Annotated in this window: 101 protein-coding genes and 4 tRNA genes (2 of these 105 cut by a window edge); 73 read left to right on the forward strand and 32 right to left on the reverse strand. The window is 52.2% G+C overall.

The window, feature by feature from the left end; translation table 11 throughout:
* Positions 1-2,728, forward strand: partial view of a fibrobacter succinogenes major paralogous domain-containing protein gene (locus BUA93_RS10320; RefSeq protein ID WP_139257984.1) — the 3' portion only. The gene continues 269 nt to the left of window position 1, outside the view; 2,728 of the gene's 2,997 nt are visible here — the last part of the coding sequence; its start codon lies beyond the left edge, outside the window; its stop codon occupies positions 2,726-2,728.
* Positions 2,729-2,782: 54 nt separating this feature from the next.
* On the opposite strand, the gene BUA93_RS10325 is transcribed toward BUA93_RS10320, so the two are convergent.
* Positions 2,783-2,856, reverse strand: a tRNA-His gene (locus BUA93_RS10325).
* Between the two features lie 80 nt (positions 2,857-2,936).
* On the reverse strand, positions 2,937-3,302 hold the full coding sequence (locus tag BUA93_RS10330) for a hypothetical protein (protein ID WP_072979109.1): 366 nt from the start codon (positions 3,300-3,302) through the stop codon (positions 2,937-2,939).
* Positions 3,303-3,464: 162 nt separating this feature from the next.
* Between BUA93_RS10330 and BUA93_RS10335 the strand changes: the two genes are divergently transcribed.
* On the forward strand, positions 3,465-4,385 hold the full coding sequence (locus tag BUA93_RS10335; protein WP_083597343.1) for a ComEC/Rec2 family competence protein: 921 nt from the start codon (positions 3,465-3,467) through the stop codon (positions 4,383-4,385).
* A gap of 3 nt (positions 4,386-4,388) precedes the next feature.
* Here the strand turns inward: BUA93_RS10335 and BUA93_RS10340 are convergent, their stop codons facing one another.
* Entirely contained in the window at positions 4,389-5,147 is a 759-nt protein-coding gene (locus BUA93_RS10340; protein ID WP_072979111.1) for an acyl-[acyl-carrier-protein] thioesterase, read from the reverse strand.
* A 52-nt stretch (positions 5,148-5,199) separates the two neighbouring features.
* Between BUA93_RS10340 and aroA the strand changes: the two genes are divergently transcribed.
* Genes aroA through dacB form a run of 3 tightly spaced genes read left to right on the forward strand, consistent with a single transcriptional unit; the run spans position 5,200 to position 10,267 of the window.
* A complete protein-coding gene (aroA, locus tag BUA93_RS10345) occupies positions 5,200-6,531 on the forward strand; it encodes a 3-phosphoshikimate 1-carboxyvinyltransferase (RefSeq protein ID WP_072979113.1) in 1,332 nt (443 codons plus the stop codon).
* 27 nt (positions 6,532-6,558) lie between these two features.
* Positions 6,559-8,130, forward strand: a complete 1,572-nt coding sequence (locus BUA93_RS10350) for an extracellular solute-binding protein (protein ID WP_072979115.1) — start codon at positions 6,559-6,561, stop codon at positions 8,128-8,130.
* Between the two features lies 1 nt (position 8,131).
* Positions 8,132-10,267: a D-alanyl-D-alanine carboxypeptidase/D-alanyl-D-alanine endopeptidase gene (gene dacB, locus BUA93_RS10355; RefSeq protein ID WP_072979117.1), complete on the forward strand. Its 2,136-nt coding sequence runs from the start codon at positions 8,132-8,134 to the stop codon at positions 10,265-10,267.
* A 55-nt stretch (positions 10,268-10,322) separates the two neighbouring features.
* Here dacB and BUA93_RS10360 read toward each other — a convergent pair whose 3' ends face one another.
* The 4 genes from BUA93_RS10360 to BUA93_RS16310 all read right to left on the reverse strand — a co-directional run bounded on the left by BUA93_RS10360 (position 10,323) and on the right by BUA93_RS16310 (position 12,315).
* Positions 10,323-10,775, reverse strand: coding sequence for a hypothetical protein (locus tag BUA93_RS10360; protein ID WP_072979119.1), 453 nt, complete (start codon positions 10,773-10,775; stop codon positions 10,323-10,325).
* Positions 10,776-10,822: 47 nt separating this feature from the next.
* Entirely contained in the window at positions 10,823-10,945 is a 123-nt protein-coding gene (locus BUA93_RS16675; protein ID WP_256374678.1) for a hypothetical protein, read from the reverse strand.
* Positions 10,946-11,046: 101 nt separating this feature from the next.
* On the reverse strand, positions 11,047-12,162 hold the full coding sequence (gene dnaN, locus BUA93_RS10365; protein WP_072979121.1) for a DNA polymerase III subunit beta: 1,116 nt from the start codon (positions 12,160-12,162) through the stop codon (positions 11,047-11,049).
* Complete coding sequence (locus BUA93_RS16310) at positions 12,163-12,315, reverse strand: hypothetical protein (RefSeq protein WP_175547423.1); 153 nt, start codon at positions 12,313-12,315, stop codon at positions 12,163-12,165.
* A gap of 63 nt (positions 12,316-12,378) precedes the next feature.
* On the opposite strand from BUA93_RS16310, the gene BUA93_RS10370 reads away from it, so the two are divergent.
* Positions 12,379-12,660 carry a hypothetical protein gene (locus BUA93_RS10370; RefSeq protein WP_072979123.1) on the forward strand — a complete coding sequence of 94 codons (282 nt, stop codon included), beginning with the start codon at positions 12,379-12,381 and terminating at the stop codon, positions 12,658-12,660.
* On the forward strand, positions 12,647-13,474 hold the full coding sequence (locus BUA93_RS10375) for a M23 family metallopeptidase (protein ID WP_072979125.1): 828 nt from the start codon (positions 12,647-12,649) through the stop codon (positions 13,472-13,474). Before BUA93_RS10370 ends, BUA93_RS10375 begins: the two co-directional genes overlap by 14 nt.
* A 2-nt stretch (positions 13,475-13,476) precedes the next feature.
* On the opposite strand, the gene BUA93_RS10380 is transcribed toward BUA93_RS10375, so the two are convergent.
* From BUA93_RS10380 to BUA93_RS10395, 4 genes are all read right to left on the reverse strand, one after another.
* Complete coding sequence (locus tag BUA93_RS10380; RefSeq protein WP_072979127.1) at positions 13,477-13,773, reverse strand: STAS domain-containing protein; 297 nt, start codon at positions 13,771-13,773, stop codon at positions 13,477-13,479.
* Between the two features lie 29 nt (positions 13,774-13,802).
* Positions 13,803-16,256 carry a SpoIIE family protein phosphatase gene (locus BUA93_RS10385; RefSeq protein ID WP_083597345.1) on the reverse strand — a complete coding sequence of 818 codons (2,454 nt, stop codon included), beginning with the start codon at positions 16,254-16,256 and terminating at the stop codon, positions 13,803-13,805.
* A gap of 85 nt (positions 16,257-16,341) precedes the next feature.
* Entirely contained in the window at positions 16,342-17,013 is a 672-nt protein-coding gene (locus BUA93_RS10390; RefSeq protein WP_072979131.1) for a histidine phosphatase family protein, read from the reverse strand.
* A gap of 111 nt (positions 17,014-17,124) precedes the next feature.
* Positions 17,125-17,670, reverse strand: a complete 546-nt coding sequence (locus BUA93_RS10395) for a phosphatase PAP2 family protein (protein ID WP_072979133.1) — start codon at positions 17,668-17,670, stop codon at positions 17,125-17,127.
* 183 nt (positions 17,671-17,853) lie between these two features.
* Between BUA93_RS10395 and BUA93_RS10400 the strand changes: the two genes are divergently transcribed.
* Positions 17,854-19,026 carry an acetate/propionate family kinase gene (locus tag BUA93_RS10400; RefSeq protein WP_072979135.1) on the forward strand — a complete coding sequence of 391 codons (1,173 nt, stop codon included), beginning with the start codon at positions 17,854-17,856 and terminating at the stop codon, positions 19,024-19,026.
* Positions 19,027-19,200: 174 nt separating this feature from the next.
* On the opposite strand, the gene BUA93_RS10405 is transcribed toward BUA93_RS10400, so the two are convergent.
* Positions 19,201-21,882, reverse strand: coding sequence for an Ig-like domain-containing protein (locus BUA93_RS10405; RefSeq protein ID WP_083597347.1), 2,682 nt, complete (start codon positions 21,880-21,882; stop codon positions 19,201-19,203).
* A gap of 286 nt (positions 21,883-22,168) precedes the next feature.
* Positions 22,169-24,040: an ATP-binding cassette domain-containing protein gene (locus BUA93_RS10410; protein ID WP_072979139.1), complete on the reverse strand. Its 1,872-nt coding sequence runs from the start codon at positions 24,038-24,040 to the stop codon at positions 22,169-22,171.
* Between the two features lie 72 nt (positions 24,041-24,112).
* Between BUA93_RS10410 and BUA93_RS10415 the strand changes: the two genes are divergently transcribed.
* Positions 24,113-25,069 (forward strand): porin family protein, encoded by a 957-nt coding sequence (locus BUA93_RS10415; protein ID WP_072979141.1) that lies wholly within the window; start codon positions 24,113-24,115, stop codon positions 25,067-25,069.
* Between the two features lie 113 nt (positions 25,070-25,182).
* A complete protein-coding gene (locus tag BUA93_RS10420) occupies positions 25,183-26,013 on the forward strand; it encodes an outer membrane beta-barrel protein (protein WP_139257986.1) in 831 nt (276 codons plus the stop codon).
* 227 nt (positions 26,014-26,240) lie between these two features.
* Here BUA93_RS10420 and BUA93_RS10425 read toward each other — a convergent pair whose 3' ends face one another.
* Positions 26,241-29,321, reverse strand: a complete 3,081-nt coding sequence (locus tag BUA93_RS10425) for a spermine/spermidine synthase domain-containing protein (protein ID WP_072979145.1) — start codon at positions 29,319-29,321, stop codon at positions 26,241-26,243.
* A gap of 269 nt (positions 29,322-29,590) precedes the next feature.
* Between BUA93_RS10425 and tyrS the strand changes: the two genes are divergently transcribed.
* The 21 genes from tyrS (at position 29,591) to BUA93_RS10525 (ending at position 53,196) form a co-directional block, all read left to right on the forward strand.
* Positions 29,591-30,808, forward strand: coding sequence for a tyrosine--tRNA ligase (gene tyrS / locus BUA93_RS10430; RefSeq protein WP_072979147.1), 1,218 nt, complete (start codon positions 29,591-29,593; stop codon positions 30,806-30,808).
* Between the two features lie 7 nt (positions 30,809-30,815).
* The gene (locus tag BUA93_RS10435) at positions 30,816-31,772 is read left to right on the forward strand and encodes a 1-phosphofructokinase family hexose kinase (RefSeq protein WP_072979149.1); all 957 of its coding nucleotides are present in this window, start codon (positions 30,816-30,818) and stop codon (positions 31,770-31,772) included.
* A gap of 3 nt (positions 31,773-31,775) precedes the next feature.
* The gene (locus BUA93_RS10440; protein WP_072979151.1) at positions 31,776-32,444 is read left to right on the forward strand and encodes a phosphorylase family protein; all 669 of its coding nucleotides are present in this window, start codon (positions 31,776-31,778) and stop codon (positions 32,442-32,444) included.
* A 127-nt stretch (positions 32,445-32,571) separates the two neighbouring features.
* On the forward strand, positions 32,572-33,366 hold the full coding sequence (locus BUA93_RS10445; protein ID WP_072979153.1) for a 1,4-dihydroxy-6-naphthoate synthase: 795 nt from the start codon (positions 32,572-32,574) through the stop codon (positions 33,364-33,366).
* Positions 33,367-33,492: 126 nt separating this feature from the next.
* Positions 33,493-33,693 (forward strand): hypothetical protein, encoded by a 201-nt coding sequence (locus BUA93_RS10450; RefSeq protein WP_072979155.1) that lies wholly within the window; start codon positions 33,493-33,495, stop codon positions 33,691-33,693.
* A gap of 25 nt (positions 33,694-33,718) precedes the next feature.
* Positions 33,719-33,883, forward strand: a complete 165-nt coding sequence (locus BUA93_RS16315) for a hypothetical protein (protein ID WP_175547424.1) — start codon at positions 33,719-33,721, stop codon at positions 33,881-33,883.
* A 4-nt stretch (positions 33,884-33,887) separates the two neighbouring features.
* Entirely contained in the window at positions 33,888-35,405 is a 1,518-nt protein-coding gene (locus BUA93_RS10455) for an OmpA family protein (protein WP_254793938.1), read from the forward strand.
* A gap of 11 nt (positions 35,406-35,416) precedes the next feature.
* Positions 35,417-37,663: a tetratricopeptide repeat protein gene (locus BUA93_RS10460; RefSeq protein WP_254793939.1), complete on the forward strand. Its 2,247-nt coding sequence runs from the start codon at positions 35,417-35,419 to the stop codon at positions 37,661-37,663.
* 75 nt (positions 37,664-37,738) lie between these two features.
* A complete protein-coding gene (locus BUA93_RS10465; protein WP_072979161.1) occupies positions 37,739-41,632 on the forward strand; it encodes a tetratricopeptide repeat protein in 3,894 nt (1,297 codons plus the stop codon).
* 187 nt (positions 41,633-41,819) lie between these two features.
* Positions 41,820-42,440 carry a MotA/TolQ/ExbB proton channel family protein gene (locus tag BUA93_RS10470; protein WP_072979163.1) on the forward strand — a complete coding sequence of 207 codons (621 nt, stop codon included), beginning with the start codon at positions 41,820-41,822 and terminating at the stop codon, positions 42,438-42,440.
* Between the two features lie 39 nt (positions 42,441-42,479).
* Positions 42,480-43,367 (forward strand): ExbD/TolR family protein, encoded by an 888-nt coding sequence (locus tag BUA93_RS10475; RefSeq protein WP_072979165.1) that lies wholly within the window; start codon positions 42,480-42,482, stop codon positions 43,365-43,367.
* 2 nt (positions 43,368-43,369) lie between these two features.
* A complete protein-coding gene (locus BUA93_RS10480) occupies positions 43,370-43,864 on the forward strand; it encodes a biopolymer transporter ExbD (RefSeq protein WP_072979167.1) in 495 nt (164 codons plus the stop codon).
* Positions 43,865-43,866: 2 nt separating this feature from the next.
* The gene (locus BUA93_RS10485) at positions 43,867-44,805 is read left to right on the forward strand and encodes an AgmX/PglI C-terminal domain-containing protein (RefSeq protein ID WP_072979169.1); all 939 of its coding nucleotides are present in this window, start codon (positions 43,867-43,869) and stop codon (positions 44,803-44,805) included.
* Positions 44,806-44,991: 186 nt separating this feature from the next.
* Entirely contained in the window at positions 44,992-46,302 is a 1,311-nt protein-coding gene (locus tag BUA93_RS10490) for a hypothetical protein (RefSeq protein WP_072979171.1), read from the forward strand.
* A gap of 149 nt (positions 46,303-46,451) precedes the next feature.
* Positions 46,452-46,817 carry a hypothetical protein gene (locus BUA93_RS10495; RefSeq protein ID WP_072979173.1) on the forward strand — a complete coding sequence of 122 codons (366 nt, stop codon included), beginning with the start codon at positions 46,452-46,454 and terminating at the stop codon, positions 46,815-46,817.
* A gap of 132 nt (positions 46,818-46,949) precedes the next feature.
* A complete protein-coding gene (locus BUA93_RS10500; protein ID WP_072979175.1) occupies positions 46,950-47,972 on the forward strand; it encodes a rod shape-determining protein in 1,023 nt (340 codons plus the stop codon).
* 14 nt (positions 47,973-47,986) lie between these two features.
* Positions 47,987-48,814: a rod shape-determining protein MreC gene (gene mreC / locus BUA93_RS10505; protein WP_072979177.1), complete on the forward strand. Its 828-nt coding sequence runs from the start codon at positions 47,987-47,989 to the stop codon at positions 48,812-48,814.
* Complete coding sequence (gene mreD, locus BUA93_RS10510; RefSeq protein WP_072979179.1) at positions 48,807-49,298, forward strand: rod shape-determining protein MreD; 492 nt, start codon at positions 48,807-48,809, stop codon at positions 49,296-49,298. Before mreC ends, mreD begins: the two co-directional genes overlap by 8 nt.
* Positions 49,291-51,150: a penicillin-binding protein 2 gene (mrdA, locus tag BUA93_RS10515; RefSeq protein ID WP_072979181.1), complete on the forward strand. Its 1,860-nt coding sequence runs from the start codon at positions 49,291-49,293 to the stop codon at positions 51,148-51,150. Before mreD ends, mrdA begins: the two co-directional genes overlap by 8 nt.
* Positions 51,147-52,400 (forward strand): rod shape-determining protein RodA, encoded by a 1,254-nt coding sequence (gene rodA / locus BUA93_RS10520; protein ID WP_072979183.1) that lies wholly within the window; start codon positions 51,147-51,149, stop codon positions 52,398-52,400. Before mrdA ends, rodA begins: the two co-directional genes overlap by 4 nt.
* Positions 52,401-52,485: 85 nt before the next feature.
* Positions 52,486-53,196 carry a ComF family protein gene (locus BUA93_RS10525; RefSeq protein ID WP_072979185.1) on the forward strand — a complete coding sequence of 237 codons (711 nt, stop codon included), beginning with the start codon at positions 52,486-52,488 and terminating at the stop codon, positions 53,194-53,196.
* An 85-nt stretch (positions 53,197-53,281) separates the two neighbouring features.
* Here BUA93_RS10525 and BUA93_RS10530 read toward each other — a convergent pair.
* Positions 53,282-53,362 (reverse strand) — tRNA-Ser (locus tag BUA93_RS10530).
* 152 nt (positions 53,363-53,514) lie between these two features.
* Between BUA93_RS10530 and BUA93_RS10535 the strand changes: the two genes are divergently transcribed.
* Positions 53,515-54,561, forward strand: coding sequence for an HD domain-containing phosphohydrolase (locus BUA93_RS10535; protein WP_254793940.1), 1,047 nt, complete (start codon positions 53,515-53,517; stop codon positions 54,559-54,561).
* A 91-nt stretch (positions 54,562-54,652) separates the two neighbouring features.
* Here the strand turns inward: BUA93_RS10535 and BUA93_RS10540 are convergent.
* Positions 54,653-54,725 (reverse strand) — tRNA-Phe (locus tag BUA93_RS10540).
* A 169-nt stretch (positions 54,726-54,894) separates the two neighbouring features.
* Here BUA93_RS10540 and BUA93_RS10545 point away from each other — a divergent pair.
* The 5 genes from BUA93_RS10545 (at position 54,895) to BUA93_RS10565 (ending at position 59,980) form a co-directional block, all read left to right on the forward strand.
* Entirely contained in the window at positions 54,895-57,420 is a 2,526-nt protein-coding gene (locus BUA93_RS10545) for a CotH kinase family protein (RefSeq protein WP_072979533.1), read from the forward strand.
* 71 nt (positions 57,421-57,491) lie between these two features.
* On the forward strand, positions 57,492-58,172 hold the full coding sequence (locus BUA93_RS10550) for a ubiquinone/menaquinone biosynthesis methyltransferase (RefSeq protein WP_072979188.1): 681 nt from the start codon (positions 57,492-57,494) through the stop codon (positions 58,170-58,172).
* The gene (locus BUA93_RS10555) at positions 58,169-58,783 is read left to right on the forward strand and encodes a UbiX family flavin prenyltransferase (protein ID WP_072979190.1); all 615 of its coding nucleotides are present in this window, start codon (positions 58,169-58,171) and stop codon (positions 58,781-58,783) included. Before BUA93_RS10550 ends, BUA93_RS10555 begins: the two co-directional genes overlap by 4 nt.
* 65 nt (positions 58,784-58,848) lie before the next feature.
* Positions 58,849-59,760, forward strand: coding sequence for a UbiA-like polyprenyltransferase (locus BUA93_RS10560; RefSeq protein ID WP_254793941.1), 912 nt, complete (start codon positions 58,849-58,851; stop codon positions 59,758-59,760).
* Positions 59,747-59,980, forward strand: coding sequence for a hypothetical protein (locus BUA93_RS10565; protein ID WP_072979193.1), 234 nt, complete (start codon positions 59,747-59,749; stop codon positions 59,978-59,980). The genes BUA93_RS10560 and BUA93_RS10565 overlap by 14 nt, the downstream gene beginning before the upstream one ends.
* Positions 59,981-60,311: 331 nt before the next feature.
* On the opposite strand, the gene BUA93_RS10570 is transcribed toward BUA93_RS10565, so the two are convergent.
* The 4 genes from BUA93_RS10570 to mltG form a co-directional block, all read right to left on the reverse strand.
* Complete coding sequence (locus tag BUA93_RS10570) at positions 60,312-61,211, reverse strand: biotin--[acetyl-CoA-carboxylase] ligase (RefSeq protein WP_072979195.1); 900 nt, start codon at positions 61,209-61,211, stop codon at positions 60,312-60,314.
* Between the two features lie 2 nt (positions 61,212-61,213).
* Complete coding sequence (locus tag BUA93_RS10575; RefSeq protein ID WP_072979535.1) at positions 61,214-61,639, reverse strand: hypothetical protein; 426 nt, start codon at positions 61,637-61,639, stop codon at positions 61,214-61,216.
* Between the two features lie 95 nt (positions 61,640-61,734).
* Positions 61,735-63,066, reverse strand: coding sequence for an MATE family efflux transporter (locus BUA93_RS10580; protein ID WP_072979197.1), 1,332 nt, complete (start codon positions 63,064-63,066; stop codon positions 61,735-61,737).
* Positions 63,067-63,701: 635 nt separating this feature from the next.
* A complete protein-coding gene (gene mltG / locus BUA93_RS10585; protein WP_083597349.1) occupies positions 63,702-64,709 on the reverse strand; it encodes an endolytic transglycosylase MltG in 1,008 nt (335 codons plus the stop codon).
* A 98-nt stretch (positions 64,710-64,807) separates the two neighbouring features.
* Here mltG and BUA93_RS10590 point away from each other — a divergent pair, with 98 nt between their 5' ends.
* The 7 genes from BUA93_RS10590 (at position 64,808) to BUA93_RS10620 (ending at position 72,637) form a co-directional block, all read left to right on the forward strand.
* Positions 64,808-65,245 (forward strand): hypothetical protein, encoded by a 438-nt coding sequence (locus BUA93_RS10590; RefSeq protein ID WP_072979199.1) that lies wholly within the window; start codon positions 64,808-64,810, stop codon positions 65,243-65,245.
* A gap of 177 nt (positions 65,246-65,422) precedes the next feature.
* Positions 65,423-67,954: a cellulase family glycosylhydrolase gene (locus BUA93_RS10595; protein ID WP_072979200.1), complete on the forward strand. Its 2,532-nt coding sequence runs from the start codon at positions 65,423-65,425 to the stop codon at positions 67,952-67,954.
* Between the two features lie 151 nt (positions 67,955-68,105).
* A complete protein-coding gene (locus BUA93_RS10600; RefSeq protein WP_072979202.1) occupies positions 68,106-68,828 on the forward strand; it encodes an AzlC family ABC transporter permease in 723 nt (240 codons plus the stop codon).
* A complete protein-coding gene (locus BUA93_RS10605; protein WP_072979204.1) occupies positions 68,825-69,142 on the forward strand; it encodes an AzlD domain-containing protein in 318 nt (105 codons plus the stop codon). Before BUA93_RS10600 ends, BUA93_RS10605 begins: the two co-directional genes overlap by 4 nt.
* Before the next feature lie 26 nt (positions 69,143-69,168).
* The gene (locus tag BUA93_RS10610; protein ID WP_072979206.1) at positions 69,169-69,993 is read left to right on the forward strand and encodes a hypothetical protein; all 825 of its coding nucleotides are present in this window, start codon (positions 69,169-69,171) and stop codon (positions 69,991-69,993) included.
* Between the two features lie 32 nt (positions 69,994-70,025).
* Positions 70,026-70,511, forward strand: a complete 486-nt coding sequence (locus tag BUA93_RS10615; RefSeq protein ID WP_072979208.1) for a hypothetical protein — start codon at positions 70,026-70,028, stop codon at positions 70,509-70,511.
* 35 nt (positions 70,512-70,546) lie between these two features.
* A complete protein-coding gene (locus tag BUA93_RS10620; protein ID WP_083597350.1) occupies positions 70,547-72,637 on the forward strand; it encodes a fibro-slime domain-containing protein in 2,091 nt (696 codons plus the stop codon).
* 66 nt (positions 72,638-72,703) lie between these two features.
* On the opposite strand, the gene BUA93_RS10625 is transcribed toward BUA93_RS10620, so the two are convergent.
* Positions 72,704-74,089, reverse strand: a complete 1,386-nt coding sequence (locus tag BUA93_RS10625; protein ID WP_072979212.1) for an MATE family efflux transporter — start codon at positions 74,087-74,089, stop codon at positions 72,704-72,706.
* Between the two features lie 88 nt (positions 74,090-74,177).
* On the opposite strand from BUA93_RS10625, the gene BUA93_RS10630 reads away from it, so the two are divergent.
* The 5 genes from BUA93_RS10630 (at position 74,178) to fabZ (ending at position 79,399) form a co-directional block, all read left to right on the forward strand.
* A complete protein-coding gene (locus BUA93_RS10630) occupies positions 74,178-75,242 on the forward strand; it encodes a BamA/TamA family outer membrane protein (RefSeq protein ID WP_139257987.1) in 1,065 nt (354 codons plus the stop codon).
* Between the two features lie 111 nt (positions 75,243-75,353).
* Entirely contained in the window at positions 75,354-75,599 is a 246-nt protein-coding gene (locus BUA93_RS10635) for an acyl carrier protein (RefSeq protein ID WP_072979214.1), read from the forward strand.
* A 206-nt stretch (positions 75,600-75,805) separates the two neighbouring features.
* The gene (locus BUA93_RS10640) at positions 75,806-78,202 is read left to right on the forward strand and encodes a beta-ketoacyl-[acyl-carrier-protein] synthase family protein (protein ID WP_072979216.1); all 2,397 of its coding nucleotides are present in this window, start codon (positions 75,806-75,808) and stop codon (positions 78,200-78,202) included.
* Positions 78,203-78,224: 22 nt separating this feature from the next.
* Positions 78,225-78,956, forward strand: coding sequence for an SDR family NAD(P)-dependent oxidoreductase (locus tag BUA93_RS10645; RefSeq protein WP_072979539.1), 732 nt, complete (start codon positions 78,225-78,227; stop codon positions 78,954-78,956).
* A complete protein-coding gene (gene fabZ / locus BUA93_RS10650) occupies positions 78,953-79,399 on the forward strand; it encodes a 3-hydroxyacyl-ACP dehydratase FabZ (protein ID WP_072979218.1) in 447 nt (148 codons plus the stop codon). The genes BUA93_RS10645 and fabZ overlap by 4 nt, the downstream gene beginning before the upstream one ends.
* A gap of 21 nt (positions 79,400-79,420) precedes the next feature.
* Here fabZ and BUA93_RS10655 read toward each other — a convergent pair whose 3' ends face one another.
* A complete protein-coding gene (locus tag BUA93_RS10655) occupies positions 79,421-80,509 on the reverse strand; it encodes a GSCFA domain-containing protein (RefSeq protein WP_072979220.1) in 1,089 nt (362 codons plus the stop codon).
* A gap of 216 nt (positions 80,510-80,725) precedes the next feature.
* Between BUA93_RS10655 and BUA93_RS10660 the strand changes: the two genes are divergently transcribed.
* The 3 genes from BUA93_RS10660 (at position 80,726) to BUA93_RS10670 (ending at position 84,359) form a co-directional block, all read left to right on the forward strand.
* Positions 80,726-81,556, forward strand: coding sequence for a TIGR02147 family protein (locus BUA93_RS10660; RefSeq protein WP_072979222.1), 831 nt, complete (start codon positions 80,726-80,728; stop codon positions 81,554-81,556).
* 9 nt (positions 81,557-81,565) lie between these two features.
* Complete coding sequence (locus BUA93_RS10665; protein ID WP_072979224.1) at positions 81,566-83,425, forward strand: FISUMP domain-containing protein; 1,860 nt, start codon at positions 81,566-81,568, stop codon at positions 83,423-83,425.
* Between the two features lie 178 nt (positions 83,426-83,603).
* Positions 83,604-84,359 carry a phosphoglycerol geranylgeranyltransferase gene (locus BUA93_RS10670; RefSeq protein WP_072979226.1) on the forward strand — a complete coding sequence of 252 codons (756 nt, stop codon included), beginning with the start codon at positions 83,604-83,606 and terminating at the stop codon, positions 84,357-84,359.
* Between the two features lie 7 nt (positions 84,360-84,366).
* Here the strand turns inward: BUA93_RS10670 and BUA93_RS10675 are convergent, their stop codons facing one another.
* Together BUA93_RS10675 and BUA93_RS16780 are read right to left on the reverse strand one after the other, a co-directional pair.
* Positions 84,367-84,636, reverse strand: a complete 270-nt coding sequence (locus tag BUA93_RS10675) for a hypothetical protein (RefSeq protein ID WP_072979228.1) — start codon at positions 84,634-84,636, stop codon at positions 84,367-84,369.
* A 3-nt stretch (positions 84,637-84,639) separates the two neighbouring features.
* Positions 84,640-84,867 carry a DUF4258 domain-containing protein gene (locus tag BUA93_RS16780; protein WP_072979230.1) on the reverse strand — a complete coding sequence of 76 codons (228 nt, stop codon included), beginning with the start codon at positions 84,865-84,867 and terminating at the stop codon, positions 84,640-84,642.
* Between the two features lie 224 nt (positions 84,868-85,091).
* Between BUA93_RS16780 and BUA93_RS10685 the strand changes: the two genes are divergently transcribed.
* The 9 genes from BUA93_RS10685 (at position 85,092) to BUA93_RS10730 (ending at position 95,265) form a co-directional block, all read left to right on the forward strand.
* Positions 85,092-85,577, forward strand: coding sequence for a hypothetical protein (locus tag BUA93_RS10685; protein ID WP_072979232.1), 486 nt, complete (start codon positions 85,092-85,094; stop codon positions 85,575-85,577).
* Positions 85,578-85,701: 124 nt separating this feature from the next.
* Complete coding sequence (locus BUA93_RS10690) at positions 85,702-86,331, forward strand: FISUMP domain-containing protein (protein WP_072979244.1); 630 nt, start codon at positions 85,702-85,704, stop codon at positions 86,329-86,331.
* Between the two features lie 181 nt (positions 86,332-86,512).
* Positions 86,513-86,851, forward strand: coding sequence for a DUF1232 domain-containing protein (locus BUA93_RS10695; protein WP_072979245.1), 339 nt, complete (start codon positions 86,513-86,515; stop codon positions 86,849-86,851).
* A 15-nt stretch (positions 86,852-86,866) separates the two neighbouring features.
* The gene (locus BUA93_RS10700; RefSeq protein WP_072979246.1) at positions 86,867-88,444 is read left to right on the forward strand and encodes a hypothetical protein; all 1,578 of its coding nucleotides are present in this window, start codon (positions 86,867-86,869) and stop codon (positions 88,442-88,444) included.
* A 9-nt stretch (positions 88,445-88,453) separates the two neighbouring features.
* Positions 88,454-89,140: a hypothetical protein gene (locus tag BUA93_RS10705; protein ID WP_072979247.1), complete on the forward strand. Its 687-nt coding sequence runs from the start codon at positions 88,454-88,456 to the stop codon at positions 89,138-89,140.
* Between the two features lie 292 nt (positions 89,141-89,432).
* Positions 89,433-89,657: a hypothetical protein gene (locus BUA93_RS10710; RefSeq protein ID WP_072979248.1), complete on the forward strand. Its 225-nt coding sequence runs from the start codon at positions 89,433-89,435 to the stop codon at positions 89,655-89,657.
* A gap of 455 nt (positions 89,658-90,112) precedes the next feature.
* Complete coding sequence (locus tag BUA93_RS10720) at positions 90,113-92,317, forward strand: DUF262 domain-containing protein (protein ID WP_072979252.1); 2,205 nt, start codon at positions 90,113-90,115, stop codon at positions 92,315-92,317.
* A gap of 99 nt (positions 92,318-92,416) precedes the next feature.
* Positions 92,417-94,717 carry an AAA family ATPase gene (locus BUA93_RS10725; RefSeq protein ID WP_083597356.1) on the forward strand — a complete coding sequence of 767 codons (2,301 nt, stop codon included), beginning with the start codon at positions 92,417-92,419 and terminating at the stop codon, positions 94,715-94,717.
* 26 nt (positions 94,718-94,743) lie between these two features.
* On the forward strand, positions 94,744-95,265 hold the full coding sequence (locus tag BUA93_RS10730) for a phospholipase D-like domain-containing protein (RefSeq protein ID WP_072979254.1): 522 nt from the start codon (positions 94,744-94,746) through the stop codon (positions 95,263-95,265).
* Here BUA93_RS10730 and BUA93_RS10735 read toward each other — a convergent pair.
* Positions 95,258-96,283 (reverse strand): helix-turn-helix transcriptional regulator, encoded by a 1,026-nt coding sequence (locus BUA93_RS10735; protein WP_072979255.1) that lies wholly within the window; start codon positions 96,281-96,283, stop codon positions 95,258-95,260. The two genes, BUA93_RS10730 and BUA93_RS10735, sit on opposite strands and share 8 nt — an antisense overlap.
* A 266-nt stretch (positions 96,284-96,549) precedes the next feature.
* Between BUA93_RS10735 and BUA93_RS10740 the strand changes: the two genes are divergently transcribed.
* From BUA93_RS10740 to BUA93_RS10765, 6 genes are read left to right on the forward strand one after another with little or no spacing between them, the layout of a single operon-like run.
* Positions 96,550-96,828, forward strand: a complete 279-nt coding sequence (locus BUA93_RS10740) for a hypothetical protein (RefSeq protein WP_072979257.1) — start codon at positions 96,550-96,552, stop codon at positions 96,826-96,828.
* Between the two features lie 11 nt (positions 96,829-96,839).
* Positions 96,840-97,751 (forward strand): ABC transporter ATP-binding protein, encoded by a 912-nt coding sequence (locus tag BUA93_RS10745; protein ID WP_072979258.1) that lies wholly within the window; start codon positions 96,840-96,842, stop codon positions 97,749-97,751.
* Entirely contained in the window at positions 97,738-98,541 is an 804-nt protein-coding gene (locus BUA93_RS10750) for an ABC transporter permease (protein WP_072979541.1), read from the forward strand. Before BUA93_RS10745 ends, BUA93_RS10750 begins: the two co-directional genes overlap by 14 nt.
* The gene (locus BUA93_RS10755; RefSeq protein WP_072979259.1) at positions 98,538-100,181 is read left to right on the forward strand and encodes a type IV pilus twitching motility protein PilT; all 1,644 of its coding nucleotides are present in this window, start codon (positions 98,538-98,540) and stop codon (positions 100,179-100,181) included. The genes BUA93_RS10750 and BUA93_RS10755 overlap by 4 nt, the downstream gene beginning before the upstream one ends.
* 12 nt (positions 100,182-100,193) lie before the next feature.
* On the forward strand, positions 100,194-101,192 hold the full coding sequence (locus BUA93_RS10760; RefSeq protein ID WP_072979261.1) for an ATPase, T2SS/T4P/T4SS family: 999 nt from the start codon (positions 100,194-100,196) through the stop codon (positions 101,190-101,192).
* The gene (locus tag BUA93_RS10765) at positions 101,164-103,545 is read left to right on the forward strand and encodes a patatin-like phospholipase family protein (RefSeq protein WP_072979262.1); all 2,382 of its coding nucleotides are present in this window, start codon (positions 101,164-101,166) and stop codon (positions 103,543-103,545) included. Before BUA93_RS10760 ends, BUA93_RS10765 begins: the two co-directional genes overlap by 29 nt.
* On the opposite strand, the gene tsaD is transcribed toward BUA93_RS10765, so the two are convergent.
* Positions 103,542-104,549, reverse strand: a complete 1,008-nt coding sequence (gene tsaD / locus BUA93_RS10770) for a tRNA (adenosine(37)-N6)-threonylcarbamoyltransferase complex transferase subunit TsaD (protein ID WP_072979263.1) — start codon at positions 104,547-104,549, stop codon at positions 103,542-103,544. The two genes, BUA93_RS10765 and tsaD, sit on opposite strands and share 4 nt — an antisense overlap.
* On the reverse strand, positions 104,546-105,553 hold the full coding sequence (locus tag BUA93_RS10775; RefSeq protein WP_072979264.1) for a CdaR family protein: 1,008 nt from the start codon (positions 105,551-105,553) through the stop codon (positions 104,546-104,548). The genes tsaD and BUA93_RS10775 overlap by 4 nt, the downstream gene beginning before the upstream one ends.
* A 202-nt stretch (positions 105,554-105,755) precedes the next feature.
* On the opposite strand from BUA93_RS10775, the gene BUA93_RS10780 reads away from it, so the two are divergent.
* Genes BUA93_RS10780 through BUA93_RS10800 form a run of 5 tightly spaced genes read left to right on the forward strand, consistent with a single transcriptional unit; the run spans position 105,756 to position 111,295 of the window.
* Positions 105,756-106,487 (forward strand): cell division protein FtsX, encoded by a 732-nt coding sequence (locus tag BUA93_RS10780; protein ID WP_254793942.1) that lies wholly within the window; start codon positions 105,756-105,758, stop codon positions 106,485-106,487.
* A 31-nt stretch (positions 106,488-106,518) separates the two neighbouring features.
* Positions 106,519-107,862: a murein hydrolase activator EnvC family protein gene (locus BUA93_RS10785; protein ID WP_254793943.1), complete on the forward strand. Its 1,344-nt coding sequence runs from the start codon at positions 106,519-106,521 to the stop codon at positions 107,860-107,862.
* On the forward strand, positions 107,859-108,983 hold the full coding sequence (locus BUA93_RS10790; protein WP_072979274.1) for a DNA polymerase III subunit: 1,125 nt from the start codon (positions 107,859-107,861) through the stop codon (positions 108,981-108,983). Before BUA93_RS10785 ends, BUA93_RS10790 begins: the two co-directional genes overlap by 4 nt.
* Complete coding sequence (gene recJ / locus BUA93_RS10795) at positions 108,983-110,758, forward strand: single-stranded-DNA-specific exonuclease RecJ (protein WP_254793944.1); 1,776 nt, start codon at positions 108,983-108,985, stop codon at positions 110,756-110,758. Before BUA93_RS10790 ends, recJ begins: the two co-directional genes overlap by 1 nt.
* A 42-nt stretch (positions 110,759-110,800) precedes the next feature.
* Complete coding sequence (locus BUA93_RS10800) at positions 110,801-111,295, forward strand: hypothetical protein (protein ID WP_139257989.1); 495 nt, start codon at positions 110,801-110,803, stop codon at positions 111,293-111,295.
* Here BUA93_RS10800 and BUA93_RS10805 read toward each other — a convergent pair.
* Together BUA93_RS10805 and BUA93_RS10810 are read right to left on the reverse strand one after the other, a co-directional pair.
* The gene (locus BUA93_RS10805) at positions 111,292-111,720 is read right to left on the reverse strand and encodes a hypothetical protein (protein ID WP_072979278.1); all 429 of its coding nucleotides are present in this window, start codon (positions 111,718-111,720) and stop codon (positions 111,292-111,294) included. The two genes, BUA93_RS10800 and BUA93_RS10805, sit on opposite strands and share 4 nt — an antisense overlap.
* Positions 111,721-111,745: 25 nt before the next feature.
* A tRNA-Leu gene (locus BUA93_RS10810) sits at positions 111,746-111,828 on the reverse strand.
* 347 nt (positions 111,829-112,175) lie between these two features.
* Between BUA93_RS10810 and BUA93_RS10815 the strand changes: the two genes are divergently transcribed.
* Complete coding sequence (locus BUA93_RS10815) at positions 112,176-112,700, forward strand: hypothetical protein (protein WP_139257991.1); 525 nt, start codon at positions 112,176-112,178, stop codon at positions 112,698-112,700.
* 169 nt (positions 112,701-112,869) lie between these two features.
* On the opposite strand, the gene BUA93_RS10820 is transcribed toward BUA93_RS10815, so the two are convergent.
* The 3 genes from BUA93_RS10820 to gpmA all read right to left on the reverse strand — a co-directional run.
* A complete protein-coding gene (locus tag BUA93_RS10820; protein WP_139257993.1) occupies positions 112,870-113,235 on the reverse strand; it encodes a hypothetical protein in 366 nt (121 codons plus the stop codon).
* Positions 113,236-113,398: 163 nt separating this feature from the next.
* Positions 113,399-115,033, reverse strand: a complete 1,635-nt coding sequence (gene gpmI / locus BUA93_RS10825; RefSeq protein ID WP_072979281.1) for a 2,3-bisphosphoglycerate-independent phosphoglycerate mutase — start codon at positions 115,031-115,033, stop codon at positions 113,399-113,401.
* 119 nt (positions 115,034-115,152) lie between these two features.
* Positions 115,153-115,343, reverse strand: partial view of a 2,3-diphosphoglycerate-dependent phosphoglycerate mutase gene (gene gpmA / locus BUA93_RS10830; protein ID WP_072979545.1) — the end only. It continues 553 nt past the right edge of the window; only the last 191 of its 744 coding nucleotides appear in the window; its start codon lies off the right edge, out of view; the stop codon is at positions 115,153-115,155.

The raw sequence follows: 115,343 nt of genomic DNA on the forward strand, positions 1-115,343 counted from the left end.
TAAAGGTGAATTTGTTGTTGATAGTGTTACTTTGTCGTCTACATGTGCCGTGTTCGAAGTCTCGGGATATTATCTCAATGAACTTACCGGGAAAAAGTCCTCGGAAATGCTGACGCTCCATGCACTGACGAATCTCAAGGACCGCAAAAACGTGAACATCAATGTGCTCACGGAATTGGAATACGAGCGAGTCATGGGCTTAGTGACTGTCGAGAAGAATTCTTTTGCCGATGCTAAAAAGCAAGCTGAAAAAGAAGTTCTCGCTTCGTTTAACATCAAGGGCAATATTGCGAAATCCGAAGACTTGAATATTCTTGAAGCGGGTGATGGCAATGCCGCACTTTTGGCCGTGAGCGTCATGGTGCAGGCTAGTGCAAGTGAAGCAAAAATCGCGGAACGCTTGGATGAGTTTTCAGCCGCAATTTCGCAGAACGGATCGTTGGATAGCGATACTAAAAAAGAAATTGCAAAGTGGGCTACAGATGCTATGGCTAACGGCAAGCTTGATACAATCCGCAAGAATATCGAAAGCTGGAGCTATGCCGATTCTGTGCCTGCGTTTGAAACATACATAAAAGCCGTTGCTGATGGCGACAGCGTTACGTTGAGCAGCAGTTCGTCCGGCACTAAGGCTGGAATGACAAGTAGCAGTATGGATTCTATCGGCTCTTCGAGCCTCCAGAATGACAAATCGTCATCCTCGATTAAGAATCCAAGAACATCCTACTTGAATCCGAATATTAATTACGGCGAAATGACGGACCCGCGCGATGGCCAAGTTTACAAGACAGTAAAAATCGGCGACCAAATTTGGATGGCGCAAAACCTCAACTATGCGGATAGTGTCAAGATGCCGAGCCTGAAGGGAAAAAGCTGGTGCTATGGTAATGATCCTGAAAAATGTGCAATAGGCGGGCGTCTTTATACTTGGGCCGCTGCGATTGATTCTGTGAAACTTGCTACGGATAAGGACGATCCTGTAGATTGCGGTGATGGCAAGTTGTGTGGTCTTATTGGACCCTTGCAAGGTGTTTGCCCGGATGGATGGCTTCTCCCGTCGGAAAAAGAATGGTCCAAAATGAGGTCGGTCGTTGCGGAAGGAGTATCGCAAGAAAAATCAGGTGTTTTATTTAAGACGAAAACGGGCTGGTCAGGAAATGGTAATGGAACGGATGTTGCGGGTTTTTCTGCAATACCGGCAGGATATAGAAATGGATCTTTTGTTAGTTGGGGCTCGGTTGCGTATTTTTGGTCTTCTGCGGAAGATAATGGATATTTAGCTGATTGGGATTATAATCCTGCCATTGCTCACAATAGATCAGTAAATACCACGGATTATTGGAGTATGGGTGGCGTTCGTAAGTCTATGGGGCAATCGGTACGTTGTGTCAAGGGTGAGGTGACCCCGGTATTTTTAGAAAGGGAAGAATCTCCTAAGGATACCTACTTGAATCCCAAAATAAAATATGATTCGATTGTTGATCCTCGTGATGGAAAGGTTTACAAGACCGTGAAAATTGGCGACCATGTGTGGATGGCACAAAACCTGAGCTATAAAACGACAGGGCGTTATTGTTACAAGGATAGCGTAAAATATTGCAATATCTACGGAGGACTTTATACGTGGTCTGCGGCCGTAGGAAATTCCGAGAGTGAATGTAAATCCAAGGAGTCCTGTAAAATACAGGGAATTTGCCCGGATGGCTGGCACATGCCTGACACAACCGAATGGAATAAACTCTATTTATCAGAAGGTGATTCTGGATATGTCTTGCAGGCTAAGGGCTTTAAGAATTGGGCGTTTGCGACAGATGATTATGGATTTTCGGCGCTCCCGGCTGGAAACTGGTTTAATGACGGCTACTATAATTTCGGTTATACTGCTGATTTTTGGATGACAACTAGGAAAAATGGTGGAGAACCTTATTATTGGGATTTGGATTATGATGCTGAAAGAACTGGATTTAAAACGCTGATCAGTTCTCAAATGAGACTTTCTATCCGTTGCCTCAAGGACTATGATGCGGTTGCGCCTAGTTCCAGCAGTTCTGAGTCTTCTAGTTCAGTTGAGGTATTGCCGGCTTGCAAGACGGATGCCGAAGATAACTGCGAATACGGAACTTTAACGGACGCTCGCGACGGTCAGACGTACAAGACTGTGAAAATTGGCGAGCAGTGGTGGATGGCAGAAAATTTGAATTACAACTTTTCTGTGGATGGTTTAGACATACGTAGCTACTGTTACAATGATTCCGCAAAGTATTGCGAAAAGTATGGCGCCCTTTATACCTGGGCGGTGGCGATGGATAGTGCGGGCTTGTGGAGCGATGATGCTAAGGGTTGTGGCTATGAGGCGGAATGTTCTCCGAAACACCCGGTGCAGGGAATTTGCCCTGCCGGATGGCACATGCCCGATACGACGGATTGGGGTGTTTTGAGGGATATTCTTGGAGAAAACGCAGGTATTATGCTTAAATCGCAGACGGCTTGGTATGATGATCCTCAACCAGGAACCGATGCTGTGGGATTTACGGCATTGCCTGGAGGTTTGTGGTACGGTATTCTCTCTGAATATGAACATGAATCGGAGGCCGCCTACTTCTGGAGTACCTCTTCATACAAGAACATTGGTGTTTATTATAAGAGTGTGGGCATTGATTTGCACTATTTGAAGACAGGCCTCGATTATATGAACGGGAGATTGTCTGTCCGATGCCTTAAGAACTAGCTTTAAAAGTACTCCAATCAAAAAAAGACCCCGCTTTCGCGAGGTCTTTTTAAGGGTGGGTGACCGGACTCGAACCGACAACATCCAGAATCACAATCTGGGACTCTAACCAATTGAGCTACACCCACCATGATTGTGAGCCCAAATATAAAAAAGCCACCCCAAATTTCAAGGGTGGCATCCAAATTTTTACGAAAAAGTCGAAATTTTAGTCGTTTTTGAGCTTCGACATGATGCGCAGGAAGTTTGCGCGCTTGAAGTCGTTGCGGTGTTCGTCGCAGAAACGGGGGTAGATGTACTGTTTCGGGAACACGCGGATGGTGAACGTCTCGTTGCAGCCTTCGAGGCAGCACTTGAAGGTGAGGTCCATCGACTCGGTGTAGTTGTGGCGGAAGATGATGTTCTTGGACTCGATGTTGTCCACGTCCTTCTTCTGCTTCTGGCGCTGCTTGATGTCGCGGTGCAATTCGCAGTACTTGGCGATCGGGTGGCCCCAGAATTCGCGGCCGCAGCCGGGTTCCTGACAGACTTTCAGCTTGATACGCTTTTTCTTCTTGTACTTGGGTAATTGCATTGTAAACCTCGGGTTAAGCTAAAAGATAGTAAAAAATCCCCGTTTTGTTCGTACATGGCGCGTCGTAGCTTGCCATAAGTCCTGTCTGGAGCTTTTTTTCCCATTTTTCGCGGTTCGTGCGTGTATATAGGAGAGACTTTTGCAAAAATGGAGGTTTGTCTTATGGTGATACGCAAAAATACGAACTTGTGGATTCCAGTCTGGATTCTGCTGTGTTTCTTGCTGTGGGGCGGTGCCGCAGTGGTCGCGGGGGTTGTCCTGGGTGGCTGCGCCTACGGTTCCGGCGGCGAGGATGAGCCGGATCCTGTCCGTGTGTCGGTCCTCGATGTGGGGCAGGGGCTTGCCGTACTGCTAGAAAGGGAGGGCCGCCATGCGCTTTACGATTCGGGCCCCGATTCGGTGGGGGTGGTGGATTCGCTTTTGGCCCGTGGTGTCGATTCGCTTTCGTGGGTGCTCCTGAGTCATGGGCATCGCGACCATGTGGGCGGTTTTATGGAAATGGGGGAGGTGCTTTCGGCGGGGCGTCTGCATGTCGGGCGCTTGCTGGTGGGGCCGGATACGGCGTCGGGGCTTGTGCCCGACAGTGTCCTCCGTCTTGCCCGGCGGTTCGGGATACCGGTCGATACGCTTTTCCGAGGCGATACGGTGTGGCTTGCCGACGGCTTGAAACTGGATGTCCTGTGGCCTCCCGAATATGGGCGGTTCGGCGAAAACGGGGCGAGTGTCGTGATGAAGGTGGCTCTCGAAGACGACTCCGAAAAACCATCGCTGCTGTTGACGGGCGACCTGGATTCGGCGGGGGAGCGTCGACTTCTGGAGCTTTCGCCTAGCTTGTCTGCGGACTTGTTGCAGGTGCCGCACCATGGCTCGGCGGGAAGCAGCACGCTCAGGTTCCTTTCGCGGGTGTCGCCGCGGTATGCGGTGATCGGTGTCGGCCGGAATAACCGCTACGGTCACCCGACCGCAGAAGTCTTCCAGAAACTCCGCTATGTGACAGGGGATTCCGCTGCGGTTTTCCGCACGGACTTGCACGGGACTGTCTCTTTTGGAATGTGGCCCGGAATCGGGGTGGTGATGCCCTGAGTATTATTCCCTGAAGCCTACGCGGACCTGGAAATGGCAACGGTTTGTCGTCGGACTCTTTTCCATGTCGGCGTTCATTCCGAAGAATATGGCGTGGTGGTTTGTGTCCTTGAACCGGATGATGTTGATGTTGGCACCGAGCGGAACCTGCTGGACAAAATTCAGCTGGATGGAACGTATCCCGCGTTCTTTGAGTTCCTGTTTCGAAAGGCAGTCGATAATCCAGTCCACGTAGCGGCAATGGTTCACGTGGTGGTTGATGTCGAGGTCGCTGTTACGGGCTCTTTCAGTATAAACTAACTGTGGGTCTTCGCCCATGGGCAGCACTTGGAGCATTTCGGGTAGCGCGCTTTTTTCAAGCTGCACCGGGAAGGGGTAGGGACTTCTGGACGGGTTCTCGGCAAATCCCGTTTTCAGGTTCACCAGGATCCACGAAGAAGTCCCTTCGGCGAGGGCGCGGCCCTGGCTATCGACGACGGCATAGTCCTTGAGCACCACCTTGTCCTTGTAGATTTCCTTGATCCAGGTGGTAACCCCGAGCGTTTCCCCCATGAGCGGGGTATGGTCGATTCTCACCTTCATGCGCGTGATGGCGGAGGTGTAGCCGGCCTTGATCATTTTCCACAGCCCGAAACCGTTCGCTTCGGCGTCGGCGATGGCCGCCTCTTCCATGAACTGGAAAAGGCGTGAAAGCTTCAGTCTGCCGTGCTCGTCGCAATCCGAAAAACGGACCGTGAATTTGTGGTCTGTGATTTCGCTCATGTTTTAAACTCCGTGTAATCGTTTTACTTTTTTAATTTATAAATTTACGGACATGGATACACCTTTTTTTCGCCCCAGTAACATACAGATTCCCGCTTTGAAGTCTTATAACGGTGAACTTCGCGTTCCCGGATCGAAAAGTATCACGAACCGCGTGCTTTTGGTGTCGGCTCTTGCCGCTGGAATGACTCGCCTACATAACCTTTTGAAAAGCGACGATACCAGCTACATGGGCGAGGCCCTGAAATCGCTGGGCGTTCATGTGGAAATGTCCGAAGACTTTACCGAGGCCGTCATCGAAGGCAGCGGAGCTCCGATTGACGCCCCGACGGTTTTGCTGGAAGACGGCAAGAATTTCGCCGGCCTTTACCTGGGCAATGCGGGAACCGCGATGCGTTCCCTGTGTGCGGCTCTCGCGTTGGGGCGCGGCGTGTTCCACCTGAGCGGCGAAGAACGCATGAAGGAACGCCCGATTCGCGACTTGGTCGATGCGCTCCGTTCGCTTGGCGCCGATATCAGTTATCTGGAAACGGAAGGCTTTCCGCCGGTCTGCATCAATGCGCATGGCCTTAAGGGCGGCTCTGTTTCGGTGCGCGGCAATATCTCGAGCCAGTATCTCACGGCGCTTCTGATATGTGCCCCGTACGCGGAATCTCCGTTGCATATCCATGTCGAGGGCGAACTGATTTCCGCTCCGTATATTCTGCTCACGCTCGACGTGATGAAACATTTCGGCATCGAGGTGAAGCATGCCGACCTGATGGATTTCTATGTGCCCAAGGGCGTCTACAGGACTCCGGGCGACTATATGGTTGAAGGCGATGCAAGCTCCGCAAGTTATCCGCTTGCTGCCGCTGCCATTGCCGGTGGAAAGGTGCGCGTTTTGGGAGTCGGTACGGATTGCCGCCAGGGCGACATCGCCTTTGTCGATGTTCTTAAGAAAATGGGCGCCGCGGTGACCATGGGACCCGACTGGGTGGAATGTACGGGACCGCAGGGTAAGCTCAAGAGCCTCGGCGAGTTCAATGCCGTCGAAATCCCGGATGCGGCGATGACGGTTGCCGTACTCGCCTTGTTTGCCGATGCACCGATGACGATCAGAGGCATCGCCAGTTGGCGTGTCAAGGAAACCGACCGTATCGCGGCGATGGCTGCGGAACTCCGCAAGGTGGGTGCCGAGGTCCGCGAAACGACCGATTCCATTACGATTTTCCCGCCGGAAAATTTGCAGCCCGCGACAATCGAGACCTATAACGACCACCGTATGGCAATGTGCTTTAGCCTGGTCGCCTTGGGTGGAGTCCCTATCAAGATTATGGATCCTGCTTGCATCAACAAGACGTATCCGAAGTATTTCGACGATTTCCTGAGAATTGCAAAATAAATTTGTTTGTATATTAGGGAAAGATTCATGCTTGGACGGATATACGGCATTGCTTTGTTTGTGATAACCTTGGCCTTGGTCGGGGTTGTTCCTGCATTTGCTGTTCCGGAACTCCGTGCCGCGGCCCCTCCCCCGGATACTCTTGTTCTGTGGGTTATGGACCAGGATATCAATACAGGAACGGCGCTCCAGAAACTGATGCGGAAGTATACGCAACAGAGCGGCATTTCGGTCAAGATCCGTTTCCTGGACTGGGGTGCCGCTTTCGCCGAACTCAACAAGGTCCTTGCGACCGAGGCGGGATCGGGAACGGACTATCCCGACGTGTTACAGCTGGGGTCCACCTGGGTGCCGTATTTTGCCAAGGCGGGCTTGATTTCCCCGCTGACGGAAATGCTGGATGCTGTCGATACGAGCCGTTTCTACCCCGAAATGATGAAGGCTTCTCATATCGGTCGCGACACCGTTGTCTATTCGATTCCTTGGTTCCTGGATGTTCGCGGGTTCTTTGCCAATGAACGGATCTGGTTGGAACTCGGATTGCACGATAGCGAGATTGAAACTTATCCACAGTTCTTTGGCGTGCTGCGCGCCATTGCCGAAGCCAAGGTGCAGAATAGGGCCGGAGGCCTGGTGGTTCCTTTCGAGTTCGGAGTCAAGGACGACTGGACCGGTTACCAGCAGATGTCGCCGTTCCTGTGGAATTTTGGGGGAGACTTTGTCGCCGAAACCGAGAACGGTTACCGCAGCGCCCTGGCGGATTCTTCTACGCTTGTGGGACTTCGTGTTTATTTGAAACTGCTCCGTGATCAGGATGTTTCTCCCCATAACCTCCATGAAAATTCCAGTTCGGCGGCAGATCGCTTCGTGCGCTCCGAGCAGCTGCTGATTTTCGGTACCCCCGAACTGATTCGCAAGATTGAATTTGATAGCGACATTGGCGGGCTTAAGGAAAGCCCGATTGCCAAGGACGGCTTGATATCCGTTTCGGCGCCTGGGGGTCCTGTCGGAAATTTCACTTTTGTCGGTGGCTCCCATCTGGTCTTGCCCAAGAACGGGAATCTCTCGAAACGGAAAGAGGCGAACGACCTTTTCCTTTTCATGGTCCGCGCCGACAATATCGACTACTATTCCAGACAGAGCGGATTTATCCCGTCGGACGAAAGCCTGATTCGAATCTGGATGCAGGATTCCCGCTACAGTCACTTGGTGACGGGGTTGGAACATAATGGCCGTAGCTGCCAGAACATTCCCGAGTGGAGCGAAATCGAAATGTTGGTGAATGCGATGGTGAACTCGGTTGCAAGGAACATTGCGCAAGGGGATCCCGGAGTTGACGATGCAACGGCGCGGCTTGTCTTGGAAACGCATGAAAAAATCAACGGTCTCTTCGGATATAAGGATACGGACCGCGCCGCCGTTCGCAAACGGATCAGGGATGCGTTGATGCAACCGGTCGAGGAAAAGAAATACGACAAGGGCATAAGCTTTGTCGGAAATTCGTCCGGCTTCAGTCCGCGCCTGATCGTGGTGGTTTCGCTGGGTGCCGTTGCCGTTGTTTTGCTACTGATATTCATGATTCGTTTCCGCAAGCATTAGTATGCGAAAAGTTCTATTCTTTGTCTGTTTCCTTTCGGTTGTCGTTTTCGCGAATTTTAGGTTGGATTCTTTCCAGGTCTACGTGGATTCCATGGTACCGGGTTCCCGATACGGGCTTTCGATTCGTTCGGTAAAGTCCGGTGTTGAACTGGGGAATATCCGCGGTGCCGAGAAGTTCACTCCGGCAAGTACGCTGAAAACCTTGACGACGGCGACGGCTCTCCATTACCTGCCGCTTGATTACGCCCCCAAGACCGAAGTGTCGCTGAACGGGAGTGTCCAAAAGAAAAAGTTTATCGGAAAGGTGAATGTGCGTGGCGAGGGCGATCCCAATTTTTCGGGCCGCTATTACGCCGATCCGTTCTACATTCTGAACGCAATGGCAGATTCAATTCACGCGCTGGGAATCGACACCGTGCTTGGCCAGATCACCCTGGACACTGCTTATTACAAAGGCCCGTGGCGTGCCGAACATTGGCGCAAGAATTTTTACGACGCCTGGTACGGTGCTGAAATCGCCCCGCTCGGTTTTAATGACAACTGCACCATGATTCGCTTTAAGCCGGGCGAAAAGGTGGGCGATACGGCCATTGCCGAAATTCTCCCGGATGTGGGTTATGTTGTCCTTAAGAACGAGATGCTGACCGTTCCCGGAAAAAAACGCAAGTGGACCTGGGCGCTCGATTCGGCAAAACCGGAAATCACGATTGGCGGTGCTATCGGAATAGGCGTGGATTCCAGCCAGCTGGTGCTGCCGGTGCGTAATCCGATTGCCTACTTCAAGGCGGCCTTTATCCATGCCCTTAAGGAACGCGGGGTGGCGTTTGTCGAACGGCAGAATGTCCCGGCGGGAATCCAGATAAGGTCCTTTACCTACTCGGCGGCGCCCTTCCTAAGCATTCTCGACGAAATCAATCAGCGTAGCCAGAACCTGCACGCAGAGACTCTTTTCCGTAACCTGGGCGCTCAGAAGGCGGGTGAGGGGAGCGTCGAGGGCGGCCGCACGATGGAGATGAAGTTCCTTAAGGAAATCGGGCTCGATACGGCCGATTTTGAAATATGGGACGGTTGCGGCCTTTCCCCCAGGAACAAGGTGAAACCCTCGACCGAGACGGCTCTGCTTGCGAAAATGGCGCGGCATCCCAAGGGAAAATTTTACATCAACAGTTTTGCCGGGCCGGGGCTTGGAACCGGTGGCAAGCGCATGCTCGACTTGCCGTACCCGTGGCTGACCCGTTTCAAGACGGGCTTCATTGGCGAAGTGCACGGACTGGTGGGGTACATTTACGCGTTAGACGGCGATACGCTCGCGGTCGCGATGTATCTGAACGAGACGGGCAAGAATCCCGACGCCAGGCTCAAGGATGTCCTCGATACCCTGTGGACGCGTCTGGTGCTGCGGACCAATGACCATTACGCCTCGCTCATGAAGATGAAGCTGTTGTGGCTCTCGGCGCAGAACGTGGCGGGACTGACGGCACGTCTCGAATACTTCTCCCGCATGATGAAGGGTACCCCGTACCGTCTGGGACCCATGGGCGAAAGTTACCTGGATTCCATCGAGAGCAAGCCGATTGTGTACATGGATTCCGTAGACTGCGTGACTTATCTGGAGCATGTGCTTGCGATGGCCCTTGCGCCGAACGAGAATGCGATTGCCCCGCTGCTTCAGAAAATCCGTTACAGGGACGGTATCATCGACTTTATGCACCGCAAGCACTATCTGCTGGCCGACTGGGTGGGCGAGGGGAAGTTTGCCCGCCCGATGCAGGTGAACGGCGATACGGTCGTGCAACGCACGATGCCGAAACAGGCTTTCTTCAATGCGAAAAATCTCAAGTACGACAAGCCCGATTCGCCGATGGATATCCGCTACTTGCCCTATGACCGTGCCGTCGAAATGGCTTCGAAACCTTACGAAGGTCCGCTGATGGTGACGGGAATCGCCTTTGTTGCGGCGAAGGAAGACCTTGACGCGACGCATACGGGCTTCGTCGTGTTCCGTCAAGGGGAACTCCCCGTACTCCGCCACGCCGCTTTCAAGAAGCAGGTGCTGGAGCTTCCGCTGAAGGATTACCTGGCAAGCCGCAAGGGGAAACTTCCGGGAGTCACGCTGTTTGAGTTCCTGAAACAATAAAGCAAGTACGCTTTCGTTGTCGTGCCGGGCTAGCCCGGCTCCTTTTAAGAGGAGATTATTCCCCTAAGTCAAACGCAAGAATTGCGACGAGTTCGTGCTGCCCGGGATCTGCGTGGCCTTCTCCTTTCTCGAACAGGGTCCAAGCGTCGGGCATCCAGCCGTAGGCGGCCATCGTGAGTTCCTGCCCCATGGCAATTTCCGCTTTCTCGACTTCTTCCCAGCGGACAGGCCCGACGGGAGCCTTGTAGTAACGCAGCATTCCGAGCGCTTCCATCGCTTCGGGGTAGTTGTCAACCAGCTGGTAAACACAATCCTTGTAGCTTTCGCCCTTTAGGCGGATGACGCGGTAAAGGCGCTTGCATCCCAGGAACTTGGAAAGGTCGCCGTGGTGAACGTCTATCTTGGATCCCTGTCCGAAAAACGTCATGAGTTCGCGGAATATCTCGGAATCCTCTTCCATGAAGGGGGAGAGCTTCTTGATGAGTGCGTTGACTTCGCTTGAGACCATGACCTAATTATAGATAAAATGTGGTGGAGAAATACGCGGAAGGCGCGTTACAGCAGGTAGTCCATACGGATGTTGCGCATACTTTCGAACAGGTTCGCCTTGAGGGTGAAATTTCCCTTGGTGAGACTCTTGATTTTTTTACTGATGCGTTTGCGGATGGCGTTGGACATGGCTAATTCGAATTTCGGAATTCAGAGTTAGAATAAGCGGGAGAGAAATTAAAAAGTCCACCGGAGTGGACTTTTTAATTTATTTGCAATTTGCTCAATCCTTAGTCGGCGAGGCGGAGCGGCATCAGCAAGAAACTGAAGCCCATGTCGTCACCGACGGGTTCGATGATGCAGGCGCCGATCGGGGTGTTCATCTTGAGCACCACTTCTTCGCTCTTGCACATGCTGAGGATTTCGTAGAAGTAACGGCCGTCGAAACCGATGCTGAAGCTGCCTTCGCCGTTGTGCGTCACGGCGAGTGCTTCGCGCGTTTCACCGCCGACATCCGGGTCGGTCGCGGACAGTTCCATGTTGTTGCCGTCCATCTGGAAACGGATTTGGTGGGTACGCGGATTGGCCATCGGCAGGATGCAGTGGACCTTGTTCAGGAGTTCGGTCGTGTTGGCCTGTACGGTTCGTTCGAAGTTCTGCGGAATCACGGCGCGGTAGTTCGGATACGGACCTTCGATCAGCTTTGAGATAATCTGCGTTGCGCCAATGCGGAACAGCACGTGCGTTTCGGTGGTGCAGATTTCGACGGAGTCTTCGTTCTTTGCGAGGCGGAGCACGAGCTGCAGCACCTTCGGGAGGACGATCACGCCGGATTCGAGGTTGGCACCTTCCTGGTCGATGCTTGCGCGGCCCATACGGTGACCGTCGGTGGCGACCATGGAAACCTTGCCGTCCTTTGCTTCCATGAACACGCCGTTCAGGTTCTGACGGGTGTTGTCGGTTGAGACGGCGAATGCGGTCTTTTCGACCAGGAATGCAAGTTCGCTTGCGGCGAGCGTGAGCGAGCTGCCTTCGACTTCGGGGAACGGCGGGAAGTCGCTGGCGTCAAAGCTCGTGATGGAGGCCTGGCCGCGTTCGCTCCACTTGATGCGGGTGAGGTGGTCCTGCACGTCCACGCTGATGGTGTCGATGCTCGGTTCCACGAGTGCCTTGATGAGGTCGGAGAACTTGCGTGCGTTAATCAGGGCTTCGCCGTCGCGTTCACCCATGACTTCGAGCTTAATCCTCACACCCAGGTTCAAGTCGGTGGCGCAAATTTCGAGGAAGTTGCCTTCCAGTCGCAGCGAATAGTCGTTGAGGATTTGCAGGGTCGATTTGTTGGGAATGGCACTGATTGCGATCTGCAGCGCGTCCTGCAATACGGATTTTTTGATACTGAACTTCATTTATGCGCCTCTCTGGATAAGCATAGTTCCAATAAAGAAAATTACGGCAATAGCGCCAAGGACTGCGATAATCTTGGGGTCCAGTGCATTGGCCTTTTTAGGGGTAAATTGCTTTGCGTTCTGTTTTGCGCGTCTGCGGTCGCTACGGCTCATAGTTGATCTCCATTTTTATACGGATAAAAAACTAATTTTTTTACGGACAAAAGGAATGTGAACATGGCAGAAAAAACGCTAAATAAGATAAAAAACAAGGCTTTGAATTTGGCATCGACGGCCCTTTTGCGGGTGGAGCTTGCAAACGAGGAATCCAAGCTCAAAAAGCGTTTTATGGCGCTGGGCCAGAAGCTTCACGGGGCGGTTCGCGACGACCTGCTGGAGACCATCAAGGACGATCCGTCCGTGGTAGAACTGCTGGGTGCCATCGAAGAGGAAAAGCGCCACATTGAATCTCTCCGCAAGCGTATAGACAACCCCGGGTCCGAAAGTGAAGAAGCTTGAGGTCCATGTATTCCCGAGCAAGACCGCTTCGGGTAAAAGCTACCGTTTCTCTTTCTGGGGCGCGGTTGTCGCCGTGGTGGCCGTGGTGGCCGCCGTTCTGGGCTTTGTCCTTTTCTCCCCGGTCCAGATTTTAGACAACATAACGAGCGGGAATGTGACGAATGTCTACCGTCAGAATGCCGCCATCAAGAAGGAACTCAAGGAAATCCGAGCTTCGGTGGACTCCTCGATCTTGCGCGCCGAAGAAACGCGCGTGCTCCGCGACAGTACCCTGAAGGTGGGCGGTCTCGGCTTTATGCTGGATGGTTCTGCCCTCGACGATTCCCTGCTGCAGAAACGCAAGAGCGTAAATGAGGTGGAGGCTTCCTTTAAAAAGCTGCTGGCCGCCCTGGAAAAGGATTCCGTCGCGGCCGAAAAGATTCCGGTGCTTCATCCGATGAAGAACGGCCATGCCGTCAAGAAGCGTTTCGAAATCGTCTATGATCCGTTTACCGACAGCGAACTCCCGCACCGAGGAATTGACTACGTGGCAGCCGAAGGCGATACGGTCTATGCAACGGGTGCAGGTACCGTTATCGAGGTCCGCAAGCATCGCGGTTTTGGCCTTTCGGTCAAGGTAGACCATGGTCACGACGTGCGCACCTTCTATGCCCATTTGGGTAAGAACCTGGTCAACCAGGGACAGACGGTTCACCGTGGCCAACCCATCGCCCTGATTGGCGAGAGCGGGACCCAGTCAAGCATTGGACTCCATTACGAAATCCGCATTGACGGCATCTCGGTGAACCCTGAAAGTTTCTACCTGACGAAATAAGATTATTCGACAGTCAAGATGTCGCAGAAACCGGTCACTTCGAAAATCTCCTTGATTTCGGAGCTTGCGCTTTTCACGACCATGGAACCTTGCTTGTTCATCACCTTCTGGGCCATGAGCAGGATACGGAGACCGGCAGAAGAAATGTAGGCGAGTTTCTTGAAGTCGAAAACGAGCGACTTCAAGCCGTCGAGTTTTCCCTGGATTTCGGCATCGAGCTGCGGCGCGGTCAGGGTGTCGAGGCGTCCTTCGAGAGCAATGGTAAGCTTGTCGTTTTCGGTAGTCTTATTAATCTGCATATTTTTCCTCTTCTATTAAATTAAAACTTTTACAGTGTCTTGGTGATGGCGAGTTCGTTGTTCTCGCCGTTTCTACGGTAGCAAACGCTGTCCATCGTCTTCTTCACGATAAAGATTCCGAGGCCTCCGATTTCGCGCTCTTCAGCGGGGAGCGTCACGTCAGGGTCGGCTTGCTTGATCGGGTCATAGGGCTTGCCGTTATCGATAAAGGTTAGCCTTGCCGTGAGAGTCGCCTTGCGGACTTCGACAATCAGGGTGACCTTGGTTGCACCCGAGAACTTGACGATGTTGCTGTAGATTTCGTCGATAGCGATGTTGATTTGCATCTGCGATTTCAGTGAACCATCCATCGGGGCAAGGATCCCTTCGACAAATGCCGTGAGAATGTCCTGGTTTTCCGGGATGACGTCTACGATTTTTTCGTAGCGGTCCCAAGCATCTTGCATTTGCACTTTCTTTGCTCCATCCATTGGTGTAAGGATGCCTTCGACAAACGACTTCAATTCACCCTTGTTGTCGCCAGAAACATCAATGGTTTTCTCGTAGCGTTCCCAGACGGGATCGTCGATACCGTTGAATTTGATGGCGAGCATGGTAATGTCGTCGAATTGCGGGGCTTCTTGTACAAAATTGTCTATTTCGGTCTTGACGAGTTTGCAGGTGTCGGCTGTATTCAGCTCGCCGCCTTTGGTCAGCGTCGCGAGGAGCCTGCTGTCGCCGAAAAGGACGTCGCTGGTGTTGGTCGCTTCGGTTACGCCGTCCGTGTAAAGGAACAGGGTGTCGCCTTGCTTGAGGTCGTATGCCTGCGGCTTGTAGAGGGTGTCGTCCATGGCCGCCATGGGAAGCCCCGGTTTGCTCATGAGAAACTCGACGGAACCGTCGCTGTGGCGGACTGCGGGCGGATTGTGGCCTGCCGATGCAAAACTGATGTGGCCTGTGCGCAGGTCTATGATGCCTGCCCATACCGTGACGAACATGTTGAGACGGTTGCGCTTCGCAAGGGCGTAGTTGGTCTTGTTGAACGCGTCGACGATCGATTTCAGGTTCTTGGTCATGGTGCGCAGGATTATTCGTGCCACCATCATGAACAGGGCCGCGGCGACTCCCTTTCCTGAAACGTCTCCGATGACAATGCAAAGGTGATCGTTGTCGATTTTGAAGAAATCGTAGAAGTCTCCGCCGACTTCCTTGGCGGGGAGTAGGAACGGAGTGAGTTCGTGGCGGTCGTCATCGGAATTTTCATCCCGTTCGCTGCCGGGGAGCATGGAAAGCTGAATGTTGCGGGCAAGGTCCAGTTCGCGTTCGATTCGCTTCATGTCCTTCTGCTTTTCGATATGTTCCTTGAGTTCGGTCAGCATATTCGAGAATGCGCCTGCAAACTCGGAAATTTCGTCGTGTCCCGTTATTTGAGGAATGGTGACATTGAAGTTTCCTCGTCCGAGCTTTCGTGCGGCGGCCGCAAGTTCCTTGAGTGGCTTTGCCACGCGGAAAGAAATGAGCAAGATGATAATGAGGATGATGCCGTAGCCGCCAAGCGCAAGCATTAGGAACAGCTTGCGCATGGACCTCTGGTCCTGCAGGTATTTCTCGATAGGCCATACGACCATGAAGGTCCAGTTGTTTGAGTTGATGGTGGTGTAGTAGATGGCAGATTCTTCGCCGCCCGCGACGGTGCCTATGAACAGTCCGCTGCTATCACGAGTCCTGCGGTCGAATAAAATTTGATTGTTGCCGTGGCTCTCTTTTACGACAATCTCGCGGTTCCTTTTTCCCTGGGCGATGCTTTTGGGATAGGCTACGGCAACGTTCTTGGCAGAAGTGATGAGTGCGTAGCCGGAGTTCGAAACAGGAATTTCCGAGATGGTTTCTTTAAGGAAATCGATAGACATGTCAACGGCAAGAACACCTGCAAGTACTTCTTCGCCATTCTTGTTCTTCTGGAAAATGGGAACTGTGTAAACGGCAATCGGTTCGGGAACGAATTCTCCAATAAAGGGTTCCTGCCAGCGGCTGGTCTTGCCGTCCCTTGTACTGTAGTACCATTCCTTGTCGTCGTAGTGCCCGCCGGTGACAAGCTTGATTTCGTTTTCAGTGAAACGGGCGAGTCGCATGAATTCGCCTTTGGGTGTTTCAGGCCCCATTCCAGGTTCGTATGCGAGTACGACAGCCACGATTTGGGGAACCAAATTTCGCGCGTTTGTCAGGGATTGTAGCAGGAAGGTGTCTAGTTCCGCCTTGGTCATCTTGCGCTTGCCGAGGGTGGAGGCGACATCGTCACCGACCAGTTTTCCCGCATTGAACAACTTGTCAATGTAATTTACGTTTGCGCGGCTAGACTCTTCTCCGTTTTCTACGGTCATCCTGTTCAGCATGTCTTGAGTCTTGTAGCTCATGATGCCGAATATCAGGCCGAAGACGACCGTAATGGCCGCCAGAATCATCATAGACTGTTTGAATGCGAGTCCCCTGAAATTAAAACCCATAAAACACCTTCTTACTGTTTATGGTTAAAATATATGTAAAAAAAGAGGCGATATCGACAAGGATGGAGAATTTTCACCAAAAAAGTTAAAATTCCAACCAGCCGGAATCAAGCGCTGTTATGGGTACGATACGCTTGCCGCGAGGCGTCGCCGCCACGGCCATGCCGGTCAAAAAATTCATCCAACGTTTCGGTGAAAACTGCATCTCGCAAAAGTGAGTCAAGCACGGCACCACCCAGGCGTCGTGCGTCGCAAAAATGTTGAAGCGGCAATTCCCCTTTTCGAACATCATCGCAAGCATGTCTTCGGAGCGCGCGGCCAGAGGCGCAAACGCTTCTTTATCGCCGCGCGGCTTACCTGCAGCTTCGTTCTGCATCCATTCGCAAATGCCTTCGTAAAATCCGGCGCGCAGCACCTTGGTGTATTCGTCGTAATCTTGAACAAAGTATTCTGCGAGGCAATCCAGTTTTTCGATGTGTGGATTTTCGATGCCGCGGCCCTTACCAATATTCTGCGCCGTTTCGATGCAGCGGCCTACCGGGCTCGAAAAGAAACTCATGTCTCCCTCGGCAGGAATGCACTTGCCAAGCGCCAAGGCCTGCTTGCGCCCACGTTCCGTAAGGCCCACATGCGCACCGAAGTCAGGATCTTCGGGAGTAATATGCCTGCGTTCCCCGTGACGAATCAAAAGGAATACGCGTTCATCAGGCGTAAGGGACGTAAAGAATGTGGATGCCGGAATAAAATTCATATTCATACAATACCATACAGTGTCATCTTGAGCGAAGAACCGTAGGTTCGTAGTCGAAAGATCTATAGTCAAAAGAGATCCTTCGACTCGCTGCGCTCGCTCAGGATGACACCCCTGTTAAATCCCAAGAAGTCCTGAAACCGGAACCCATATCGCATGCGCAATCGCAAAACTCAAGATGCCGAGCAGGAAACCGCAAATAATATCCGTGAGCCAATGCACGCCGAAGTACACGCGCAAAAGTCCCCACGTGAGCGGCAACAGCATCATGATCCAGCCGTACTGCGGCACCGCATAAAATACCGCCGAGGCCACCGCCAAGTTGTTCATCGTATGGCCAGAAGGAAAACTGTACTTGTCGAGAGGCGGAACTTCCGCCTTGATTTGCGGATTCGCCGCAAATGGCCTCGGACGCTTGGTAGAAAGTTTAACGCCTTCGTACAAGGCGAGGGCCACTCCCACAGCCACCAAAGCCTGAGCCAAAATCGGCCAAAACGCCGACCATCCCAAATGCAAAAAAAGAACCAGTGCAAAAACGCCCCAAATATAGCCGTCGCCCAGGCGCACATAAAACTTGAGGAACTTCGTCGTCTTCTCGGAAAAATGCCGGTTGGTCCAATAAACCGAAACCCGGTTGTCAAACTTTGCAATTTTCTTGAACATCGCCTTGAATTTAGTTTTTTTTCGTACCCCAAAAGCCAACGCCAAGCCAAAATGCTATTATTCCCAATGCAAAATAAATGATGCGGTCTGGATCCTTCGCACATCCGTGCTCAGGATGACACTGGCCCAAAGGCGAAAGAATCCTAACCACTAACCACCAACCACTAACCACCGTTTACTACAATGCGCGTACTCGTTCTTAATTGCGGCAGCTCCTCGGTCAAGTTCGCCGTTATCGACACCCAGACCAAAGAATCCATCTCCAGTGGCCTCGTCGAAAATATCGGCGTGAATGGCCACGTGAAGGCCAAGGGCCCGGTCGGCAACATCGACTTCAATTTCGACTGCCCGACTCATGCCGAAGCCGTTGCCGAAGTGCAGAAGTTCCTCGCCGAACAGAAGCTCACCGACACCATCGAAGCCATCGGCCACCGCGTGGTGCACGGCGGCAAGTACGTCAAGAGCGAGCGCGTCACGCAGGAAGTCATTGACTACATCCGCAGCATCACGCTGTTCGCCCCGCTGCATGAACCCGCACACGCCACCGGTATGGAATGCGCCACCAAGTTCTTCCCGGGCCTCCCGCAGGTCGCCGTGTTCGACACCGCGTTCCACCAGACCATGCCCCAGAAGGCATACCTGTACGGCATTCCTTACGAATACTACGAGAAAGACGGCATCCGCCGCTACGGTTTTCACGGCACGAGCCACCGCTTCGTGACCGGCGAAGCCGCCAAGATTTTGGGCAAGAAACCCGAAGAATGCTGCTTTATTACGGCTCATCTCGGTAACGGCAGTTCCTGCTCCGCCATTTTGAACGGCCAGTGCGTAGACACCACCATGGGCTTCACCCCGCTGGACGGCCTGGTGATGGGCACCCGCTGCGGAAGCATCGACCCGGCCATCCTCTTCTACCTCAACAAGAAGTACGGCTACAACGTCGACAGGCTCGACAAACTCGTGAACAAGGAATCGGGCCTGCTGGGTCTTTCTGGACTTTCCAACGACATGCGCACCTTGACCCAGGCCGCAAGCGAAGGCCACAAGGGCGCCCAGATTGCCCTCGACGTATTCTGCTACCGCCTGACCCGCAGCATCGGGGGCATCGCCATGGCACTCCCGCGTATCGACGCCCTGGTGTTCACCGGCGGCATCGGCGAAAACAGTCGCGTTGTCCGCAAGACCGTCATGGAAAACTTGACCCTGCTCGGCTACCAGATCGACGAAGCCCGCAACGAAAAGAACGGCAAAGAATCCGGCCACATCATTAGCAAGGACGGCACCCCGACCGCCATGGTCGTCGCCACCAACGAAGAACTGCTCATCGCACTGGATACAGAAGCGCTGGTGAAGTAGGCGCGAGGTCGGATGCCTGCGGCATCCTTTGAGGTGTGAGGTCGCTCCACCTTACAGGTGTCGCTTTGAGGTTTCCTCCGAAAAAAAAGATATAAAAGAGGCTCCGCTAAGCGGAGCCTTTCTCACAGCGAAGCGAGCTCAAAGGCGCTCTGCGCCGAGCCCATACCTCACAATCTATTTAATCGTCCAGGTCTGCTTGTTCACCTGCAGGATTTTTCTGCCCTGCACCTGAGCGGCAGCGCTACGCACGTCGGCTTCGCTCACCGGGAGCTTGGCCTGCCACATCACGCGGCCTTGCATATCGAACATGGCGACTGTGCCGCGGCTTGCTGCGATGGCGCTTTGCCAGTTCATCTTCGGAGAGGCAATCACAGGAGCAAACGATGCAGGAGCTTCCTTGGCAATCACCAGCAGCTTGAACGTTCCGGAGAATTCGGCGTCGCTTACCGTAATTGCAATCGGGAACATGGTGCCCGGGGCAACGACGGAGTCCTTGGCGCTTGCAATCGAGATGATACCGTCCTTCATAGACCATGTGAACAAATCGGTTTTCTTAATCGGCTCGATCTTATAGGTCAGGGAATCACCATCAGGATCGGAAACGTTGCTGTTCAATTCGTACTTGAGGTTCCAGGTTTCTCCGAGGCCGGCATACAGGGTGTCGATGGCCTTTGCAATCACCGGGCGGTCGTTCGAACAGGCGATGACGGCCGGAAGGATGATTTCTCCCGTTGCGCCTTGTGAGTCCTTAGCGACGATAATGAGTTCGGCGTTGCCACAGGCGTTCTTGACCGACTTGACCTGGATAGCTCCCGTCGAGGTAATCACGATCGGGGCAAGCAGGCTGTCGTCGCTGCGGGCCGAGAAGGTAAGCTTGGTGGCGTCATCCGTATCATCGGTAAACCAGGTTTGCATTTCCTTTTTCAGGAAGGCAACCGGACTGCCAAAATCTTCCTTGAGAGCCGAAAGACGCTTGCTGGCCGTGTCTGCTACACCGGCGATCGCCTTCGGGGGTTGGTTCTTGTGTCCGACCGTAAGGATAACTGTTGCTGGTCGCGATGTGTCGCCCTTGTCGTTTACCACGACATATTGGAAGGAGTCGAGGCCCTCGTAATGTCCTGCATCGTAGGTGAACGAACCGTCTTCGGCAAGCTTGACGGTTCCTTCGCCAGCATTTTCCACGAGAATCGCGGTAAGCGTAGCCTTGGCGCTGTCGGGGTTCAAGTCATTCTTCAGCACGCCGGGTTTAGCAATCTTGTTCAGGGAATCCTGCACGACCTTGTAGCTGTCGTCGGTTGCGACAGGCAGGTCTTTGACTTCAAGCACATTCACGAAGAAGTTGACACCGACGGAATCCTTACCGGACTTGGCCCAGAAGGTGAGCTTTGCGAGTCCGTTGGCGTTTGCAGTCGGGGTGAACAGGATATAGTGGGATCCGGCGGCATGGCTGTACTCGGCCTTCACGATTCCGCTGGAAGTGACGCCGTAGGTTACGGTTTCGAGACCGTCGGGGTCATCGACGACGAATGCGGTTGCGGGAATTTCGAAGGCGTCTGTCGCATCCGGATCGAAGTCTTCGTCAAGCTGGAGGGTGTCCTTGAAAAGGGCTGTGTCGAGGCTTACCAGAACCATCGGGTCGTTGACGTCGGTCACGGTGATGGTTACCGTTGCCGGCTTGCTTTCAAGGCCGCCCTCGTCGGTGAGGGTATAAGTGAAGACGTCTGTTCCGGCAAAGTTCGGGTTGGGCGTGTAGGTGAAGCCACCGTTCAAGTTGCCTGCGGAATTCGTATCCATTTTGAGCGTGCCGTTTTCCGGTTCGCTGACAACGGTAAGTGTCAGCGGAGACAGGGAATTCGGGTCATCGACATCGTAGTCGTTTTTCAGAAGGCCGGGAACCTTGACCTTGAGAACGGAATCTTCCTTGACGGTGTAGGTGTCGTTCACGGCGACCGGAGCGTTTTCCCTGTTAGCGACTGTTACCGTGAGTGTGTAATCAACGGGATCGTTTTCTCCATCGTCTGCTTGCAGGACGACCGTTGCTGAGCCATCCGTATTGGCGGCTGCCACCATATAGATATGGTCGGTCTGCTCATAGGAGGTCTTTGACTTGATGAACGAGGCGTTGGCCTTGCCACTCGTAATCAAGGCGGTTACGAGCGCATCACCGTCATCGTCACTGAAAATCGTGGAGAGGTCGATGTCCAGGGTGTCGCCTTCGTACAAGGTGGCGGAACCCGTTTCGGTCCCAACGAGGACAGGGGGCTTGGTCTCGCACTTGTCACCGAGGATGATGCTTGCGATTTCAACGGTGTTCGTGTTGAGAGTCGTTGTCGCGTGGGTATTCTTGAAACCGAACTGGACTCCGATTTGCTTGGTAATGTTCCAGGTGACCGTCGTCGTGGATTTCCACCCCTGCTTCATGTCGGCAAAGGCGATGAACTGTTTCTTGAAACCGCTGGAAGCCTTCAGTTCCGAACCGTAGTAGTTGTCGTCGGTAATGGTGGACTGCTTGAAGTCCACGCGGAAAGGAGCCGTTGACTTGTAGGTCAGGCACATGCCCGTGTAGCCGGAAAGCGAAACCGGAACATCGTTATAGGCGGCGTTCTGTTCCCATGCGAAACCGAAACCGGCTCCGTTGCTTGCGCTGCCAGCCTTGGCCGCCATGCTGGCGACCTTGACGTTATCCGCAGTCGTCGATGTGTCGATTGAAGCGCCGGTACCGTATTTGTAGGAGTACCAGTAGGCGGGAGCTTTGACGCCTGCGCCTTCAGGTCCCCAAACCGTTGCAGAAGCCGCGAAAGCGGAACTTGCCAAGATGCCCAAGGCACCCATATATGAAACCATTTTTTCCATCATAATAGACCTCTTATGATTTCCCTTTAATATCCATCCTTCTAAATGTAATATAAGGATATGAATATTGCAACTTGGGATAATGAAAAATAGGCGTCTCGGGAAGTATTTGTAAACTTTTGTAAATAAAACGGTCCGTTAACCCGATTTATCCGGAGGGGGAAGCCTCCCCCTGCTTGCAGCCTTGCCTTGTTGTCACCCTGAGCGAAGCCTGTCGATAGAATCCAAGGCAAGGCTTCCAGCACCTCCTCGCCTAGGGGCCTCAGTTCCCGGCCCCTAACACCCCGGCTTAACCCAGCGAGTCGAGTTCCTCGTAGCGTTCGTAGGCCTTTTCGAGTTCGGCTTCGCGGTCTGCGATTTCTTTCTGCAGTTCCACGATGCGGGCGGCGTTCGTGAACACTTCGGGTTTAGAAAGTTCCGTCTGGCGTTCCGAAATTTCCGCTTCGAGTTTTTCGATTTTCTCGGGGAGGGCGGCGTATTCGCGCTCCTCGTTGTAGCTGCGTTTTTTCTTTTTCGGAGGAGCGCCGGCAGACCCCGCAGGGGCCTGCGCCGCCGAAACCGCTGAAGAATTCTGTGCTGTCCTCGCCGCCTTTTCCGCTTCTTTTTCGGCGGCAATACGCGCTGCCGCCGCCGCTTCCTTGTCGCGGATTTTTTTCTTCGCCTCGTAGTCGTTGTAGCCGCCAACCGATTCAAATACGTTGCCGCCATCTTCAATCGCCAGAATACTTGTGGCGACAGAATCGAGGAAGGCACGGTCGTGACTTACGGTAAGCACCGTTCCCTTGTAATCCGCAAGGAGTTCGGCGAGCAGGTCAAGCGTTTCCATGTCGAGGTCGTTCGTCGGTTCATCGAGAACGAGAACGTTGCTCGGGTGGCTAAAGAGGCAAGCCAACAGCAGGCGGTTGCGTTCACCGCCGCTAAGCGCACTGATGGGACCGCGGGCGCGATCCGCCGAGAAAAGGAAGTCTTGCAGATAACTTAATACATGGCGCTTCACGCCATTTAACATCACGTACTGCTGGCCATCGGCGATGTTTTCCACCAGCGACTTGTCTTCGCGGAGCCTTGTACGCATCTGGTCGAAATAGGCGATTTGCAAGTTCGTGCCGAGGCGTACTTCGCCGGTGTCGGGCTTGAGTTCGCCCAGAATCAGGCGTAAAAGCGTCGTCTTTCCGGAGCCGTTCGGCCCTACGATTCCGATGCGGTCGCCGCGGGAAACTTCGGTCGAAAGTCCGCTGATGAGAGGCTCCCCATCGTAGGAGTAGCTGACGTCGGTGAGTCTTGCCACCAGGCGCCCCGAACGGTCGGCCTCGGTAATCTGCATATTCACGTTGCCCGTTCGGGTGCGGCGCGCCGCACGCTCCTCGCGCATTTTAATAAGCGCCCGCACGCGGCCCTCGTTCCGGGTCCGCCGCGCCTGGATTCCCTTGCGAATCCAAACTTCTTCTTCTGCAAGCCGCTTGTCAAAAAGCGCATTCGCCTTGTCCTCTTCGGCAAGCGCCTGGTCCCTAAACTGTACGAACTTGTCGTACGGGAAATCCCAGCAGCGTACACGGCCTCGGTCCAAATCAAAAATGCGGTTTGCAACCCGTCGCACAAAGGTGCGGTCGTGGCTTACGAATAAAAGTGCGCAGCTTAGTCTCGTCACGATTCCTTCGAGCCACTGGATCGCGGGAATGTCCAGATGGTTCGTGGGTTCGTCGAGCAGCAACAGGTCCGGGTCCTGCGCAAGGGCTCGCGCAAAAAGTGTCCGGCGTTTCTGCCCGCCGCTCAAGCTGTCGTATAATGCCTCGGGATCGATTCCCGTCTTTCCCAAAATCGCCTCGGCGTGGGTGTCGCGCGAAGCGTCGTCGCCAATCTTCCATGCGGCCGAATTTCCGACAGAAACGGCTCCCATCACCACATCGCGAACGGTTCCATCAATATGCGCGGGAATCTCCTGGATCATGCGCGAAATCCGGAGTCCGGTCTTTTTCACGATGTCACCCGACTGCGCCTCGGTCTCGCCCGAAAGCACCCTTAAAAGGGTGCTCTTGCCGCAACCGTTGCGGCCGACCAGACAAATCCGGTCGCCGGCCTCGATGTCAAAGCTCACGTTATCCAGCAACGGGGCGTTCGCCCCTATTCGCAACAACAGGTTCTGGGCAGAAAGAATAGGCATGTCACAAATTTAGAATTATTGATCGGCATTTTTTTTGTCCGCTTTCCCCGAATTTTTGTTATAATTAAAAGTATGAAAACCTTTTCGCTGTCGAACCGTTTGGCTGTCGTTCTTCTTGCAGGTGCCCTCGCTTCCCCTCTCGCCTTTGCACAGGGTGTTTTTGAAGGTTCCGGCGAAGTGAGCGACCCGAACTGCGTGGGTGACGGTTGCGGCTATGTCCCTGCCGAACAGGCCTCCGAACAAGACTTCCAGTACGGCGAAAATTCAGAAGTATCCTCCGCCGAATCTGCTTCTGGCGAGCAGGTTCCCGCAGATAGCGTCGTTTCCGACAGCACCCTTGCCGATTCCGCCAAGGTGGCGACGATGAATATCGACGAGGAAGACGACGATGCTCCCCATTACGTTGCCGAAAATGCAGCGGAATACCGCGCGCGCAAAGAGGGCTTTTCGAGGGGCGTACAGTTCGGCGTCCGCGTGTCGGGGGGCGTAAACAAGAGTTTTGGACAAAAATCCGGTGATTGGAATATCGGGCCGGAATTCGGGGCTGGCCTTATGGCGCGGCTTCCGCTCGGTGAATCCTTCGGTGTGGCGACCGAACTGAACTTCAGCTACCGCCACTACGGTTACGAGAGTGAGTCCGATTACGGCGAGTACGAGGCGACCGTCAAGGAAATGCTGTTCGAAATTCCGGTCATGGGACAGCTCGTCGTTGATGAAGACGGCCTTTTCTTTGCCTTGGGCGTGAACCTCGGACTCAAGATGAGCGGTGAATCCGAATTCAAGCAGACCATTACAGCCGAGGGCCACAAGTCGAAGGAAACGCGCAGCAATACGATTCCGACGGTCGGAGTGGAGATTGGCGGGCTTGCCGATATCGGTTATGTGGTGAACCGCTGGCTGGTTATGGACCTCAGGGTCGTGCAGAACTTCACGAACGTGTTGGACCTAGATCGGATTGCGGAATCGACTCTAATGCATTCAAAACTTTACACGATGCATGTCTCGCTCGGTGTTACGCTGCTGCTCTAGTAGGGGGCCCCAAAGGCCGCTCTGTTAAAGTAAAAAAAATTTTCTACACACTTTTGGCCCGCTGAAATTATTTTTTAAGCGGGCTTTACATATTCATTTATTATTATTGAATCATGGATTTAAAGAGATTGAGTGTAATTCTAGCCACGGCGTTTGCGCTTTCCGTACCCGCCATGGCCCAGGACGATTCTTCTGACGACGAGGGATGGGCGACCGCTCCGTCCGCCGAGAGTGCTTCGGAAAACGATGCTCCTGCTTACGACGGCTCTACCGACAGTGAGTTTGCGAACGACGAGGAATACGCTAGCGCGTATGCCCGCTACAAGGCGGAGACCACGAAGAAATCGGAAATCAACCGTATGCGTAACGAGGGCTTTGCCCGTGCCGTGATGCTCGGTATCCGAGCCCAGGTCGGTACCAACACCTTCTTTGGCGAAAATTCCGATGGCTGGAAGATGGGGTTCCAGGCGGGCGGCGGCTTGATGCTCAAGATGAATTTCATGCTGAAGGACCTGAGCCTTGTTCCGGAACTCACCTTCAACTACCGTCACTACGCCTATGAAAAGGATATGAACATCTACACGAATACGGGTAGCATCGACATATTCATTTTCGACATTCCGATTATTTTCCGCTATACGTTCGAAGACTACAACTTCTATGTCGGCTTGGGCCTGAATATGGGTCTCAAGCTCAACGGAACGTCCGAGTTCAAGAACGGTGCCGCGACGGAATCCCAGGACAACACCATTTCCACTTCCGGTATGGAAGTGGGCGGTGCCTTCGATCTCGGTTACATGCTTACCCGCTGGGTCCACGTGAACATTCGCGTGGTGCAGTGCTTCACGAGTCTTTCGAACAAGTCGCTTATGCGCGAAGACATCTTCCTGGAATCTTCGCTCAACACGTTCTACACGACGGTCGGCGTAAGTTTCCTGTTCTAGTCGCTTATATACAGCATTGTTTGACGGGCCCTCAAGGGGCTCGTCTTTTTATTTCCCTACAAAGTCATACGATGGAATTTTGCTTTGGATCCCGTCGGAACTCTGTTCCTTTGGATGACGGTCTCACTCAGGTCATCCTCGACCGAAGGGAGACCGGATAGCACTTGGTTACTAGTAACCTTAGTGCGCATGGTCCCCGAATGGGGAGAATCCTGTAGATGCGTATTTTATTGGTTTCTTCTTGCCCGTTGGATTTCGCGCTCGATCAGGCGCTTCTCCACGGCAAAGAAGTCTTCGTTCTTCTGGATGGCGTTCTCGTAGACGATGTTCGCAAGTTCCGGTTCGCCAGCGAGGAGGGCGATCACGATGCAGTTCCGCAGGAAAATGTCGCCCATGTCGTTCATCTCGTAGCGGTCGAAGAAGTCTGCAATAAGGAGTGCCGCCTGCTTGTACACGCCTTGGCGTGCCGCGTCCATGATGTTGAATTCGTCGACAAAGCTGCGGGGGAGCGCGCCTGCGTTCACGGCTTTGCTCACCTTGATATAGACTTCGTCGGAGTCTCGCGCTTCCATCGGGACTGCGCGTATCCACTCGATGTAGTTCTCGCGGAATTTCTGGTAGCCGGTAGATGCTTCAAGTTCGGCAAGGCGCGGGTCTTCCGGCTGAATGCTGTCTGCGGTAGCGGAATCGGCAACGATGGAATCTGCGGCAACCTTGGAGGCGACGCTATTTAAGGTCCCTGCGCTAGTCAAGGTCACTGAGCTTGCCGAAGTGACCGTTGGCTCGGCAGGTTCACCAACCTTTGTTGCGGTCGAGGCGGCTATCGAATTCGAAGTCTTTTTTGCGGCGATGAGTTCGTCCGCATAGGCTAGCAGGGCAGTCTTCTTGAATTCATCCTTCGGTTCTTCAAGCATCGCCTTTACGCGGGCGGGTCGGCGGAGCGCATAGTCCTCGGGGTCCAGGTACTGCTGCCAGCAAATTTCACAACTGTCGAACACGCTCACGATGTGCGCCTCGGAATGAACGAAGCGCGCTTCTTCGGCCTTGTTGTCGACCATTGGAATGAACAGGCTGTTCGGCTTTACACCTTCGAGTAGCGACTTCAGCATCTTGTTTGTGAAGAGGAAGTTCCTTTCGCCGAAGAATTCCGGGTCGCGGTGGATACGCTTGAATTCCGCTACCAGCGCCGTATCCGTAGAGAATCGTCCAATTCCCTTCTGCATCACCGGTTCGTCGCTTGCAATCATGATGATGTCCGGTTCATCGGTGGATTTATACAAACTAACGTACGGGAAGACCGTATCCAGAGCTTTCAGAATGTTCAGGAACATTAGGTCGTTGAATTCATAAGTCTGAATCCACTGCACCCAAAGGCCGCCCGGCCTCATGTAACGGCGCATCTTGGCGTAGAACTCATGCGCAAAGAGGCCTGCCACGCCGCTTATCCAGGGATTGCTGGGCACGCTGATAATCATGTCGTACTTGCGGCGGTTCGTATGGAAGAACGTCGTCGCGTCATCAATATAGATATGGATGCGCGGGTCATCGTAGCCGCGGTAGTTCCACGGATAAAAGCCCTTCGCCAAATCCATCATGGCTTGCTCGATTTCCACACAATCGAAGTCCCTGAGCAGGGGGTCGGCGAGCAGGTAGTGTGCGCCCATGCCGCTACCGAAGCCCACCATGGCAGCGTCGTACGGTTCCGTCTTTACAGCCATGGGCATAAAGGCGGTTGCCGCCTGCGTGAGTTCGTCGCTTGAAATTGGTGCCTCGCGGTTCTTACTCATGCTGGCATCGGCCTTGCCGTTGGTCTTCACGTAGTAATGCACCGGCGATTCGTGGAAGCTGATAGTTGCGGTTTTTCCGTCGATTACCTGAATCTTTTCGTTGGGGTGCATGTTCTTGTAGCTGCGGAACACGCCCGAGGTAATCAGCGACGGATCGAACTTCATGAAGATGGCGGGCATAATCATGACGCACACCATGATATAGAACATCACGCTGTAACGGAAGCGCTTGCGATAAATCACCAGTAAGATAAAGCCGATGGCGAAGTCAAGTAAGGCAGCCGTCACGAGTGCGCCCTTGAGCTGCAACAGGGGCAGTAGCAAAAGTCCACCGCCTGCCGAACCGATAATGGAACCGAGCGTATTCCAGCCGTAGACCTTGCCAATCGGGGCTTCGCTCTTGAAGGCGCGAGTCAAAATCAAGGTAATCAACGGGAGCGTCATGCCGGCAAAGAAACTCGTAGGAATCATCCAGAGCATCGAAAGCGCGTACTTGAACAGGCTCCAGCAAATGTAACCGTCAGAAGTCGGATTGAAAATCTGGTTGGCCTCGTTCATCATGCCCCAGAAGGGCTGATGGAAATACAGTGTGCAAAGCGCAAAGAAGGCCATAAAAATCTGTGCCATCGAAAGGACGACGAGGCTGTCCTTCTTCAAGAGTTTTCCGCTTACCGCAGAACCCAGCGCAAGCCCCAAGATAAACGCCGAAAGCATCTGGTCAAAGCTATGGCTCGAAGAACCCAGCAACAGCGACAGCAGGCGAATCCAGACAATTTCATACACGAACGAGGTGAGACCCGTAATCGCCGCTATCCAGAACCAGGTATCCTTCGGCGGCATCGCAAGTTTGTGCTCCGCCACATAATCTTCGTCGTGGACTTCGGGGGCATCTTCATCTTTGGATGCCACAGGCGAAGTTGTCACGCCAATAAAGCTGAATACTGCCGCCAGCAAGAAGTTGATGGAGGCCGCCACGCATAAGGTGGCATGGTTGCCAATTTCAGGAATCAACAAGTAGCTGGTCGCCAAGATACCGATGGCTGAACCGAGGCTGTTCGTAAAGTAAAGCATCGGGAGTGAAACTTCGGCACCGCTCTTGCGCATGAGACCCGCCGCAATGAACGGGAATGTCATGCCCACCGCAATCGCAATCGGCAGCGTCGATCCCGTCGCCAGAATCACCTTGGCGATTTCGGCCCCGCGACTGGTCAAAGACGCCGTATATTCAGAATCGTAGAAAATCCCCGTCAGCCAGTTGTACAGCGGGTGGTACGCCACGCCACCGATACCAATAGCAAGTTCCACTATACCGTAACCCAGCAAGGGGCGCTTGGTATGCACCACCATCTTACCCGCCACAAAGCTGCCTATGGCAAGCCCGCCCATGTAAATGCAGAGCGTGAGCACCTGGCCGTAGCTGGAATGCCCCAGGAAAAGTTTAAGGTATCGCGCCCACGAACCTTCATAAATCAGGCCCGCGAACCCGGACAGGGCAAACAGGAAATAGACCAGGATGTTCATGATGTAAATTTATATAAAAAAGACGCCGTTATATGTAAAAGAATTTTATGGATCTTAGTGGGACCAACCGTCGGTCCGTCTTTCCTCGAGAAGGTCCGATGATGTCTCTTTTGTGGGGTCGCTCTCACTTGCCGCCAAACCCAATTTGTCTAATTTTCTATATTTGTCCTGTATGAAAATTTATTCCTTCTTCATGGGCTTTGTGTGATTAGTTGTGTTAACGATTTTATCTAACCACTAACCACCGAACACGAACCACTGAGAAAATTATGCAATTCCGTCCTGTAAAAGAACAGCTTGAAATTTTGATGCGCGGCGTTATCGATGTTGTGCCGCAAGAAGAACTCGAAAAGAAACTCCAGAAGTCCTACGATACTGGTGTTCCGCTCCGTATCAAGATGGGCGTGGACCCGACGGCTCCGGATGTTCATTTTGGACATACGGTGGTGATGCGCAAGCTCCGCCAGTTCCAGGATTTGGGCCATACCGTCGTGCTCATCGTGGGAGACTACACTGCCCAGATTGGTGACCCCAGCGGTCGCAACAAGGCCCGTCCGCGTCTCACCCACGAACAGGTGCTCGAGAACGCGAAGGAATACCAGGAACAGTTCTTCAAGGTCGTCCGCCGCGACCAGGTGGAAATCCACTATAACGGCGAATGGTTCAGTAAGCTTCCGTTCAGCAAGGTGACCGAACTCATGGGCCAGTTCACTGTGGCCCAGATGCTTGAACGCGAAGACTTCCACAACCGCTACACGGCCAACACGCCGATTAGCCTGCACGAGTTCATGTACCCGATGATGCAGGGCTACGATTCCGTGGCCATCAAGAGCGACGTGGAATTGGGCGGCACCGACCAGAAGTTCAACGTGCTTCGCGGCCGCGACTTGCAGCTTTTCGAAGGCATGGAACCGCAGATCGGCCTCTTCATGCCTATCCTTCTCGGTACCGACGGCAAGGTCAAGATGAGTAAGTCCATCGGTAACTACGTGGGCCTGAATGAACCGGCCGACGTGATGTACCACAAGATTTACAGCCTCGCCGACAGCATCGTCGAAAACTGGTTCGAACTTCTGACCAACATTCCGCTTGCAGAAATCAAGCAGATGATGGCGGACATTGCCGCGGGCAAAATGAACCCGAACGATGCGAAGCACCGTCTCGCCATCGACATCGTGACGCAGTACTACGGCGCAGAAGCCGCCGAGGCCGCCGCTGCCAAGGAACGCGAGATCCACAGTGGTAACGCCATCCCCAGCGATGCCGCCGAATGCAGCGTGGCGGCCGGCACCTACGGTGCCCTGGACCTGCTTGTTGAAATCAAGGCCTTCGCCAGTAAGGGCGAAGCTCGCCGCATGGTCCAGAACGGCGGCGTGAAGATTGCCGGCGAAAAGCTTGCCGATCCGCAGGCCCAGATCGAAATCAAGGGCGACGACAACCTCGTCGTCCAGGTGGGCAAGCGCAAGTTCTTCAAGGTGAATTTCTAGGCAGCTCATGTCGCAAGAAATCCTGATTCTCGGGCTCAATCCCGCCTGGCAGCGCCTGTTCTACGTGGACAAGTTTACGCCGGGCGAGGTGCATCGCATCAAGAAGGTCGAAGAGTACGGTTCCGGCAAGGGAATCAACTGCGGCCTGGTTCTCCGCCTTTTAGGCGGGGTGCCTCTCATGATGCATTTCCTGGGCTCCGAACACGGTTCGCGTATTTTCGATGAGATTTCCGCTTACGGAATCCAGCAGGCGCCCGTGTGGATCAAGGAACCTACGCGCATTTGCACGACCGTCGTGAGCGAGGGGGAGTCTACCGAACTCATCGAGCCCTCGCCGGTCCTTTCCGATTTCGAGAACGAGGACTTTATCCAGACGCTCAACGATTACTGGAGTACGACGCAGAGTGTCGCTTTGTGCGGAACATTCCCCCAAGGCTTCAATCTGTCGCTGTTGAACGACCTGGATTTCACGGGTAAAAAGATATACGTCGACGCCATCGAAGGCATTGACGGCTGGCTTGAAAAGGGCGTCGAGCTTCTCAAGATCAACATGCAGGAGTACTGCAAGTTGCTCACTCGCCTCGGTCTCCCCATAGTGCTATCGAGTCCGCAGTTCTGGAAAATGACAGCGACCGCCGTGCTGGAACGCCTCCCGATCAAGAACCTGGTGGTCACCGACGAGGATTCCCCGGTTCGTGCCTTCCGCCTGGTCGAAAAGAAGTTCCAGGGCGTGCAGATACAACCCCCGCAAATCCAGGTGAACAACCGTATCGGTGCGGGAGACTCTTTCTTTGCCGGTTGGCTCTTTGCCGACAGTCAGGGAATGGAATTTGAACAGTGTCTCGTCAAGGCGACTGCTGTCGCGACGGCTCGTTGCGAAGTTGACCGACCCTGCAATCTCAAAGTGGAACGCGTTGCCGAGCTTGAAGCTTCGCTTGCGGATGCAGTCGAAAAACTGGAGTAGCCGATGGATTTCCCCGGTCGTGACCAATTGTTTGCGTTTGCGACTCCGGCGGAGTTCGCCTCCTTCTTTCCCGAGTATGCCGATACGGCAGACGGTGTTGTTTCAGATAAATTAATTGAACTTTCGGATGGTCGTGGCTATGCCTGCGTCTTGGGTATCGGTATCCTTAATTTTGCGACAAATCTGACTTTCCTGCTAGGGGATGCCAAACGTCGCGGAATCTCTATTTCTGCCGTGTTTATTCTTGGCGTTTGTGGCGCGTATCCTGGCCGCGGAATCGATGTGCTCGATGTTGTGCGTGTAGATGCCGAATCTGTTGGTGATATGGGGTATCAGGACCGTGACGGTTCTTTTTATCCGTTCCCGAGTTCCGTGCGTGCGACTGCGCCGGAACATGCGCCCGCCCATCTGCAGAAGTTGAAGTCAGTGGTGGGCCTTACGGTAAACCGTTGCACGGGTACCGAGGAACTGGGCCTGTCCCGTTCCAGGATGTTCGATGCCGATATCGAAAATATGGAAGGCGCTGCGGGAATTGCAGCCTGCATGGCTTGTCGCGTGCCGGTCTTTGAAATCCGCGCCGTAAGCAATATGGCTACCACCCGCGACCGTGAATCCTGGAAATTCAACGAAGCTCTTGCCGCCCTAAGAAAATGTGTAATGTGTGGTGAGTAGTAAGTAATGATTGATAATCCATTCCACACTTCACACCCCACACCTCGCACTTCACACCCCACACTTCACACCTCGCACCCCACACCTCATACCTCATACCTCATACCTCATACCTCATACCTCTATTATGCGTCTTTCTCTCGGTATTTCCACTTGCCCTAACGACACCTTTATCTACGAGGCCCTCATTCACGGTCTCGAAAATTCACCTTTCGAATGGGACGTCCACTTTGCCGATGTGCAGACCTTGAACGAGATGGTGCGCCGTGGCGAACTCGATGTCGCGAAGGTCAGCGCTCAGGTCTATCCTAAAATCGAGGCGGATTATATCTGCCTGGGTTGCGGTGGCGCCATCGGCTACGGCTGCGGCCCACTACTGCTCTCCTCCGAGTCGCAGGAGTTCAATCCGGAGCTTCCCGTGACGCTTCCGGGCTCCGAGACGACGGCGGCGCTCCTGTACCGTTTCTGGCATTCCAGGACGCAGTCTGTGCCGTTATCCGTAAACTACGCCCTCTTTGACCAGGTGTACCGTTCCCTGCGCGAAAAGAGCGCCCCGCAGGGGGTCGTTATCCATGAACACCGTTTCACCTGGAAGCGCGACGGGCTCTACCTGCTTCAGGACCTGGGTGCCTTCTGGGAAGAAAATACGGGAACACCCATTCCGCTCGGGATTGCGGTCGCTCGCCGTACGCTGGGGTCCACGGTGATCGAAAAAGTGGAAGCGGAAATCCGATCGAGTCTCCGCGTGGCCCAAAATCGCCCCGAAATGGTGACCCCGTTCATCGACGAAAAGGCGCAAATCGACGATCCCGAAGTCATGAAATCGCATATCCGGATGTTCGTGAACGACTTCTCCGAAAGTGTGGGGGAGCGCGGAAGGGCGTCCCTGGAACACTTGTGGCGGTTAGTTAAAAGTGAATAGATTGTTAAAAGACGAAAAAAAATGCGTTTTTTGGTTTATTTTGAACAATTTTTTACAAAATCGCAGATATTTAGTCCTAACATTAATTTATTTTCCCATACAGCATCTTTATTTTGGAGTTTGCTTATGAGTTTAGTGAATGATCTTGAACTGGAAGTCGAGAACTTCAAGCGCGAGTACGAAAAGTTCGAGCGCGGCAACAAGTCTGCCGGCACCCGTGCCCGCAAGATTTTGCAGGACATCAAGAAGACCTGCCAAGAGATTCGTGTGTCTATCCAAGGCGCCAAAAAAGAAGAGGAAAAGGCCGAACCGGCATCTGCCGATTGACCTCAAGAGGACTAGATATACCACGATGAATCGTCTTTTTCGACATTTTATTGGAAAAAACGGCTTTTTTTCTGAAAATCGTTTGACTAAAGCCGTTTTTGAAGGTATATTCCCACTTGAATTTTTACGCTTGTCTTTTTGGCAGGCCAAAGGTTTTAAACTAAAGTGTTCTATGATTGGAGAAACGTAGCAGTATGACCCTAAAGAAACTGGTCTTAATCACGGCCGGGGCGATGCTTCTTTCTGGAACCGCCATGGCAAAGAATATCAATGTTCCTGGCGATTACTCAAAGATTGCTGACGCTCTCGGTAATGCGGATGCTGGCGATACCATCTTGGTGAAGCGTGGCACCTATAACGAAAACATCACCCTGATCATGGGTGTCGTACTTAAGGGCGAGGATCCCCTTACGACCATCATTGATGGTGGCCGCAGAGGTCCGACCGTCATGGGTACTTCGGGCGCCGAAATGTCGCACTTCACCGTGAAGAACGGTATCGAAGGTATCCTTTGCGAAAACGCTGCCCCCTACATCCACCACTGCTATGTGCTTGATAACCACGCTACCGGTATTGGTGCGTTTATCTCGCTCCCGCATCTCCGCAACAACGTGGTGTACGGCAACCGCTGGTCCGGCATCCTCGCTTGGGGTGCCAAGTCCCTCGACGCCTTTATCGAACATAACGTCGTGCTCCGCAACGGCTATTCCGGCCTTGCTCTGAAGGGTCCGACCAACGTGATCGTCCGCAACAACATCTTCATGGAAAACCACTACTACGGTGTGTTTGCCGATCCGGCCGCCGGCCAGACGAAGGTGGAATACAACAACATCTACAAGAACTACTACCCGTTCAACGAATTCATCAAGGTGAACCGCACGAACGTTTCCCTCGACCCGAAGTTCGTGAACCACTCCCTTTCGAAGCCGAACTTCTACTGCCAGTCCACCTCGCCGATGCTCAAGCGCGGCAAGGGCAAGGCTGACATCGGCCTCACCGCTACCGAGCTGGTGAAGGAAGAAGAAGTCGTCGAAGAAACCCGCAACCCGGATTCCGATGGCGATGGCCTTTGCGATCCGTGGGTTTCCGAAGAAGGCCTCTCCGACAAGTATGCATCCGTCTGCACGGGCCTCGACAACTGCCCCGAAGAAGCCGAAGACTTCGACGGTTACCAGGACGACGACGGCTGCCCGGATGCCGACAACGACCGCGACGGTCTCTGCGACCCGTGGGTCGAAGCCAAGGGTATGCTTTCCCAGTTCGCTCACATCTGTAAGGGTGTGGACCTCTGCCCCGAACAATCCGAAAGCTTGAACAGCTACAAGGACGACGATGGTTGCCCGGACGAAGTGCCGCAGCCGCCGAAGAAGGTCTTTGTGCTTGAAGGTGTGAACTTCGAATCCGGTAAGGCTACGATTACCCAGGATTCCTACATCTCCCTGATGAAGGTGGTGGACATTATGGAAACCTTCACCGAAGCTACGTTTGAAATTGTGGGTCATACCGATAACGTTGGTAAGAAAGAAAAGAACATGCAGCTTTCCGCTGACCGTGCCGCTGCCGTGAAGAACTTCCTGGTGGAAAAGGGCATCAACGAAAGCCGAATTGTCACTTCGGGTAAGGGTGACACGCAGCCGGTCGCCACGAACAAGACCCCGGAAGGCCGCGCCCAGAACCGTCGTATTGAGTTCATCCGCACGGATATCAATTAAAGGAGTAAGTGATGCGTACTAGTGTTATTAAAACAGCAGTCCTTGGACTCACGGTAGCCAGCACTTCCTTGTTTGCAGAAGCAACTTATTCTCCGCACAAGTACCAGCAGAATGACTGGTTCGCGGAATTCGGTGGCAACACTGCCATGTATGTGAACCCCGCTGGAATCTCTGAAACGGACCAGCTGGAATTCAGTGCTGCGTTCTTCAGCTCCATCAGTGGCGAAGCCAGCCAGGAATATGTGAGCTTGACTTTCCCGATGGATTACAAGCACACCCTCGGTTTCTCGTTCTTCGAAAACGGTGCGTCCATCGACGGTGGCAAGTCCTACGGCGAATACGCCTTCATGCTCGGTTACGCCTACAGGCTGATGCACTGCATCGCCCTCGGTCTCGATGTGTCCGTGCTCTACATCAACCAGTTCGATGAAGTGACGCAGGTGACGCTCGGTGCCGACGTGGGCCTCAGCTGGAACCCGCTGAACTCTTCTAAGTTCGGTTACCTCTTGGTGGGTGTCGCCCTCCAGAACATCGCCCAGCCGGGTATCAGCATGGAAGAAGACGGCGGCTTTGTCGCTCCGGGTTTCTTCGGCGGTGACCGCGACGATGCATACAACATTCCTTCTAACCTGAACTTCTCCCTCTTCTGGCGCGGCTTCAACCGCCTGATCGAGGCGAAGGCAGAACTTTCCCTCATCGACGTGTTCCATTCCGACAAGGAAGGTGGCGAAGGCCTGAACCCGGAAATGAGCTTCACCTTGACCTACTACCTCTCCCCGCACCTTGGTGTCCGCCTCCGCTTCACGAAGGAAGGTTACCCGGTTGCCGGCGCTACGGTTAACGTCAAGGATGTGAGCATCTTCCGTTACCTCGCTCTCGACCTCGAAATGTCTCACGATGACCTCTACGCCAAGAAGAACCGTGGCTTCATCTGGGCTGTCAAGCTCACTAGCCGCTTCGGTGACACCCGCGAAGAGAAAATCGGCGAAGAACGTTACCGTCGCTTGAAGATCGAACCTGAAAACGACTACCGCGCCGCTATGCGTCTCTACTTGAACCGTCAGTTCTTGGAAGCTGCATACGCCTTCGGTAAGGTTCAGACCAAGTACCCGGCATTCCACCTTGTGGACCAGGCCGCCTTCTATAAGGCAAAGTCCTTTGAAAACCTCCGCATGCACAAGGCTGCAAAGTCCGTGTACGAAGACGCTATCAAGCGCTATCCGCAGAGTGACCAGCGCGCCAAGTACCACTTCCAGTTGATGAACATCGACTATAAGGAAGGCAAGTACATCGACGCCATGGCCAAGTACCAGAATATCGCCCAGAAGTTCGGTGAAAGCGACGTGAAGGCTGACGCTGACTACATTGCCGGCCAGATCAAGTTCGAACAGGGACTCTACCAGGAATCTGTCGACCTGCTCGCCGCCATCCTTCCGGGTAACGCCAACTACTTCTACGCCCGCTATACCATGGGTATCGCTTACAGCCGTCTCGGCAAGTTCGACGAAGCTGAAAACTGCTTCCGCGACATTACCGAACAGCCGGTTTCCAACCAGTCCGAACGTGACTTGCAGGATGCCGCCAAGGTGAAGCTCGGTCACTTGTTCTTCTCTGGCGAAAAGTCCGACATCCCGGCCGCCGCCCAGATGTATGGCCAGGTTCAGCCCGGTTCTCCGGTCTACGACGAAGCCATGCTCGGTATCGCTTGGTCGTTCCTCAAGGTGAACAAGCCTGATGAAGCTATCAAGCCGGCACAGTGGATTATCAATAATATGCCTGAATCCTTCCTGGTTTCTGAAGCATACCTCGTTCAGGGTTACTGCTACTTCATCAAGAAGGACTACAACAATGCAGTGAAGTCCCTGGAACAGGCTGAAAAGCGCACCGAACAGCCGGTGGTGACCGTTGCCGCTCGCGACAGTGCACGCCAGGCTTACGACGCTATGCAGGACGAATTCGACTCTGTGCAGGTGAAGGCTCTTGACCTCGCTCGCCAGCTCCCGACTCCGCGTGTGCAGAGCAAGCGTGAAGCCTTGCAGCCGACCTTTGATAAGGCTAACGCCGCCATCGAAGACTACGCCGCATTCACCCAGAAAGCTATCCAGAGTGACCGCTTCGAATCCAACCGTAAGCGTATCTTGGACGACGCTGGCTTTACCTTGGCTACTGTGAAGACCAAGATGGGTCAGGGCGCTGCCAACTCCGAAGCCGCTCAGGAACTTGAAAGCCTGGATGACGAATTAGACGATCTGGAATAAACAATGAATGAAGTTAGACCTGGCCCTTAAAACCAGGTCTTCCCCTTTTTTATCTTAATAGGTGGAAAGAGAAAAATGAAAAAATTTTTGCTTGTTGGTGCAATCGTCTGCTCGCTCGTAGGCTCGTCCTTTGCAGCGTCAGATCCTTGTAAAGACAAAGTCAATGAAGCTAAAAAATTGGCGGCCAAGTGTAAGGCCATGCCGAAGGGCCCGGAAAAGACTCAGTGTGTGGGTTCCTACAAGGTGCTCAAGAACCAGGCCGAACAGGCTTGCCGTTCCGGCGGCCTCGATGAAAAGGGCATGGAAGATGCCATTAGGCAGTGGGAAAAGCAGGTCAACAACTGTAAGGGCAAGCAGAACAAGCGTTGTGCCTCTGCTCTCCAGCAGTTGGGCCACTACCAGTTCCAGCTCGAAGAAAAGCACTTCCTCGACAAGAATGCCCAGTACGAAGAAGATGTAGCATGGTGCGCCGACCGCGACAACAAGCCGGCAAAGTGCGCCAACATCGACCAGCTCCCGAAGGCAGACCACCAGAAGTCTCTCGGTTACTTCCTTGAATATATCGACAAGTATCCGAAGGAAGACAAGACCCCGACGGTGATTTACCAGGCTGCTGCCGTGCAGGAAGCCAGTGGCGAAGACGAAAAGGCCTACAAGCTCCGTATGCGCCTCGTCGAAAACTTCCCGGACAACGGTCTCGTGCCGAAGGCTTGGCTCCGTATTGCGGAATACCACTTCATGAACCGCAAGTTCCGCGACGCAATCAAGGCGTACAAGAAGGTGACCGGCTTCGAAACCCTCACGGGTAAGGAAGCGGCACTCGCCATGTACCACTTGGCTGAATCTTACTACAACATTGCAGAATACGAAACCGCAGCAATCAAGTACTACGAATATATCGTCGGTGCCGACAAGGGTAAATATCCTGCAGACTTGCGCGCAGAAGCTATGGACTTCATGGCTGCCTCCTTCTCTGACCTTGAAGGTGGTGGTGTCTCTGAAGCTGAAGCTTTCTTGAAGGACAAGAAGGTTCCGTTCAAGGATTCCGTGTACTACCGTATCGGTATGAAGAACAAGGACCACGACCGTAACGAAGAAGCCGTGCAGTCCTTCAAGCGCTTGATGTCCATCAACCCGGACTACATTGACGCTCCGCTCGCCGATATCGCGATGATCGAAATCCTCATCATCCAGCAGAAGTTCGAAGAAGCCCAGCAGCACCGCTACACCGTGGTGAAGCGCTATGACCGCAACTCCTCCTGGTATAAGAAGAACCAGAAGTATCCGGAATCGGTGAAGAACGCCGAAACCGCTATCCGTGGCGCTATGCTCGACATTCCGCAGTACCACCACGCCCGTGCCGCCAAGCTCACCAAGGAAGGTGACCTGGAAGCCGGTAAGAAGCAGTATGCCGAAGCCATCAAGGCTTACGAAGCATTCCTGAAGCGCTATGCCAAGGAACCGACCTGGGACGAATACAAGGTTCACATCAACTTGGCCCTCGTCTACCAGGAAATGGCCCAGTTTGCTAACGCTGCCAAGATGTTCAACTGGATCGTTGATACCGATACCACTCGTTACGGCCGTCGCCCGATGGGTTCCGAAGCTCTCCTGAAGAAGGAAGAAGCAGCGTACAACGCCGTGCTCATGATGGATCAGGCTCGTGAAGCCGCCAAGAAGAAGAACTACGGTGACGACGCCGTTAAGGCTTACAGCTCCGCCGAAACCAAGGCCTACTTCGCCCAGGTGGACAAGTACATGGCCAAGTTCGGTCAGAACAAGGAAGCCGCAGAACTTGCTTACAACGCTGCAATCATTCACTACGACGCCAAGCAGTTCAAGGTGGCCGTGGGCGTGCTCCGCAAACTGAAGCAGGACTTCCCGAAGCACCAGTACATCTTGCTTATCAGCCGTATGCTTGCCCAGTCCCTCCTGGAATCGGGCTCCTACGACGAATCCCTCACGGAATTCGAATGGCTCTACAAGCAGTACACCCAGGTCAAGGAAACTCGTAACGATTCCATGGCCAAGGAAATTGAAAAGGCTATCGCCTACGTGCTCTTCCAGATGGCAGAACAGTCCGTTAAGGGCGGCCAGTACGAAAAGGGTGCCGAGGCTTACCTCGCTCTCGTGAAACGTTACCCGCTTATCGACATTGCCGACAAGGCCGTGTTCGAAGCTGGTGCCGCTTACGAAAAGAACCAGAACTACACCAAGGCTGCCGAAACCTTCATGATCCTCCCCAAGCAGTACGCCAAGTCTCCTTTGACCATCAAGGGTATCGTACGTGCGGGTGACGCTCATAAGAAGGCCGCCAACCTGAAGAAGAGCGACCAGAAGTACTTCGAACAGGAATACCGCGAAGCCGCCCAGACCTACTTGTTCATCACGAACAACTTCCCGCAGGATTCCATGGCGTTCATGGCTATCGGTTCTGCCGCCCAGACTTACGACTCCATTGCCGACAAGAAGTCTGCCGCTATGACTTACGAAATCGCCTACAAGCGCTATCCGAAAGATGAACGTACTCCGGGTTACTTGTACAGCGCTTGCTTGAGCTATGACGAAGCCAAGATGACTGACGAAGCCATTCGTTGTAACAAGGACCTCGTCCGTGATTACCCGAAGAGCTCCTATGCTCTTGACGCTGCGTTCAGCATCCCGATGGCCTACGCCAACGCCAAGAAGTGGGATCTTGCTGCTCAGGAATACCACTTCTTCATCAAGAACTATGGCAACGATGATAAGGAAAAGCTGATTGCCGCCTACATCGGTGCCGCCCGTGCCTACATGGAACTTAAGGAAGAAGAAAAGGCTGTCGAAGACTACCGCAAGACTCTCGAAGCCTACGACAAGTACGGTCTGCAAATCAAGAACGCCGATCCGGGTGTTCCGGCTGAAGCTGCCTTCTACCTCGGTGAATACGAATACCACAAGATGGAGCCGATTGTCCTGAAGGGCAAGGAAAAGGAAAAGGCCAAGATCATCAAGCAGTTGGTGGACATCCTGCAGAAGGCCATGAGCCAGTACTCGAAGTCTGCTACCTACGCATCTGAACGCTGGACCTTCAAGGCTACCAACAAGATGGGTATGCTCTTCGTGACCATGGCCGCCAAGATCCGCGAACAGGAACTCAACGGTAAGAAGGAAGAAGAAATCTTCGCCGAACGAATCGGTATCGTGCAGCAGCTTCCGAGCTACTACGAACAGGCGCGTCCGATCTTCCAGAAGAATATCGACCTCGCTCGCGACCAGGGATTCTACAACCAGGACGTGATCGAAGCTGAAGAAGGCTACATCGAAATGTACTACCAGGGCTGCGCCGTGTTCGTCGAAGTGGCTGATGCGTTCGCCAACTCCCCGCTGCCGGACTCCGCTTCTATCGTGAAGGAATATGTGGAATACGAAGGCATGGTCAAGGAAGACGCTATGGAAGCCGTCCACGAAGACTTGGAAGCCTACCGTGAAGAATTGACCAACCGTTCTAACGGTGCCAAGGAACTGGCCGTTCCGCAGTGCGCAACCGGTATCAAGGCCGCCGCTCACTACGGCATCGAGAACCAGTGGACCGAAAAGCTGTTCGAACTTCTCAAGAGCCTCGATGAAAACAACGAGACCTTGAACACCAAGATCGAAAAGTTTGACCCGTCTACCTTGTTCTCTGACCCGGCCTACTTCAAGACGAAGGCTCGTCTCGAACAGATCGCCAAGTCTGAAGTCATGACTCCGGAAGAACAGATCAATACCTACCGCGACATTATCAAGGATGCGAAGGCCGAAAACGAAAAGTTGAAGGCTGAACTCGCTGAACTCAAGAAGCAGCTCTTCGCTGGTTCCGCTTCGACGACCTCCTCTGTGGGTGGCTCTGATGCCTCCATGGGTGAACCGGCCGAAGCCGCCGAAGAACCGGAAGCTGCTCCGGCTCCTGCTCCGAAGGCCAAGAAAAAGGCCAAGAAGAAGAAAAAGTAGCGGTAAAAACAATTTTACGGGGAACCTAGTTCATAGGGTTCCCCTATTCTATTAGGGCAAAAATGGCTTTTTTCGTGCAGTAAACAAGATTTTACGCATTTGAATCTCCAATTTTGCTCTAAAAAAGATTAAATATGAACAAAGAATTTTCAAAATAAACCAAAACACTCAATAAAGGAGTACTCTAATGTCTAAAATGCTTCAATCCTTCAGCCCCGAATCCGATGGTTGGCAGTTCATGTGGATCATCCTCGTGGTGTTCCTGATCGGCCTCGGTTTCTCTATCGAACGCATTATTTACATCATGGTAAAGAGCGCTAAGGGCCGTAAGGATTTCTTGGCTAAGTTCGGCACCCACATTTCCGCCCAGCGCTATGACGAAGCCCTGAGCTATGCCAACGCAACCAAGCTCCCGATCGCCCGCGTGATGGCTGCAATCGTTGCTGCCCGTAACGGTGGTCGCGAAAACATGCAGGCCGCATGCGACGCAGTGTTCCTGACCGAAGCTCCCCGTCTTACTCGTTATATCAGCATTATCCAGGTGATGGCTTCCATCTCTACGTTGCTCGGACTTATGGGTACGATTTACGGTCTGATCTTCACCTTCGACGCCGTGGCTAACAAACCGGCTGCAGAACGTGCCAAGGCTCTTTCCGACGGTATCGCTATCGCTATGGGTACCACGCTCCTCGGCCTTCTCTCCGCTGTGCCTCTTCTGGTCATCGTGGGTCTCCTCAACATGAACTCCGAACGCCTCATCCAGGAAATGGAAGAAAAGGGCCTCAAGATTATCAACTCTCTCGCTTAATCGAAGATAGAGAGATAATTTTAACGGAGTTATAAAACAATGGCAAGAGAAGTTAAGAAACCAGCCAAACCCGAAGAACCGGACCTGTTGCCGGCGATGGGTTTGTTTACAATCCTGATTCCTATGCTGTTGTCTATGACCGCCTTCTCCAAGCTTGCTATCGTTGAAATCAACATGCCGGAACGCAGCATGATGAACATGGACAACGATACGCCTCCGGAACCGGACCAGCAGGCTCTGAACCTTTCGCTCGCTATCACTGACCAGTATCTGGTGATTGGTGCCCGCGGTGGTTTCCAGCCGAATGTCTACTTCAAGGAAATGTGGACATTCCGTTGCAAGTCCGATGCGCAGCTCATTACGTATGCGCCGGAAGATGTGAAGTCGGCCGTGGAGAGCGGTCATGGTCCCAAGTGCAAGGATGGCTCTGAGATGGATAAAGAAAAGTATCTTTATGAAATCGAGACCATCGAACTTTGGGCAATCAACAAGGAATCCGAAGAAGATCCGGGCCGCGTGATTTGGGCCGTGTATTCTTCTCAGTCTGAAAATGTGCCGGATAGTGCCTACGTAGATGGCAACAACGCCTTCCTCGCCGCTCCTGGTGAAGGTCCCATGGGCCTGACCCCGCCGCCGATGCTGAAGAAGCCGAGCGCTGGTGCCGTTCTTGCAACGATCGATCCGAACTCGGCTCGTACGCTGAAACCGGATGTCGCCGCGAAGAACATCATCTACCCGCTTTCCGCCTATGACCTGATCGCTAAGGACCTGATTCAGATCCATACGCAGTTCATTGACCTCGAAGACGTCGATAACATCATCATCGTTGCTAACGACGACACCCAGTTCGATAAGATCATTCAACTTATGGACCGTGCTAAGGAAGCCGGTTTCAGCAAGATCAACCTTGCTAAGCTGGGAGGTTAATCATGGCTAGAAAGACTCGTAAATTTAGCGAAGACGTACCTTTCTCCTTGACGTCCATGATGGACATGATGACCATCATTCTGGTGTTCATGATCAAGAACTTGGACGCTGAAGGTCAGCTTTTGACCCAGGCCGAAAACCTCATCCTTCCGGTGTCTACCTCCAAGGTGCAGCCGAAGGAAGTGGCTCTGACGGTCGTGGTCGATAACAACTATGTCGTGGTCGATAATGCCAAGATCGTTCCGACCGAAGACGTCTTGAAGCAAGAAGATCTTCTTGTGACCAAGGTGGACTCCGTTCTTAAGGAACGCCGCGCGACGGAACAGGAACACGCCCTCAAGATGGGTCTTCCTGCTGACGAAGCCGGTAACATCGTTGTGCAGATCGACAAGAACATCCCTTACGATGCAATGTATAAGGTCATGGCCACCTGTGGCTTCTCTGGCTACACGCACATTGCATTCGCCGTGATGCAGAAGAACGGCGGGGAGGAATAACTATGGCTAAAAAGAATACTCCCGCAGTAGATCCGTTAGTAGCGTCCCTGATGCCGGAATCCGACAAGAAGATGGGTGCTATCGCCGGTATCTCTTTAGTCGTTGCTTTGGCTATCTGCCTTTGGGCTTCCATGTACGAACAGGTTGTGGACGAAGTCGTGTTCGACGACTCTGCCGCTGCCGACTTGACCGCTTCTATGACCATCGATGAAAAGAAGGAAGAGAAGAAGGAAGAGAAGAAGAAGGAAGAGCCCAAGAAGCCTCGTAAGAAGGCTGGTGGTGGCGGCAAGCCGCGTGGTAAGGGTCAGCCCAACGCTCCCCAGACTCGTGGCGTGCTTAAGCTCCTGACCGCTCAGACCAAGAATGCCTCTGCCGGTGCCTACGACCTCATGAAGAACCAGAAGTTCTCCAAGGATATCGACAAGGTGCTGAAGGACGTGGCTGGTCTCCAGACGACGGGTAAGACCGTTCTCGGTGGCCGTCGCGGTAAGGCTGACGGTGGCTTTAACGAAGGTTACGCCGAAGGTGGTTCCGGTGGTATCGGTGACGGTCTCGCTGGCCTTCTCGGCGGTGGTGGCGGTGGTATCGCTACCAAGGCCAAGGGCTCTATCAAGACCCCGTCTGAACGCGATATCGACATGGGTGCCGGTGGTGGATCTCGTTCCGCTGCGGACATCATGAAGGTTGTGCGTCAGCGTACTCCTGGTCTCCGCCACATCTACAACAAGTTCCTGAAGAAGAAACCGGGATTCCAGGGTAAGGTTACCCTGAAGTTCACGATCGCTCCGGGTGGCGAAATCATCAGCATTTCCATTGCTTCTTCTACGACCGGTTACGGCGAATTTGACGGCGAAATCAAGAACGCTGTGAGCCGCTGGAAGTTCAGCAAGGTGAAGTCTGGTAACACCACTGTTACGATCCCGTTCACCTTCTCCGAATAATATTTCGGAAAAAACTTGAAAAAGGACCGGACTTGATAGTCCGGTTCCTTTTTTTATTCATCGAACGCTGGATGGCTCCTGTTAGGTACTTTTGTACAAAAAAAGACGAATTTATTTATATTTTTGTTGCGATTTTGATTTTATATAACTAACTTTAGGATAGAATTTCCAAGAGGAGTTTAACTAATGAATTTAAGAACTGCAGCTGCTTTCGGTGCCGCTTTCGGTATCTTGGGCGTTGGTTCCGCATTCGCGACTTTTGCTCGTGTGGAATCCATGGGCAAGAACACGACCTACATCATGGATGACGTGAGCATCTTTGACAACCCGGCTAATGCAAACCTTTACTCCAACTACTTGATCGGTGGTTTCGGTGCCTACACCGATAACGACATGACGGCTGGCGGCAACAAGGATCCGCAGCACCCGACATTCGGTGGCATTTTCTCGATCTCTTTTGGCGATGACAACAACCCCGACCCGAAGTTCACGATCGGTGGCCTGTTCGGCCGCATAAATCCGGAACTCGCCATGTACCTGCCTGACTATGTGCAGACCAGCACCAAGGGCTACGTTGTTGTTCCCGAAACCGTGACCAACTTCGACGGTTTCTTGGGCGGTACGTTCTCCAGCGGCGATGCCTGGGGCTTGCATATCTATATCGCTCACCAGGACGGTGGCGACCTGGACGCTGAAAGCGGTACGTACCAGCCGAACAGCAAGGCTTACGCCTCTATCGTGGAAGCGGACGGTGGCTTGAATGTCCAGACGAGCTCTGGAACCTCTTACGAAGCCTCCTTCGGCCTCGCCCGAATCCAGTACGGTCCGGATCACCACAACTTCTTTGACGACGGTGACTTCACCTTCCTCGCCAAGGCTCGTGCCTTCTTCACTCTCGAAGCCATTGACGGCGAACTGGTACCTGCGGTCTCTATGAAGCTCGCTCAGGCTCCCGGTATCGACGACAAGCATGCCCAGGCCGGTGCAGGCATCAACGTTGCCATGGACCGCGGTTTCTTCTGGTTGGGTCTCGACTTCATCTGGAATCAGCTGAAGGCTCATGACTGGGTCTATGACAAGGCCGTGGGCGACGGTGCGTGGGTCTACGATTCCCGCAGCGAAGACGATCCGCACTGGGACAAGCGTTCCGACATCGGCGGCAAGATCAGCTTCGGTATCGAACGTAACATCTGGTGGGATTGGTTCGTAATCCGCGTGGGTGGCCAGAAGAAGATTCTCTATACCGACTGCGACGTGAACGACAAGAACTCCTACACCGATTCCCGCTACGGCATCTGCAAGGATGACGGTACGTTCTTCACGACCAACCCGCTGGCTGACGGTTCCAACGAAGACCATGTCGGTTTCGGTTTCGGTATCAACATCGAAGAACGCCTGAAGATCGACGTGACCGTTGCTGAAGACCTGCTGTTCCGTAACCCGTTCCAGGGTGAAGGCCGCATCTTCTCTCGCCTCGATGCTACCTACTCCTTCTAATTCATTAGAAAAAGCTCGGACTTGAATACGAAGACGCTTCTCGATAGAGGGGCGTCTTTTGCTTTGGTAGACAGTAGGATGTAGGCTGTAGACAGTTTTTTCTCTTAAGTGTTTCCTGCTTCCTGCTTCCCACTTCCTACATTTTAAATATGAAATTTCTGCTGATTGCGCTTTCTTTCGCGGCCCTGCTGCTAGGCTGTTCCGAACCGACGGAACGGATTGAGAATAAATTAACGGACTACCTGCAGGATGACCTGAAGTTCATGGTGGCGGAGACGATAAGGTCTTCTAAGGATAAGGGCGTGCTGTTGGATACGCCGTACTACCGCATCAAGGACTTTAGGTTGTTCGATGGCGCCGAAGCCCGAATCTATGGCGCGTACGCCGAGGTGGATTTCTTTATCTACAAGGACATTGCCATGCACGAGAAGCGCAAGTACCGCTACGACGTGAACACGCGCGGATGGGACCGCTACAAGAAGGAATGGAAGTTCGGCGCGGACACTTTAAAGTAATTCGGAGTTCGGAATTCAGAATTCGGAGTTACTAGAAATATGCGTTGAAAATCTCTAGTAACTAATAACTAGTAACTGATAACTTTATATATTTTCCTTGGAAAGTTTAATTTCAAACAAAAGGATAGGATTTTGTTCGGCCTCTTTTCTTGCGATATCGGGATTGACCTTGGCACGGCGAATACGTTGGTTCATGTGGCGGGTCAGGGAATTGTCATCAACGAACCTACGGTGATTGCTGTGGACAGCAAGAACAACCGTGTCTCCGCTATCGGTTTCGAGGCGAAGAAGATGCTTGGCCGCACACCCGGCGAAAGCCGCGCGGTACGCCCGATGCGCGACGGCGTGATTGCCGATTTCGAACTGGTCGAGACTCTTTTGCAGACCTTTATCAAGCGCGTGCAGAAGTACCCACTGTGGATGGTGAAACCCCGTGTAGTGGTGGGTGTTCCGTCCGGAATTACCGAAGTGGAAAAGCGCGCCGTGATCGATGCCGCGAAGCAGGCCGGTGCCAAGGAAGTCCACCTGGTGCACGAACCGATGGCTGCCGCGATTGGCATGGGCATTCCTGTCGAAGACCCTGTGGGTAATATGGTCGTGGATATTGGCGGCGGTACGTCTGACATCGCCGTAATCGCCTTGAACGGAACTGTCTGCAACGCCTCTGTGCGCGTGGGCGGCGACGAAATGGACGAGGCGATTGTGCGTTACCTGCGCACGATGTACAACCTCTGCGTGGGTGAAAGCACCGCCGAGCAGATCAAGATCCAGATCGGTTCTGCAAGCCCGCTCGAAGAAGAACTGAGCATGGAAGTGAAGGGCCACGACTTTATTGCCGGAATGCCCCGTACCATGACCATCAACAGTGCCGAAATCCGCGAAGCCCTGAACGAGCCGGTGACCGCCATTATCGAAGCGGTGAAGCAGGCCTTGAGCATTACGCCTCCGGAACTTTCTGCCGATATTTACGACAAGGGCATCATCATGACGGGTGGCGGTTCTCAGCTGCGCGGTTTCGATGAACGCATCCGCAAGGAAACGGGACTCTCGGTGAACGTGATCGACGAAGCGCTGACTTGCGTCTGTAAGGGTGCTGCTCGCGTCCTGGAAGACCTTGACAAGTATCGTCCTGTTCTGATTGCATCTTCGAACTAATTTGAAAGCGCTCGATGTTTAGGGCTTTCCGCTTTATAGTCGACTTGTTTTCGCAAAGGCACGGTATCGTAGCCTTTGTCTTTTTCTTGGTGCTTGGTCTTTTGATGCGGCAGTCGCCGGAACCGGTGCGCGAAAGCATCGTTACGACGGCTCTATCCACGATATATTATCCTGCCCAGAGGATTGTCTCGGCGGTAGGACATTACAAGTCGATTGCGCTTGAAAACGAGCAACTGAAAGAGGAAAATGCGCGCCTGAGGCAAGAAACGTACCATGCTCGCGAAGGCTTGCAGGAACTCGCCCGACTGCATACGCTGGTCCGGTTTGATGACAAGTGGGATTATCCGATTGTGACGTCCCGCGTGGTGGGGCATAACCCGGGAAGGTTCCTTACGACGATGGTCATCAACCGCGGTACGGAACACGGGGTGCACGAGAATATGCCCGTATTTTCGATGAACGGCCTTGTCGGTAAGGTGTCCAAGGCGACGCTGAACCATTCGCGCGTTCAGCTCCTGGTCGATCCCAACCTTAAGTTGTCTGTAATGGACCGCAAGACCCGCGTGGTGGGCTTCCTGGAATCGATGGATGGAGTCCGCTTGACGGCGATGGTTCCGACCCATGCAGGGATTCGTCCGGGCGATACCCTGATTACGTCTGGACTTGGCGGAATTTTCCCGAAGGGAATCCCGGTGGGAACGGTGAAGGATGTCCGTAAGTCCGATTTGGACGTGATGCGTCAGATGGATGTTGAACCTTTCCAGGACTTTACGACTTTGGAAGAAGTCTTTGTCATGGAAAAGGAACCTGACTGGATTGTGAAGGAGCTGCTCGATGAGTAACTTGAAGTGGCTCAAGGTTCTTATTTTGTTCGTGATCGTCTTTGCGTTGCAGATGACGGTTGCGGACTGGCTGAGTTTTTTTGACATCGGTCCTGATTTCGTAATTATCTTTATTGTGGCGGTTGCCATCAGGATGGGCCCTGCTGCGGGTTGCTTCTGGGGCTTTGTCGCGGGTTTTACGCAGGACGTGTACGCGCCCGTGGAGTGGCTGGGCGCTCATTCCATTTCAATGACGGTGCTCGGTTTTGCCGTGGGGCAACTTGAAGAAAGGTTCCTTTCGCTGAACCTGCCTGCAAAGGTGGGGGTTCTCGGACTCGGCTTTTTTGTCTGCGATATGATTTATTTCTTGGTGACCGGTCTTGGCAAGGATGTCGTGACCAACCTGTTTTTGACCAAGACCCTGCCCGAATGCCTTTATACCATGCTGATTGGCGGAATATTCTTCTACCTGGATATAGGGAAGAAAAAGAAGAAGCATGCTTAAGGGAATGTCTGAAAACGAGGTCCTGCAGAACAGGAACTGGAACGTGCTCATCTACATGGCGGGAGTTGTAATTCTGTTTGCAATCCTCCTGATGCGCCTGTTCTCGTTACAGTATACCCATTACGACGAAAACCTGCAACGCTCGGAAAACAACCGAATCCGCAAGGTGGTGCTTGTGGCCGAACGCGGCTATATTTACGACCGCAACGGCGAGGTACTGGTTCGCAACCGACCTTCTTACCAGATTGCCCTGATGTCGATGAACATGCCGCGCAAGAAGGCGGATCGTGATTCGCTGTTCAATCGGTTGCTCCGGATCAAGGATGTATCGGGAGAAAGGCTTTTTGATTCCCTGTCGCTGGATACGGCCTTTCAGCGTTCCCGCTGGATAAAGAACCGGCCGATTCGTATGCTGGAAGACGCTTCGGCGGAACAGGTGGCGGTAATCGAGGAACGTTCCGAAGAATTGCCGGGCGTGGTAACGGTTATCGAGTCTCGTCGCGACTACCCCTACGGAACGCTTGCCTCGCATGCGCTAGGCTATACCAGCGAAATTTCGGAAGAGCAGCTGAAGTTGCCTGAATACGACGGTTATACGCAAGGTGACCGCATTGGCCAGAAGGGGCTGGAACAATTCTACGACAAGGAATTCCGCGGGAAGAACGGGATGAAGCTCGTGGAAGTGAACGCCTCGGGACGCGAGGTGGGAACGGTGGACGGCGTGGATGGAAACGCCCCGGTTCCTGGACTTCGCCTGGTTTCGACGATTGACCTTCGCTTGCAGAAGGTGGCCGAGGAGGCCATTCCCGATTTGGCGAAGGGGGCGCTCGTGGCGATTGACCCGCGAAACGGGGAAATCCTTGCGATGGTCTCTTCGCCGCGCCTGGACCCGAATATATTTTCTCTCAAGAAACGTGAACGCAACAAGGGCTGGGCGCACGTGGCGCTGGATTCGATGCGTCCGCTTACGAACCGAGCCATTTCGGGAACTTATCCGCCGGCATCTATTTTTAAACTGGTGACGGCGGGCGCTGGCCTCGAGAACGGAATCCTTACGGAAAACAAGTATTACCCGAAGCCCTGTACGGGTGGCTACCAGTACGGGGCGCGCTACCAGAAGTGCTGGGGAACGCACGGCAACTTGAACGTGGTGAATGCGATTCGCCTGAGTTGCGACGTGTTCTTCTACCAGGCGGGACTCGATATCGACATGACTCGCATCAATGAGTTCGGCCGTCGCTTCGGCCTGGGCGAAAAACCGCTCGGGATCGATATCCCTGGCGAAAAGGCGGGGTGGCTCCCCGATTCGGCTTCGTTTAACCAGAGAAACAAGCGTCTGGGATGGCGCTGGGCCCGCGGCCTTATCCTGAATCTGTCGATCGGCCAGGGACAGATCGTGACCCCGTTGCAGCAGGCGACCCTTATCGGTTCGCTTGCCACGGGAAAGGGCGTTTATAGGCCGCACTTCATGAAGGAGCTGCGTGACAGCCAGGGAAATGTCGTGCGCCGTTACGAACCTGAAATTGTGCGTCCGGGAAACATGAAGGAATATACGCACCGCATCTTGCTTGCGGCGATGGACTCGGTGGTGAACCATCCGGGCGGAACGGGAAAGCGCGGCGCTCTCCCGAATGTGCGCGTGGGCGCGAAGACGGGTTCCGGCGAATGGAAGAAGGGTGAAAAGACGCACGCGTGGTATGCGGCGGTAGCGCCGCTCTATGACCCCGAAATCGCCGTGGCGGTAATCATGGAAGCGGCGGGCGGCGGCGGTGCCGTATCGGGACCTATTGCGAAAAAGGTGATGCAGGCCTACTTCGAGAACAAGGAAAAGGATGAGGAGGGCGAAAAGTGATCTCCGGACGATTCCTGGACCAGTCGCTGAAATTCGACTGGCTGTTCATCTTGCTTACGGCGGCGCTTATGTGCTGCGGCGTGACGCTCGTGTATTCAGCGACCATCGCCGAGGATATTTCCGTTTTTGAAATGTTCTGGTTCAAGCAGATCGTCTACTTCGTGTTCGGTAGCTTTTTTGCGGTTGCGCTAGTCTTTGTAAGGATTGACTGGTTGAAAAGGGCTGCGTTGCCGTTGTATTGTATCTCGCTTATCTTGCTTTGCGTGGTCCTGTTCATTGCGGGCGATGTCGTGAAGGGGGCGGGCCGCTGGATTGACCTCGGCATTTTCAAGCTGCAACCGTCCGAGTTCGCAAAGATCGCCTACCTGCTGACGATTTCCTACTGGCTTTCGAAACATCCCGTTAGCTTGTTCAAGATGAAGACTTTCGTGGTCCCTTTCATGCTGTTTATCGTACCTTTCGCGTTGGTCCTTAAGCAACCCGATCTGAGTACGGCGTTGGTCTTTATTGCGGTCACGATGGTGGGGTTCTTCTTTGCGGGGCTCACGCTGACGGATATGTTCCTGATCGTGAGTCCGGTGCTTTCGGTGCTGTTCTCGCATTCGCAGGCGATTGGCTTCGAGGTTCTGTGGGGGCTCCTGATTTGCGTCGTGGTGTTCGCCCTGGTGCGTAGAAGGCTTCCGAAGGTGCTGACGGGAATTATTCTGCTGGCAAATATCCTGGCGGGGTATGCGAGCAGCATGGCGTGGAATATGCTGGAACCGCACCAGCAGAAACGCGTGAACACCTTCCTGGATCCGATGAGTGACCCGTTGGGGGATGGCTATCAGGTGCTGCAGTCGCTGACGGCGATCGGTTCGGGAGGCCTGACCGGTAAAGGTTTTGGCAACGGAACGCAGACGAATCTCGCCTTTTTGCCCGAGGAACATACGGACTTTATTTTCAGCGTGCTGGGTGAACAGTTCGGCTTTGCCGGATGCGCCTTTGTCCTGTGCCTGTACGCGCTGTTCCTGTGGCGTGCGACCTCCATTTGCAAGCAGTCTTCGGATTCGTTCGTGACGCTCATGGTCATGGGCGCGTCTACGATTTTCCTGTTCCATATCCTGGTGAACATCGCGATGACTATCGGACTTATGCCCGTGACGGGACTTCCGCTCCCGTTCCTGTCGTATGGCGGCTCTTTTGCGTTGACTTGCATGGTGCTGGTCGGATTTTTGCTGTGCCTGCGTTACCAGGCGCGCCGTCGGTAATTTTAGTCGGTAAATTTTCTCAATTTTTCCGTTTCGTGCGTGTATAGAAGAGAGGGACATTTTTTGTCCCGAGGAGGTCTCTTCTGTGAAATTCATTCGGAATGTGGAAAATTTTGTGTTCGGCGCGGAATGCCTTGGCTGCGGCCAGGCGTCGGGATATCTGGATCCGTGGCTGTGTCCCGATTGTGCCGAAAAGCTGAATCGCGAATCCAAGGCGGTCGTATCCCCTGGACCCGATGCGTATAGCCTCTTCCCGATGCGGCCCCTGACGCGCCGTCTGGTGCATGCGCTCAAGTACAAGGGAATATCGGGGGTGGCGACCTACCTGGTTCGACATTCGTCGGTTGTCGGCGGGACGATGGGGGCGGAACTGGCCCTTTTGCCGAGGCCGCTCCACTTTGTTCCCGTGCCACTGCATAGGGCGAGATTCAGGGAACGCGGCTACAACCAGGCCGAGATGATCGCTTCGGCGCTCGCCGTGGTGACGGGAGGCAAGGTATGCAAGTGGCTTCGCCGTAGGAGCTTCGTGGTTTCGCAGACCAAGTTGTCGAAAGAGGAGCGCGAGCGCAATGTGGCGTTTGCATTCGAGGCGCGGCTCCCGCGGAATTTGCCCGGACGGGGAACTGTGGTGGTGGTCGACGACGTGTTTACGACGGGGGCGACGACGGCGGCCTGCCTTGACGCTTTCGGACGGGATTTCCCCTTGCCGCTCAAGGTCTGTACATTGTTGTACGACGAGCCTGCGTCGGTCGTGGCGGACTATGCGGAGGACTGCCAGATGGAATGGGATGTTTGAGTCATCCTGGAGCGTAGCGACGGGATCCAGGGATGATATAAGAAGCCGACGAAAATAAGAAAAGCTCCCTAGAGGGAGCTTCTAGCGGAGGAAGAGGGACTCGAACCCCCAAGCCTTACGGCGGCGGTTTTCAAGACCGCTGACTTACCAATTAGCCTATTCCTCCAGGGTTTCCCAAGGATAGAAAATTTAGGGCTTTTCTGTCAACTCAAGTTGGAAAAACCTATAAGTTTATCTAGATTTTACATTGTTATGACGGAGTTTGATCAAAGACAGGCTGTAGAGTCACAGAAAATTCTGGACCTATTGTTCTCTTACATGCCCAAGATTGCAGCCGAACGCAAGATGGACAACTTGCTGGTGCTGATGGCCGATTTGGGACGATCCATTGTGTCGGCTGATCGCTGCTCCCTGTGGCTGATCGATGAAGACAGTGGCGAGCTGTGGACCAAGGTGGCCCATGGCGTAAGCGAACTCCGTATTCCGCGCGATGCAGGTTTTGTCGGTTATTCCGTGAGGACGGCGGAACCCCTCTTGATCGAGGACGCTTACAAGGATCCCAGGTTTGATCACCGTAGCGACGAAAAGACGCATTACCGTACGACATCCGTGATGACTGTGCCCCTGCTGAATTCCATGGGGCGCGTGATGGGTGTGTTCCAGGCTATCAACAAGCAGGGCGATGCGGCGGTATTTTCGACGCAGGACCTGGAACGCCTGGCGCTCACTGCCGTGTATTCTGCGAAGACGGTCGAATCGGCGATGCTGAATGCCGAACTGGAAGCGACCCAGCGGGAAATTATCCATATCTTGGGTGAAGTTTCCGAATACCGTAGTCAGGAGACGGGCGACCACATCCAGCGCGTTGCCGAAATTTCCTACATGTTGGCGAAGTTCTTGAAGATGCCTGCCGAAGAAGTGGAACGCATCCGTCTGGCGGCTCCGATGCACGACCTGGGCAAGGTGGGCATTCCCGACGCGATCCTCAACAAGCCGGGGCGCTTTACCGACGACGAATACGCCGTCATGAAGACTCACTCCGAAATCGGCTACAAGATGCTCAGCAATTCCAAGCGCAAATTGCTTCGCTTTGCGGCCTCCATTGCGCGTTCGCACCATGAGCGTTGGGACGGCAAGGGGTATCCGTTCGGTCTTGCGGGCGAGGCAATTCCCCTGGCGGGTCGCATCTGTGCCGTGGCGGATGTCCTGGACGCCTTGTCGAGTCCCCGTTGCTACAAGCAGCCTTGGCCTGAAGAAAAAGTCAAGGCTGAATTCCAGAAACAGCGCGGCGGACAGTTCCAACCGGAACTGGTGGACGTGCTCATCGACCACTGGGACGAAATTTACGGACTCTATCGTCATTAATCCCTGAAAGTCCCCGATAGAATCGGGGATTTTGCTTTTCTGGAATGTAATAAAAAAGAAAAAGACCTCGATGAATCGAGGTCCTTTTTCGTGGCACCGGTCAGAATTGAACTGACGACACGCGGATTTTCAGTCCGCTGCTCTACCAACTGAGCTACAGCGCCGACTTGGTAGGCCAAATATAGCACATCGTGTGACGCTTGTCAAGGGTAAATAGAATATTACTGATTTTTTTTCCTTTTTCCTCAATAATCTTCTAAATTTACTTCTTGGGTGTCCAGGAATAAGACTTCGGAAATCGGGATTTTCCGAGAAAATTTTATAGGTGGCTTTGTGTACTTATTCAAAAAAGTGAATGGCTTTGCTGTAATAGCGGGTCTCGGTTTGGCTTTCGCAGGACTGATTGCATGCTCTGAGGATACGATATCTTCGGATAGGGAGAAGGATCAGTTGCCCGTAAAGATTGAAACGACGACGGTGGTGGATTCGAACGGGAATACCATTACGAGGATTGATACCATTTCCTCGCAAATCGATTCGTCAAGGACGATTGACCCGGTTACGGGAGATACGGTATATAAGTATGATACGCTTTATGTCCCTGCGGACACGACTGTCCAGTGGAAAGGCAATTCCGCCTTGGTGATTACCGAAATTTCTCCGGTGAACCTGGACTGGCTCGATGAAAACGGTGACGATCCGGGTTGGATTGAAATTTACAATGCGGGAAACGTGGCCGCAAACCTCAAGGGTTATTCCCTTGTCGAAAATTTGGATAAGCCGCGCAAGTGGGTGTTCGGTGACGAACTGATCGCTCCGAAGTCCTTCCGCACGGTATTCTGCGACAAGAACGACGTGAAGGCCGCGGCGGCCGATAATGGGACTGAATTGCATCAGCGTACCCATACCAACTGGAAACTGGAAAAGAAGGGCGGCTCAGTCTACCTGATCGATCCGTATTTCGCTATTCGCGACTCGGTGAACTATCCGGAACTTTCTTCGGGGATGAGCTGGGGCATTGTGGATGGCGGCGAGTGGAGGTTCTTTGAAAAGCCGACTCCGGAGCAGCCGAATACGGCAAGTACGGCATACGAAGGCGTTGCTCCCAAGTTTAACTTTAGCGGAAACCAGGGTGGTTTCTACAATGACAAGGTTGTCTTGAATGCTCCGACGGGCCTTCCGGAAGGAATGAAGGTGCGCTGCACCCAGGATGGATCCGCTCCGACCGAAAGCTCTCCCGAATTCAATAGCGAACTGGTCATTGACCATACGATGGTTTTGCGTTGTGCCGCGTTCAAGCAGGGCCTCTTGACCAAGGATGTGGTGACGAATACGTACTTTATCGGCGAGACGGTGAATATGCCTGTGGTAGCGGTGACCGTGGACCCGAGCTTCTTCGTGAAATACTACAAGAAGACGAACGGTGGCGAACCCGATATGAAGCATGACCAGATGTATGCTCCGAATGAATCCTACCCGAACGACTCGGGCGAAATGGCTGCCCATGTGGAATATTTTGAAAACGGTTCCAAGAGTACGGACAAGGCCTGGGAAGCCGAGGCCGGTATTTCCCTGATGGGTGGCTGGAGCCGTATGGAACGCAAGAAGTCTCTCGCCGTCGTGATGCGCGAGGAATATGGGGGAACCTGGTTGCATTATCCTTTGTTCGAAACCCGCAAGGGTGTGAACGACAAGTACAAGGGCTTCAACCTACGTAACAACGGCAACCGCTTTGTGAGTGACTATTTTGCCGATGCCGTAGGGGGCGCCATTCTTGAAGGAAGCGGCGTGGATTACCAGCGTAGCCGTCAGGTGGTGGTGTTCTATAACGGAACATACTACGGCATTCACGATATGCGTGAACGCTACAACAAGAACTTTGTAGAAACGAATTACGGAATCGACGCTTCGTCGGTTACGTTCATTAAGCACCTGGGTAAAGAAATTGAGGCGAGCAACGGTTCTATTGACGAATATGTTGCAATGCTGGAATATGCCGCAGCAAATGATTTTAGTACAAATGACGAAGCGTACGCCTATATGGCATCGCTGATGGATATGGGAAATTTCGCCCGCTATATGCTTGCCGAAATGTATATTCATAATGGCGACTGGCCGAACAACAACGTTCGTATCTGGAGGGCTCCGGAATCGCCTCTTTGGAAGTTCATGGTCTATGATCTTGACCATGGCTTTGACTGGGAATGGGGCGTGACTGGTTTTGGCTCGTCCACGAATATGTTTAAGTGGGCCAAGCAGGGTGGCCGCACGGATGGCAGCTGCTACACGAGTAGTGACAATGAGTTTGTTGGTGGCAAGGAACATTGCTTCCATGTCCTTTATGCTCGTCTGATCAAGAATCCCAAGTTCAAGAGTCTGTTCCTCAACAATGCCGCCGTAATGCTCGAGTCCTACCTGAATGCAGGCAACATTAGGGAAAAGGCGAAGTTCCTTGCGGGCATGCTGAATTCCGAAGATGTTGCCAGGGATATGGATGTAGAAGCCTATAAGGAAAGAAGAAGCCAGTATAACCACAGCTTCGATGCGAATGGTGAAAGGCTCGGCCCCTGGGCCGAAGAACGTGACACCAAGTTCCTGTCCGAAATCCAGAGCGAGTTCGGCGTGAGCGGCCTGGTTTCTGTCACTATTGCCGCTAATGGCAATGGCTCAATCCTGATGGACGGCATGAAACTTCCGAGCACGAGTTACAAGGGCAAGTTCTTTGCCGGGAACACGATGGAACTGACGGCTCTGCCTGCTGCCGGCGCCGTATTCGCGGGCTGGTCCGATGGTGTTGCGGATTTGACCCGTACTGTAACGATTGCAGACGGCTTGTCGATTCAGGCTAATTTCAAGTAATAGCGCTTTGTAAGCATTTGAAAAGGAGTGCGTGGTATTGAACCGCACTCCTTTTTTCTAAATTTGGCGCCATGAAAAGCCCCGTACGCAAGATGTTTGACGCAATCGCGGCCCGTTATGATTTTCTGAATCATACGCTGAGCTGCTTTCAGGATATCCTGTGGCGCCGCAGTTGTTGTCGCGAACTGAAACGGATGCGCCCGGGGAAACGCCTGCTGGACCTTTGCGGTGGAACGGGCGACTTTGCGGCTACTTACGAGAAATTTAATGGAACGCCCGACGTGGCCGTGCTCGGGGATTTTTCGTTCGGAATGCTGAAGGGGGCTAGGGGCAAAAAGACCGTTGCCGTTCCCGTGCAGCTCGATGCGATGAAGATGCCCTTTGGGGATGCCTCTTTCGATGTAATCTTGAACGGATTTGGCATGCGCAACTTGCCCGATGCGGAATCGGGGCTCAAGGAATCGGCGAGAGTGCTTTGCGGTGGCGGTTACCTGCAGGTGCTCGAATTTTTCTCACCGCGCAATGCTTTCAACAAGTTTTTCTACAGAAGACTCGCACCGCTTTTCATTCCGGTGCTGGGGGCTTTTTTTAGCAAGCGGGAGGCTTACGAATATCTGGTGAATTCGGTGCTCCGTTTCTTGCCGGTTGCGGATTTTGTCGCCTTGGCGGAATCGAACGGCTTTGAACTGGTGCATGTGAAGCCTTGCTTTTTCGGGGTTGCTTACCGCGTATTGTTGAGGAGACGGTCATGAGCCGATATATTTTGGGGGTGACGGGTGCAAGTGGCGCTATCTACGCTGTTCGCACCGCGATGCATTTGAAACGACTGGGGCATCACGTGACGGCCCTGGTGACTCCGCCGGGGAAAGGGGTGCTGCGTTACGAGGAACAGAACTGCCTGTTCGATTATGTGGATGCGCAGCCGGACGTGAATGATTTCTTTGCGGAATGTGCAAGCGGCAGTGCCGATTATGCAGGAATGGTCGTGGTGCCCTGCTCCATGGGAACGCTTGGGCGCATTGCGGCGGGAACGTCGGACAACCTGCTGATCCGTGCCGCGGATGTGTGCCTCAAGGAACGCCGCCCGCTCATCGTGGTGCCGCGCGAGACGCCCTACAACATGATTCACCTGGACAACATGATGCGCCTGACGCGTATGGGCGGTGTCGTGATTCCTGCTTCGCCGCATTTTTACGATCGCCCGAAGACGATAGAAGATGCGGTGGATACGGTGGTGGCTAAAATCCTGATGCACCTGAAGGCGTTCCCCGAAGAGAATGATGTCGTCAAACCGTGGAAGGGAACTTCGCTGCTGAAGGTGCTTTCGAAATCCACGGGTAGGGCGAAAGGGAAGAAGAAATAAAAAAATCGTCCTGGCCCCTCGAAGGGGGTGGAATCCTGTGCAGGACACCCTCCCGTCGGGCGAGAATGACTGATAATCTAGGTATGCTGAAGAAGATTTTAGAATTTGGTCATATGGTGCGCTTTAGCCATTCGCTTTTCGCGATGCCTTTTGCGATTGGTTCCATGTGGGTGGCGGCTGATGGTTTCCGCGGAATGAGTGTCGCGGAGACTGCGCGGATTGTCCTGCTGATTGTCGGCTGTATGGTGACCGCTCGCAACAGCGCGATGAGTTTCAACCGCATTGCCGATGCCGATATCGATGCCAAGAATCCGCGTACGGCGAAACGCCACCTGCCTGCGGGGCGTCTGAGCAAGAAATCCGTGGTGGCATTCCTTGCCGTGAACGGGGTGCTGTTCGTTGCCTTTGCCGCGCTGCTGCAACCGCTTGCGGGTCTGCTTGCATTGCCGGTGTGGCTATTGCTGCTTTCTTATTCTTACTGGAAAAGGTTCAGCTGGCTTTGCCACTGGTTCTTGGGTTTTGCCATCGGCATGAGTCCGCTCGGAGCCTGGATTGCAATTCGCGGAGAATTTGCCGTGTTCCCGATTTTCCTGCTTGTGATTCTGATGCTCTGGATGGGTGGCTTTGACATCATTTACGCGACCCAGGACGAGGAAATCGACCGCGCCATGGGACTTCATTCGGTGCCCGCCCGTTTTGGCCGCAAGCGCGCTCTGCAGATAGCTTTCTGGAGCCATGTCGCGATGCTTGCATTGTGCGTGGCGTTTGGCGTGTTCTGGGGAATGGGCGCTGCCTGGTGGGTGGTAACCGGCTTGATGACTGCCGCCATTCTCTATATTCACCTGTTCCGTAAATCCGACGACCTTGACGCCATGAACCGCGATTTCTTCTTGGCGAATGTCGCTATCAGCGTGCTCGTGATGGCGGGACTCATCGTGTGGATTTGCATGGGAGGCGATGTCAATGCCCTTTACTAATGGCCCTTTCAAGAAACCCTTTTCTATCGAAGACAAAATCAAGATGTTCGACCGCATGGGCGCTACCGCTGCCGTGATTGCGCTTGTACTCATTATGCTGATAGAATCGGGCTATGCAGGCGAATACAAGAACCTCGCCGATATGGGTCTTACCGCGATGATCGTGGTACTGGCAGTTTCGCTCGCCGGCAGTCTTTTTTATAAGACGCGAAAAAAATAGCGGAATACCTATAAAGGTTGGTTTCCCACCGTGTTTTATAGGTGCGTTATGCGAGTTTTTTGTGGAGTGTACCTATAATTAGGCCTGCGGCAGTATTGTTATAGGTACAATGTTTTGTTTTTGCAGACAAATTAATCATATTCTTTGCTAAAATCTTTCCGAAAAATACCTATAAGTTGTGCGAAATTGTGTTTTTTATAGGTCGAGCCGATCGTTGTTTCTCTTATATGGCTTCTTTTAACGAGTGCTTTGTACCTATAAGAAAACTTTTTCCTTTTTTTTATAGGTACGTTTCAAAAAAATGGGATTGAATTTCCGTGATTCACGGTTGTTAGATTTCCAGGTCGGCGCTATATACGGTTTCGACCGTTCCGTCGTCGCATTTGAATAGCAGGCTTCCGTCGTCTTGCATGTCGAGGATGGAGCCTGTTTTTTTGATGGCGCCTTCGCCGCTGTCGCGGTTCTGGTCGGTGCAATGGTTGTTGACGACAATCGTCCCGCGGGCGCCGATAAACTGGTCCATGCGCTTCCACGCGGCAACCCACGGGCGGATGCCGAAGGCGCGGAACTGCCCGACGGCACGTTCAAGGTTCGCAACAAGCATTTGCAGTAGCTTTTCGCGGTTGATGCGTTGGCCGCAGATATCCTTGAGGGTCGTGACGCTGCGGCCCAGGTGCGCGTAGTCGCCGGGGGAACTGTTCACGTTGATTCCCACGCCCATGCTGATGGCGGGTATGTTTTTTGCCGCGGTTGAATACTGCGCACCGTCCGATTCCCTCTTTTTGATATAAACTAATTCGGCGAGTATCCCGCAGAATTTGTGCTTTCCGCAAAGGATATCGTTGGGCCACTTGACGGAAACTTTCCCGATATTCGGGTTACCTAGCCCCTGGGCGTGGGCGTCGTCCTGAAGCCCCTTGAAAATTTCTGCGAAAGTAAGTGCTGCCACTTGTGTAATTTGTGGTGCCGAGGCGAGCGGGATTCCGTCTAGCGGAATCAGGATGTTGAAGTAGAGGTTGAGGCCGGCAGGGGAGTCCCAGGTGCGATCATGGCGGCCGCGGCCTGCCGTCTGCTTGTCGGCGACCATCAAGGTTCCAGGGGCAATTTCTCCGGCTGCGGCGCGGGCCTTCATTAGACTGTGGGTGCTTTCGAGACTGTCGAACAGAAAGGCGGGGGCGTTTCCGAAACCGCCAAGATGCCAGTCGCAGAATGGTCGTTCGGGGCTGAACACGGCTACTCGTCTTTTTTCTGGTCTTCAATCATCTTTAGGGCTTCTTCGGGGAAGATGGCGAAGTATTCCTTCTTCTTGTCTTCGAAGAGCTGCAACAGGCGCTCCTGCTCGAACTGCTCGCGGTCGATGTTCTGCATAAAGAATTCGTCGCGGGCGAAGTCGCGGGTGGTCATCATCTTCTTGATATCCTCGGAGAGGTCCACCTCGTCCCAGAGGATGTAGTAGGAGCCGATGATGCCGTCGGCGAAGATGTCCACGTTCAAGGTGACGGCGTTGTTCTTGGTCGAATCGACCAGTTCCACCTTGGTGTCGCGTTTTTCGGGGCGGAACACTTCTGCGTCGTTGATGGGTTTGTCCAGGTCCTGGGCCCAGCAGAAAGCCGCTGCGCCAAGCAAGAACATCGCCTTATGTTTGAACGGGAATGACATACCCATAATATACAATGAAAAAGCCCCAAATAAAAGGGGCTTGCAAAAAAGCGTGACGGAAAGAGACTTAAAAGTCAAATTTGCGGTGTTTGCGCTTAGACGACCCCGTATTCTTTCCACTTGCCGCCGCGCCAACGGATGTAGTTGACGATGGAACGGTAGAATTCGTCGGCGGCCATGCCGAGCCAGATGCCTACAAGTCCAAGGTGCAGGCCGAAAGCGAGCAGGAGGGCGGTGCCGAGGCCACAGGTCCACATCATGGCGGAACCCACGATGGCGGGAAACTTGGAGTCGCCCGAGGCGCGGAGCGCCGAGGTGATGACCATGTTCGCGGCCTTGAACGGTTGCAGGATGACGTCGCACCAGAGGCAGTACCTGCCGAGGCGAATGATTTCGGGATCGCTTGTGTAGAATGAAAGGAGTTGTTCTCCGAGGAGCGCCACGATGATGGCGACGATAAGTCCGCTTGCGCTGCCCGCAATGAGGCTCTGGTGAAGCCTGCGGTTCGCCTTGTCGAAGTCGTGCGCGCCTACAAGGTGGGCGACCAGGATCTGGTTCCCGCAGCTGAGGCCGACACTCAGGATAACGGCGAGCATGGCGAAATTTGCACTGAAAATGCGAGCCGTCATGGCGACGATTCCCAGATGCACCACGATGGCGGTAAGTACTACCTGGAATATCTGGAAGCTCACCGGTTCGACCGCGGCAGGAAAACCGATGCGGATCCAGTCGGGCAGAATCACGCGCGAGCGCTTGAAGTCAGTGCTGCGGATTTTATGGTGAACCTTGAATCGTAGGATAAAGTATAGGATTGTCGAGGAGATAAGCCACGAAAGCATCGTGGCGAGTGCCACGCCCTTGACGCCCATCTGCGGAAAACCGAGGTAGCCATTCAAGAAGACCACGTTCATCGCGGCGTTCGAAATGATGGTGACGATGTTGCCGAGCAGGTTCCAGGTGGTAAGCCCGTGGGTGGCGATGAGAGCCGTGAGTGTCGATTGCAGGGCGCGGAAGGCGAAACCGATGGCGACGATGTGCAGAAAGTCGCGGGCGTGGTGGGCGGCTTCGCCGGTAAGTCCCATCCAGGCGACGATTTGATTGGCAAGCGGGATGACGATCAGTGTAATGGCAATGCCGAGTAGAAGGCTTCCGAGCAGCACCATGGTCTGGGTGGTGCCCGCTTGCCTGGGGCGTTCGGCGCCGATAAACTGCGAGGCGATGCTCGCCCCTGCCTGGGCGAAAGCCTGGATGGCCATGAAGAGGGCGCCCAGGACGGGCATGAGTGCCCCCACGCCCGCCGCCGCTGTTTCTGACGTCCGCGACAGAAACCAGCTGTCCATCATCGGCTGGCACGTGGCGATACCGAAGGTAATAAAGAGCGGCCACGAAAGGCTCAATAAGGAACGGTCCTTGACTTGCACCTGCATACGCCGCCAATTTTAGAAATGCCCCCAGCAAAAAGCTAGAGGCGAAAAGAATACTTTTTGTATACAGGTGTGTGCAGTTCTTAAATCATCCCCGACCGTCAGGGGGGGGGCAATGACGCGTAATCCCGTGGATCCCGTTCGTCACGTTGTGACTCCAGGATGACGTATGTGGTTGAGTCATCCTCGACCGTCGGAGAGGGTCCAATGAAGCATCATCCCGTGGATCCCGTTCGTCACGCGGTGATTCCAGGATGACGTATGTGGTTGAGTCATCCTCAATCGTCGGGGAGGGGCCAATGAAACTTCATCCCATGGATCCCGTTCGTCACGCGGTGACTCCAGGATGACGTATGTGGTTGAGTCATCCTCAATCGTCGGGGAGGGTCCAAAGAAACATCATCCCGTGGATCCCGTTCGTCACGTTGTGACTCCAGGATGACGTATGTGGTTGAGTCATCCTCGATTGTCGGGGAGGGTCCAATGAAGCATCATCCCGTGGATCCCGTTCGTCACGTTGTGACTCCAGGATGACGTATGTGGCGGAGTCATCCTCGACCAACGGGGAGGCCGGATAGCACTTGGCAACTTGTTGCCTTAGTGCGCATGGTCCCCGAATGGGGAAGATCCAGTGCCTGCTATTCTCCTCTGTTCTTTGCGGCGACGTCCTTGTACCTGTTGTGGTCGGAGAGGTTGGAGCTAAAGAAATGCGTCATGCTCCCGTCGTCTTTTGCAACAAAGTAAAGTGCCTCGGTTTTGGCGGGGAATAGCGCCGCTTCGATTGCCTTGCGGCCCGGATTCGAAATGGGCCCCGGCATGAGTCCCTTGAATTTGCGCGTGTTGTAGGGGCTGTTGCTGTTCAACTGGCTCTTGTAAATAGGGCCGGTCAAGTTCTTGAAAATGAACCGCACCGTGGGGTCGGCCCCGAGCGGCATCCCGATGCGGAGTCGGTTGTGGAACACGCCTGCAATCAGCGGGCGTTCTTCGGGAATTCCCGTTTCTTCTTCCACGACGCTTGCTAGGGTGAGCACCTTGTGCCAGCTGCCGAGCGTATTCCACATGGAACCGGGCTTCTTCTGCATTTCGTCGCGAACCTTCAGGTTGGCGGCCACCATCTGTTTCAAGATGGTTTCTTCGTCGGCGTCAATCGGGAAGGGATAGGTGTCGGGCAGCAGGTAGCCTTCGAGTGAATTCGCCTCGATTCCGAGCGAACGGGCGAACTTCGGGTCCTGGACGAGCTTGTTCCAGCGGTCCGCATTCAGGTCAGGGTAGGCTTTTTGCAGGTAGGCGGGGATTTCCCAGGAGGCGCGCCCTTCGGGGATGGTGACGCGGCGAACGGCGACTTTCCCCGATTCGATAATCGAGAGCACCTGCGGCAGCGTAAGCCCTGCGGGAATTTCGAACCAGCCGGCCTTGAGGCTCGGGTTCAGTTTCTTTACGGTCAACCGGAAGGCGAGGTCGTCGGTCCACACTCCGTTCTGCTTCAGGACCTGGAAAACTTTGGCGGGAGAGCTGCCTTTGGGGATTTCCAGGAGCACTGTTTGGGTGTTTTTCGCCTGTTCGCCCATCCTGGACTTGAGGTTAAGGGCCAAAAAAGTGCCCAAAAGTGCCAAAACGAGGGTCAAAATAAGTAAAATCTTCTTCATATCGCAAAAATTTAAAAGAAATTCTAACGGAAGTCAAAAATAAAAGGTATATTCCTACTTGCATTGTCAAGTTTTTTAACCTGTTTCTGAGGAAAGATATGAAAAAGGTGCTTTTAATTGCTCTTGCCCTGATGGTTAGCTTCTCTTTCGCAGCCGGCAAGAAAGTCAAATCCAAGCTGGGCGACGTGGACCTGACCAAGGAAAAGGACGGCGGTTCTGTCGTCTGTACGGCAGGCTTCAACGACGAACTGACAATCCTTAAGGACGGCGATACCGACGTGCTCGTGAAGGGTCCTTGCGGACAGGGCTGGGTTCAGAAGTCCAAGATTGAATACGTTGCACAGGCCGCGGGCGACAAGTCCATGAAACTCGACCAGGTGGACGTGGTGGGCTGGCTCGATAACCCGAGCGCCGTGTTCGTGTTGGAAAACGACGATATCGACCTCGACGGTGTGAACATCGACCGTGACTTCAAGGAATACCTGCAGCACACGATGGACCGCGAACAGATGGAAATGCACAACAACGAAAACTAGTTCGCTGCGTTACATTGCGCTTTCGAAACGCCTGGCTTTCCGCCGGGCTTTTTTCGTTCTCTCCGTCCCGTGTACACTCGTGTACGGTTAAGATTTTTTTTGTGTTTTTTATCACGTGGAAAAAGCCCCTCTTTTAACTAAATTTGTTCCCGGAGATTGGTGAAAAAAAGAGGATGTATGAAAATTTCAAACAGCATTAAAGTTTTTGGCCTGGGCGTTCTCGCTGCGGGTCTTCTTTCCACTTCTTTTGCCGCGAACCGCGTAGGTCCGGTGAGCCAGTACGGTCAGTTGCAGGCTGGAAAAAACATAGACGGCAAGGGCCAGATTTATGGAGCCTGCAAGGGTGTTACCGATGGAGCCGAAGTCCAGGTGAAGGGCATGAGCCTCTACTGGAGTTCGGGAGATGCTGCCGCGACGGATTATTATTCCGAAGCGGCCATCGACAACTTGGTCAGTTCCATGAATATCCAGATTGTCCGCTTTGTCATGGGCATTAGCGAATCCTGGGACAATAACCGTGGATACCTGTCTGGCGGCGCAGATCGACAGAAAACTTACCTGAATACCGTGGTGAATGCGGCCGTGAAGAATGATATTTATGTCATTATCGACTGGCATTCTCATCAGGCCGAGAACCAGACTTCCAGCGCCGTTGAATTCTTCGAATGGGCTGCAAAGACCTACGGCGGCTACGACAACGTGATTTTTGAAGTGTATAACGAGCCTATCGGTTCTTGGGGTGAAGGAGCCGCATCTAGTTATTGGCCGACCATCAAGAACTATGCGGAATCCGTAATCGCAGCAATCCGTAAGCATTCCGATAACCTGGTTGTTGTGGGAACTCCTTACTATGACCAGTATCCTTCGGTTGCTATAACGAATGCGATTAACGACAAGAATGTGGCGTACACGTTCCACTATTATGCGGCTTCTCATTCCACGGGTAACGAAGGTGCAAACGCTGTAAGGGCCATGAATGGCGGCTTGTCCGTGTTCGTGACGGAATGGGGTACCGGTACTGCAGATGGCGCCGGCTCTGTTAATCAGGGAGTCAATGATTCCTGGCAGACCTGGATGAACACCCACAAGCTTTCTTGGGCGAACTGGTCCGCATCGCATATTGGCGAAGGCTCGGCTGCGTTTGAAGGTGGAAGCTCTGCAACGAATTTCGTCTATACCTCGTCGGGTAAGCTGGTCAAGGGGTACCTGGCAGGCAACCCGACCACTTATACGGCTTGCTCCGGCACACCGGTTTCTAGCAGCTCTATCGCCAGTTCCTCCAGTGCGCTTCCTTCCGGTTATACCGATTACATCGATGACCTGGAAGATGGCGACAACTATACCTTTACCGGTGGCGAATGGTACGCCTATACTGATGACGGCGACCTGGGTGCTTCCACGATTACAAACGGCGAAGGAGCTCGCGGCGGCTACAATGTCGTTATCGCAGGTTCCAAGGCAGGAAACTCCACCAAGTATGTGGCGGGTATTACCGGTATCAACCTTTCCCAGGGCGATAACTTGTATGATCCTTATGTTGCTTTGGGACTTGCCTTGAACGAAACCCAGACGGCCTATGATCTTTCTGCCTGCACGCAGATTTCCTATAGGTATAAGGGAGCGGCTCACAACTTCAAGGCGGAAGATACTGACGTTTTGGATTACGCATTCCATCAGATTGAAAAGGCTGCTGCATCCGACTGGACCACGGCGACTATCTCGTGGGGCGCGCTTATGCAACCTTCTTGGACGGACGACGATGTGACGATTTCCAAGAAACGTATCAACAAGTTCACGTGGGAAGTCAAGGGTGTTGCAGAAACGACGACCCAGCCGAAGTACAACTACCTCTATGTAGATGACGTGCGTTGCTCTGGCTGGGCCATTCAGCCGGTTCCCTCTCCGGTTTCCAGCAGCTCGTCTGCAAAGTCCTCTTCGAGTGTAGCCTCTAGCAGTTCCGCGAAATCTTCGTCTAGTGTCGCAAGCAGTTCTTCTGCGAAGTCCAGCTCCAGTATCGCCTCTAGCAGCTCCGCAAAGAGCTGCAGCTCTGTGGCATCTTCTAGCTCCGCGAAGTCTTCGTCTAGTGTCGCTTCTTCCAGCTCCGTACGTTCTAGCTCCAGCGCAAAGTCCTCGAGCAGTGCGGCGACGCAGGTGGTTGTCGTCGGTGACCTCGAACAGACGGTGGCTCAGGGCGGTCAGTTTGAAACGGTGACCTTCAAGAACGTGCAGACATTCAATCGTAACACCTGGAATCTCCACTTCTTCAACATTAAACAGTCCGGTAGCGAAGTGACTGTTGCGGGCTCGGTTCCGGATTATATCCAGGCTGGCGACCATACCGAAACGCTGACAATTAACAATACGCAGTTCGAAATCAAGCTGACGGTGACCGCTGCGGCAAGCAGTTCTTCTGCCTCGGTCGAAAACACGTCTAGCAGCTCGGTTGAAGGATCTTCTTCGAGCGAATCGACGACCGTTGTAAATGTCTTTGAGGTGAATCCGCTCAAGGTGTCCATGACGGGCCGTATGCTGCAGGTTTCCGGTGCCGAAAGGGCCTCCGTCGATGTGTTCGATATGCAGGGTAGCCCGGTGGCAAGCTTCAAGCAGGTGACCGGTTCCGTGAACCTCGAAAATCTCCGTCAAGGCAACTACATCGTGCGCGTTCGCTCCGGTTCTATGAACCTGACGCGTCGCATCGCGATAAAGTAAAAATTGGCATCTGTCAAGAAAATTCTCGGCTGCCCAGCCGGGGATTTTTTGTATGTCGGGGTCCGGTTGATTAATTTCTTGAGCAAACTACGATTATGCGTAAATTTATATATCTGCATAAAATAACGGGCGGAATTGCTATATTTGGGCCATGAAGTTTTCAAATGGTGTAAAAGACGGTCTGCCGATAGGCCTCGGCTATTTCGCCGTCTCGTTCTCGTTCGGGATAGCCGGTTCAAAACTGTTGAGTTGGCCACTGGTCACTTTTATCTCGATGACGAACTTGACCTCGGCAGGGCAGTTCGCCGGGCTCCAGATTATGTCCGATGCGGCGGGAACCTTTATCGAAATGGCGCTCGCCACGTTCTTTATCAACCTGCGGTATAGCCTGATGGCTATTTCGCTGTCGCAGAAGGTTGCGCCCTCGTTCGGTGTCGGGAAACGCCTCATGCTGGCGACGGGAATCACCGATGAAATCTACGCCCTTGCCGTAAGCCAGAGCGAACCTGTGACGGCGCGCTATTTTGCGGGGCTCATGGTGCTGCCGTATATCGGCTGGTCTTCGGGGACGATGTGCGGGGCCATTTGCGGTGAAATTCTTCCGGCGATTGTGACGAATGCCCTGGGCGTCGCCCTTTACGGAATGTTCGTGGCGATCGTTGTCCCGCAGATGAAGGCGCACCGCCCGACTTTAGTTGCCGTCCTGATTGCGATCGCCTGCAGTCTTGCTTTCAAGTATGTCCCGGCGTTGAACGGGGTGACGGTCGGCTTTGCGATTATCATTTGCGCACTGGTGGCATCCCTTATCGGGGCGGCCCTCTTTCCGGTCAAGGATGATTCCGATGATCTTGAACAAACGAAGGGGGATGCATGAACCTGAGAGATTACGCTTTGTTCCTGCTGGTGATGGCGGGTGTGACGTATCTGTTACGTGCGTTTCCGTTTGTTCTCTTGAAGGGTAAAATCAAGAGCCGCTTCTGGCGTTCGTTCCTCGCTTATGTTCCCTATACGGTGCTTGCCGCGATGACGGTGCCTGCGATATTCTATTCGACCGACAGCAAGTTCTCGGGGGCGTGTGCCCTGCTGACGGCGGTGGTTGCTTCGCTGTTCGGGCTTGGGCTGGTGGGTGTTGCCGTGGTCGCCTGCCTGACGGTCCTCGGTGTCGACGGCATCTCGATGCTGCTCTAGTCAGCATCATTTTCTATCTTTGCCGCATGCTCCCTGAACAGTGGAAAAAAATCCAGGACATCTGCGACAAGCTGTCCAAGGTCACCTATGAGAACCTGACGAAGATTATCCGTCTGGAATCGACGGGGAGTTCTACGGCGGCGCAAAAGCTCGACGATAGCTTTCAGAACGATGTCGATGCGTGGATGGGTGGCGGCACCTGTTTCAGCATGACTTGGCACCTGTACCAGGTGTTCCGTGACATGGGGCTAAACCCGCGCCTTGTCATGGGTCACAAGCGCAAGGAGCGCAATATCCACTGCGCCCTCATCTTACCTGACGAAACCCCTTTGCCGCTGCAGTTTGGAGTCGAAATAGTCCCTTGTTCAAATTCTGAATTCCGAACCTCGAAATCCGAATTTCTCTTCGATCCCGGCTACCTGATTTTCGATCCGCTCCCGATTCCCTTGCCGCCTCCGCAGGGGACTGGCGAGGCTTTTTTCCCGTTGGTTCCGAACAGTGTCCGCCTGGTGCGTCCGGATGCGTCGAGCATGGAACTTTGGACGGGCGGAGCAGGGGGACCGATGAAACTCCGCTTCGAGTACCCCGTCGAAGGCGTATCTGTAGAAGAGTTCAAGCAGCACTGGAACGAGAGCTTTTATCGCGAAATGATGACGTACCCGGTGCTCAACCGCCTTGACCGTGAAAAGGGCGTGCAGTACTATTACCAGAAGGGAAACCTGGTCACTCGAGACCGAAACGGTTCCCGTATCGAAAAAATTGAAAAATCGGCCCAGATCGAGACTCTGAGCCGTGTTTTTGACCTCAAACCGGAATTAATTGAACGCGCCCTGGTCATTTTGAACAAATAAATTATATATTAGTTCAAAAAAGAGGTGAAAATATGAAGAAACTTGCCCTAGCCGTTCTTTCCGTCGTGTCTCTCGCCCTCATGGCTTGCGGCCCTTCTAAGCTTGAAATCCAGGAGGCGTCTACGCAGAGCGACGTGCTCCTTGAAGTGCGTCAGGTTCTTAACGATTCTATTAGTTTGTTTGTCGGCAACACCCTTTATCTGAATTCCAAGCAGATGATTACGGACGATATGTATCCGCTCTTGGTGAGTACCCGCGATCCGGCTGAACTCGAAAAGCCGACGGCGACGGATATCCTCAATAATGACGAGGAATTCCTGAACTATCTTCGCCGCAAGGCTCCGGACTTCGTGAATGTGGGTATCGTGATTGGCGAGACCGCCTACAACGAAATCGGCTTTGAAGAAAAGGATGCCGTCGAAAAACTTTCCAAGATCTTCAAGAAGGTTCAGGGTGGCACGCTGGTGCTTTTCCACGAAAAGGCCGGCGAACTGACCGACATGAAGAAGCTTTATTGATTGGGACGCTTGGGCGTTCCCTATTGGGAGGAAAAATGAAAAATTGGGTAAGGATGGGTTCCGCCGTGCTGTTTGCGCTGGCGGTCGTTCAGAGTGCTTTTGCTGCACCGACGTGTCACGGAACATTGCATTTCAAGGCGCCTGACAACTGGGCTAAAATGTACGTGTCCGTGCTTGGCGGCTCGATGGAGATTCCGCGTTCTGCGCTTAATAAGAAGACGGGGTATTATGACTTTGACTTGGACCAAGTCGCGGAAGAATTTGTGGGGGACACCTTTGCGCTTGCCGATGCGTATGATTCAGGTCCAGTGCATTATGTGCTTCAGTCGGAATGGAACGGCTTCACTCGCTACGACTATAGTTATCCGAAGATGCATGCCGATATCGCCTGCCCTGGAAAAGGAATGGATGTCTGGGTCCTTGAAGATCCGAAACATCCGGGAGAGACGTTTGTTTCTTCTACAAAGCCGGATATCAAGGTGCTCTTCGTTTTGCCTCCTGATGATGAAAAATGGTTCGCTTCGACGCCGATGTGGTCTCCGGACGGAACCTACGGGAATGGCCGTCCGTTAAGGGTCTATCCCTATATGTGCGGGTGGTACTACGCGGTCTGGATGAACGAGGATGTTTCCGAGAATGTCCTTATCTTTAGAGAGGACGATGAATCCTTGACAGATGCAATCGGTGTTAATGGTTGGGGAAAAGAGCCTGATTTAATTCCGATGAATTCGCTTTTTACACTTTTTGGTGCGGACACGGTTTCCTTTGTAACGGAACCCGACGTGGCGGAAGCCTATGGTGTTAAAGAGATGTATTTTAAGGGTAGTCCGGATGAACTGAGGATAGACGGCGTCTGTTCTTACGCCATGTACGTGACCTATTACGATACTGACGCTAGCTTGCATGGTGCTTTTACTTGCGATGATTATCCGAACATGGCATCGAACGCTTGCTATGATGCTTCCGCTTATTATAACTTCCCGGGTGCTGGAAAAATAAATTCAGTTCCCTGTATTGGCGTGACTCCGGGAATTGTCAGTGAAACGCTTGATCCGACGAAGAAGAAGCCGACCTACAATTCGACGAGCGGGTGCTTCGTGAGTTCGGATGCCTTTGATGTGATGTTCCTGGAAACGGATGGCGTAAATGTGAAGCATGACTTCCGTTATCTGCCGTTCTTTAGGAATGAGTACGGCTTCTGGGAATTTGATAGCTATTACTACTCCTTTGACTATTTCGCACCTACAGAAGCCTTTACTCCGCTGAATGACCTTAAGGATTCTGTTACTGCGAAAACCTGCAAGGGTGATTGCGCTACTGCGGCGACACTTAGGGATGAATTTGGTGCGGTTAAGTATGGTCGTGGAAGTGCCCAAGGGTCGGAATACAATTATATTTCCCAAAGGGCGGATGAGGCTCTTGGTCCTGTTGAAAACTGGTCTGCGATTGATCCGAAAACGAATCTTCCGTATATCGACCTGTATCCGGTTTCTGCGGGTGAATTTGCCAATGGCGATGAGCCCAATGTTTATGATCAGGATAGTTGGGAAGAACGACTCGTGACGGAAGGAAACCAGCATTTCTGTATGGAAGTCCATGGTGTGTTTACCTACCACCGAGGCGCGTTCCTGTCGGTACGCGGGGACGATGATATCTGGATTTTTGTCGACAACAAGTTGGCGATTGACCTGGGTGGTCTCCACATGCCTGCTCCGAGTTATGTATCCCTGGATGATTTTGTTGGCAATACGGGCAAGCTTAAGGCGGGAATGGAGTATGACTTTGACATGTTCTACTGCGACCGTCGTACGAGCATGAGCAACCTGCGCCTGGTAACGAATCTGTATATCCACAACGATGATCCGTTGCATACGACTTCTGTCAAGAAGCCGTCGGTTGCTGCCGTAAAGAATGGCCAGTCCGACTTTGCCGTAAGGAATAGTGCCCGTTCGACCTTGACGATTGCAGGGGGCTTGGCTGGCGCAAAGTTCGCTGTGATGGATTTGCAGGGTCGCGTCGTGCGCCAGGGAAATCTCTCCGGTGCAGAAACGGTGGTGCCCGACCTTATGAACGGTTCCTATATCGTGAAGGTTGGCCGCGAAACCCGCCGCGCGAACATCCGCTAACTAGTTACACGGACGCCTAATTTGTCATCCCGGCCTCCGAGCCGGGATCTCCTTTTTATGTCAGAACTATTTTAACTTTTTCAGTTCATGCCAAAGCATGGCGAGGCCGATAATTGCGGCTCCCGTGTCGGCAATGGGCTGCGCCATGAAAACGCCCTTGAGTTCAAAGAAGTGGGGCAGTATCAGCAGGAAGGGAATCAGCAAGATCACTTGACGACAGGCGTTCAGGAACATGGCCCTGAGCGCCTTTCCTGTACCCTGGAAAAAGTTTCCGGACACCATGCCGAAGGGAATCATGAAGAAGGCGGCTGCAAAAATGCGCATGGCCCAGGCGGAAAGCTTGATGAGTTCGGGGTCGTTCGGAGCGAACGGTGCCACGAAGGTTTCCGCTTGCCACATGAGGACTGCCCAGGTGACGAACATGAATCCGCCGGCGTAAATGAAGGCGAACTTGAGAGTTTCCTTGACGCGGCTATTGAGGCGTGCCCCGTAGTTGTATCCGATAATCGGCTGCGTTCCGTGAACGAATCCCAGGAGCGGCAGGATGATGATTGAAATGATGCTGTTGGTAATGCCGAACGCTGAAATCGCCATGTCGCCGCCGGAGAGTGCGCCAGTCGTCTTGACGCTGATGTTTCCGTAAGTGGTCAGGCTCCAGGCGAGAATAGCGTTCATCAGGCTGTTGCAAATCTGCATCACGGAAGGCGGCAGGCCAAGAATGTAGATCTTGCGTACGTAGGCGACGCGGAGCTTCATGTGCCGCCAGCGGATCTTGATTGGCGTATCCTTCTTGATAAAGAATTGGGTAATGAGGGCCGAGGCCACCAGCTGCGAAATGAGGGTCGCCCAGGCGGCGCCTTCGATTCCCCAGTGGAACTTCATGATGAATATGTAGTCGAGAATGATGTTCGTGACGGCTCCCACGATTTCTCGGAACATGGCCGTCTTGGGGTGACCCATTGAACGGATAAAGTGGTTCATGCCGGGGGCGATCGTCTGGAAGATTGCCCCACACAGAATGATGCGCATGTAGCTGCTGGCCACAGGCAGGGTCTGCTCGCTTGCACCGAACAGCTTTAACAGGGGCTCCATGAAGATTTCGCCCAGCGTGAAAACGCCGATGGCCATCAAAATCAGGAGCGAAAAGGAGTTGTTCAGGATGATGCTTGCCTGGATGTACTTCTTTTGCCCGAGGCGGATGGCGAAGAGCGTGTTGCCGCCTACGCCGACCATCATGGACATGGCCATGATGAACAGGAAAATCGGAAAGCAGAGTGTAATGCCTGCGATACCGAGACTGCCTACCCCCTGACCTACGAAGAATCGGTCCACAATATTGTAGAGGGCGTTCACCAGCATGCTGATGATGGCCGGAACGGAAAACTGCAACACCAGCTTGGGGATGCTGGCGGAACCAAAGGAGTTGAGGCGATCGGAATTCAAACTCGACATTTCGGAGCCAAATGTAGCTTTTTGAATGTCGGGTGACAATGGTATATTTTTATCTTTGATCGCAATGTATTTTTGGAGAAAATTTTGGGTGGTTCTGATTGCCTGTGCAGCCTTGGCTGTTGCGGGTGAAAGTGGTGTAGCAAAAGAAAATGCTCCTGAAGAGGATTTCCAGCGCTATTCGGTGGTGCCCATCTTGGGGTATACCGAAGAGACTGAGTTCCAGGTTGGCGTGATGGCCCTGCTGTTTCTGAAATCGGACGAGGCGGCAGGCAAGGTCCCCGAAATCGGGCTTACGGCATACGGCTCGACGCGTGGCCAGCTGCAGTTGCAACTGGAACCCTACTATTATATGTTCCATGACCGGGTGAGTATTTGGGGCCTGCTCAAGTACCAGGACTGGGTGGCCGGTTATTACGGTCGAGGCAACGATCCCGACATCGACGTGTTTACCAATTTCAACCGGAAGAAATTCCAGTTCGGCACCAAGGTCGAATCGCGGGTGGGGTTGCCGTCTACGCTTAAGTACGGCATCGAGGTCCACGCCGAATACACTGAAATTGATTTTGAACAGGGCGAAATTGAAGACTTGCCCGATGAACATTCCGGGTGGCGAAATGGCGTGGGATATCTGTTCGGATTTGATTCCCGAGATAACATCAACTGGACCCGTCACGGATTCCTGGTGCAGTGGCAGCAGATGTTCTACAGCGACCGCCTGGGCGATTACACATTTGATGTTGAATCGCTGGATTTGCGAGTCTATTCTAGCTTGTCAAAGACGACTACGACGGCGGTGGGCTTCCTGTGGCAGCGCGCCGATGGCGACGTCCCGTTCGATATGCTGGCGGGGCCCGATGGAATTTGCCGTTTCCGCGGCGTAGAGAGTCTATACTTTGGCGACAACCAGGCTGTCATTATGCAGGCGGAATTGCGCCAGTACATCTGGTGGCGGCTTGGTGCGCATTTCTTTTTCGAAGGGGGCAAGTCGGGTCGTTACTTTAGTGAACTTGTACGCAACGACTGGCACCGGTCGATTGGCGCGGGAGCGCTTCTCGGTTTGAATCTGAAACAGACTCTTTTTGCTCGCGCCGACATTTCCTGGGTCGATTTTGACCATCTGGGACTGTCTTTTTATGTGCGTCAAGCATTCTAGTGCCGTTTTATCCTTGATTTCTGTCAATATGTCAGTTTTGTAATGTTTTTGAAAGATGAATTCTTATTTTTTTCTATCTTTTAGCGCAAATTGAAAATAATGAGGTTAATTATGTCTTCTGAAGAAATGAAAAGCAAACTCAAGTCCTTCTTTATGTCCGATCTCGGTGTCGATGGTGACGTTCTCCAGTTCGATACTCCGCTTTTTGGTGAAGAAATCGGTCTTGATTCCGTGGATTCCCTTGAAATCATCTCTTTCGTGGATTCCAACTTCGGCGTGTCCATGACCGGTGTTGCCAAGGAAAACTTCCAGAGCATCGATACGATCGCCGCCTATATCGAAGCCCACAAGGCCTAATTATCTAAGTGAGACCTGGTCGGTCTGTTAGAATGACAGATGGGTAGGGTCTTCGAGGCCAGTCATTCTGAGCCCTATCGGTCGTCTTACGGATTCCTTCCAGGGTGACATAAGACCGTCATTCTGGAGTCCTGGAGCGTAGCGAAAGGGCGATAGAATCTGGCCGTGGCAATCTCTAGTTGAATTCTGTAGATTTTTGGAGTAGTATGACCCCTGACGAACGCCGCTGTGTAGTTACTGGCTTGGGTGTTATTTGCGCCGTCGGTAACAATGTCGAAGAGACTTGGAAAAGTGCCCTTGAATCAGTTTCGGGTATCCATAAAACGACTTCGGTCGATACTGTAAATTGCTATGCGGACTTGGCTGCCGAAGTCAAGTGCGACACCCTCGATAACCTGGACGCTCCCGAAGAAAAGGACCGCGTCTCTAAGCTCTGCATCAAGGCTGCGAACGAGGCCTTGGCCGATGCGGGGCTTTCTAATTTCGGTGACGATCAGCGCGTGAGCGTGGTGATCGGCAGCTGCGTGGGCGGCGTGCTTTCCATTGAACAGTATCACCAGCATGGTCGCGACGCTTCTGAAATTGCAAAGATGCCTATTGCCGCCATTGCTTCGCAGGTTGCTGAATCTTGCGGCGCTGGCGGTATCGTGACGAACGTGGCGAACGCCTGTGCGGCGGGCACGATTTCGATTGCGGTCGCCTGCGACCTGATTCGTGCCGGCAAGGCCGACGTGGTGATTGCGGGCGGTGCCGACTCCTTTGCTGCGGTTCCGTATTCCGGTTTCCTTTCTCTCCATGCCCTCGACGAAAACGGCTGCTCTCCGTTCAACCGTTGCAACGGCATCACGCTTGGCGAAGGTGCGGGCATCGTTATCGTAGAATCTTACGAACATGCCCAGAAGCGCTCCGCAAAACAGTACTGCGAAGTGCTCGGTTCCGGTGTCACCAGCGACGCGAACCACATTACCGCTCCGCGTGAAGATGGCGTTTGCCTGATGGAAGCGATTAATCGCGCCGTCAAGAATTCCGGCATCGACAAGTCCGATATCGGCTACGTGAACGCTCACGGTACGGGTACGGGCAAGAATGACAATGCCGAGATTACGGCGTTCAAGAATTTCTTTGGCGAAGACAACGCAAGTGTCAGCGTGAGCTCCACCAAGGTGATGACCGGTCACTGCCTCGGTGCCGCCGGTGCTATCGAGGCCGTGTTCAGCATCAAGGCGCTTACGACCGATACGGTGCTCCCGACATTCCCCTACAGCGAAGAACAGTCTGCCGCCCTCAAGGAAAAGGTGGGTAGTCTCGACTTCGTTCAGAACAAGGCGCGCCACAAGGAACTCAAGTGCGTGCTGAGCAACAACGTGGCGTTCGGCGGCACGAACGCGGCGATTGTTTTCTCGAAGGTCCCTGGCGAAGTTTCTGCCCAGTCCGCGAAGGCAAAGAAGATTGCCGTGACGGGGCTTGGAATCGTCTCTCCGCTTGGTAACAGCAAGGCCGCTTACCTCGCGGCCGTCGCAGAAGACAAGAAACCCGAATCCGCCTCGGTGCATTCGACGATTGCACTCGACGACTACAAGGAACTCGGCATCAAGATGGCTTTCTACCGTAAGCTCGACAACCTGGGACAGCTCCAGACGGTGTCGGGTATGCGCGCCTTGCAGGATGCGAATTTCCAGGTGACTGACGATAACGCCAAGGATATCGGCATTATCGTGGGTACCAGCGAAGGTGGCCTCGGTGCCACTTATGATTTTGAAGAACTCATTGCACGTGAAGGCAATTCCCAGGGTTCCGCGTTCAAGTTCCCGCATACGGTTTACAATGCGGCGGGCGGTTATCTTTCCATCTGCTCCGGCATCAAGGGTTACGGAGTCACGATTACGACGGGTCCGCTTTCCGGCCTCGACAGCATCGGGTACTCGATGAACGTGATTCACGACGGTCAGGAACAGGCTATGATGGCGACCGGTACCGACGAGAACCTGCCGATTATTACCGAATTTGCCCAGAAGCTGGGCGTGGCCGCCGCTGATGTGGTGGTGCCTTTCGCAGACAACGAAGGCTGTGTGGTGGGTGACGGCTCCGTGTCGATTATGCTCGAAGAAGAAGGTTACGCCAAGGCCCGCGGCGCGAAGGTCTACTGCTACGCGCTTGGTTTCGGCCACGGCCGCAAGAACGTGAAGTTCGGCAAGCTGGTCGGCTCTGACGAGGCATTGGACAAGGCTATAGCCGACGCTCTCGCCGATGCCGGGATTTCCGCTGGCGAAATTGATGCGGTTTGCGGTTTCGCCAACGGCTGCAAGCGAATCGACGATATCGAGAAGGGCGCACTCAAGCGCGTGTTCGGTGAAAAGCTTGCCTCGATGCCGCTCTTTGAAGTCAAGGAACGCACCGGTGAAGGTCGTGCGGGGTCTGCTGCTTTGGCGGCAGCCGAAGCGGCCCTCCTGTTGAGCGGTGAACTTGCTGGCGACAATGCCTACTTTGTCGCGGCCGACGGTTCCGTGGCATCCAAGAAGGTCGATGCGGCTGGCCTCAAGAAAATTTTGGTGATTTCGTTTGCGGCGGGCGGCTCCTACAGCGCCGTCGTTTTCGGCAAATAGTTTAGAAGAAGGAGACTTGAAGATGAAAGTTGCTTTGGTGACAGGTGCGTCTAAGGGAATCGGCAAGGCTTGCGCCCTGCGACTCGCCCGTGACGGTTACACGGTCGTGGTGAATTATTCCAGTTCCGACGAGGCGGCGAACGCGACGCTCGACCAGATCAAGGCTGAAGGTGGCGACGGCATGATTTACAAGGCCGATGTTTCCAAGCTTGACGAAGTCAAGGTGATGGTGCGCGAAGTGTTCAAGGCTTACGGCCGCATTGACGTGCTCGTGAACAACGCGGGCATTGTCCGCGATGAATACCTGATGATGATGAATCCGGCAACTCTCGACAAGTGCTTCGATCTGAACGTGAAGGGCTACTTCTACTGTGCCCAGCAGGTGGCCGTGAAGATGTACAAGCAGAAATCCGGCGTGATTATCAACATGAGTTCCGTGTCCTCGAAGTTCGCTCTCGCGGGCCAAGCCGTCTACAGCGCCACGAAGGGTGCGGTGAACTCGCTGACCCAGACCCTCGCGAAGGAGCTGGGCGGTTTCGGCATCCGCGTGAATGCCGTGGCTCCGGGCTTTATCGCGACCGAGATGATCGAGGCTATTCCCGAAGAGACCCGCAAGGGCTATCTCGAAAAGATTCCTCTCAAGCGTTTCGGCTCTGCCGACGAAGTCGCAAACATTGTGTCTGCACTAGCCTCTGACCAGTTCGCCTACGTGACCGGCCAGGTGTTCGTACTCGACGGAGGGCTTTCTCTATGATGAACATTTACGAAATCAGCGAAAAGATTGCGCAGCGTCCGCCGTTCCAGATGATCGAGAAAGTGACGGAACTGGTGCCGAACGAATCTGCCGTGGGCATCAAGAACGTGAGCGTGAACGAACCGTACTTTACCGGTCACTTCCCGGGCACGCCGATTATGCCTGGCGTGCTCATTGTGGAAAGCTGCGCTCAGCTTTGCTCGCTTGTGATTGAAAAGCCCGCCGAAGATTTGAAAAAAAATCTCTACGTGCTTTTGAAAATTGACGGATTCAAGTTCGTGAAGCCGGTGATTCCGGGTGACCAGCTTGAAATCTCGGTCAAGAAGACGAAGGAAGGTGGCGTGCTGGTCGGCTTTGACTGCATCGTGAAAGTGAACGGCAACGTTCACGCGAAGGGTGCGCTCACCTTTACCAGCATCCCGAAAGAAAGCCTCGGAAAGTAATCGCTTTTTGATTGCGCTCGGTTATTTGACCGGGCGTTTTTCGTCGCTCAGGTCGAGCCCTGGAATGTCTGATTCCAGTAGGGTCGCCTGGGCGTTTATCTTTTTAAGGAAATCCTGCGTGGCGGGTGCGCTTTCGTCCTGAATCCGGTGTCTCGCTCCCTTGAGGAACTTTTCGACCTTGGCGATGTGGCCACATGTTATTTCACTGCAGTAAGTATCTGCCATACGTTCGAAAATGTATTCTTCGGCGGTTCTTGAAAGGTGGACCATGTCGCTTTCGTAGAATCGGTAGTCGCGCAGCTCGTCCATCACGATTTCGTAGCTCGGAAAATAATCTATGGTGGGAAAGGTTCCTGAGCTGGCCGAAGGGACGGTGGTGACACTGCTTATTGCGCTATTTACTGCGAGCTGTAATGTCGCCTTAGAAAGTGTGTTGTTATGGGCGCCGTCGCTCATGTGTCGCAGCGGCGATACGGTAAAGACGATGCGGGGGGTGTTGTCGCTTGTAAATCTTGCAACGTCATTGCGAGCCGAAGGCGAAGCAATCCTGGTCTGATTTTTTATCTTGCGCAGATTTTCGACGATTTCGCAGATGGCGCTGGCCGCCTCATCTACGCTAATCATCCTGCGTTCAAAAAGTGCGGGGTCTTGTCGGTGGCAATTCGAAACGGGCTTACCGCTGTCCTTTAAATAGTAAACGAATGCGGTGCCGAGCGTAATAAAGACGGCATCTGCCTTTCGCAGAAAATCCCGTGCCTGCGTTGTCGCGGCGTTCAGCTTCGCGATGCATTCTTCGCGGGTATGGCCCGAAAGAGAACTGTGCGCGTCCCAGCAGTGCCAAAGGTTATCGCCGTGGCCGTTGTCGCGACATACATCTTGGAACACGTCGGTGTCGCCGTAGACTTTACCTTCGGCGATGTTCTTTACCATTTGGGCAATTGAAAGTGGATTGTAGATTGTGCCGAACGGGTTCGCCAGCACTTTGAATTTACGTGACGCGAACTGTGCCGAAATGTTGTCTGCAAAACAGGAACCGATGAATACCAAGTTCGACTTGTAGTCGATGCGCAAATCGCTGGCGGGAATGTCTACTTTCGAGAAAAAGTTCATACAGCAAATTTAAATAGAATTCAATGACCTTGTGGGCAAACTTGAAATTTATTGTGAGAAATGCTTGATTTTTATATTAATTTTAAAGAAATGTTGAAATTTTTGAAAAATAATGAAAAATTTATTGTAAAAACTATTGATTTTTTAAAATTCTTTGTTTATATTTAGGATGTACTTAACTTGGGCCGAGCTTTCGGGGGGTTAAGAGGAGGACAAATGAAAGATATACTTGAATATACGAGCTACCGTCAGTATATCGCGGATTATTACGCCGACAAAAAGGCGAAATCTGCGTTTACCTGGCCGGAGTTCGCTTCTGCGGCGGGATTTTCTTCGCCGGTCTACTTAAAATATGTGAGCGAAGGCCGCTTCAACTTGAGTGACGCCGCTGTCGATCGCGTTGCCGCAGCGATGCACTTGATTGGTGGCGATCTCGAATTTTTCCGTGAATTGGTGCGCTTTGACCACGCCAAGACGGACAAGGCGAAAAAGGAATCGTTCCAGAAGTTGGTGGCGATGGCGGAAAGTCGCAAGGTGAAAGTTGTCGAGGCCGATGCGTACCGCTACTTTGACAGCTGGAAAAATCCGGTGCTTCGCGAACTTGCGCCGGCCATGCCGGGTGCAAAACCGCTTGCACTAGCGAAAGCTTGTCGCCCTAAAATTACCGCTGCCGAGGTGAGTGATTCGCTGAACTTTCTGGTGAAGGCGAACATGCTTCAGAAAGACGAGAACGGCAATTACGTTCAGACGGACAGGTCGATTACGGCTGGTCCCATGGAAGTGACTCCCGCTGTGATTCGCGGCCTGCACCGTCAAATGGGCGAACTCGCGCTTGACACAATCGAAGGCGTGCCGCAAAACGAAAGGCATTTTTCGGGTGTAACGCTTGGCATTACTCAAGGTGCCTACGACGAAATTGTCGCTGAAATCAATGCGTTCCGCAAGCGCATTATTGAAATTGCCACGAGGGAAACCGAAACGGATGAGGTGTACCGCCTGAACATCCAGTTTTTCCCCATGACGAACAAGAGTTCTAAAAAGGGTTAGGAGGATATCATGAACTACAAAACAATGAGCAGAAACTTTATCTGCAAAATGGCGATGCCGCTCGCCTTGGTGTTCGCTGCCTGTTCCACTGACGAAGGAAATACCATTTCAAAAGTGGAAACGACTCCGGGGACGCAGATGGGAGGCTCTTCAGAAGAGCCGAGTGTTATCGCGTACAAAAATATCTCTTTGAGAGGGCGTGCTTATTATGCGCCGGCAGGTAATGAGGCCGGTTCGTCAGAAGATGTTTCTGTTCCGACGAATGTTTTTTATGATGGCGGACAGATCGTTCTGACGGAACTGGATACGGTGACGCTTGTGCCGCTGGATGATTCCACGATTACGGAGTCCTTTAAGGGCGACGTCATAGATCCGCTCACAGGAGAAAAGGTGCCTGGTGACGACGGAATGGCCAGTTTTGATAGTGTTTCGCTGAGGAGTCCGATTGTCTTGTTGGAAGCTGTATCGGGTGAAGTATCGCTGAGTGCGATTGTGGATATCCGGGATGCAAATACCTTTGTGATCGATGGATTGAGTCATTTGGCGACCTATCGCATACGGAAGCTGGCTGAATCTGGAATGTCGTTTGTGGCGGCGAAGGCCCAGGCTGAAACCGAAATTGCAAATGCGCTAGGTTTTGGCTCGCAAAATCCGTTCGTGGAGGAAAGCTTGATGAATTCCTCGAATGTAGCTGTGTGGCGCAAGGCGTTTAATGAATTGGTCCCGTTTAATTTGCTACAGCATTTGAAAGAGGAACTTGGCGAGTCTGGATTGTTGGCTGATTTGTCGGAAGATACAAAAAAATCTTTGACGGAAGCTGTTGAGAAGTCGCATTATTGGAGATTGTTGAGCTCTTCGCGAAAGGCCTTTGAAATGTGGGATGAGGATTTTTATCAGGAGTGCATGCAATTTAAGGCTTATTATGTGAACCTGTTGGCAAGTGTTTTCGGTGTGGGACAATGCTCTTCTGAAAACGAGGGGACGTTTGCCGATGTTCAGGGAGATTTCTTTGAACTGAAGTGCGTGTCCGGTTTTTGGGAATTTGCGTATCTCAAAACGAGCCGTTTGAATATTGCACATACGTTTGGGGCGATGGTTGATTCTCGTGATGGCGAGGAATATAAAACGGTGACTATTGATTTGGGTGGAACTTCGCAGACCTGGATGGCGGAAAACTTAAGGTATGCGGCGGAATATTCCAACTGCTTTATGGACAATTCGTCGTACTGCTCTGTATACGGTCGGTTGTATTCTCCGTTGTATGGCTTGGATTCGTCTTACCGAAAGTACACGACTAAAGAAGCGTGTGTTGACGTTAAAGCTTTTGAGTACTTGAGCGAGAATATGTCAGATGATACGCTGTATTGGCGGGGTAGGGCCGAAGAAGATTGTGATGAACTATATGAATATGGCGATTATCGTGACGATGGTGATAATATGCTTTGGGACAAGGTGATCGATTCGCTCGAGACGATAAATTTTGAAGTGTGTCCGGAAGGTTGGCGCATGCCGAAGTATGAAGACTGGAATGCTTTGCTCAGTTATCTCGATGGCCTTGGACAGGGCCCTGCATTGACCTTGCTGTTGGCAAATTATGGAGATCCTACAGGATTTGGCTTGGATCTTCTGGCTGACATTCGTGGTGAAAAAGGCGACTATAGGGCTATAGTTAGGGGTGTGGGGGAGTATCAGTTTGAGCCTGTGGTGACGCCTGAAGAAATCCGTGGAAATGCTGCGGGCGATGTCGTGGGAGCTCTTGCAACTCAAACTACTAGCCGTAGGAAGGGGGCCAATGTGTATTATGAAGCGGTAGTGCTCGGTTACGACTTGCCCCGCTCTGGTTTTGTCCGCTGCATTAAAGACGAATAGCGAATTTGGGGGTTAGGCCTGTTTGAAGGACCGGTTAGGAGGATTCGGTTGGGGGAGAACAGGCCGAGAACGAGAAGGAGGGCCTCTAGCCCTCCTTCTTTATTTTTTTTATGGCATGGAAGGAAAAATATTGTATCTTTATGGTATCTTGCGGAATAGACGCAAGAAAAGGAATTGTATGAAACCTGGTAAGACCGAACTTCGTCTGAATGCTGAAATCGAAAAACGCGGTGCGCTTTTTGCCGTGCTGCTGGACCCCGATACGTCTGACGAAGTCGCATTTGTGAAGGCGGGCGCGATGGCCGCCGAGAACGGTGCCGACCTTTTGCTGGTGGGCGGTTCTTACCTAGGCAACTTCACGCTCCCCAAGCAGGTGGCTGCCCTCAAGGCCAATGTGGACTTGCCCGTGGTGCTGTTCCCGGGTGGCGCCTCCCAGGTGGTGCCAGGCTTTGACGCGATGCTTTTCATGACCCTCGTGAGCGGTCGCAATCCGAACTACCTGATTGATGAACAGGTGCGTGGCGGTGCGCTCGTGCGTGCGCTCAACATGGAAGCGATTCCGACGGCGTACCAGCTGATCAACAGCGGCAAGCGTACCACGGTCGAATACATCAGCGGCACCATGCCGGTTCCTGCAAACAAGCCTAAGCTGAGCATGGTGAACTCCATTGCGGCCGAACTTATGGGCATGCGCTATGTGTACCTGGAAGCGGGCAGCGGTGCCGAAGAGCCCGTACCCGTGGAGCACATTGCCTATACCCGCAAGGCGACCGAAATGACCATCATTACCGGTGGCGGAATCAAGGACCCGCAGACGGCCGCCATCCGCGTGGCCGCCGGTGCAAACATCATCGTGACCGGCACGCTGTGGGAAAAGGTCGAAGACCCGAAGCTGCTGGCCGAATTTGCTTCTGCAATCCACATTAAGGGCTAAAAATTAACTACGCGACTTCGATGTCGAGCTTGCTTTCGGTGTAGCGCTTGACCACGGAATTGAGCAGCGTCTGATAAGGTATGCCGACGCGTTCGGCCTTTGCCTTGAACGCTTCTAAAACACCCGGATCAAAACTTGTTCCTACCTTGGTTTTGCGTTTCTTGACTGTGGCAATGGCTGCAGCCATTGAGGGGGCTGGAGGCATGGCGAAGCCGGCATTATCACCCGTTTCGTCATATTCCCTTTCAAGGGTCAATGCAAGTTCTTTGTCTGTCATAATCTACCTCCTCGGGAAAAGTGTTATCAGCGTATCCGTGAGCGCATTATAGACCAACCTAAATTTGCATCCATCAAACACTGTGTCAACCAAAATAACAGAGTTGTCGAAATCGGATATTTTCCAATAGGAAATTGGTTCATTGGAATCGAAGAAATTTCTCACCTGTTCTTCGGAAACACCTCTTTCATCCATTCTCTGTTTTGCGTGTTCGCTTATCTTTATGTTCATAATATATATCTTTATCTAGATAATGTCAAGATATTTGTTGTAAGGTAAATTTTATTTGCCCCTATTACTTAACACGTTTGATTCAGCCCGCCAATGCCCAAATTATTGTAAAACTTTTGTAAAACCCGCAAAAGCCCAGCTATGATGCCTGTTTAGGAGGTTCTTGCAAATGACACTAATTGTCGCCACCTCAATCTATATTCCTCTTAAAAAAGCGAGGATTTATGACAATCAAGGAATACTTAAAGTTTAGTTGCCTGTCGCGTGTTGCGAAAGGCGATATCCTGGATGCAAGAATTGCTGCGGCACTTGCGGAGCGCCCCCTTTGGGAATTGGTCGAAGAATCGCAGGAACTGCTTGGCAAAGTGTGGAACAAAGTCATCGACTCGAGCCCTTATCGCAAACTCAAATGGAGCTGTAGAAAAGACACTCCGTATGTTCTTGTGTATAACGATGTGGCGGAATACCAGTCAGACGATGCAGATTGTCAAATAACGAAGGAACAGCTGCAGAAATTTTTTGATGGCTTCAGGAACGATGAATGGAAGTCGCTCTCGTGGCTCTCGAATATGCCGGAAAGTCGTGTAGAAAAGGCCGTCAAAGTTTATCCAAATGGTGTTGTGGAGTATATAGAGGCTAACTCGATAACTGGCTCTCTTTGCTTTATGCTGATTCCGCTAAAAATCTGGCAGAAAGCGGAAGAAATTTGAGAGTATGTCTATGTACACGCGAAGCGTATGTCTGCGTTGAACGGTTCTGCAGCTCTCGCCTTGCACGTCATTGCGAGGCCCGAAGGGCCGCGGCAATCTCTAGATGACCTCATAGGAGGCATTTATGTCGAATACATTCTTTACGGACCCGCGAGACGGTGAAACCTACCGCACCGTGAAAATCGGAAATCGGATTTGGTTCGCCGAAAACTTGCGGCATAAATGCGAAGGTGCGCAGGCGTATGCCGGTGGCATGGGGTATTTGTGCTTGAATGGCGAAACGCCGCCTTACGATTGGAACTGCGACCCAGATGTGAAGAAATATGGCTTGTGCTACTACTGGAAATTTGCAGAAGCCGCGGTCCCCAAAGGTTGGCGCTTGCCGAACAATGACGATTGGCGAGACTTGTTTAATGCAGTTGGCGCAAAATGTGAAATGGGCGAGCATGGTGCCGAAACTTACCTTGGGGCGGCTCTTGCGTTAAAGTCCAAAGACGATTGGGAAGAAGACGAACTGTTCCCTGTTGGCAAAAGTGCTGATGCATTCAACTTTACGGCGTATCCGGCGGGTTGCATGGAAGAATTCGGTTTTTGCGGAGCTCGCGGCAGACACACGCGATTCTGGAGCTCCGTCGGGCAAAACAAGTGGGCGTATCGCGTTCGATTGGACAACTTCTACGACGATGCTATTCTCGATCGCTTCTGGAACGACTTCTCCTGCGCGAATTCAATCCGCTGCATGAAAGACTGCTGATTCTTCTTATGTCATCTCGACCTCGAATATAATTCGAGGGAGGGAATCCATAGGGCATCTCCTATTCATTCCAAGTTGGAATATTTAAAATCGCGTTTTTTGAGGGAAAACTATAGTTTTTGTGGGGAATTGTGCTCTTTTGTAGAAAATAGGATATATTTCTTTTTGAGAAGGAAAAAATATGGATAAAGAACCAGAAGTTTTAGATGTGAAGAATTTGAACGGTGCCTCGCCACTGCAAAAGGGGCTCGCCGTTTTTTTGATGATCATGTCACTTTTGTACACCGTGTCGCCCGTTGACTTGGCGCCCGATGCCATCCCCGTGGTGGGCTGGCTCGATGATATCGGATTCCTCGTGACTGCCACCATGAATGTGGTTCAGCAGTTCTCAAAGGATCAGAATTCTGCCCTGGTGAAAATCCTAAAATATGCCAAATGGTTTATGGTCATCGCCGTCGTAATTGCCGCTCTGTTACTCGGCGGTTTAATCGCTGCGATTGTGGCGCTGATTGTGAAGTAGAAAGGAAAATTTTGTATGAAGCCTTTGCTAAAAATCGAGAATGACGATTTTGCTGTAGAATTTGAAATGTCATCTGTGTGGGATGATATTGTTGGTTCCGATTCTCGCATGCAGGAACTTGAACGTAAGATTCATGATGAAGATTCTTGCATGGAAGCACGTCAGCAACAGATTGATAAGTTGAATGAAGATATCGATCGCTTGACAAATCATGCCGATGGTGTTGACTATATGGTCGCTGTTATGAGTGGCATAATAACGGGACTGATCGATTCTTTTATTGTTGGCGAGTGGAATTTTGCTAAAGCAAAGGCCGAAAGTAATAAGAATGTTAATAATATGGTTATGGATTTCGCCAAAAAACATGGGTATACAGGCGATAGACTTGACGGTGCAATAGCTTTTCTAGAGAAAAAATTCCGTTTGCCGGGAGATGGTGCGTATCAGTTTAATCCAGAAACTCTGATAAATGCAAAGACGCATCATTTAGATGATTTTTGCCATCATCCGACTTTGGTTGGCTTAATATGCAATGTGATTGTCCAATTTACCGGGGAATCTGTCTATGTCAACAAAGATAGCGATAGTTTTTCTATTCCTATTTCGGTAAATGAGTATGGACAATTTCAAGGAAATAATACTGTTACAAAATTATTCTGTGGAATTATAAATTGGATTATTAACGCCGCTAAGGCTATGGCTAATGGCTATGGTCACTGGATGAGCGATATTGCAGGCTCTTCGAGTGCTCAAAAAGGTGGTGCTGGTTTGCCAGGACCAATATTGTCCATGTTAAAGGAATTATCGGCATTACCGATATTTAAAGAATCAAATTTTGGAGAGTTGTTACGTAGAGCTTTCCAAAATGGAATCGGACCTGGTTCTAAACAAGTTGACCTTGGGGCGTTTAATTCTTTGTTCGAGGGGGCTTCTAGTAAATTAGATTTTCGAACGGAAATGGCTGTATTTAGCGAATTAAAACGTCAAGCGTTACCGGTCGTGATAAATGAAATAATTGTTAGAGGTTTTTATTTTGTTAGACGATTTATGTTTGAGTTGAAAGAAGGTAAACCTCTTTCTGAGATTAATTGGCGAAAAGTTATGCCGTTCAATAATCGAACCATTATTCGAATGCTGACCATTGCAACGGGCTCATTTGCAGCGTTTGATATTATTGATGCGACTATTCGAGCCTCGATAAAGAGCGGTGGAAATGCTCCTATCGCTTTAGCGGATGTCTTGTTGCGTGTTAATTTTGTTGGCGTGGGGCGTTTTGCTGTAGCCGTATTTTCTGATCTCAAAATGGGTTTCGAAAAGAAACGTGCTGAAGGCAAGGTACTGGAGCTTGAAATGGAACAACTCAAATCTCTTGGTGTTAAATTGTATTATTGCCAAGAAGAAACTTGGGTGATGGCCGATAATTGCCTAGTAGCGTATAAGCAACTTGCTCAAACTGTAGAAAAAGCAATTGAAAAAAATCAAGAGGCGGTTAAATCTATTCAAGCCGATACGGCAATTGTTGGTGAACATTTATCGGATATTGCAAAGAATGATTCCAAATTTGCAAAGGATTTATTAGACGATCTTTTTTAGGAGACTCTTATGGCAGAAACAAATAATGCAATCATTATAGCTCCAGAAATAAAAAATGCGGAGCAGGCGGAAACTTATGCTGGCGAAAAATTTGAAAAACTAGCAGCGCTAGAAAAGGAGATAGATGCTTCGCTAAATGAATTGAAAAAGTTTAGCGGGATGGAAAAATATTCAACGGAGTTTTTACGAACTACTTTGTTCTCTGCATTAGGATCTACAGGGATTGCTGGGATGGGAATTGCCGCTGCAACAATAGCTCTTCCTATTGTTGGATGGCCTTTTTTACTCGGAGGAGGCCTGTTGGGAATAAAAAATCTTTTTGGAGGAAAAGATCTTTCAAAGGCTGTAAATCAGCTTGCTGAAGGCCAAAAAGATATTTATGAACGTTTGGTTAAAGTTTCTCGAATTCAAGTCTTGCTATTTGAATTTCAGCGTGTGATGGCGGAAATTCTAAATGAATTGTTTGAAATGTGCTCGTCAAATATTGAAGTCGTCCAAGCGACAATTAATACGTTGCGAATGAAATTGGATAAAAATGCGACTTCAATGACGGAATCGACAAAGCAAAATGTGAGAGACTTGATAAAAAAATTAGCGTCTCGTCAAGATACTCTGATGAAACAAGAAGAGATGAAAATGCAAATCAAGCAATTAAAAAATGAGATTGCTGAATTACGCTCCATGATTCAGAAGTGAATGGGGTGGAAAACATCAACTCTACGGTACAGACCTAACTTGATTTAGGTCTTTTTTGATGAATGCCGTGACGAGATTGTAAAGGGCAAGACCATCCACATAAAAACGCACTAGAGTGGAGTCTTGGCTCTGAAAAAGTGTTATGTTTTTTGCGGCTTTTCAGTAGCATTACAACTTGGATCAATTAAGATCAGGATTTATGAATTGTTTTTGCCCCCTTCTTTTATTTTGAGGTTAAATTTATACCGGATGCAGTAATTGTTGCTTTGTTTTTGAAATGGGGAGGGACTTTATGGGCGACAAAGTGAAAAAATTGAAGGGAAAATTTGTCTCTGTAGTGCAAACTTTTTTGGATAAAACTGGCGCCGTATTGCATGGCTTGCCGAATGCTGTAAAGCCTAGACTTCGCAATCTGCTGCATGCGCAATTTAAGAAAACCATTATAGAGGCTGCGGTTAAACTTATCTTTTGTGTGATTGCTGTTTATTTGGCTGTTTTTAAGCCTTTTGGAGAATAAAGTTCGCTATGGATATCGTCACTCTTGTTTATTGGAATGTTGCTGTGGACAATTTTTGAATCTGTTTCATATTGTATGCTTTTGATAATGATTGTACAAGAGCGTAGTGTACGGACAGGAATAATTGAATTTGTTAAGTGGAAATTCCCCAAGGTGTCGATTGGATCGGATATATATGAAATAGCGCGTATTTTCGGACCACGTTTTTCTTCTCAATTTCAAAATCTTCGCTCGTCTAACGATGTAATATGGGACTTTATTGTTTATTTGGCAAAAAATGCCATCACTTTTGTTTCGATATTCTCTTTATACATTTTGTTAGTTCATTGGATATTTAAGCCTATTATTCTTGAAAATTTTGCGGGATTGACGACAATGCAGATTTATCTGTTCCCAATAAGACAATTTTTGTAATAGGATGATGATAAACAGCGAATTTAATCGGAGGAAAAATAATGACAGTATGGAAAGTTGGTTGCCGTTGGAGTAAAAATGGAAATGAAAATTCTAAAATCATTTCTGTTTTTAGGCGTAATGAGGTTGTTTTTGTCGGGGAACAAAAACATATTTTTGAAAAGATAAGGAATGGCGACTTAATTGCTATAGCTGATGGTTATACAGTGATTTCTGTCGCCAAGGCGACATGTGATGCGGCTCCTTTAAAAGAACTCAAGTCAACAATTCGGATACGCAGCAACGAATTTGGTATTATCGATGAATCGTGGCCTCGCGAGAACGCTGTTGGCGTGACTGCAAAAATATTTGATTTGCCAACATACGATGAATCTTTAAAAGAAGACTCTGATGTTCAACAAATTCAGTATAAAAAGCGTGGATCTTGCTGTAAGGTGTATCAAATAGCAGACAAGGTTAAGACGCTATATGAAAGGTGTGCTGTGTCTTCTGAAAAATTTGATATTGATTGTAAAAGGTGTTCTTTGAAAGAATTGCTTGATTCAAAGACTCGTTATGTAATCCCGGTTTATCAACGTGAATATTCTTGGGGGGAACCGCAGGTTGCTAAATTTATGAGGGATTTGCTGACGGGCTTTTGTGGAGTTTCCGGTTTTGATGAAAATGAAAATGGTGAAAAAAAGCTTTTGCCAAAAGAAAAACCGGCTCCAATGTTTATTGGAACGATGCAATTGTCGTATCGTAAATATATCACAGAGGATGAACAAGAACAGGATGTGATTGACGGCCAGCAACGATTTAGTACCCTTTTATGTTTATTAAAGTATTTATCATTTTATTGTAATGTATCTGATATTCATTTCAATGACATTCTTGAATCTAGAGTGAATAAAGGTAAGGAAGATGAATTTCTAAATGAAGCGATGTCTTTATCTTTAAAAGACTTGAGTGGGGAATTTATATGCAATAAATACATAGAGAATATTAAACTGATTGAAGAAATTTTAAATGAAGAGGGACTTCAGAAAGAGTTCTATGAAAAATTGTTGGCTTATGTTAAGGAGAATATTTGGTTTGTTGTAATAACTACAAGGGCCGGTATTTCCAAGACTTTAGAAATTTTCAATACTATCAATACAGCCGGACTAGATTTGAATGGTTGTGATTTGTTTAAGGTTAGGTTGTACGAGTACCTTAAAGATAAAAAGGGAAAAGAACAATTTGATGATATTGATCTTCTTTACAGCGAGATAAAGAAACAAAATCTTGATTGGAGATTAAATCACGATTTTGATTTAATTAACGTAGGTATGGTTCGTGATATATATAAGACCTATCTGATTGCCAAATATGATTTGCCAAATATTATGTATGCATGGGGTTCTGACCGATTTTATGATGTGCTGTTTGATATTTGTCTAGATGTTGCCCCACATCGGGAATTGCATCTTGATGTCAATCGGGTTCGAAAGGTTGACTTTAGTTTAGACGATTTGCAAAAGGTTAAGGATGCCGTAATACTTTGGAATTCAAGAAAGATTGATTCCCCAAAAAAGATGATTGTCGATGTACTTATCGGCAAGTCTCGGTATGGAAGATTTTGGCAATATCCTATTCTCTATCTACTTTTTACAGGAGAAAAGGTAATTGAGAAAGTATATGGAACATGGCGGTTGCTCGCAATGATATTCTTTGCGTATAGCGTTAGTTATGCAAAAATTGTAAACGATGGAATAACTTTTATGTATAGTATTTATAAAATGCTGTATAATAAAGATGCTATTGCTATTGATGAGATGTTGATGAAAAAAAGAACTGAATTACAGCAAAAGTTAGAAGCTAAATTAGAATATCCTATCACTGACAATCGAAAAAAGAAAGATTTAATCTGCATTGTGTCTGCGTTCCTCAAGGAACCTCATATAGTAGACGAACATAGTATAGAACAATTGAAAAATCGACTTTCTTGGGGCTTTGATGTGGAACATGTTCATGCTACAGGAGATGGATCTGTTGAAGTGGACTGGGCTCTTCAAAATAGCATTGGTAATTTAATGCTATTGGAATCCAGCATTAATCGTTCTATAAAAGATAAACCATTTAAAGAAAAAGTGGAATGGTACAGTAAAAGTGAATATGCTGTTGCACAACAAATGGCAAAAATGAAATGTTGGGAAACTCAACAAATTCAGGAACGATTAAAAGCCGAGAAAGAAGCGATATTGGATTTTTATAATCAAACTTGATAAATCTTATGCTTGAAATAATTTAAACCGTTTCCTTCGCACGACGCTAATTGTCGTGCGCTTCTTTTATATTGCATAGCAGAATCAAGAGGTTTTGCTATGCAGCTACATTATCAGAATTCGGCAGAGAATTATTTCGGGAATGCTCTGGATCGGTTAGAAGGGGAGTCGCCTGCGGCGAAGGCGGAGTCGAGGACTTCTTTTATCGACTTGAAAATTATGGAATACTGGGTGCGCTTTATGCGGGCGTATCCGGATGGTTGCTGTCGCAGTTTTTGCGAGAATTATTTGCCGGTTCGTTATTATGGCGATTTTGCGGATCGTGTTTACGAGATTCGCGACCAGGTTGATTTTTCGAGTACTATCAGGACTTCGATTGATGACAAGCATTATGGGGTGCGGGAACTTTTGGAGGCGTATCACGAAACCAGGAATGTTCGCTTTGCTCAGCAGTTTTTTGAGATTATGGCTTATTTGGAGCGCGCAAACGATTGCTTGCGACCGATTATCGTGCAGATGATTGAAAATTGCGTAAAAGAAAAGCTGGCAAAAGGTTGCTCGCCCGATGATGATGCCTTGCAGCGCGTTTTTGAATTGAAACGTCTCTTCCATTTGTCCGATGAGGCTGTGGAACTGGTGCTTTATTTGTGGCTTCGAAATCATCAGCGCTTGTATTTGAGGTTGGAAAATATTCGCGTGAAAGATGGGGAAATTTTTGATCCGAACGAACGTGGTGGCTTTAATCGGATTGCCTTGCTGACGGGACTTGATGCTGCTACGCTTCAGGAGCTTTGTTCCAAGGAGAGTCCGCTTCTTAAGTTCCAGCTGGTTCAAATAGAAGAATCGTTCCGCAATGCGGATTTAAGAATCAAACGCAAGGAATTGTACCTAGCGGACGATGTGAGCAATTATCTGTACGGGTTTTCGGATATGTCGCGGATTATGGATTTCAAATCGGCAGCAAAACCGTGTGTCCCCTATGAGCAGATAGTCAAGACGAATCCGCAGGCGTCTTTTGTTTTGCAGATGCTGAAATCGCACCAGAAGGGCTCTCCGCTGAACATCCTTTTTTATGGCCGCGAGGGTACGGGCAAGACGGAACTTGCCAAGGCGATTGCGCAAGAATTGAATGTTACGCTGCTTTCGGTGGGCATCGGTGAAGAATCGATGAGCGAGGAATCTCTTTTGCAGACACGCCTGCGCTCGATGCTGCTTGCCGATTGGGAATGTGAGCGGAGTGGCGGCATCATCTTGATGGATGAGGCAGACTTGGTTTTGAACAAGGCAGAAAAGGGATTGCTGAATATTATTTTTGAGAGCCTGAAAACGCCTGTTATCTGGATTACGAATAATATCGCGATGATTGAAAATAGTACCCGCCGCCGTTTCGATTATTCGTTGGAATTTTTCTCGTTCAGCAAGAGCGAACGCTTTGCAATTTGGCAGTCCGTACTGAAAACGCAACAGGCGGAATCACTGATGCGTGGCGAAGATATTGAATGTGTCGCCAAGGAAATTCCGGTGATGGCAGGGAGCGCCACTTTGGCAGTTCGGCTTGCGCGACGGATGCAGTCTCAGGAGATGTCGCCTTTGAATGTGGTTCGCGAGGTCGCTTCTTCGCATGCTAAACTTTTGGGTATACCGACTTTACCGCAGGAATCAAGGCCGGATTATAATTTGGATTGCGTCCGTATTTCGAGCGGGGATATTCGGAATGTAGATTATGTCGTGCCGATGCTCAGAAATTTTGATGCACGCTGGAAAGATTCGAAATTGACGAGGCGTAGGGAAAACCTGAATATATTTTTGTATGGTCCTCCCGGCACCGGAAAGTCGGCTTTTGCAAAGCATATCGCGCATGACATTCTAGATCGCGAGATTATCGTGAAACGGGCGAGCGATATTCTGGGGTGCCATGTGGGTGAAAGTGAACATAATGTTAGCGCCATGTTCCGTGAAGCGGAACGGAGTGATGCGATTCTGTTTATCGACGAGGCGGACAGTTTCTTTGAAAATCGTGGCAATGCGAAAAACCATTGGGAAGTGACCCTAGTGAACGAGTTTATTTGCCAGATGGATTCGTTCAATGGGATGCTGATTGCTGCGACAAACTACGAGAATGTCTTGGATTGGGCGATTCGCCGGCGTTTTCAGCTGAAGTTGGCGTTTGACTATATGGACCTGCCGCAAATTTCAAAAACTTGGACGGCATTTTTCGGGGGCCATTGCCCCAAGGAAGTTCTTCGCTGCGACAATGTGGCGATTAGCGACTTGCAGAATGTGCGCCGCAAGCTAGAATATGTGCCTACTGAGTTACGGACGAAGGAGCTTATCTTGCAGAACATGCTTGAAGAACTCGCCAATAAAGACGACCATCAGGGCCGTAAGCTGGGATTGTAAAGTTCAATAAATCTATATTTCCCTTCATGCCAACCTTTACCAAGTACATCCAGAACGAGGAACATTACTCCGAAGTGATTTCGCGAATTATGTCGGTCCGCAATAATTTGTGGATTGGTACTGCCGATATCAAGGATGTGTATGTGAAACAGGATGGAGATGCGATTCCGTTGCTTGGGCAACTTGCAACGCTTTTGAAACGCGGCGTGGGTATTCGTCTGATTCATGCAAAGGAGCCGGGTCCGAATTTCCGCGAGGACTTTGACCGGTTCCCGATTCTGGTGACGGATTTGGAGCGTGTGATGTGCCCGCGGGTGCATTTCAAGATGATGATTTTTGATCTCGAAACGGCCTACATCGGGTCTGCAAATTTGACGGGGGCGGGAATCGGCATGAAAAGTTCTTTACGCCGAAACTTCGAGGCGGGAATCCTCACAAATGACCCTGCGCTTGTTGAACCTGCTATAGAACAGTTTGATACGCTATGGATGGGCTCGCATTGCAAAAAATGCGGTCGCCAGGAATTCTGTGGTGATAGGATTAAGTAGACTTTCTTTCGTACAGTTTTACCAAATCTTTTGCGCTGTCGAGTACCATTTGACGGAGCTTGGCAGGCTTTAGCACCTCGGCGATGGAACCGTAGTACATAACCCATTGCTTGAGTAGGCCGTTTACGGCGACGTTCATGGTCACGTGCAGGTCGCCACATTCCAATTCTGTGATTTTCATGCTAGGGTGGTAGGGACGTTCCTGCAGAAAGTTCTTGGCGTATCCAGGGAAATAGATGACGACTTTTTCTTCTTGCTGGTCCTGGTCGCCCGAAAGCAGCGTGCCTGTGCGGATGCGCCTGCGGAGCGTCTCAACGACTTTCGGGTCTTCGACGAATTGTTCGCGCAAGAGTTTTACGGATTGAATGCGGCGAAGCTTGAGAGCGTATGTCTTGTCGGGAAGGTGTTGCGACACGCAGCCGATGTAGATTTCGCCCTGGTGGATGGCTACCATCAGCGGAATGCGAGGCTTGTTGGTTATATTGCCCCAATTGTCGGTGTAGGCGATTTGCACCTTCTGTTTTTTGCGGATGGCATCGAGAATGACCGGTAGATTTTTGCCTACATTTTCGTCAACGCTCGGAGGCGTTCCCATGAATAGAATGCGTCCGTTCAGTTCTTTCGCGTAATGCGCCAAAGTCGATTGTTCCTTGATGGGCAAATCCTGCGTGATTCTCTTAGTGAGGTCTTCGATAAGGTTCGATGTTGCGGGGTAGATGTTGGCAATGCGCTGCAGGAACATAAAGTGCAAAAGCGTGTCGCCGAATTCCGGGAACACGAGCTTGTTCGCGCGTTCGAGTGCCACCTGGTAATAGGTCTTGCCGCTTTCGACAGAACGCCTGATGTAGCCGCCCTCGATTTCGGAAAGTGCATGCATGTCGCGTTGCACACTCCTCAAATCTTCTTCGCGGATGTCCAGGTGCTGCATGATGTCTGCCACACTGTAACGATTGTTGTAATGCGCCATCATGTAGACGAATATCCGTATCATTCGTTCGCCGCGAGCCTGATCTGCCATAAAGCCTCCTGCTAAATGTCATTCCCGCGTAGGCGGGCATCTTTCTCAATATGCAAAAAGTAGGCGACGATAATTGTCGTGCGTGGGCGTTGTCCTTGCTTACCTCCTCATTTGTCATGCCCGTCCCGGGCTAAATTCGGGATAAACTCCAGCGGGCATCTCCTTTTTATAGGCTTTTTTGAGTTTTTCACCACTTCATTCCTCAAATATTTGTGTATTTTTCGGTATAAAGAAATGCACCCCAAAGGTGCTGTTTTGAGGTATCTATGAAAAAACTCGTAATTGTGACTTATGTGCTCCGTGCACTGGGCTTTGTGCTGGTGCTTTTGATGCTTTTTGGACACAGCATTGTTTTGAATTTGTTCCCCTCTCTCGAATGGCATTCGATTAATCCGATTTTTTATACGGGTATCGTTTGCTATGCGACAGGTGCGGTCATTCATTTCTTCATCAAAAAGAAAGAGATGGCGGAACGCCGCCGCAAGGAAATCGAGGAGGCCGAGGAACGCGCTTTTGGAAAAAGGTCCGACGATTCGGATAAGTGATTGGGTTGTCTATGATAAAGATTGAACATTTGCATAAGACGTACCGCAGCGGTTTCTTGATGAAGCCGAAGCTTGCGCTCAAGGATGTGAGTTTTTCCGTAGAACCGGGACAGGTGTATGGCTTTATCGGGCCGAACGGTGCGGGCAAGTCTACGACCATCAAGGTGCTGACGGGCCTTTTGAATTTTGATTCAGGCAAGGTGCTGGTGAACGGGATTTCTCCGCGCAATGTGAAGAGCCGCCAGTTTATCGGTTATTCGCCGGAACAGCCGTACTTCTACGATTATTTGACAGGCCGCGAACTGTTGCAGTTTTACGGCAAGCTTGTGGGGCTTTCTGGTGCCGAACTGGACAAGCGTATCGACTGGTCGTTGGACTTGCTGCATGCGAACAAGGACTGGATTGACCGTCGCCTGCGTTCGTACTCCAAGGGTATGATGCAGCGTGTGGGTATTGCCCAGGCGATTCTCGGCAAGCCGAAGCTGTTGATTCTCGACGAACCCATGAGTGGTCTTGACCCGATGGGCCGTCGCGACGTGCGTGAAGCCATTATGGAACTCAACCGCACGGGGGTCACGATTTTCTATTCGAGCCACTTGCTGAGCGACGTGGAATCGATCAGCCACAAGGTGGCGATGATCGTGGACGGCAAGATTGTGCGCGAAGGAACCGTCGACGAGATTACGGAATCTTGCGGCGTGGAATACCACGTGCGTACCCGCGAGGCGATTCCGCAGGCTGAACTGCCCGAAGGTGTTAGTCCCGCTGGCCATCCGCAGGAATGCGTTTGCGCTGATGACGCTGCACGTGACCGCCTGTTGCGTTACTGTTTGGACAAGGGTGTTGCCGTGGAACGTATGGACCACAAGCGCCCGAGTCTCGAAGATATTTTGACGGAGGAAATTGCCCGTGCAGACGCTTAAGCATATCGGCATTATTGCCCTCAATACGTTCCGCGAATCCATTCGCGACAAGATTCTCTATAACATCGGCTTTTTGGCGATTGCGCTCACCTTGTTCAGCATCGTACTTGGCGAATGGTCGGTGTTTGACCGTGCCTACGTGATCAAGTCCACGACGCTTTCGGTGATGAGCCTTTCGGGCCTGTTGATTTCGATTTTCGTGGGCATTAGCCTGGTGCAAAAAGAAATCCAGCGCCGTACGGTGCTTACGCTGCTCTCGAAGCCCATTAGTCGCGCCTCGTTCATTGTGGGCAAGTACTTTGGCTTGCTTGCGGTAGTGGCGGTTCACCTGATGCTTTTGACGGTCATCTACTACGTGATGCTGTTCCTTACGGGTTCTGCCCCGACGCTTAGCCTGCTTACGGCCATCTACTTGATTTTCTGCGAGATGGCGGTGGTGATTGCGGTGGCGCTCTTGTTCAGCAGCTTCAGCAGCACGGTGCTAAGTGCGCTGTTTACGCTGGGGGTGTACTTTGCGGGCCACCTGAGCGACCAGCTGTTGGAACAGGTGCGCTTCGCGACCCGTATGGGCGAACTGAACGGAACATCGAGCATGCTGTTCCAGAAGGCAGCCGAAGTCATTCACGCGATTTTCCCGGGGCTTTACCGCTACAACGTGACGACTTACGTGGTGCACGGCGTGGCGCTCCCCGACATGTATGTGTTCTGGAACAGTGTTTACGCACTTGGTTATATCGGCGTGTTCCTTGCGATTGCAAGCTGGTGGTTTAGCCGGAGGGACTTCCTATGAGAAACCAGTACATGGCAAAAGTCCTTGTGCACAACAAGGTTGTTACTGAAGCTCAGGTTAAAGCCCATTGGGGTGAAATTACCGACAAGAAAGATATTGGTCAGGTGCTCGTGGATGCGGGAATTCTCCCGCCTCCGATGTACATCAAGGTTCTGGCCTTTGTCAAAAATTTAGAGGCGAAGAATGCTGCCGAAGGTGGTGCCGCTCCGGCGAATACGACGGGCGCGACGGCTACATCGGCTCCTGCCGCTAATGCTGCCGCAGCGACACCGAAACCCTCTGCCGCGCGCTTTGAGGCTCCGCCGGCATCGTCGGCTCCAGTGGCTCCAGCTCCGCAGCCCGCACAGTCTGAAGGTCTGCAGATCGAAGGCAACAGCAGCTTGTACGGTGAAGTCTCGACATCGAACGTAGAAGTCGAAGCGGTGGCCGGCCTGGAATCGACGAGCATCAGCACGGTGCAGGTGCAGGCCGAAACGGAAGAGGAAACTTCCGAAGAAGAATCCGAAAAATTGCCGAGTCGCTTTGCCATCTTGACTGGCGAAGGAACTCCGGTCGAGGCGCCCGAAAAGATTCGCCCGATGACGAGCATTTCGCAGATGATTGCGTTTGCCCGTAAGTTCGGAGCGACGGATATTTACCTTTATGCGGATCGCCCCGTGGTGATGCGTCAGTCGGGAGCGCTCTTTGTGGCTTCAGACGACGCTCTCGATTTGTCGCGTATCAATGAACGGCTGGATGAAGCGTCCAAGGGATTTTCGGACGGCTACAAGATTGTGGTCGGCAAGAATTTCAGCAAGACGATTGGCCTTGCGGGCGTGGGCCGCGCACGTATGACGGTCACCTGGAACGGTACCAATCCGAGTATTGCCATCCGCGTGATTCCGCAGGAATCGACGACGCTTGAAAACCTTTACTTGCCCACGTTCTGCAACCAGTTTGCCGAACTCAATAGCGGCTTGGTGCTGGTGGCGGGCCCTGCGGCGAGCGGACGCTCTACGACTATTTCCACTTTTGCCGAAACGATTGCGGCGAACCGCGATGTGTACATCCAGACGGTCGAGAAACCGATTGAACGCTTGTTGCAGAATCCGCGCGGGGCGATTGCCCAGCGTGAAGTGGGACTTCATGTGCGTTCCGGTATCGAAGGAATCGAACTTGCCATGCAGAGCGGTGCCGATGTAATCCTGTTTGACCATCTGGAAACGATGGATGAACTGTCGATGCTATTGCAGGCCTCTAATGCGGGCGCCCTTGTGTTTGCGACGGCGATTGGCAACAATGTGCATGCGTTGCTTTCTCGCCTGATTTCGTCGGTCTCGGCAGAAAACCGTACCGCCTTTGCGAATTCCCTTGCGGAACAGCTGAAGGGAATTATTGTGCAGCACCTGATTCCGATTGTGCAGAACCAGGGGCAGATCCTTGCGGTCGAGGCAACCAAGATGACATCGACCATGGCGAACATGTTGCGCCGCGGAGAAATCGCGCAGCTGGCGGCGGCTATCAGCAGCCAGGGCAGTCAGGGAATTTCGCTTGACGATTCCTTGCAGAAATGCGTTGAATCTGGTTATATCGACGGAGCCGAGGCTTGGATGCGTGCAAGCGACAGCCGTCGCTTTGCCTCTTACCGTCCGGCGAACTGAGGAGCTTGAACTATGGCGACAGAAATTGAATCTTTGTTGGAATACACGCTGAACGTAGGTGCGTCCGAATTGGTGGTGACCGAGGGCGCGTCCTCGGCGGTGCGCCTTGCGGGAAAGGTTTGCGCCATTCCCGATGCGCCTGCTGTTGAACCCGGTGCGCTTCGTAACTTTTTAGGCTCGATGGAAGGGGAGTCGGGAACGTTGATGGGTGGCCCCTGGTGCGGTTCCCGTTTCCGCGTGCGTTACAACCGTACGGCTTTGGGCAATTCGGCAACGTTTAGGCCCGTACTGGATGAATGTCCTGATTTTTCGGCGCTCGGTGCGCCTCCTTCGCTGGCCAATGTCTTGGGTTTCCGTTCGGGACTGGTCGTATTTGCGGGCCCTGCCTGTAGCGGCAAGACGACTACGGCGACCGCTTATGTGTCGGCGCTTTGCCAGTCGGGAATTCTTCGCGTGAGCTTGCTGGACAAGGATGCCGAAATGCCTGTCAAGCGCGGCGAAAGCTTGATCCTCGAAAATACGACGGGAACGGTCCCCGAGAAAATGGAGCAGGCGCTCCGCAGCGGAATCGACTTGATTTGGCTCGGTAACTTTGAGGGGCTTTCCTTGATACCGGTGCTGCGCGCTGCGGAGGCGGGAGCACTTGTAGTGCTCACGGTGACCGCGGGCAACGCGGTCGGCGCCCTGGATGCGTTGCTTTCCTCTGAAACGCTTGAAAACCGCGATGTGACCCGCAACATGCTGGCTTCTGTCCTGAAGGCTGTCGTGGTGCAGCGCTTGCTGCCGGGCACACAGGGGGCAGTTCCCGCGTGGGAAATCCTTTACGGCTCGCAGAACGTCGCCTCAAAAATCCGCAGTGGCGAGCATTATACGCTTCCGTCGATTATCGCAGCCTCGGCATCCGAAGGAATGATGCTCATGGACGATTGCCTTGCCGAACTGGTGAATTCTGGATTTGTCGCACAAGAGGATGTGGCGCGGTATGCGTCGAACCCGGCTCGCATGGGGTAAGCTGAAGGCGCTTGCATGGGGACTTTCCCTTTGCTCGTTTGCCTTTGCCGAAGGGGATTCCCTTTCGGTTTCTTCTGCTACAGATGCTCCTGTTGCAGAAACTTCCGTTGTTGGGAAGCCTGCCGCCGGAAATGACATCCCGTCGCTGGATTCGCTGGTGGCGCAGGTCGATTCGGTAAACCGTATTGCCCCTTCGTCTGCGGATTCGGCAACGCCTGTGGCGCAACCGCTGCCGGAAAAGTCTTCTGCCCCTTTGAAGACTGTCCTTTACTTGGGTGGCGGCGAACGCTCCCCCTGGTTCCAGCTGGGCGTACTCTATGCCATTGAGGAATACGGCATCCCCGTTGATTCTGTCGTGGCAACTTCATGGGGAGCGTGGATTGGCTCTCTGTGGTCTCGCGGCGTTCCGCTGGACGACATCCAGAAAATGATGCTTGATCCGGCGATTGCGCCGTTTGTAGGACACGATCTTTCCTCTGCGGAAAATCGTTTGGGATATTCTCAGAACGATCCCCTGGAAATGCCCGTTTCCGTAACGGGAATTCCTTCTGTCCGCCAGCGATTTACGTTGTCTGTAGATTCCGCGCATTTCCTGGAACGTCGGAAAAAAATGCTTACTCCAGATTCGATGCAGGCCGTGCGCGCCTTGGCAAAGCTCCGTTTTCAGGAAAGTCTTTATCGCCAGCGTTCCAAGTACCGCATCCCGTTCTCGGTACAGTCGTGCGATGCGGGCAATCCGGTCATTGTCGGCGACTTGACGCATCAGGTCATAGAATCGCTCCCGCTGTGGAACAATCCGTCTGGAGAACTCTGCCCCTATTATGCGATGCCCGCCGAGGATAACGCTTCGGAACTTTCTGTAATAGTGGTGTCCGATCCGCTGCGTGCCCCGCTGACGGGGGCTCCTTCGGTGCAGCTGGTCAAGCGGCATGCGGGAGATGTGCTTGCTAGTCAGCCGGGAGTCGTCATTCGGGCGCATACGATTTTGGATACGTCGAGGACGGCCTGGATTCAGGCGGGCTTTACTTCGTTCGAAAAACAGCTTGCGAATTTTAGAGTCTTGAATGGTCGTCGTAACGATTATTCAAGGGACCGCGTTGCGGCGAAGCCCTGGTTTCGTTTCGAGCCGACTTTTGACAGTCTTTCTTCCGAGGTCCAGAATGCCGTCAGGGATTATTGGGATAGGAACGATACGGGAATGGTCGCTCCGGCGAATTTCGCGCATTCGCTTCTGCAGAACCCTGCTTACGATTCCCTTGATTTTGACATGCAGCCGGGAGGCAACCTTTCGCTAGAAGCGGCGGTACATCCGACATTTGATGTTGCTGCTGGTGGTTTTGGCTCGAATGCGATCGGGCCCAACGCCTATTTCGAAGGCTCCGTGCATTATGTCGACCATATCGAAATCGAATTGATCTTGGCGGGCTTCTGGGGCGGTAATTCCTATGGAATGCGCCCGCGCTTAGGTATCTCGAAGTTGTGGAACCGTCACTGGAACGTGCTGTTCGGTTATGATTACTTGAAACTGGTTCCGCTCAAGTCCTTCAACAACAAGCAGGATCGTTCACTCCGTATTGAATCCGAAAAGCGTAGCGATCTGACGATGAGTATTGAATATGTTCTGGACAAGTGGCAGTTCGTGTCGCTGGATTTCTTGTTCGGCTCCAGACAGTTTGAACTGCATCCGCTGTACTACGGTGGCAAGCCGATAAAGACGTATCCCGTGTCGCCGATGTTGCACTACCGCTATTTGGAAGGCCCCGACGACGACTGGTTTGCCGAAAACGGGTATGTGCTGAATGTCTGGGGTGGCTTTGAATCTATCGGTTTTGACGACGGCATAATTGACGTGGTTCCCATTTACTGGAAGATTCTGGCCGATGCCCGCTATACGATTTCTCCAAGACCGTTTGTGACGTTTAATGTGGCCGCGGCAGGGGCAATCGAACGCTATCATGACGAAGGCCACGGATATGTCTCTCCGAAGTCTTTTGAAAAGGCTCCTTTGGATGTCGCATACCGGCAGCATGCGGCGGCGACGCCCTGGTCAACCGAGTGGTACAATACGGAACTTTCTTCGCACGAATATGCGATGCTGCGCCTCAACGGAGGCTTGCACGGGAGTTATTTGGGGGCATGGATTTTCGGGGCGTACTATCACGATTTCGAACAGAGTCCGTACGCGAAGCTAGCGGCAGACAAGTTTGTCTTTGAACCGGCGGTACGATTCGCCTATAGGTCGCTGGTGGTTTATGTGGGAATGAACCGCATTGTCGACAAGGAAACCCTTGGCGACTTGACTCATGTCAAGCAGTACGATTACTTTATCCGAATCGGCAACTATAGCTTCTAGAGCGCAAGCGGCATCCAGGGCTTGACTTCGTTGACGGAAACGAGCTTGCCCTGCAATTTGCGACGGATGGCTGCGGCCGCAATCATCGCACCGTTGTCGGTACTCAGGCTGCGTTCCGGGATGCAGAACATAATGCCGTGCTTGTCGCAATAGTCCTGCAGGCGCGTGCGTAACCAGGCATTCGCACTCACGCCGCCACCGACCACAAGCGTCTTCATCTTGGTCTTCTTGAGGGCGGCAATCGTCTTGGTTACGAGACTGTCGACAATGGCATCTTCAAGGGAGGCGCAGATGTCGCCGAGGTTCTTCTGGATAAATTCCGGGTCGTGAGTCTCCGTGTAGCGGAGAACGGCCGTCTTCAAACCGCTGAAAGAAAACTCGCAGTTGTCGTGAACATGGAGTGCCCGCGGAAAGTCGACGAACTTGCGGTTGCCGTCTTTTCCGAGGCGACTGATGGTGGCTCCGGCGGGGTACTTGAGCCCGAGCAGCTTGCCGCACTTGTCGAAAGCTTCGCCGGCGGCGTCATCGCGGGTGCGTCCGATGCTGGTGTACTTGAAACCGGGTTCTTCGAGAACCAGTTCCGTGTGTCCGCCCGAAACGGTGAGCGTTAGAAACGGCGGCTCGATTTCGGGGTGCGTGAGCCACGCGGCGGCAAGGTGACCTTCCAGGTGGTTCATACCATAAGCCGGAATCTGCAGGTCGCGGGCAAGACCCTTTGCAAAGCTTGCTCCCACGAGCAGCGGCCCCATAAGGCCGGGTCCCGTGGTGTAGGCGATGGCGTCGATGTCCTTGAGTTCGATTCCCGCTTCCTTGACGGCGGCTTCTGCAATCGGGGAAATTTTTTGTAGGTGCGCTCTTGCTGCAATTTCGGGAACGACGCCTCCGTATAGGGCGTGCTCGTCGATTTGGCTGTAGAGCGGGTTAGAAAGAACTTTTACGGGATCGTCTTGCAGAACGGCGCAAGCGGTTTCGTCGCAGCTGGATTCAATTCCGAGCCAGATCATGGTGCAACCTCGTCGGTGGAACCTGTAGAATCTACGGGAGTGGCTTCTTTCTTGACCAGGGTCACCTTTTCGGGCTTGAGCTGGATTGCCTTGATGGCCATTTCACGGTTAATGTGCGCCGGAAGAGATAGCTTTACCGTAGGAGAAAGACTGTCGGCGTCCTCGATGGCGAAACGGTTGAATTCCATGACGAGTTCAATGTTGCCGGCCGAAATGGAATCTAGAGCCTGGTCGCCGCCCGTGATTTCAACAGACAGCTTGTTGGGCTTGAGCGAATAGGTCTCCTTGTCGAAAAATCCGATCAGGTTGACGGGAATGTCCTTGTAGGTCTTGCTTGCCATCTTCTGGATATCGATGGATATTTTCACGAGCGAATCGTTCGGATTGACAAAGGCGGGAAGCGTCCCGAAGTCGAGCGGTACGGTGAATTCTTGGCTTGCGCGGAGGGTGTCGAAAAAGGCGGAGTCCGTGGGAATGTCGATGATTCGCGTGAGGGCGTTTCTTGCACCGGATACAAGAAGTTCTTCGGGAGAGATTCTGGGCTCGTCGGCGATCAGGTAACCTTGCGCGGCGTTGAACGTGGCGACAGACTTGATGGGAACGTTACGCGTAATGCGGGTGTCTATGTCGATGTCCACGAACAGGAGCTGGTTTTCGGGTTCGACAAAACGGATGTCGGGGAACCCTGCGGCGATAAAGTTCTTTCCGTCCAGGTGGATACGGGTTGCACCGAGGTCCGCCTGCTGCAAGTCGATGACCATGGCGATAGAATTCTGCTTGGGGTCGCGGATGATCTGTTGCAAGCGGATCAGGTCCCACGACTTTCCCTCGACGGTGATGTGGAGCGTGTGGGGTGGCTTGGAGGCGATGGCCATCGTTTCGGGGAGCTTCACGAAGTTCAAGGGGACTTCCACCGATAGCTGGAAATCCTTCTGCGATATGACCAAGAACCAAAGCGCGATACCGAAGATCAGTGCTGTTATCTTTATTACGATGTTTCCCATTGTTGCCCTATAAAGAACCCTCTAAAATTTAGTTATAATTCACCTCGTGTTCGGACAACTCGGTTATTTAGTATCGGAAACTTTCCGCGGAATGAGGCAACACCGCACGGTGATCCTTCCCTCGTTTGCGACCATTTTCCTTTGTTCCCTATTGTTGACGGCCTCTTTCGTGATATTCGGGGGTGTCGTCCGTGTTCTTTCCATGGAAAAGAACCTCTATGCGGTGGAGGCTTTTTTGCCGGAATCGTTGGATGCCGATTCGCTTCGCGTTATTCAGGACCGCCTGGAACATACCAAGCACGTGGATTCGGTGGTCTTTGTCAGCGCTGATTCCGCACTGGCGGATTTCCGCAGGCATTTCTCGGGAGAGATGCTTGACCTTGTAGAAGGCAACCCCATTCCGCCCTTTTTCAGGGTGACCCTGGATGAAAACAGCAAGGATCCTGCGACCTTGGCCGAGCTGAGAAACGCTCTTGCCCGAGAGGATTACTTTGAAGAGGTGCAGGCCCCGGTCGAATGGGTTGAAAAGATTGCCGCCTGGAAATTCCGTATGGTTTTCTGGCCGATATGCATCAGCGTACTTCTGCTGTTTATCCTTTCGCTCATTATCTGCAATTCGGTACGCCTTTCCCTGTTCTCCAGGAGATTGTTGGTCGAGAACATGAAGTATGCGGGCGGAAGTCATTTCTTTATTGAGTTTCCGTTTGTGATGCAGGGCGTTGTCCAGGGAGTCGTTGGCTCCGGACTTGCTGTGTTGCTTGTGGCGACCGTGGTCCGTTCGGTGGCGGACGCATTCCCGATTGTGGCGGCGAATCTGGCGGGGTTCGGCCTTGCGCTTGCCGTCGTTGTTTTGTTGGTGACCGTGTTGTCGGGGTATTTCAGTTTCCGTACCGTGCGCGGTTTCCTTTCGGTCAAGCGTGGCGAACAGGAATAACATGCGCCTCCTTTTCTTGATAGTTTGTCTTGTGCTAGGTTTCGGATTTTCGGATTCCTATGCCAAGGCTCCTGCGAAATCTGGCAAGTCGTCGAAACCAGCGGCATCTGCCAAGGCTGCGCCCAAGGCGGCGAAGTCTTCGTCCAAGTCCAAGACCTCTGCGGTGACCAAGAAGACCGATGCGCAGATCAGTGAGCAGAAAAATGCGCTCAAGAAACTGGAATCGGACCTAGCGAAAAAACGTCAGGAGCTGGCGCTCCTGGAAACGGAAGAAAAGGGCGTCCTGAACACGATCTCGGTGCTGGACCAGAACCTGAACCAGACGCGAACTTACATCTCGGAACTTTCCAGGAGCGAGGGGATGCTGGAACGGGCGATTGTCCAACTTTCGGCCGATATCGATTCTCTGGACCGGAAAATCGAGGTGCGCAAGGCTGCCATGAAAAAGCGTATCCGCAATTTGTACGTAGTCGGACGCAGCAGCGAGGCCCGTGTCCTGTACAGTCTACTCACGCAGGAGGGCAATCCCGACCGTCAGGTTTACTGGGTTCATCATATTTTGAACCAGGACCGTCAGGAAATAGAAATGCTGCAGCAACTGGTGCAGGAACGCGACGAAAAGAAACAGCTGGAAAGTTCGCACCTTTCAGATTTAAAACTGTTGCGCACCAAGAAGGCGGCAGAAGAAAAGGGACTTGTTTCGCAGATGAGCGGCCAGGAAAAGATGCTCATGAGCTTGAAGCACGACCAGAACATGCAGCGCCGCGCACTCAAGGAATTCGAACAGAACCAGAAAACGATGCTTGCGCTTATCAAGAAGTTAGAAGAACGCCGCAAGAAGGAAATCGAACAGGCGAAGAAGGAAGAGGCCGCCCGTAAGGCTCGCGAAAAGGCGGAAAAATCGAAGAAGGGCAAGAAGAAGGATTCCAAGGCGCCGTCGAAGACGGTCGAAAAACCGAAAGTCGTTGTGGCGGAATCGGTCAAGGGGCCGAAGTGCATGCCGCTGAAGGGCGAAATCATCAGCAATTACGGCTTGCAGGAACACCCGGTGCTGCACATCATGACGCGTAACCTGGGTGTCGAAATTCGCGGAAAGCGTGGCGACGCCGTGAGGTCTGCCGCGGCAGGAACGGTGGTGATGGTCTCCGAAATTGACGGTCGAGGTCCCTCGGTCATTATTGAGCATGCGGGTGGAACCTATTCGGTATACGGTCACCTGAAGTCTATCCGCGTGCAAGAGGGAAAAGAGGTGCGAAATTGCGAAGAAATTGGCGAAGTGGGTGATGTCGCTTCGCTAAATGGAATTAAATTGTATTTCCAAGTGAGCGAGGGTACACAGACCGTGGATCCCTTGCAGTGGTTGAAGACGAAATGATCGAATATTCTTTACAAGGTCCCGTATCGCAGGAACGTGTCCGCATCCGCGTGATGTCGGCGCTCCGTGAAAACCGATTCCCTCAGGCGGTCCTGATTGATGGCCCTGCCGGAATTGGCAAGAAAGCTCTTGCCATGGAAATTGTAAAGGCTCTCCAGTGTACAGACGAAAATATGCGCCCGTGCGGGCACTGCTTCGGTTGCAAGATGGCAAGCGACAGCGGTGCGACCGGAAACTGGGTTATCCCGCTGGAGGCCGCCGAGGCCCACGCCCGCAGTTCAGACGACGTGTCTGCCGGGAGCAAGGCGAAGACGGTTGAAGATTTCAAGAAAGGCTACATCGAGGAAATCCAGAAGAACCCTTACCGGGTCGATGTCTTTTCGGCGGGGGCGTTCATTTCGGTGGACTTGATGCGCCTGATGACGTCGGGCTTTGCGTTGAAGGGCGATCGCGTGCGCACGGTGATTGTCGCCGAGGCGGACCGGATGAACGAGGCTGCCGCTAACGCGTTCCTGAAGACTTTGGAAGAAGTTCCCCCCGATACCTACTTCATTCTCACGACTTCTTCGCGCGAAAAAATGCTGCAGACGATCCGTTCACGCTGTCTGGCCTTGCACCTGTTGCCGCTGACGGATAGCGAAGTCCGTAACGAAGTGCTCCGTGTCGCAGGGGAGGATTTCGATGAAGATTCCCTGACCGATGATGTCGTCGGCTTGGCGGTCGGTTCGCCGGGAAAGGCTTTGTATTACGCCGAACACGGAAAAAAGTGGTGTAGCCTCGCAGTTGATTTCCTGGTGAAGTCTCTTCTGACGGACTATGCGGATCTTTTCCTACAGCTGAAGGAAGTTGCGATAGATGACCCGTACGAGGCCAACCGTTTCTTGGAAGTTCTCTCGTTCCTGCTGGCGGACTTGTTGCGATTGAAGGCAGGAGCGCCCTTGCGTCTTCCGCAGACAACGGTTAGCGTCGGTATCGAAAAATTCCCGCGTGTCGATGCGACTGCGCTTGAACTCTCTCTTGTGACGGTGCAAGAATCGATGTCCCGCATCGAGTCCCGCCGCATTTCCACGACGATGGGCCTGCAGGACCTGTCGCTCAAGATTTTCGAGGGCTACAAGTAATGATGCCCGCGGCAGAGGATTCGACGATGTGCAACGAAGAGCTCCTGGCGTCTTCGATGGCGCAGACCTTGCGCGTCCCTCATGCTGTTGCGCGATTCTTGGTTTCGCGAGGTGTTCGAACACTTACCGAAGCGCACCGGATGCTTTGTGGAAATGCCGGTGATGTTCATGACCCGTTCCTGATGAAGGGCATGAAAGAGGCTGTCGAGTGGCTTCTGGCTGTGCGTGAGCGGGGCGAAAAAGTATTCGTCTTTGGTGACTACGATCTGGACGGGATGACCGCTGTTACATTGATGACGCGGGCGTTAGCCGAACTGGGTATCGAGTCGGATTGGCGCCTCCCGAATCGCTTTGGTGACGGTTACGGCCTTTCTGTATCGGCGATTGAAGAAATGCATAGCGCTGGTGCGCGTAATGTCATCACGGTCGATACGGGTATCACGGCGAACGCAGAAATTGCCCTGGCCAAAAAGTTGGGCATGTCGGTGCTGGTCATTGACCACCATCAGCCCTCTGGCGAAGGTTTACCCGAATGCGATGTCCTGCTGGATCCGCATCAGGAAGGTGATACTTATCCGAATCCGGAACTTTGCGGAGTCGGAGTTTCGTATAAATTCATTTGTGCTCTTTATTCTAGGCTCGGCATGCCTGAACCTAAGAAATTTCTTGACTTGGTGGCTTTAGGGACACTTGCCGATTTGGTTCAGATGACGCCGGAGAACCGCTGCTTTACCAAGGCCGGGCTTAAGTCGATTGAGGGGAGCTGCTGGCCTGGTTTGCAGGAAATGTACGGCGATCTCATGAAACGCCACGGAAGCGTGGGCGGAATCGATGTCATGTACAAGTTCGCCCCGCTCCTGAATGCCCCTGGCCGAATGGAACGCCCCGACCCTGCGCTGAAGTTGCTGCTGAGTCCGAATATGGCCGCTGCCAACGCGCTCATGGCGGAACTCAAGGAATGGAACAGCAAACGCAAGCAGAAAGAAGCCGAAATCACCGACATGGCGCTGGAACAGGTCAAGGCGAAGTATGGCGATAAGCTCCCGACCGTTCTCGTGGTGGCCGGAAACAACTGGCATGTGGGCGTTATAGGAATTGTCGCTGCAAAGCTTGCGCAGGAATACCATCGTCCGACGGCGGTGCTCTCGGTTACCGACGGCATGGCTCATGCGAGTGCGCGCGCAGTACCCGGTTTCAACTGGCATAAGGCTCTTTTTGAATCCAGGGATCTTTTTGACCGCTGGGGCGGTCATGCGAATGCGGCTGGTTTTTCTCTCCCGTCCGACAAGATTGACGAACTTCGTGAACGCCTGGAACAGTCCGCCAGAATGCAGAACTATACGGGCGCAGTCGAAGAATTGCCGGTGGGTGCCTATCCGTACGATATCCGGATTTCGTTAAACGAACTGGTGGTCGAGGCGGAACAGTATATGTCTCCCGACGGCACGACGTGTCCCGGCGGCAAGAGGCTGATTTCTATTCTGGATTTCTTCGACCTGCTGGAACCGTTTAGCGGAAATTTCCCGTACCCCACTTTCCGTGCGGACAACATCAAGGTGCATCGCCTGCGTGAACTTCGTGGCGGGCATCTGCAGATGGACATTTCGCAGGCGGGAAGCCGCGTGTTCCCGGCGATTGCCTTTGGCCTCCGCAAGAGTAAGGCGCTGCTCCATGGCGACAAGCCGGTGTCTGTCATCTTTGAACCGACCTGGAACTATTTCAACGATCGGAAGTCCATGCAGCTTTGCATCAAGGCGATCGAACCGTGTGATTGACGGTAATTTATGCAGGTGCGCGATTTACCCATCTTTTTTCTGGTGTTGGTCTTTGCGGGCCTCTTGCTCGGCGTATACTACATAAAGCCCTATAAGCCGGTCGTTTCGATTGTTCCTGTCGCCGAAGAGGAGCCGCAGTGGCATGCGTTCACGGGACGCGTGGTGATGCCGTCGCTCGACGACATGTATGTGCTGGGCAATTCCGCCGACCGCGATTTGCTGCAGTTCGAACGTTTCCTGCAGGGGCGTGCCGCGGGGCTGCACTTTGCTGCTGCGGATTATTTCAAGAAGCATAACTGCGTCGCGGCCCGTGGAGAAAACTCCCCGGACGTAGTGCTCGGAATAAAGCTGACTCTAGATTCTCTCGGAATTTTCGAACCGGAAATTCTTTTCAGTAATATCTCCGATGAAAATTTCAAAGGCCTGGTGCTTTCGCAAATCCAGACCTATTGGCGTTACCCGCGTAGCGAGCAGGGAAATTTAGAAGTTTGGGTTCCCGTCGTTTGGAAATCGTGCTACAGGCACAATTCCAATTAGTAGCCTTTTAAGATGGCGAGCAGCTGTTCGGTGCGCTTCTCGATCAGGATGAACGCTTCGAACATACGGGCTTCGCGCCACTTGACCAGGTACTTGGCGCGCCATTCCTCGGCCACTTCTTCGGGATCTTCGTGGTGTGACTCGTTACGGTACCATTCTTCTTTCTTGATTTCCTTGATCATGTCGCCCATTTCGGCAGCAGGCTGCAAGGAACCCTTGCAGAGCAGGAGGGCGCGCAGGTTGTCAAGCAGGATTTCGTCGGTCGGGTTTTCGGAATCGTCGCGGGCGCAGTCCCAGATTTCGCCACGGTGGCGTTCCGTCCAGCCCATCAGGTGTTTCTCGGTCCTGGCGAGTTCACCCTTGGCGAGCTTTTCTTCGACGGCTTCGCGCGGGTAATAGATGCTGTTCGGGTAGAATTCAATCATAAGGAGCTCCCTGGTTTGCCGTTAATGCCCGGGGCGGGACTTGAACCCGCACGAGGTTGCCCTCAAGGGATTTTAAGTCCCCAGTGTCTACCATTCCACCACCCGGGCTCGGGCGTGGCCTAAATATAGAAAAAAGTATGCGGTGGGAGAATGCGCGAAAAGCAGTTTTTGTATTTCTTGCTGCAGCCACGGATGCCGGTGATGTTAAAAGCGGCTGGATTAGCGAATAGGTAACAGAAAAAGTCATTCTGGAGGAACGAATTTCTGACGGAATCCGGGGGAGATTAGAAAAGTGAAATGTGAAATTGATTAGAAACTAGTCCTTCTGGAGGAACGAATTTCCGACGGAATCCGGTGGAGATTAGAACGGTGAAATGTGGAATTAAGTAGAAACTTGTCATTCTGGAACGACCGTAGGGAGTGACGGAATCCAGTGAATTTCTAAATTACAGTTTATGAAACACTTAGTTTTTTTCGTTGCCTTGCTCCTTGCCACGCCTCTTTTCGCCTACGATGGCGATATGGATACCTACCACGAATTCAAGGAAGATCTTTCGCTGGCCCGCGACGGTTATATCGCGTGCCTGAACATGGCCATGGAATCGGCCAACGAAAGCACTGAAGGTTCGCTGGAGGGGTGGTTCGAACTCCGCAGTAAGGGGGGCGCCCGCTCCTGGATGCAGCTCGATTTCGAGGCTCCGGATCTCAAGTTCCTCAAGATGGAAGAAATTCCCTACGGGTTCAAACTCAAGGGCTTACACGGCGCCTACAAAATCGATGTAGAAATCCGCGTGGTCACCCGCGACACCGACATTTTCTACGATGTCAAGTACAACAAGGCAAGCAACGCTGCCGGCAAGGAAATCTTCGGCGAAGTCTTCCGCAACGACCGCGTCGTGTTCTACGACGAAAGTTCCCCGTGCAAGCGCAAGGCCGTCACCTGTATCAACGAATACTCCCGCGGCACTATGGGGAAATAGTGAAGGGGAAAGTCTTCCCCTGACTTTAGCCATGGCTCTGCCTAAGCCGCACGCTCACATGGCCTTGGCCTTTGGCCAACGAATGTTCGCTTAGCGGTTAGGCTATCGCCATGTCTGCCGTTACCCTTTCGCCTAGGGGCTTTGCCCCTAAAACCCTGAAATCAAATCGTTATTTTTTTTGATTGTTTTGAGGCGAGTAAATCATATATGCTATTAAACATGCTAATGCTATAGCGATTGCAAAAAGTATAAATACTGCTGCATGATTTGCAATGATTTCAGAGATCCAAATAATAAACCCCAATACAAAGGCTATTGCAAAGAATCCTCCGCAGCCTATAGCCGCTTTTTTTGGATTTTTTTGAACAAGTGAGAAAAATACAGCAATGCCTAAGGCTAACATGAATAAGGGAAACATCTTTATCATTTGATTTGTTGCTGCATCGGCCATAATTGGACCTAAATTTGCATTTGGATTATTTGCAAATGCAGTTGAAATTGTTAGTAGAGAAAATGATAAAAGTTTCCTGTACATACTCATCTTAATATACCTTATTTAAATAAAAAAGGAACCCGCAAGGGTTCCTTTTTTATTCGGAATTTTGATTTCGGATTTCAGAATTTGAACAATCGCGGCATAGCCGCCAAATAAAAAAACTCTGAACTCCGAATTCCGAAATCTGGATTGAGTTAATCGCCTACTTGATGATTAACATCGAGTCGTCCCAAGCTTCGTGCTTTTCGAGGCCGAGGAGGTTCGCGGTCGTAGCAGCGATGTTGGAAAGACCCCAGTCGCCTTCCTTGAGGCCGAGCTTGCCGCCCGTTACGTTATCGTAAAGGATGCAGGGCACCTTGTTGAGCGTGTGGCTGGTCTTTGCCTTGAAGGTCCCGTCCTTGTTAACCTTCGGCATGCCGGTCTTCTTGTCGATTTCGTACATTTCGTCGGCGTTACCGTGGTCAGCCGTGATGATAGCGACACCACCGAGGGCGTCAATCACCGGGAGGAGGCGTGCAAGGCCGATATCCACCGCTTCGATAGCCATCGTAGCAGCGCGGAAGCTACCAGTGTGGCCCACCATGTCGCCGTTCGGGAAGTTGCAGCGGAGAGTCTGGTACTTGCCGCTCTTCAAAGCTTCGATCATGGCGTCGGTAATTTCGGCTGCCTTCATCCACGGGCGCTGTTCGAACGGAACCACGTCGGATTCAATTTCCAGGTAGGTTTCGCCGTCGAACTTGCTGGAACGGTTACCGTTCCAGAAGTAGGTCACGTGGCCGTACTTCTGCGTTTCGGAGCAGGCAAACTGCTTCACGCCCGTTTCAGCAAGCCATTCGCCGCTGGTTTCCTTGATAGCCGGAGGCGGAACGAGGAAGCGGTTCGGGAGCTTGAGGTCGCCGTCGTACTGGAGCATGCCGGCGTAGCACACATGCGGGAAGCGCTTGCGGTCAAATTCGTTGAAGGATTCTTCTTCGAAGGCGCGGGTGATTTCAATAGCGCGGTCGCCACGGAAGTTGAAGAACACCACGGAGTCGCCATCGTTGATGGTACCGACCGGCTGACCGTCCTTAGCAATCACGAACGGGGGCAGGTCTTGGTCGATAGCCTTGGTTTCGCCGCGGAGGGTTTCGATAGCCTGCGTGGCGTTGTCGAAGTAGCGGCCTTCGCCCAGCACGTGGGTCTTCCAGCCGAGTTCCACCATTTTCCAGTTAGCGTTGTAACGGTCCATGGTAATCTGCATACGGCCACCGCCGCTAGCAATGCAGACGTCGAATTCCGGGCTGCGGAGTTCGTCGAGGAACTTTTCGAACGGGCCAACGTAATCGAGAGCGGAGGTTTCCGGCACGTCACGGCCGTCGAGCAAAATGTGCACGCGGACCTTCTTGAGGCCTTCCTTCTTGGCCTGGGCGACCATGGCCTTCAGGTGAGAAATGTTGGAGTGGACGTTACCGTCGCTGAAGAGGCCGATGAAGTGGAGAACGGTGTTCTTTTCGCGGGCGTTGCCGGCGATTTCCTTCCAGGCGTCGCGACCGAAGATGTCGCCGGAGACGATTGCGTCCTGCACGAGGGCGGCGCCCTGGTTGTACACCTGGCCAGCACCGATGGCGTTGTGGCCCACTTCGGAGTTACCCATGTCTTCGTTGGTCGGCATACCCACGGCGCGGCCGTGAGCCTTCAGGAGCACGTTCGGGTACATCTTGAAGAGGTTGTCGAGAGTCGGGGTGCGGGCGGCCTTGATGGCGTTGCCTTCGACCTTATCAGTGATACCAAAACCATCCATCACGATGGTTACGACCGGTCCCTTGATGCCGGGGAAATTGGAAAGCTTCTTGAGCATATTGTGTCTCCTTGAGCTCGGCCTGAGCCTAGCCAGTTGAATTAAAATCCGAGCACAAATTTAGAAAACCCGGAAAGCTCTTGGTTCCAGGTTTTCTAAAGACGCCACAATAAGATAGGCTACTTTTTCTTGCCCTGGTTGGCGACGGCCTCCATTTTGGCCTTGAGTGCTTCCTGGTCACCAAGATAGTAGTGCTTGATGGGGTTCAGGTTGTCGTCAAACTCGTAGACGAGCGGAGTCGCGGTCGGGATGTTCAGACCGAGAACTTCTTCTTTGCTCATCTTGTCAAGGTACATCACCAGTGCTCGTA

Origin of the sequence: Fibrobacter sp. UWH4, assembly GCF_900142475.1 — a bacterium.
Taxonomy (GTDB): domain Bacteria; phylum Fibrobacterota; class Fibrobacteria; order Fibrobacterales; family Fibrobacteraceae; genus Fibrobacter.

Bases quoted from the DNA above. Each gene is read 5' to 3' on its own strand.
- BUA93_RS10330 (WP_072979109.1), bottom strand. From the start codon at position 3,302: ATGCAATTACCCAAGTACAAGAAGAAAAAGCGTATCAAGCTGAAAGTC.
- BUA93_RS10335 (WP_083597343.1), top strand. From the start codon at position 3,465: ATGGTGATACGCAAAAATACGAACTTGTGGATTCCAGTCTGGATTCTG.
- BUA93_RS10340 (WP_072979111.1), bottom strand. From the start codon at position 5,147: ATGAGCGAAATCACAGACCACAAATTCACGGTCCGTTTTTCGGATTGC.
- aroA (WP_072979113.1), top strand. From the start codon at position 5,200: ATGGATACACCTTTTTTTCGCCCCAGTAACATACAGATTCCCGCTTTG.
- BUA93_RS10350 (WP_072979115.1), top strand. From the start codon at position 6,559: ATGCTTGGACGGATATACGGCATTGCTTTGTTTGTGATAACCTTGGCC.
- dacB (WP_072979117.1), top strand. From the start codon at position 8,132: ATGCGAAAAGTTCTATTCTTTGTCTGTTTCCTTTCGGTTGTCGTTTTC.
- BUA93_RS10360 (WP_072979119.1), bottom strand. From the start codon at position 10,775: ATGGTCTCAAGCGAAGTCAACGCACTCATCAAGAAGCTCTCCCCCTTC.
- BUA93_RS16675 (WP_256374678.1), bottom strand. From the start codon at position 10,945: ATGTCCAACGCCATCCGCAAACGCATCAGTAAAAAAATCAAGAGTCTC.
- dnaN (WP_072979121.1), bottom strand. From the start codon at position 12,162: ATGAAGTTCAGTATCAAAAAATCCGTATTGCAGGACGCGCTGCAGATC.
- BUA93_RS16310 (WP_175547423.1), bottom strand. From the start codon at position 12,315: ATGAGCCGTAGCGACCGCAGACGCGCAAAACAGAACGCAAAGCAATTT.
- BUA93_RS10370 (WP_072979123.1), top strand. From the start codon at position 12,379: ATGGCAGAAAAAACGCTAAATAAGATAAAAAACAAGGCTTTGAATTTG.
- BUA93_RS10380 (WP_072979127.1), bottom strand. From the start codon at position 13,773: ATGCAGATTAATAAGACTACCGAAAACGACAAGCTTACCATTGCTCTC.
- BUA93_RS10385 (WP_083597345.1), bottom strand. From the start codon at position 16,256: ATGGGTTTTAATTTCAGGGGACTCGCATTCAAACAGTCTATGATGATT.
- BUA93_RS10390 (WP_072979131.1), bottom strand. From the start codon at position 17,013: ATGAATATGAATTTTATTCCGGCATCCACATTCTTTACGTCCCTTACG.
- BUA93_RS10395 (WP_072979133.1), bottom strand. From the start codon at position 17,670: ATGTTCAAGAAAATTGCAAAGTTTGACAACCGGGTTTCGGTTTATTGG.
- BUA93_RS10400 (WP_072979135.1), top strand. From the start codon at position 17,854: ATGCGCGTACTCGTTCTTAATTGCGGCAGCTCCTCGGTCAAGTTCGCC.
- BUA93_RS10405 (WP_083597347.1), bottom strand. From the start codon at position 21,882: ATGATGGAAAAAATGGTTTCATATATGGGTGCCTTGGGCATCTTGGCA.
- BUA93_RS10410 (WP_072979139.1), bottom strand. From the start codon at position 24,040: ATGCCTATTCTTTCTGCCCAGAACCTGTTGTTGCGAATAGGGGCGAAC.
- BUA93_RS10415 (WP_072979141.1), top strand. From the start codon at position 24,113: ATGAAAACCTTTTCGCTGTCGAACCGTTTGGCTGTCGTTCTTCTTGCA.
- BUA93_RS10420 (WP_139257986.1), top strand. From the start codon at position 25,183: ATGGATTTAAAGAGATTGAGTGTAATTCTAGCCACGGCGTTTGCGCTT.
- BUA93_RS10425 (WP_072979145.1), bottom strand. From the start codon at position 29,321: ATGAACATCCTGGTCTATTTCCTGTTTGCCCTGTCCGGGTTCGCGGGC.
- tyrS (WP_072979147.1), top strand. From the start codon at position 29,591: ATGCAATTCCGTCCTGTAAAAGAACAGCTTGAAATTTTGATGCGCGGC.
- BUA93_RS10435 (WP_072979149.1), top strand. From the start codon at position 30,816: ATGTCGCAAGAAATCCTGATTCTCGGGCTCAATCCCGCCTGGCAGCGC.
- BUA93_RS10440 (WP_072979151.1), top strand. From the start codon at position 31,776: ATGGATTTCCCCGGTCGTGACCAATTGTTTGCGTTTGCGACTCCGGCG.
- BUA93_RS10445 (WP_072979153.1), top strand. From the start codon at position 32,572: ATGCGTCTTTCTCTCGGTATTTCCACTTGCCCTAACGACACCTTTATC.
- BUA93_RS10450 (WP_072979155.1), top strand. From the start codon at position 33,493: ATGAGTTTAGTGAATGATCTTGAACTGGAAGTCGAGAACTTCAAGCGC.
- BUA93_RS16315 (WP_175547424.1), top strand. From the start codon at position 33,719: ATGAATCGTCTTTTTCGACATTTTATTGGAAAAAACGGCTTTTTTTCT.
- BUA93_RS10455 (WP_254793938.1), top strand. From the start codon at position 33,888: ATGACCCTAAAGAAACTGGTCTTAATCACGGCCGGGGCGATGCTTCTT.
- BUA93_RS10460 (WP_254793939.1), top strand. From the start codon at position 35,417: ATGCGTACTAGTGTTATTAAAACAGCAGTCCTTGGACTCACGGTAGCC.
- BUA93_RS10465 (WP_072979161.1), top strand. From the start codon at position 37,739: ATGAAAAAATTTTTGCTTGTTGGTGCAATCGTCTGCTCGCTCGTAGGC.
- BUA93_RS10470 (WP_072979163.1), top strand. From the start codon at position 41,820: ATGTCTAAAATGCTTCAATCCTTCAGCCCCGAATCCGATGGTTGGCAG.
- BUA93_RS10475 (WP_072979165.1), top strand. From the start codon at position 42,480: ATGGCAAGAGAAGTTAAGAAACCAGCCAAACCCGAAGAACCGGACCTG.
- BUA93_RS10480 (WP_072979167.1), top strand. From the start codon at position 43,370: ATGGCTAGAAAGACTCGTAAATTTAGCGAAGACGTACCTTTCTCCTTG.
- BUA93_RS10485 (WP_072979169.1), top strand. From the start codon at position 43,867: ATGGCTAAAAAGAATACTCCCGCAGTAGATCCGTTAGTAGCGTCCCTG.
- BUA93_RS10490 (WP_072979171.1), top strand. From the start codon at position 44,992: ATGAATTTAAGAACTGCAGCTGCTTTCGGTGCCGCTTTCGGTATCTTG.
- BUA93_RS10495 (WP_072979173.1), top strand. From the start codon at position 46,452: ATGAAATTTCTGCTGATTGCGCTTTCTTTCGCGGCCCTGCTGCTAGGC.
- mreC (WP_072979177.1), top strand. From the start codon at position 47,987: ATGTTTAGGGCTTTCCGCTTTATAGTCGACTTGTTTTCGCAAAGGCAC.
- mreD (WP_072979179.1), top strand. From the start codon at position 48,807: ATGAGTAACTTGAAGTGGCTCAAGGTTCTTATTTTGTTCGTGATCGTC.
- mrdA (WP_072979181.1), top strand. From the start codon at position 49,291: ATGCTTAAGGGAATGTCTGAAAACGAGGTCCTGCAGAACAGGAACTGG.
- BUA93_RS10535 (WP_254793940.1), top strand. From the start codon at position 53,515: ATGCCCAAGATTGCAGCCGAACGCAAGATGGACAACTTGCTGGTGCTG.
- BUA93_RS10550 (WP_072979188.1), top strand. From the start codon at position 57,492: ATGAAAAGCCCCGTACGCAAGATGTTTGACGCAATCGCGGCCCGTTAT.
- BUA93_RS10555 (WP_072979190.1), top strand. From the start codon at position 58,169: ATGAGCCGATATATTTTGGGGGTGACGGGTGCAAGTGGCGCTATCTAC.
- BUA93_RS10560 (WP_254793941.1), top strand. From the start codon at position 58,849: ATGACTGATAATCTAGGTATGCTGAAGAAGATTTTAGAATTTGGTCAT.
- BUA93_RS10565 (WP_072979193.1), top strand. From the start codon at position 59,747: ATGCCCTTTACTAATGGCCCTTTCAAGAAACCCTTTTCTATCGAAGAC.
- BUA93_RS10575 (WP_072979535.1), bottom strand. From the start codon at position 61,639: ATGTCATTCCCGTTCAAACATAAGGCGATGTTCTTGCTTGGCGCAGCG.
- BUA93_RS10580 (WP_072979197.1), bottom strand. From the start codon at position 63,066: ATGCAGGTGCAAGTCAAGGACCGTTCCTTATTGAGCCTTTCGTGGCCG.
- mltG (WP_083597349.1), bottom strand. From the start codon at position 64,709: ATGAAGAAGATTTTACTTATTTTGACCCTCGTTTTGGCACTTTTGGGC.
- BUA93_RS10590 (WP_072979199.1), top strand. From the start codon at position 64,808: ATGAAAAAGGTGCTTTTAATTGCTCTTGCCCTGATGGTTAGCTTCTCT.
- BUA93_RS10595 (WP_072979200.1), top strand. From the start codon at position 65,423: ATGAAAATTTCAAACAGCATTAAAGTTTTTGGCCTGGGCGTTCTCGCT.
- BUA93_RS10600 (WP_072979202.1), top strand. From the start codon at position 68,106: ATGAAGTTTTCAAATGGTGTAAAAGACGGTCTGCCGATAGGCCTCGGC.
- BUA93_RS10605 (WP_072979204.1), top strand. From the start codon at position 68,825: ATGAACCTGAGAGATTACGCTTTGTTCCTGCTGGTGATGGCGGGTGTG.
- BUA93_RS10610 (WP_072979206.1), top strand. From the start codon at position 69,169: ATGCTCCCTGAACAGTGGAAAAAAATCCAGGACATCTGCGACAAGCTG.
- BUA93_RS10615 (WP_072979208.1), top strand. From the start codon at position 70,026: ATGAAGAAACTTGCCCTAGCCGTTCTTTCCGTCGTGTCTCTCGCCCTC.
- BUA93_RS10620 (WP_083597350.1), top strand. From the start codon at position 70,547: ATGAAAAATTGGGTAAGGATGGGTTCCGCCGTGCTGTTTGCGCTGGCG.
- BUA93_RS10625 (WP_072979212.1), bottom strand. From the start codon at position 74,089: ATGTCGAGTTTGAATTCCGATCGCCTCAACTCCTTTGGTTCCGCCAGC.
- BUA93_RS10635 (WP_072979214.1), top strand. From the start codon at position 75,354: ATGTCTTCTGAAGAAATGAAAAGCAAACTCAAGTCCTTCTTTATGTCC.
- BUA93_RS10640 (WP_072979216.1), top strand. From the start codon at position 75,806: ATGACCCCTGACGAACGCCGCTGTGTAGTTACTGGCTTGGGTGTTATT.
- BUA93_RS10645 (WP_072979539.1), top strand. From the start codon at position 78,225: ATGAAAGTTGCTTTGGTGACAGGTGCGTCTAAGGGAATCGGCAAGGCT.
- fabZ (WP_072979218.1), top strand. From the start codon at position 78,953: ATGATGAACATTTACGAAATCAGCGAAAAGATTGCGCAGCGTCCGCCG.
- BUA93_RS10655 (WP_072979220.1), bottom strand. From the start codon at position 80,509: ATGAACTTTTTCTCGAAAGTAGACATTCCCGCCAGCGATTTGCGCATC.
- BUA93_RS10660 (WP_072979222.1), top strand. From the start codon at position 80,726: ATGAAAGATATACTTGAATATACGAGCTACCGTCAGTATATCGCGGAT.
- BUA93_RS10665 (WP_072979224.1), top strand. From the start codon at position 81,566: ATGAACTACAAAACAATGAGCAGAAACTTTATCTGCAAAATGGCGATG.
- BUA93_RS10670 (WP_072979226.1), top strand. From the start codon at position 83,604: ATGAAACCTGGTAAGACCGAACTTCGTCTGAATGCTGAAATCGAAAAA.
- BUA93_RS10675 (WP_072979228.1), bottom strand. From the start codon at position 84,636: ATGACAGACAAAGAACTTGCATTGACCCTTGAAAGGGAATATGACGAA.
- BUA93_RS16780 (WP_072979230.1), bottom strand. From the start codon at position 84,867: ATGAACATAAAGATAAGCGAACACGCAAAACAGAGAATGGATGAAAGA.
- BUA93_RS10685 (WP_072979232.1), top strand. From the start codon at position 85,092: ATGACAATCAAGGAATACTTAAAGTTTAGTTGCCTGTCGCGTGTTGCG.
- BUA93_RS10690 (WP_072979244.1), top strand. From the start codon at position 85,702: ATGTCGAATACATTCTTTACGGACCCGCGAGACGGTGAAACCTACCGC.
- BUA93_RS10695 (WP_072979245.1), top strand. From the start codon at position 86,513: ATGGATAAAGAACCAGAAGTTTTAGATGTGAAGAATTTGAACGGTGCC.
- BUA93_RS10700 (WP_072979246.1), top strand. From the start codon at position 86,867: ATGAAGCCTTTGCTAAAAATCGAGAATGACGATTTTGCTGTAGAATTT.
- BUA93_RS10705 (WP_072979247.1), top strand. From the start codon at position 88,454: ATGGCAGAAACAAATAATGCAATCATTATAGCTCCAGAAATAAAAAAT.
- BUA93_RS10710 (WP_072979248.1), top strand. From the start codon at position 89,433: ATGGGCGACAAAGTGAAAAAATTGAAGGGAAAATTTGTCTCTGTAGTG.
- BUA93_RS10720 (WP_072979252.1), top strand. From the start codon at position 90,113: ATGACAGTATGGAAAGTTGGTTGCCGTTGGAGTAAAAATGGAAATGAA.
- BUA93_RS10725 (WP_083597356.1), top strand. From the start codon at position 92,417: ATGCAGCTACATTATCAGAATTCGGCAGAGAATTATTTCGGGAATGCT.
- BUA93_RS10730 (WP_072979254.1), top strand. From the start codon at position 94,744: ATGCCAACCTTTACCAAGTACATCCAGAACGAGGAACATTACTCCGAA.
- BUA93_RS10735 (WP_072979255.1), bottom strand. From the start codon at position 96,283: ATGGCAGATCAGGCTCGCGGCGAACGAATGATACGGATATTCGTCTAC.
- BUA93_RS10740 (WP_072979257.1), top strand. From the start codon at position 96,550: ATGAAAAAACTCGTAATTGTGACTTATGTGCTCCGTGCACTGGGCTTT.
- BUA93_RS10745 (WP_072979258.1), top strand. From the start codon at position 96,840: ATGATAAAGATTGAACATTTGCATAAGACGTACCGCAGCGGTTTCTTG.
- BUA93_RS10755 (WP_072979259.1), top strand. From the start codon at position 98,538: ATGAGAAACCAGTACATGGCAAAAGTCCTTGTGCACAACAAGGTTGTT.
- BUA93_RS10760 (WP_072979261.1), top strand. From the start codon at position 100,194: ATGGCGACAGAAATTGAATCTTTGTTGGAATACACGCTGAACGTAGGT.
- BUA93_RS10765 (WP_072979262.1), top strand. From the start codon at position 101,164: ATGCGTCGAACCCGGCTCGCATGGGGTAAGCTGAAGGCGCTTGCATGG.
- tsaD (WP_072979263.1), bottom strand. From the start codon at position 104,549: ATGATCTGGCTCGGAATTGAATCCAGCTGCGACGAAACCGCTTGCGCC.
- BUA93_RS10775 (WP_072979264.1), bottom strand. From the start codon at position 105,553: ATGGGAAACATCGTAATAAAGATAACAGCACTGATCTTCGGTATCGCG.
- BUA93_RS10780 (WP_254793942.1), top strand. From the start codon at position 105,756: ATGGAAAAGAACCTCTATGCGGTGGAGGCTTTTTTGCCGGAATCGTTG.
- BUA93_RS10790 (WP_072979274.1), top strand. From the start codon at position 107,859: ATGATCGAATATTCTTTACAAGGTCCCGTATCGCAGGAACGTGTCCGC.
- recJ (WP_254793944.1), top strand. From the start codon at position 108,983: ATGATGCCCGCGGCAGAGGATTCGACGATGTGCAACGAAGAGCTCCTG.
- BUA93_RS10805 (WP_072979278.1), bottom strand. From the start codon at position 111,720: ATGATTGAATTCTACCCGAACAGCATCTATTACCCGCGCGAAGCCGTC.
- BUA93_RS10815 (WP_139257991.1), top strand. From the start codon at position 112,176: ATGAAACACTTAGTTTTTTTCGTTGCCTTGCTCCTTGCCACGCCTCTT.
- BUA93_RS10820 (WP_139257993.1), bottom strand. From the start codon at position 113,235: ATGTACAGGAAACTTTTATCATTTTCTCTACTAACAATTTCAACTGCA.
- gpmI (WP_072979281.1), bottom strand. From the start codon at position 115,033: ATGCTCAAGAAGCTTTCCAATTTCCCCGGCATCAAGGGACCGGTCGTA.